Consider the following 115,343-nt stretch of genomic DNA (forward strand, 5'->3'; position numbering starts at 1 on the left):
CGAGGTCGCCGGGGGCCAGGCTGGCGAGTTTTTCGCACAGCTGGATGGCGACGTTGTTCGACATGTCGGAAAACGGATTCGAATAGGCCAGCTGGCGCACCTGGTCGGCGATGGCCTCGGCCATTTCCTCGCGGCCCAGGCCGATGTTGGTGCACCACATGCCGCCCACCGCATCGAGAAAGCGGTTGCCCTGGGTGTCGTAGATGTAGGCGCCATCGCCGGCAACGATGTTCAACGAGCCTTGTTCGGCGTGTTCGTCGAACATGTGGTAGCCGTGCATGTGATGGGCCTTGTCGGCCTTGACCAGCCGGGACTCGTCCGCTGGGGAGAAAACGCTGCGTGTTGGCGTCGCCATAAATGAACCTCTAACCGAAATGACTAACGATCGAACAAATCAGATGCCGCTTTTCACGGTGCTCCAGACCCGGGTAATCGCCCGCATGTCCTTGGCGTCCTGGGTCTTCTGCGGGAACAGGCGCTTGCGGGTCTGTGCATCGGGGTAGATCGCCGGGTTGTCGCGCACTGCGGCGTTCAACAGGGGCGTGGCCGCCGCGTTACTGTTGGCGTAATTGATGTAGTCACTCACATCCGCCATCACCTGCGGCTGCATCAGGTATTCCAGGAATTTGTGCGCATTGGCGACGTGCGTCGCATCGGCCGGGATGTACAGGTTGTCGAACCAGATCAGCGAGCCTTCCTTGGGAATGAAGTACGCCAGGTTGATCTGCTTCTTGGCCTCTGCGGCGCGGGCCATGGCCGTGGCGTAGTCGCCGGACCAGGTCATGGCCATGCACACATCGCCGTTGGGCAGGCTGGTCAGGTAATTGACCGAGTCGAATTTGCGCACGTAAGGCCGCACGGACAGCAGCAGGTCCTGGGCGGCTTTCAGGTCCTCCGGGGCCGCGCTTGTGGGGTCGCGTCCCAGGTACGTCAAGGCCATGGGGATGACTTCGGTCGGCGCATCGAGCAGGGTCACGCCACAGTCGGCGAAGCGCGAGACGATCTTCGGATCGAAGATCATCGCCAGCGAACCGATCGGCGCGTCCGGCATGCGCTCCTTGATCTTGTCGACGTTGTAGGTCACACCGTTGCTGCCCCAGGTGTAGGGCGCCGAGTACTGGGTGCCGGGGTCATAGCCTTGCAGATCCTCGAGAATTTGCGGGTCGAGGTTGGTCCAGCCCGGCAGCTGTTTTTTGTCCAGCGGCTGGAACACCTTGGCCTTGATCAGGGGTGGCGCGAGCGAGGCGTTCAACACGATCAGGTCATAACCGGAATGGCCGGTGAGCAACTTGGCCTGCACCGTTTCATAGGAGTCGAAGGTGTCGTAGACCACCTTGATACCGGTGGCCTTTTCGAAATCGGCGATGGTTTTTTCACCGATGTAATCCGCCCAGTTGTACAGCCGCAGCGTATTGCTCTCGTCCCCTTGTGCGGCGTAGGCATGAAAGGTCAGCGGTACAACAAACAGACTGGAAATCACCTTAAGCAGTGTCTTGCCCATAGCAAATGCACCTTATAGCGAGTTCGGCTCTGGATGAGCGGATGCCTCCACTATTGGTCGATTGGCCGGACGGAACCATACCCCGAATGGGTGTGTGTCGTTTTTGGCACACCGGCATGGCAAAAAGCGGCAGCGCAGTTGACCCGTTTTGCCATAGATCGGGATTTGTCCGGCGCTTAAAGTGGCAGCCTGAACCGACCCTGCGGAGCCTGCGATGACAGATTTGATCAAACACGAGCAACGCGACGGCGTGTTGACGCTGACCATCGACCGCCCGGACAAGCTCAACGCGCTGAACAACGCCATGTACACGCAACTGGCCGAGCTGTTGCTGGCCGCCGACGAAGACCCGCAGACCGGCGTGATCATCCTCACCGGCGGCCCGGCCTGCTTCACCAGTGGCAATGACCTGGTGGATTTCCTCCAGCATCCGCCCACTCATCTGGACGCCCCGGCGTTTCGCCTGATGAAAGTCGTCACGCACCTGCAAAAGCCGCTGATCGCGGCAGTCTGCGGGGCGGCCATCGGCATTGGTACTACGTTGCTGCTGCATTGCGATCAGGTGCTGGTCACCCGCAACGCCAAGCTGCGCATGCCGTTCGTCAACATCGGCCTGTGCCCGGAATTCGGTGCCAGCCTGTTGCTCCCACGCCTACTCGGTCACGCCCGCGCCGCCAGCCTGCTCCTGCTGGGCAACGGTCTGGACGGCAACGACGCGGTGAACTGGGGCATTGCCAACGAAGCCTTCGATGACGGCGAGCAATGCCTGGTTGCGGCCAGAAAAATCGCCCAGCGCTTTTTGGCCCTGCCCCAGGAGGCCTTGCGCCAGTCCCGGCAGTTGATGAAGCAGGCGACGTTGCCGGAACTGGAAGCCACCCTGCGCGAAGAAAACACGCTGTTCATCCAGCGCCTGAATACCGACGAGGCGAAAAACGCCTTGAACGCCCTGCTCAATCGCAGTACAGACAAGAATCCACCGAAAGGAAACCAGCCATGAACACTCCGGAAATCTACGTCGTCAGCGCCGCCCGTACCGCCATCGGTACGTTCGGCGGTTCGCTCAAGGACGTGCCCCTGGCCGACCTCGCGACCACGGCCGTGAAAGCCGCCCTGGAACGAGCCGCCGTGGACCCGGCGCTCGTTGGCCATCTGGTGATGGGCAACGTGATCCCGACCGATACCCGCGACGCCTACATCTCCCGCGTCGCGGCGATCAACGCCGGCATCCCGAAGGAAACCCCGGCCTACAACGTCAACCGCCTGTGCGGTTCGGGCCTGCAAGCGATCATCAACGCTGCCCAGACCCTGATGCTCGGCGATGCCGACATCGTCGTCGGCGCCGGTGCCGAATCCATGAGCCGTGGCCCGTACCTGATGCCAGCCGCCCGTTGGGGTTCGCGCATGGGCAACGCCCAGGTCATCGACTACATGCTCGGCATCCTGCATGACCCCTTCCATGGCATCCACATGGGCATCACCGCCGAAAACGTCGCCGCGCGCAACGGCATCACCCGCGAAATGCAGGACGCCCTGGCCCTGGAAGACCAGAATCGCGCGGCCCACGCGATTGCCAACGGCTACTTCAGCGAGCAGATCGCGACCGTGGAAATCCAGGATCGCAAAGGCGTCAAACTGTTCAACGTCGACGAACACCCGCGCGCCACGTCCCTGGAACAACTGGCAGCCATGAAGCCGGCGTTCAAGAAGGACGGTTCGGTCACCGCCGGCAACGCCTCGGGCCTCAACGACGGTGCCGCCGCGCTGGTCATGGCCAGCGGCAACGCGGTCCAGGCCAACAACCTGAAGCCACTGGCCCGCCTGGTCAGCTACGCCCACGCCGGCGTCGAACCGGAATTCATGGGCCTGGGCCCGATCCCGGCCACCCGCCTGGCGCTCAAGCGCGCCGGCCTGACCGTCGCCGACCTGGACGTGATCGAAGCCAACATCGCCTTCGCCGCCCAGGCCTGCGCCGTCAGCCAGGAACTGGACCTCGACCCGGCCAAGGTCAACCCGAACGGTTCGGGCATCGCCCTGGGCCACCCGGTGGGCGCGACCGGCGCGATCATCGCCACCAAGGCCATCCACGAACTGCACCGCACCGGCGGCCGTTACGCGCTGGTGACCATGTGCATCGGCGGCGGCCAGGGGATTGCGGCGATTTTTGAACGCGTCTAAGCAATAGCCGCAAAAAAGGCCGGTGATCGCGCAGATCACCGGCCTTTTTCATTCCGGTAAACCAGTAGCGCTCCCACAGTGGTTCTCTAGCGCACACAGAATCTCATTCTCTCGGAACAACCCACCTGACGACCGGCAGCAAAAACCATTTGCCACAAAATATTACATACGTCATATTACAGGCATCATAATTAAACACCGCCTGACAGGTATCCCTCCATGACCAGCATGTCCACCGTTGAACCCGACCTGGACGCCCCGGTGCAACCGGTAAAACGTCCCCTGCTCAAGCGTCTGCTTCTGCCAACAATGGGCATCGCAGCGTTGGTGTTGGCCGGGGTGTATGGCACGCATTGGTGGACGGCCGGGCGTTTCATCGAAGAAACCGACGATGCCTACATCGGCGGTGATGTCACGGTGATCGGGCCAAAGGTGGCGGGTTATATCGACGAAGTGCTGGTGACCGACAACCAGAAGGTCAAGGCCGGCGATGTGCTGATCCGTCTCGATTCGCGCGACTACCGCGCCAACCTGGCCAAGGCCGAAGGCGCAGTGGCCGCCCAGGAAGCCTTGCTGGCCAACCTCGACGCCACCGAACAACTGCAACAGGCCGTCATCGGCCAGGCCCGCGCCGGCATCGACGCCGCCGGTGCCGAAGCCACCCGTTCGCGGGATGACGATGCCCGCTACAAAAAACTGGTGTCCACCAACGCCGTCTCGGTGGAAAGCGCCCAGCGGGCCAATGCCACGTTCAAGACGGCCCAGGCGCAAAGCAACCGCGCCCAGGCGGAACTGCTGGCCGCTCAGCGCCAGTTGAATGTCATCGACACCCAGAAACAACAGGCCCGGGCCGCCTTGATCCAGGCCAGGGCCGAGCGCGATCTGGCGCAATTGAATGTCGGCTACACCGAACTGAAGGCACCGGTCGACGGCGTGATCGGCAACCGTCGGGCACGGGTCGGCGCTTATGCCCAGGCCGGCTCGCAATTGCTCTCGGTGGTACCGGCCAGCGGCCTGTGGGTCGACGCCAACTTCAAGGAAGACCAACTGGCGCACATGGTGCCGGGGCAACGGGTGGTGATCCGTGCCGACGTGCTGTCGGGGCAGGAATTCCACGGTCACCTGGACAGCCTCGCCCCCGCCAGCGGTTCGCAATTCAGCGTATTGCCACCGGAAAACGCCACCGGCAATTTCACCAAGATCGTGCAGCGGGTACCGGTGCGGATTCACCTCGACCCGGCCGACAGTGTGCTCGGCCACCTGCGCCCGGGGTTGTCGGTCACCGCTGAAGTGGATACGCGCAAGGCGCCTGAAGCGCCAGCTGTGGCCAGCGCGCCATGAGCCGCGCCCTCGCCGCCCCGGCACAACCGTTCAATGCCGCGGACATGGCGACGGCCACCAAGGTCTTCGCCTTTGCCAGCATGTGCATCGGCATGTTCATTGCGCTGCTGGATATCCAGATTGTCTCGGCCTCGTTGCGTGACATCGGCGGCGGACTCTCCGCCGGCACCGACGAAACCGCGTGGGTGCAAACCAGTTACCTGATCGCCGAAATCATCGTGATTCCGCTGTCGGGCTGGTTGTCCCGGGTGTTTTCCACGCGCTGGCTGTTCTGCGCATCGGCAGTGGGCTTTACCCTGACCAGCCTGCTGTGCGGCGTGGCCTGGAACATCCAGAGCATGATCGCCTTCCGCGCCCTGCAAGGCTTTCTCGGCGGTTCGATGATCCCGATGGTGTTCACCACGGCCTTCGTGTTCTTCACCGGCAAGCAACGGGTGATCGCCGCCGCGACCATAGGCGCAGTGGCGTCACTGGCGCCGACACTGGGGCCGGTGATCGGTGGCTGGATCACCGACATCTCGTCCTGGCACTGGCTGTTCTACATCAACCTGGTCCCCGGCATCTTTGTCGCCGTGGCCGTGCCGATGCTGGTGAAAATCGACCAGCCTGAACTGTCGCTGCTCAAAGGCGCGGATTACTTGAGCATGGTGTTTCTGGCGCTGTTCCTCGGCTGCCTGGAATACACCCTCGAAGAAGGCCCGCGCTGGAACTGGTTCAGCGATCGTACGATCCTGACCACCGCGTGGATCAGCGGCCTGGCCGGGCTGGCGTTCATCGGCCGGACCCTGCACGTGGCCAATCCGATTGTCGATCTGCGCGCCCTGAAGGATCGCAATTTTGCCCTTGGCTGCTTCTTCTCGTTCGTCACCGGCATCGGCCTGTTCGCCACCATTTACCTGACGCCGCTGTTCCTCGGCCGAGTGCGTGGCTACGGTGCGCTGGACATTGGTCTCGCGGTTTTCTCCACCGGGGTGTTCCAGATCATGGCGATTCCGCTATACGCCTTTCTGGCCAACCGCGTCGACCTGCGCTGGATCATGATGACCGGCCTCGGGCTGTTCGCGTTATCGATGTGGGATTTCAGCCCGATCACCCATGACTGGGGAGCCAGGGAATTGATGTTGCCGCAAGCCTTGCGCGGGATTGCCCAGCAACTGGCGGTGCCGCCCGCGGTAACGCTGACCCTCGGCGGCCTGGCACCGGCACGGCTCAAACATGCCTCGGGGCTGTTCAACCTGATGCGTAACCTGGGCGGGGCCATCGGCATCGCGGCGTGTGCGACCATTCTCAACGACCGCACCAACCTGCATTTCACCCGGCTGGCGGAGAACCTCAACAGCACCAACGAGGCCCTCAACCAATGGCTGTCCCAGGTCGGCAACAACTTCGCCGCCCTGGGCCAGAGCGGTGACGCCGGGGTCACCGCCAGCCTGCATCAACTCTGGTTGTTGACCTACCGCGAAGCCCAGACACAAACCTATGGCGACGCGTTTCTGATGATCGGGGTGTGCTTCGTCATCGCCACGGCGATGGTGCCCTTGATGCGCAAGGTGCAACCACCGGCCGCGCCGTCAGCAGACGCTCATTGAGGGAGCCGGCCTAACTGCTCAACATCAACTTCAGATAAGCCAGATGTTTAACATGTTGCACCCGCTCAACCGAAGTACGTTCGGGAAGAGAGTCCTTAACAATCCAGCATCGTGTAGGCTCTCGATGCATAACGCTTACCGTACTGCCAGGCGCAAACGGAAGGGTCACAGTGCTTGCTTCTTCGGATTCATCTCCACGCAGCTCTCGAAAATAGACAATTTCGCCAGAAGCAGACTTCACTACGACAGACATGTACACCGAGGAGAAATATTCATGAGCTGCGCCACCCGAAAGGACGATATCGAGTCTTTGCAGGGCAAGCTTCATCTTTAAATACCCAATATCTCTGCCACCATTGCCTTGAAGCCCCCATGTCATGACACTACCAAACAATGAACGATTAAACGCAGGCGGAAAAAATTCGACAGCACGATAACGCTCAAATAATTCACTTCGAATGGGTTCTGCAAAAGAATTAATCGCCTGTCTCAGATCATTTTTCACTGGATAATCCGCATGAAGAACAAGATGTGGGGACTGTTCAAAAACCCCGACACACTTTTCGATTGCAGACTTCAAGTTTGCCCCTGAATCAGTTCCGAGTTCCACATTGACAAGCCCCTGCACTGTAACCTTCAACCTATTAGTCTGTGAAACCTCATCAATCAACTGAGATGCAGCACTATTGGAGGCAGTTAATCTTGATGGCTCCTTATGGAAGATCGCTACAGTAAAATCTTTTTCGATAGCGAGCTCCTGGTGAAAGAGAGTTGTCTTATCACCCATCATCATTCTTGAAAAAACAACTCTACCCCGATCATCTCTCAGCGTTACGGCTGCATACACCTCACCGACAAAATAGCTATGTGGGCTTTCGCTGACAACGTCAACTACCACGGTGCCCCTCGACACATCCACGGCAACAGTACAAAAAACGCCAACCAGCCCGTTTAAATATACGACTTGATTCGCCAGAGTACTTGCATACTTCCTCACGTAAATACAGTCAACATCGGACCTTCCACTCTTAACCACTGCATAATGAGTCACAGACTGATAATCACCACCTGCCATATCAGGCAAGTGCAACACATAAAGCCCCACCGGCAAGCCACTCACCACCACCCGTGGGCTCGTGATTTTTAAGATTCTGGCCGGTCCTTTCCCATCCCTTAATAAAAAAACCATCCCGACTATTTCGTGATAAACAGGCTCCTCAAAATTAAACGATACGTCCCCCGTTAAACCAGTAACGGCTAACTCGGCACAACTGACCAAACTCAAAGGGCTTCTCAACCCCAACAGATCCTGGACCTGCCTTAGTTCATCTTGTGAAACCAGTAAGTACAAAGGGAAAACCGGAGCGGCATTACTGTAGGCATTCTCAACTTCCTGTCGCGAGGCCAGCGGCGCCTCGGCATATGCCATATAAGTTGAAACATCAATATTTGCGACATCAACAGCTACACTGCTTAGCAACTCCATTGCCGGATGATCTTCAACTTTAAAACCTTGCCCGTTGCTGAGTCGGCGATAGCGTTGAAAAAACTCAACGATACCCCTCTCACCCATACGCTGAAACATCAGCATATAAAAGAAAAGCCTCAAACTATCGGCTTCGATAGCGTTTTCACTATCTAATGCTGCCATAGCATCTTTATAAAGCTTTTCCTCCCCACGACCGTATAACCATCCCTTCTCGTAGACCGCCTCCCCAAGCATTTTGTTCTGATAGCTGGCAGCCAGTACGTTATTCCAAACCTCTGCCATGTTAATACTGCTGTTGGCCATAAACTTGCCTTGATAGCCATGACCTATTTCATGAAGGCTACCCCAGTTGGTCGCTTTAATGTCCAACCAGAATGCCGCAACCGAGTCCGAAGTTTCTGCTGTCCAGCCGCCGCTATAGTAGCCAGCACCGGCGCCAGATTTATCAGCCTTCATAAAGTAACGATTCGGTATGTTTTTATCTGTCGGCGCCAAAGGCTCAAATGAAAGTCCCGCCAGGTAATTGAAGTACTCAAAAACACCATTATAGTAAGCGGTCAGGGCCTGCAAACCGGATGTTTGATGCAACGCTCTCAATACCTCCTTATCTTTAGCCGGTATCAGAATTTGCGCATAATCAGAAACAAACAATGCATACTCAGCGCTCTGCAAATCCCACAACTGGAAAAACAACCCCGCATTCCCTCCAGCCTGATAAACTGGCAGGATTTTCTGAGAACCTGATACCTCCACGTCAATAGCAATCAACTGACCAGCGACATCTGTATAAGGAGTAGATAAAAAAGGCACTGACGCATGTTTACAACAGAACTCGCGCCACTCAACTGTGACTTCGAGGTGTTCCTCTGTTTTTTGGTCGTCATTTAACAAACCAAGAATAACGCCCATATTGGACATTGGACTAGTCTGTCTAAATCGTATTGTACTGCCCACCGACAAAACCGTTCCCTTGAGGCCTCCCGTCTCCGTTCGATCGTGACGCAAACCTTTATCCAAGCCTGCTGCAATCAACCAGTCAGGTCGCTCAAGACTGCTAACTACATAGGTGATTGAATCAATCCCTTCGTCGGCCATTACAACTTCCCCTGCGGAAAAGTGTGGATGAATGAAGAGATATTAAGGTGAGAAACTCAACTTTCGAAACTGTCAAAAATGACAGCGGATTAGCACATATACGCATAAGCCATCCAAAAGCAGTTCAATCGGAAGATAAGGAGGCTCGGTCAGGGGAGATTCGACCCTGTACTCGCCACGGCGATGGTGCCCTTGATGCGCAAGGTGCAAACACCGGCCGCGCCGAGTGCCGATGCCCATTGAGGCATCGGCGGTTTGTTGAACATCAGGCCTGAGGCGTTTTACGGAAGCCGACTGCCAGGCGGTTCCAGCTGTTGATGGTGCTGATGGCGACGGTCAGGTCGACCATTTCCTTGGGCGTGAACTGTGCGCTGACCACTTCGTAGTCTTCGTCCGGGGCGTGGGTCAAGCTGAGCTGGGTCAGGGATTCGGTCCACAGCAGCGCAGCGCGTTCACGCTCGGTGAAAAACGGCGCCTCGCGCCAGGCCGTCACGGCGAACAGACGACGCGGGGTTTCGCCACCCTTGATCGCATCGGCGGTGTGCATGTCGATGCAGAAGGCACAGCCGTTGATCTGCGAAGCGCGCAGCTTGACCAGTTCAATCAGGTTTTTTTCCAGCGGCAGCTTCGACACTGCGGTTTCCAGGGCGATCATCGCCTTGAGGGCGTCGGGGCTGGCAGTGTAGAAATCGATACGGGGTTGCATGACGTGCTCCAGGGCAAGTAGGTGTGTCGCTACGTTAGTCCCTCGGCTGGTCTGCACAAATAGCCAATATTCCAGAAGTCGAGGAGGCCATTGGCGCGGGTGTGATGGGTTTCACTCTTCACTTTTGGTGAATTCACTGCCGTCATCGCGAGCAAGCTCGCTCCCACAGGGAAATGCACTCAAATGTGGGAGCGAGCTTGCTCGCGATCCGCGCAGCGGCCATTCACCACCGAGCTCAAACCCGATTGCGCAACCACCGCAAAAAGCCCTTTTTCTCCACCGCCACCGGCAGCTCCTGAGTCAGGATCTTCGCTTTTTGCAGCCGGTAATCGAGCAGGGCTTTCATTGCATCGTTGATGTCGTGACGGGCATCCAGACACGGCTTGAGGTAGGACTTTTCGATGCGGTACAGGCCACAGAATGTCTTGGCGGTAAACTGCGCAGGCAACGCGCTGTCGGTGAGAATACCCGCCTCGCCGATCACCTCCCCCGGCCCCATGCGTCCGGATTCGTAGGGCGCTCCGTGGCGCATCACGGTCACCGAGATCACGCCGGACTCGATAATGAACAAGTGATCGCTGACCTCCTCCGCTTCCAGGATCACCTCCCCGGCGCGAAAGGTTTGCAGGGTCATGTTCTGGCTGAACGTGTCTTTCTCTTCCTGACGCAGGGTGGAGAAAATCGGCGAGCTGTCCAGCAACGCCCGTTTGCGTGTCGAGTTGATCGGTGGGCTGGGCTCCACGCTCGACAACAAATTGACCCCGGACGCCTGCAAGTGCCGGTAGGCCAGGTCGTACAGCTGATTGCGCACCGAGCGTTTCTCGTCCATCGACGCGACAAACCCGCTGATTTCGTAGACCGCGCCGGTGTTGCTGGACGTTTTCAGGCCCACACTGGGTGACGGTTTATCCAGCAGCGCACGGCAACCTTGCATGGCCCGCTCCAACGCGTCGATCACCGTGTTCGGCCTCGCATGGGGGCTCACTTCCAGGGAAACGGAGATACCGAACATGTCGTTCGGCCTGCTGAAATTGATGATCTTGGCCTTGGCCGCCAGGGAATTGGGAATCACCGCCATGCAGCCCTGGGAGGTCTGCAGGCGCGTGGCACGCCAGTCGATGTCGGTCACCTTGCCCTCCATGCCGTCGATGGAGATGTAGTCATCCAGTTGATAGGGCTTGGTGGTGTTGAGGACGATGCCGGAGAACACGTCGCTGAGGGTACTTTGCAACGCCAGGCCGACGATGATCGCCAACGCGCCGGAGGTGGCCAGCACGCCCTTGACCGGTAAATCGAGTACATAGGCCAGGGCCGCAATCACCGCGATCAGGAAAATCACCGCGCCGAGCAAATCCTGGAGCAAGCGCCCGGTATGTCCCACCCGTTGCATCATCACCGCGCCGATCAGCACGGTCAGGGTCCGCGCGCCAAACAACCACCAGCCGATCTGCAAGCCGGTGGCGGCCAGGTGCAGTGGCACGTTATCGGCCCAGGGCGGCGGCTCCATCGGGTTCAGGCCTTCGTTGAACAACAGGAGGCTGAACAACGAGAAAATCACCACCCGCACCAGCAGCCGCCAGGCACTGCCCGCGGCGCTGAGCAAATACCACAACCCGAGATCGACCAGGATCAGCGCCATGGCGCAGATCAATGGGTGTTCAGTGAGCAATGACAGCATCAAGCAACTCCATCCAGGGCCAATGACGCGAAGATAGCGTGGATTGGCACTAGTGTAGGAGCAATTGATTTGGCGGGATGAACACGTCTGGCTGGACACCAAATAAACCTGTGGGAGCGGGCTTGCCCGCTCCCACAGGGATCGTCGTAGCTGGACTATTTGCTGTAGCCGGTCATCAGGTTGCGGTAGTCCGCAAGCCAGTTAACGCTGGGAATCCAGCGCCTCGTGTTCGTTCGCCACTTGCTGGGCCTTGAGGTAGCTCTCGATCAGCAATTGATAATGCGGCATGGCCTGGGCGTAGACAGCGGCCCACTGCTCGGCATCGGGACGGTTCCACGAGCCTTGCAGTTCGGAGAGCGTCGCCATGATGTCGATCGGCACCACCCCGGCCTGGGCCAGGCGGGCAACGGTCAGGTCGGTGGCCAGTTTCGAGTGGTTGCCGGAGGCGTCGACCACCGCAAACACCTTGTAGCCTTCATGCACGGCGGCGATGGACGGGAATGCCAGGCACACACTGGTCAAGGTGCCGGCGATCACCAGGGTTTTCTTGCCGGTGGCTTTGACCGCCGCATGAAACTCCGGGTTGTCCCAGGCATTGATTTCGCCTTTGCGCGCCACGTACTGCGCATGGGGTGCGGCCTCGTGGATTTCCGGAATCAACGGTCCGTTCGGCCCCTGGGGAACGGAAGCCGTGGTAATCACCGGCATCTTCAGCAGGGTCGCGGCCTTGGCCAGGGCAATGGCGTTGGCGCGCAGTTGGGGCACGTCCATGTCCTTGACGATCTGGAACAGTCCGCTCTGGTGATCGATCAACAGCATCGCGCTGTCATTGGGATCGATGGTCGGTTTCTGGCCGTTGAAGTTGGCCGCGTAGACAGTACTCATGTGCGTTTCCTCTTTCTTTTGGGCAACAGCCATCCCTGGCCTGAAAACCGGCCTACTCATCCTGTGTAGCGTCGGGTGTTTAAGCGCTGCGAATTAAGCGTGCATCCGACCGAAGCGGCCGGACTGGAAGTCGGCGAAGGCCTGGTGGATTTCTTGCTCGGTGTTCATCACGAACGGCCCGTGACCGACGATCGGCTCGTCGATCGGCTCGCCGCTGAGCAACAACACCACCGCGCCTTCGCTGGCTTCGAGGGTCAACTGATCGCCCTTGCGATCGAACAGGGCCAGTTGCCCCTGGCGCACCGGTTCCAGGCCATTGACCTGGACCGTGCCACGCAAGACCACCAGTGCGGTGTTGCGCCCTTCATGCAGGTCCAGGGTCAGCGACTTGCCGGCATTCAAACGAATGTCCCACAGGTCGACCGGGGTAAAGGTGCGTGCCGCGCCCTTGTGGCCGTCGAACTCACCGGCGATCAGGCGCAGGCTGCCGGCGTTGTTTTTCAAGGCGATGCTCGGGATGTCAGCATCGAGAATCGTCTGGTAGCCGGGGTCGGCCATTTTGTCCCTGGCCGGCAGGTTGACCCACAGTTGCACCATCTCCAGAGTGCCGCCGCTTTTGGCGAAACCGTCGGAGTGAAACTCTTCATGCAGGATCCCCGAGGCCGCGGTCATCCATTGCACATCGCCGGGGCCGATCTTGCCGCCGCTGCCGGTGGAATCCCGGTGCTCCAGTTCGCCCTTGTAAACGATAGTCACGGTTTCGAAGCCACGATGAGGATGCTGACCGACGCCACGTCGTTCGGTGGTCGGGGTGAATTCAGCGGGGCCGGCGTGATCGAGCAACAGGAACGGGCTGATGTGTTTGCCCAGGTTGTCGTAGGAAAACAGCGTGCGAACCGGAAAACCGTCGCCAACCCAATGGGTCCGTGGACTGGTGTAGATACCGATGATGTTTTTCATGGTGTCTCCTGGTGAGAGGGGGTGAAGCCATGGACAAAGCTTAAAACCGTGACCTTTGCTGCGCTAGACTGCAAAAATCAGCTTTAGCGTTCTATTTGGAGAACGATGGTGGAAGACCTCAACACTCTCTACTACTTCACCCAGGTGGTGGAGCATCACGGTTTCGCCGCGGCCGGCCGAGCACTGGACATGCCCAAGTCGAAGCTCAGCCGACGCATTGCCGAGCTTGAAGAACGCCTCGGCGTGCGCCTGCTGCACCGCACCAGCCGGCATTGCTCATTGACGGAAATCGGCCAGGCCTATTACCAACGCTGCCTGGCCATGCGGGTGGAGGCGGAAAGCGCCGCCGAACTGATCGAGCGCAACCGCTCCGAGCCTCAGGGCATGGTGCGTATCAGTTGCCCGACGGCGCTGCTCAACTCCTGGGTCGGGCCGATGCTGACCCGTTACATGCTCAAGTACCCGTTGGTGGAAGTGTTCATCGAGAGCACCAACCGCCGGGTCGACCTGATTCACGAAGGCTTCGACATTGCCCTGCGGGTACGCTTTCCACCCCTGGAAAACACCGACATGGTGATGAAGGTGCTGGGCAACAGCACCCAGAGCGTGGTCGGCAGCCCGGCCTTTCTATCGCGCCTGTCGACACCGGCCTCCCCGGCCGACCTCAGCGGCCTGCCGAGCCTGCACTGGGGCGCGGCGCAGCGCGAATATCAGTGGGAACTGTTCGGCGCCGATGGCAGCACGGCGATGATCCGGCATGCCCCGCGCATGGTCACCGATGACCTGTTGGCCTTGCGCCATGCGGCGGTCGCCGGGATCGGCATCGTGCACCTGCCCAGCGTGGTGGTGCGCGATGAAATCGCTGCCGGGCAACTGGTGGAACTGGTGCCCGGCTGGGCACCGAAGAGCGGTGTGATCCATGCGATCTTCCCCTCGCGTCGGGGGTTGCTGCCGTCGGTGCGCACGTTGATCGATTTTCTCGGGGAGGAATTCAGCCGCAGTGATATTGCGTAGGGGCAGCGGCAAGCTTTGGGCGGCAAGCGGTCAGCTGATTGGGGTAGCGGAGATTTTATTTCGGGCATAATATCGAATTTGATTACACCCATAATATTGAGCCCACCGAGGACTCCGTCATGCAAAGCCCCAACCGCGACGCCACCCTCGCCCAATGGATCGCCCAGGAACAGGCCATGCGCGCCCGCCTTGCCGGGCCCGGCAGTCTGTCCATGGCCGAGGTCAGCGCGTTGTCCCCCGCCGAGTTTTTCGAAGGCATCGGCAACGGCGAATTGCCCTCCCCGCCGATTGGCACGCTGATGGATTTCATCCCCATCGAATGGTCGGCCGGGCTGTTCATCTTCCAGGGCACGCCGGATGCCCGGCACTACAACCCGCTGGGCACGGTCCACGGCGGTTATGCCGCGACCTTGCTGGATTCATGCATGGGTTGCGCAGTCCATACGCAACTGAAAAAAGGCCAGGGTTACACCACGCTGGATCTGCGCATCAGCTACGTCCGCGCGCTGAACAACGCCAGTGGACCGGTGCGTGCCGAGGGCAAGATTGTGCACTTGGGGCGCTCGACGGCGCTGGCCGAGGGGCGGATTTATGATGTGGATGGGCGGTTGTATGCGACGGGGACCACCACTTGCATGATTCTTGAGCCTCGGGGGTAAGGCTTCAGACCGAGTCGCCACCTTCGCGAGCAAGCCCGCTCCCACATTTGGAATGCATTCCCCTGTGGGAGCTGGCTTGCCAGCGAAGGGGGCGGATCAGACACCATCCCCCCACCAGACTGCCGGAGATTCTTGATTTACGGTAAACATTGCTTTGCCCATTCAGCGGTTTTTCTCACGGATGCGGGCGCGGATACTGCCGCCCATTCCCACTGCAACCTCTGGAGTCATCAATGTCCATTCCCGCCTTCGGCCTGGGTACGTTTCGCTTGCAAGGCCAGGTGGTCATCGATTCGGTGAGCACCGCCCTGGCGCTCGGTTACCGGGTGATCGATACCGCACAAATCTACGAGAACGAAGCCGAGGTCGGCGAGGCTATCGCCGCCAGCGGCATCGCCCGGGAAGACCTGTTCATCACCAGCAAGATCTGGGTCGCCAACCTGGCCGGTGATCGACTGATCGACAGCCTGAAGGAAAGCCTGGACAAACTGCAGACCGATTACCTGGACCTGACCCTGATCCACTGGCCTTCGCCGGACGATCAAGTGCCTGTCGCAGCGTTCATGGGCGCCCTGCTCGAAGCCAAACGCATGGGCCTGACCCGGCAGATCGGCGTGTCCAACTTCACCCTCGACCTGATGAAACAGGCGATTGCAGCCATCGGCGCCGAGCACATCGCCACGAACCAGATCGAACTGCACCCCTACCTGCAAAACCGCAAGGTCGTCGCGTTCGCGCAGAGCCAGGGCATCGGCATCACGTCCTACATGACCCTGGCGTACGGTGAAGTCCTCAAGGACCCGCTCATCCAGCAGATCGCCGAACGCCTGCAAGCGACACCGGCTCAGGTCACCCTGGCGTGGGCCATGCAATCAGGTTACTCGGTGATTCCGTCGTCCACTCGCCGGGCCAACCTCGAAAGCAACCTGAAGGCTCGCGAACTGACCTTGAGCGAGGCCGACATGGCCTTGATCGCAACACTGGATCGCGGCCACCGTTTGACCAGCCCCAAAGGCATCGCACCGAACTGGGATTGAGCCTCAGTCCTGCTCGAGACGCTGGTCCAGGCGGGCCATGGCTTGCTGCAACTGGTCGACGGCGTCGTCGATCAGTGCCGCGCTGCCGTCATTGCAGGCCTGCTCCAGTCGTTCGCAACACTCGACCAGGACAAGCGCTCGCACCATCAGCGCCCCGCCCTTGATCCGGTGTGCCAGCGTCTGCAAACCAGGGCGATTGCCGCTGGTGTGCAAGGCCAGCAAATGCACACGGTCCTCGCGGTTGGTCAGCGCCAGATCGTGCAGCAATTGATCGATCAGCTCACGATCCGAATCCGCATAGCGCTCCAGCCCGCTCAAGTCGAACCCGGCCAAACCTGGATCGTCATTTGCCGCCGGGGGAGCGCTGGAAAACCGCTGGGCCAGCCACGCCTGCAAATCCACCAGGCGAATGGGTTTGAACAGGCAATCGTCCATGCCCGCCGCCTGACACCGGGCTTTCTCCTCGGCCTGCGCATTGGCGGTAAAGCCCAGGATCAGCGTCGGCGACAGCCCCTGCAGCCGCTCTTGCTCACGTATCGCGCCGGCCAATTCGTAACCGCTGAGCACCGGCATGTTGCAGTCGGTAATGACCAGTTCGAAACTCTGTTCGAAACTCTGTCCGCGCCACTGTTCAAGCCCCTGCGCCCCGTCCTCCGCCAGCACCACACGGTGGCCCAGATAACTCAGCTGCCGCGAGAGCAGCAGGCGATTGGCCGGGTAATCGTCAACCACCAGGATCGACAACGCCCGGGTCGTGAGCTGCGCCGAGTCCTGGGGCAGCCCCTCCGCGGGCAACGCTTGCAGGGCGGGCAGCACCAGGCTGATGTCCACCCGCGTGCCGCGCCCAGGCTCACTGTCGAGACGCAACTGCCCGCCCATCATTTCGCACAGGGTACGACTGATCACCAGGCCCAGGCCGGACCCTTGCCGGGCAGTCTGCTGATTGTTATCGGCCTGCACGAAGGGGCTGAACAGGCGTTGCTGGTCGATAGCGCTGATGCCGATACCGCTGTCCTCGATCCGTACGCTGACGGCGAGATGCGCCGGAGCTTGCGGCCGCGCTCGCAGTGTCAGGCTCACCTGGCCTTCACGGGTGAACTTGATGGCGTTGCTCAGCAGATTGGACAGCACTTGTTTGAAGCGCACGGGATCAAGCATCACATCGCAGTCACTGTGTTCGGCGAGCTCGACCCGCCATTGCAGATTCTTCTGAATCGCCAGCCCTTCGAAAACCCGGCAGACCGACGTCACCAGCGCATGCAGGTTGACCCGCTCCGGCGTCAACGACAGATGCCCCGATTCGATCCGGGCGACGTCCAGAATGTCGCCGATCAAATCCAGCAATTGCTGCCCGGCGTTGGACGCCACCTCGATGGCGGCGCGGTCGGTCACCCCTTCATCGGCCCGCTTCAGCGCCAGTTCGAGCATGCCGATCAAGGCGTTCATCGGCGTGCGGATCTCATGGCTCATGGTGGCCAGGAACGTGGTCTTGGCCCGGTTGGCGTCGTCCGCCGCGTCCTTGGCTTCCTGCAATTGCCCGAGCAATTGCTGACGCTGGCGAATCTGCCGGCGCTGCCAGACGATTCCAACCAACGCGAGCAACAGCAAGACACCCGCCAGCGCAAAGGCCTGCACGATCGCCTGTCGGTGTCGCAACCAGTAACTCTGCTCGACCATCGAGTCATAGCGCCAGGGCTGGGTCAGTTCGTCTATTTCTTCGGGAGGAATGCTTAACAGCGCCTTATCCAGGATCGAATGCAGTTCGGTAGCCTCGCGACTGGTCGCCAGGGTGCTTCGGACAGGGTTGGCGCCCACGGTGCTGGTTACTTGCAGGCGATCGCGATACTGCCGGGAAATCAGGTAACGGGCGCTGATCAAGGAGTTGATGCCGCCGTGGACCTTGCCCTGGGCGACCATTTTCATGGCGTCCGTCGACAGTGGCGCATCCACCAGCTGGATTTGCGGGTAGTGCTGGCGAAGGTACTCGCCGGCAATATTGCCCTGGGTCAGTGCCAGGGCTTTTCCCGCCATGTCTTCCAGCGTCCTGGGGCTGTCCTCGGCCGCTCGGGTCACCAGCACCGAAGGGCTGCTCAGAAACGCCCGGGTGAACAGCAGTTCATCCTCACGCTGGGAACTGAGGCCGATACCGGCCAGCACATCGATCTGCCCGCTGGTGATGCCCGACACCATATCAGTCACTGATTTCATGCTCTGGATGTCAAATTGCAGCCCGGTGCGCGAAGTGATTTTCGCCAGCACATCGACGCTGATACCGCGAAACTTGCCTTCGCTGTCGATAAATGAAATCGGCGGGATATTGTCGTTGATCGCCACCTTCACCCGCGGGTGGCGTTCGAGCCAGTGCTGTTCCGCCACACTCAATTGCAATGACTGGGTGCCGTGGATAGATACGCCATTGGCTCCCCAGCGACGCAGAATGTTCATCTGTTCATTGGTGGTGATGGCCGCCAACGCCTTGTTGACGATGTGCAGCAGCGAAACGTTGTCGCGGGTCATCGCGAAGGCAAAGCGCCCGGACTCCATGGGCGAGAAGTCGGTCAGTTGCACGTTGTTCAGGTTGTTCCTGCTGATCAAGTAGTGGGCATTGATCGCATCGCCCAGATAGACATCGGCCTGGCCGAAAGCCACGGCACCCATCGCCGCCAGTGTCGAGGGAAACAGCTCGACCTTCGCCTTGGAATAGAACTGTTGCACGCTGTATTCGGGCAGGTAGTGATACAGCATCACCAACCGCTGGCCGGCCAGTGTCGGGTCAAGCACCGGAGGGGAATCGGTGCGGGTGACCAGCACCGGTTGATCGACCGCGTAGGCGCTGGACATCTGTAGCTGTGGGTCCTCGGCTTCAAATCGATTGGCCGTTCCCAGCAGGTCTGCCCGCCCGTCCTTGATGGCCTGCACCGCGTCGGCTCGCGACGGATAACAGTGCACCTCTATGTCGATGTTCAACAATTGTTCGAGCAACCCGGCGTAATCGGCTGTCACGCCTTCGAACACCTTGCCCGCCGCATTGAACTCGAAGGGGGGATAGTCTGGCCCCGAGACAGCCAGCACCAATCGGCCCTTTTGCTGCAGCCAGCGTAACTCGGTGTCCGACAACCCGGCGCTCAGGCCTTCGGCACTCGAGCGTCCCAACAAGGTCAACGGCTGTTGCGCACCGACAGTCGATGTCCAAAGAAGAAGGCCCGTCAGCACCCAACCGGCCAGCCGTCGGAGAACGTTCATTCAGATCAGATGATTGCGCAGGGCGAAATCCCTCAAGTGCACCGACGAGCTCATGTTGAGCTTGAGGGTGAGCCGGGTCTTGTAGGTACTGACGGTCTTGTAGCTCAGGTGCATGATCTCGGCGATTTCCAGGTTTTTCGAACCCCGGGCCAGGTACTGCAGAATGGTCAGTTCACGATTGGAGAGTTTGTCGATCAACTGCTTTTCACTGCGTTGCAACTGCCCCATCGCCACGGAGCTCGAGGGGATCTGGGCGAAATAGGTGTAGCCGGCCATCACCGAATTCACCGCCGCCTTCAAATCATCCAGGTCCTTGCTCTTGGAAACATAGGCCACAGCCCCGGCACGCATGCAGCGGTCCTGATAAAACTGCGCCTCCAGCGAGGTGAACACCACCACGCGACATCGGGTGTTTTCGACTTTGATACGATCCATCACCTCAAGCCCCGCCACACCGGGAAGGCCCAGATCAAGCAACACGACATCCGGTTGATGCCCCCGGATCAACGACAGGACCTCGTCGCCACGAGAGGCCTCGTAAATCTGCTTGAATCCTTCGCCCTTGAGTACGAGTTTGATCATGGAGCGAACCACCGGATGATCTTCCACAATCAGTGCTGACTTCATGAGAACTCCCGTGCAAAACAACACGATCGGGCAAAAAAATGCCCTCCAGGCACCGCAGCGGTTGGGCACAACGCTGCGCATAGACTCTTGCATGGAAGGTTTGAAAGAACTACCTGACAGAAATGACAGTTCCGACGAACGGCAGACGACGATCGACGACGCTCATCAACTGCGTGATTGACGCAAGGTCAGGCAGAGCAGCCTGGCTGACCTGGACCTTGCCCGCGACGGGCGACACCGGCGCCTGCTGCTCATTGAAGATAAACCCGTGATGAACCTGCGGGTTGTCGGCCAGGAAACTGAACAGGTCCAGCCCTTCGCTGGCCATCGCCCCATTGACGAGCACCAAGTCCAGCGGCTCGCCAGCGTACTCCACCAGTGGAAGGAGCTCGTCGAGGCTGTGCACCGGCGCCACCCGAAAGTAGCCGAGCTGGTTGAACAGCCGCTCGATCCGCAGGCAGTTGAAGTGCTGCGCATCGGCGATCAGGATGCGCAAGGATTTATCCGGCAAGATGACCTCCAAAAGGATGTCGGTTTCAAGAGGTCGCAAAGCCTACGGAAGACCTCCCTGGGTTTATGTAGGAATATTCCTAAAAATCTGCAGGTTAGTCTGACGCTTGCTAGGGAAACCTTGGCCTTCACTCCGTGGTACTCGGACTCCAGAACGCCTGCACCACCAGGGTCGAGGTCGAGATCCGTGCCACCAGCGCATCCAATTCATCACCGTCGACCGAGGTGGTCGCCAGGGTGGCTTCGATTTCAATTTCATCCGTGCCGAAAGCATGCACATCGACATCGCTGGCCGGGTAGTTGCTGCGTTCCAGCTCGGCTTCGAGCAAGGCCAGCACGGTTTTTTGCTGCGTACGCCGGGCGATGACATAGACGATGTTGGTGACTTCCGCCGAAATCACATCCAGCGGCTGACGGTTGATGTTGTTGACGATCGGCCGCAGCAAGGTGTTGGCCGCGAGCACGAACAGCGTGCCGAGCAAGGCCTCGGCCAGCAGGTCGGCACCGGCGCAGGCACCGACCGCCGCCGAGGTCCAGAGGGTGGCGGCCGTATTGAGACCGCGCACATTGCCCTCTTCACGCATGATCACCCCGGCACCGAGAAAGCCGATGCCGGAAACCACGTAGGCCACGACCCGCACGGCGCCCTCGGCACCGGCGAGCCGGTTGGCCATGTCGACGAAAATCGCCGCGCCCACCGCCACCAGCACGTTGGTACGCAGGCCGGCGGTGCGCTGCCGATACTGGCGCTCGAAACCGATCAGGCCTCCGAGGATGAAGGCCGCGCTGAGGCTGACCAGGGTGTCGAGCAGGGAGGTCAGGTTGAGGTTGTTGATGGCTTGCATGATGAAATCCTTGAAAAATACACGATCCCCTGTGGGAGCGAGCTTGCTCGCGAAAGCGGTGGATCAGTCGATGATGATGGTGACTGATACATCGCATTCGCGAGCAAGCCCGCTCCCACAGGTTTTGCGGCCTTATTGCCAGCCAAACCGCCGGATGTAGAACCCCTTCACCGCCTGGGTCAGCGCCATGTACGCCAGCAGGATCACCGGCAGGAACACGAAGTACAGCGATGGCAATGCCTGCAACTTGAAGTAATGCGCCAGCGGGCCCATCGGCAGGAAAATCCCCACGGCCATGATCAACCCGGTCATCACCAGCAACGGCATGGCCGCGCGGCTTTGCAGGAACGGGATCTTCGGCGTGCGGATCATGTGCACGATCAGTGTCTGGGTCAGCAGCCCGACCACGAACCAGCCGGACTGGAACAGGGTCTGGTGATCCGGGGTGTTGGCATCGAACACGTACCACATCAAGGCGAACGTGGTGATGTCGAAGATCGAACTGATCGGCCCGAAAAACAGCATGAAGCGCCCTACATCCGCCGGCTGCCAGCGCTGCGGTTGCTTGAGCATTTCGTCATCGACGTTATCGAATGGAATGGCGATCTGCGAAATGTCATAGAGCAGGTTCTGCACCAGCAGGTGCATCGGCAGCATCGGCAGGAAGGGGATGAACGCACTGGCCGCCAGCACCGAGAACACGTTGCCGAAGTTCGAACTGGCGGTCATCTTGATGTACTTGAGCATGTTGGCGAAGGTCCGGCGCCCTTCCAGCACACCCTCCTCCAGCACCATCAGGCTCTTTTCCAGCAGGATGATGTCGGCCGCCTCCTTGGCGATGTCCACGGCGCTGTCCACGGAAATGCCGATGTCGGCGGTGCGCAGGGCCGGGGCATCGTTAATGCCATCGCCCATGAAACCGACCACATGGCCGTTACCCTTGAGCAGACGGACGATGCGTTCCTTGTGCGACGGCGTCAGTTTGGCGAAGACGTTGGTGGTCTCCACGGCTTTCGCCAGTTCGGCATCCGACATGCGCTCGATGTCGTTGCCCATCAGCAGGCCCTGCTGCTCCAGGCCGACTTCGCGGCAGATCTTCGCCGTCACCAGTTCGTTGTCGCCGGTCAGCACTTTCACCGCCACGCCATGGGCCGCCAGCGCCTTGAGGGCCGGCGCGGTGCTTTCTTTCGGCGGATCGAGAAAGGCCACATAACCGATCAGCGTCAGGGCCTGTTCATCGGCCAAGCTGTAGGTGTCGCGACCTTCGATCATCGGCCGCGCTGCAACTGCCACCACCCGCAGGCCCTCGGCGTTGAACGTGGCCGTGACCTGACGGATGCGCGCCAGCAGTTCTTCGCTCAAGGCTTCATCGACTTCGCCGTGACGCACCCGCGAGCACACCGCCAGCACCTCTTCCACCGCCCCCTTGCAGATCAGCAGGTGCGGTTGATCGCGCTCGGCGACCACCACCGACATGCGCCGACGGGTGAAGTCGAACGGAATCTCGTCGACCTTGCGAAACGCCGTGCCGACTTTCAGTTCGCGATGGATTTCGACGTGTTCGAGCACCGCCACATCCAGCAGGTTTTTCAGGCCGGTCTGGTAGTAGCTGTTGAGGTAGGCCATTTCCAGCACGTCATCCGAGTCGTTGCCCCAGACGTCGACGTTGCGCGCCAGGAAGATCTTGTCCTGGGTCAGGGTGCCGGTCTTGTCGGTGCACAGCACGTCCATGGCGCCAAAGTTCTGGATCGCGTCGAGGCGTTTGACGATGACTTTCTTGCGCGACAGGAACACCGCGCCCTTGGCCAGGGTCGAGGTGACGATCATCGGCAGCATTTCCGGGGTCAGGCCCACGGCAATCGACAGCGCGAACAGCAGCGCTTCGGTCCAGTCGCCCTTGGTGAAACCGTTGATGAACAACACCAGCGGCGCCATCACGAACATGAAGCGGATCAACAGCCAGCTGACTTTGTTGACACCGGTCTGGAACGAAGTCGGCGCGCGATCCGTCGCACCGACTCGCTGGGCCAGCGCACCGAAATAGGTGCTGTTGCCGGTGGTGAGGATCACCGCCATGGCCGTGCCGGACACCACGTTGGTGCCCATGAACAGGATGTTGTCCAGGTCCAGTGGATTGAGCGTGTCGCGGTCCTGCTGGCGGGGGAATTTTTCCACCGGCATCGATTCACCGGTCATGGCCGCCTGACTGACGAACAGGTCCTTGGCGCTGAGCACCCGGCAATCGGCGGGAATCATGTCCCCGGCGGACAGCACGATCAGGTCGCCCGGCACCAGTTGTTTGATCGGCAATTCGATGCGCTGCGCGTGGTGTTCCTCAAGGTCCCGGCGCATCACCGTGGCCGTGTTGCTGACCATGGCCTTGAGCGCATCGGCGGCCTGGTTGGATTTGGTTTCCTGCCAGAAGCGCAGCAAGGTCGAGAGCACCACCATGGAGAAAATCACGATGGCGGCTTTCATGTCTTCGGTCAGCCAGGAGATGACTGCCAGCAAGGTCAGCAGCAGGTTGAACGGATTCTTGTAGCAGTGCCACAGGTGCGTCCACCAGGGCAGCGGCTGTTCGTGCTCGACTTCGTTGAGGCCGAATTGCTCGCGCAGGGTATCGGCTTCGAACTCGCTCAAGCCGTCGGTGTGACTGCCCAGTGTGTTGAGCAATTGGCCGGTGTCGCTGCCGGCAGCGCTCACCAGGGTTTGCGCCAGGGTGGGTGGGACTTCACGGCTGACCGTGGTGTCGGTGAAGGTTTCCAGCAACGCCAGGCGACGGAAGTGCCGGGCGATGTGGCGGTTACGCAGGAAGCCTGCGAAGAATTCCTTGAGGGTAAGTTTCATGGCTGGTGCCCCTTTGGTCAGCCGGGAAACCGTCGAGCAGGCAGGTCCACGCCTTTGCCGCCGGAACAACCGGCAAGGCAAGGCCTGGCGCGCCGGTCACGAATGACAGGCGTGTCGATAGAGCGGCGGCCACGACAAGAAGTCGAAACCACGCACTGTTCAGTGTCGATGAGAGGGACGTCGGGACACGGCCGGGACTGGCCATGATCAGGATGCCGCTGCTCGCTTGTCGGCGAGACAACGGCACAGGAGACTGCGCGTTATCTTGCCGAGAAAATGCCGGTTACCGAGACCGGCCGACAACTGTCACTCGAACAAGTACCCACTGTGGGTCTCCGTAATGGATGAAAACGCGCGAAGCTTACGCCCCGATGTTTGGAGAGTAAACCCGTTACAAAGTCTTGCCGGGGGAAACGCGGGGTTCTTCAGGAAGGGTTCAGGATTGAGGGTTTTGGGTGATTTCAATGGCCCCTTCGCGAGCAGGCTCGCTCCCACAGTAGTCCTGTGAACACAGGTCCATTGTGGGAGCGAGCCTGCTCGCGAAGGCGGCCTGTCAGGCGCCGAAAAACTTAGCTCGCGGTCGCCAACAACAGATCCACCACCGACCGCCCATGCCCGCGATGCTTGCCATGCTCATACAGCGACCCGGCAATCTCATCGGCACGGATCGGCAGGATCGACAGCAGGGTGTCGCTCAGCCCGTGGCTGGCCTGGCAGAAGCCCTGCATGTAGAGGCCGGCCTTGCAGCGCTCGTCGGTGATCAGTTTGTAATTGCGATCGACTTCGAAGTCACCCAGATACTCTTCCAGCGGTGCCAGCAGCTTGCGATGCATCTGCCGTTCGTAACCGGTGGCCAGGACCACGGCATCGTAGTGACGCACCGAGACTTCACCGGTGGCGTTATTGCGCAGCACCAGTTCGACGCCGCGTTCGTTGGCGGTGGCCTTTTCGATCGTCGTCAGGGTATGGAACGCATGACGGGCGATGCCCGAGACCTTCTGCCGGTAGAAGATGCCGTAGATGCGCTCGATCAGATCGATGTCCACCACCGAATAGTTGGTGTTGTGGTACTCGTTGACCAGGCGCTCGCGCTCGCTGTCGGGCTGCTGGAACACCAGGTCGGTGAACTCCGGCGAGAACACTTCGTTGACGAAGGGGCTGTCGTCGGCCGGCTTGAGTGCCGAGCCGCGCAGGATCATGTCCACCTGCACCGATGGGAAGCTGTCGTTCAAATCGATGAAGGCCTCGGCGGCGCTCTGCCCGCCACCGATGATCGCAATGTTCATCGGCTGGTTGTTCACGCATGGCTGCTTGGCCATCTGCGCCAGGTACTGGGAATGATGGAACACCCGGCCGTCATCCTTGAGCGCCTTGAACACCTCGGGAATACGCGGCGTGCCACCGGCGCTGACCACCACCGAACGAGTGGTGCGTACCTGTTGGTGCCCGCTCGCATCGCGGGAAATCACTCGCAATGCCTCGACCTGATGGTTGTGCAGCACCGGCTCGATGGTCAGCACTTCTTCGCCGTAACGGCTTTGCGCCGTGAACTGCCCGGCAACCCAGCGAAGGTAGTCGTTGTACTCCATGCGGCACGGATAGAAGGTGCCCAGGTTGATGAAGTCCACCAGTCGCCCGTGGGCCTTGAGGTAATTGACGAACGAGTAAGGGCTGGTCGGGTTGCGCAGGGTCACCAGGTCCTTGAGGAAGGAAATCTGCAACTCGCTCTGGGTCACCAGGGTGTTGCCGTGCCAGCGGTAGTCGGCCTGCTTGTCGAGAAACAGCACATCCAGGTTGCCCTGGCTCGCCCCGCGCTCTTGCAGCGCGATGGCCAGTGCCAGGTTCGACGGGCCGAAACCGACTCCGATCAGGTCGTGAACGAGGGGCGATGCAATTGCCTGTGTCATTTCCAGTGTCCTCTGGATGTTCCCCGCAACAGCGGGACATTGAACCTAAGTGACCTGACAGGCCTTGGGCCGCACAACAGGTCGTCTGTTGACTAGGAACGAGGACAATGGAACAAAATTTAACGGGGCTTGATGAATCCCTGGGGATCAGTGGCCTTCCCACTGACGCATCCGCGCACGGCAATGCTTCATGGCGTTGACGATGTGTTTTTCCACCAGCGCACGGGAAATGCCCAGTTGCCCGGCGATTTCCAGATGGGACAGGCCATCGATCTTGCGCAGCAGAAAACTCTCGCGGCACAGCCGTGGCAGTTCCGCCAGGGCACGCTGGAGCATGTCCAGACGCTCGCCGTGATCGAGGACCTTGTGCGGTGAAGGTATGAAGCAGCTTTCTTCGCTGTCGAGTACGTCCAGCGGCTCGGTGCGACGCAAGGCGTTGCGCCGATGGTCATCGACGACCAGGTTGAGGGCGGTGCGATAAAGGAATGCCCGGGGCTGCTCGATCGGTGTATCGCTGGAACGCTCCAGGACCCGCAGGTAAGCGTCATGCACCACATCTTCGGCCACCTGACGGTTGCCCAGCCTGGCGTTCAGGAAACACACCAGCTCGCGATAGTAGTTTTCCAACATGACTCCCGTCCGCACGGGGGTGCGGTTGCTGTCCTTGAGCCGTTTCGGCGACCGCTGGATCAAGCAGTGGCACGATAGTGGCAGTTGAGGAGTGTAATTTATAGTAATTCTCATATAGATTTAAAGTACTGCTTCACCTTTCCCGGCATTTAGTCACGAACCCTGTAGGAGCGAGCTTGCTCGCGATGGCATCAAGGACAACGCGTTGATCCAGACAGCACGCGTTATCGTTGACGTCCATCGCGAGCAAGCTCGCTCCTACAAGGGGTTGTGTCACCACCTAAATTCCCCGGCGCTTTCTACGTTTACAGGACAGCTCCCCGTCTCTGCCCGGACGGGCCGATTTCCCAAGGCCGGAACCCTGCATGAAACGCCCCCGACAGACCCGACGCGCCCTGCTTGCAGCACTTTGCCTGATCCCCGTGATGGCCGTCGCCGCCTGGCAGTTCATCCCGCCGGGCCGCGACCAGTTCACCACCGTCCAGGTCAGCCGCGCCGACATCGAAAGCAGCGTCACCGCCCTGGGCACCCTGCAACCGCGGCGCTATGTCGACGTCGGCGCCCAGGCCTCCGGGCAAATCCACAAGATCCACGTGGAAGTCGGCGACCGGGTCAAGGAAGGCCAGTTGCTGGTGGAAATCGACCCGTCCACGCAGCAGGCCAAACTCGATGCCGGGCGCTTCTCCATCGAAAACCTCAAGGCGCAGCTGCAGGAACAGCGGGCGCAACACGAACTGGCCCGGCAGAAATACCAGCGCCAGCAGAACCTCGCCGCCGGCGGCGCCACCCGTGAAGAAGACGTGCAAACCGCCCAGGCCGAACTGCGCGTGACCCAGGCGCGCATCGACATGTTCCAGGCGCAGATCCGCCAGGCCGAAGCCAGCCTGCGCAGCGATCAGGCGGAGCTCGGCTACACGCGGATTTATGCGCCGATGGCCGGCACAGTGGTGGCGCTGGATGCCCGCGAGGGCCAGACCCTCAACGCCCAACAGCAGACACCGCTGATCCTGCGCATCGCCAAGCTGTCGCCGATGACCGTGTGGGCCGAAGTCTCGGAGGCCGACATCGGCCACGTCAAACCCGGCATGCACGCCTGGTTCACCACCCTGAGCGGTGGCACCCGGCGCTGGACCAGCACCGTGCGGCAAATCCTCCCCGTGCCGCCCAAGCCGCTGGACCAGACCAGCCAGGGCGGCGGCAGCCCTGCCAGCACCAGCAAAAGCGGGAGTGCCCGCGTGGTGCTGTACACCGTGTTGCTGGATGTCGACAACGCCGACAACGCGCTGATGGCGGAAATGACCACCCAGGTGTTCTTCGTCGCCAACCAGGCGCAGAACGTCCTCACCGCGCCCATCGCCGCCTTGCAAACCGGCGCGCAGCCAGACCTGCAGACCGCGCAAGTGGTCGCCAAAAACGGCAGCATCGAACAGCGCAACGTGCGCACCGGCATCAGTGACCGCCTGCGGGTGCAGATCCTCGACGGCCTGCAAGAAGGCGATCACCTGTTGATCGGCCCGGTCGACGGGAGTGGCGGCTGAATGCAGACGCCCCTGATCGACCTTTCGGACATCCGCAAAGCCTACGGCGGTGGCGACGCGCCTGAAGTTCACGTATTGCGCGGCATCGACCTGTCGATCCATGCCGGGGAGTTCGTGGCGATTGTCGGCGCTTCCGGTTCCGGCAAGTCGACGCTGATGAACATCCTCGGCTGCCTCGATCGTCCGACCTCGGGCGAATACCGCTTCGCCGGGGAAAACGTCGCCGCCCTCGACAGCGACGAACTGGCCTGGTTGCGGCGTGAAGCCTTCGGTTTCGTGTTCCAGGGCTATCACCTGATTCCCTCCGGTTCGGCCCAGGAAAACGTCGAGATGCCGGCGATCTATGCCGGCACTCCGGCCGCCGAACGCCACGCCCGCGCCGCCGCCCTGCTCGAGCGCCTCGGCCTGGCTTCGCGCACCGGCAACCGCCCCCACCAGCTTTCCGGCGGCCAGCAGCAACGGGTGTCGATTGCCCGTGCGCTGATGAACGGCGGCCACATCATTCTCGCCGATGAACCCACCGGCGCCCTCGACAGCCACAGCGGCGCCGAGGTCATGACCCTGCTCGACGAGCTGGCGAGCCAGGGCCACGTGGTAATCCTCATCACCCACGACCGCGAAGTGGCGGCCCGGGCCAAACGCATCATCGAGATCCGCGACGGCCTGATCATCAGTGACAGCGCCAGCGAAAACCCTACCGCGCAAAACTCGGCCAACCCCGGCGCGCTACAAGCCGTCGACCTGCGCAAGCGCTTGAGTGAAGGCGCCGAAGCCACCGGCGCCTGGAAGGGCGAATTGGTCGATGCCGTGCACGCGGCGTGGCGGGTGATGTGGATCAACAAGTTCCGCACCGCGCTGACCTTGCTCGGGATCATCATCGGCGTCGCCTCGGTGGTGGTCATGCTGGCCGTGGGTGAAGGCAGCAAGCGCCAGGTGATGGCGCAGATGGGCGCGTTCGGTTCCAACATCATTTACCTCAGCGGCTCGGCGCCCAATCCGCGCACGCCGATGGGCATCATCACCCTCGACGAGGTCGCGGCAATTGCCAGCTTGCCCCAGGTCATGCGGATCATGCCGGTCAACGGCCAGGAGGCCGGGGTGCGCTTCGGCAACCTGGATCACATGAGCTATGTCGGTGGCAACGACACCAACTTCCCGGCGATCTTCAACTGGCCGGTGGTCGAAGGCAGCTACTTCACCCACGCCGATGAACAGAACGCCGCGGCGGTCGCGGTGATCGGGCACAAGGTGCGGACCAAGTTGCTCAAGGACGTGGCCAACCCGATCGGCCAGTACATCCTGATCGAAAACGTACCCTTCCAGGTGGTCGGCGTGCTCGCCGAAAAAGGCGCCAGCTCCGGCGACTCCGACAGCGACGACCGCATTGCCATCCCCTACTCCGCCGCCAGTGTGCGCCTGTTCGGCACGCACAATCCCGAGTACATCGCCATCGCCGCCGCCGACGCGCGCAAGGTCAAGGAAACCGAAAAAGCCATCGAGCAATTGATGCTGCGCCTGCACGACGGCAAGCACGATTTCGAACTGACCAACAACGCCGCGATGATCCAGGCCGAGGCACGCACGCAAAACACCCTGTCGCTGATGCTCGGTTCGATCGCCGCCATTTCGCTGCTGGTGGGCGGGATCGGCGTGATGAACATCATGCTCATGACCGTGCGCGAGCGGACTCGTGAGATCGGTATCCGCATGGCCACCGGCGCGCGCCAGCGCGACATCCTGCGCCAGTTCCTCACCGAGGCGGTGATGCTCTCGGTGGTGGGCGGCCTCGCCGGGATCGCCCTGGCGCTGATCGTCGGTGGCGTGCTGATTTTCAGCGAAGTCGCTGTCGCGTTCTCCCTGATAGCGGTGCTGGGCGCCTTCGGCTGCGCCCTGGTCACCGGTGTTGTTTTCGGCTTTATGCCGGCCCGCAAAGCTGCCCGACTCGACCCGGTCACGGCCCTTACCAGTGAATGATCGATTGATGAAGCCGCCACTCAGTGTGTTAACCCTGTGCCTGTTGCTCAGTGCCTGCGGCACCCCGGCCCAGCGCCCCGACAGCGGCATCCAGCCGCCGGCCGCCTGGCAATCGCCGCACACCGCAGGCGCTGTCCATGACAACCAGCAATGGTGGAACCGCTTCGGCAGCCCGCAACTGGGTCGCCTGATCGAACAGGCGCGGCTCGGCAGTTACGATTTGGCCGCCGCCATCGCCAGAGTGCGCCAGGCCCAGGCCGACACGGTCATCGCCGGCGGCTCGCAACTGCCGGAGGTCAAGGCCGCGGCCAATGCTAATCGCCAGAAGCTGATACGGGGCAACGGCTACAGTCAGCTCGATGCCGACAGCGATAACAACGCCGTCGACTACTTCAATGCGAACCTGGTGGCCAGCTACGAAATCGATTTCTGGGGCGGCCAGCGGGCCAGCCGCGACAGTGCGCAATTCAGTCTGGACGCCAGCGAATTCGATCAGGCCACCGTGGAATTGACCTTGCTCAGCGGGGTGGCCAACAGTTACGCGCAAGCCTTGTCGTTGCAGGAACAAAGCCGCATCGCCGAGTTGAACCTGGCCAATGCGCAAAGCGTGCTGAAACTGGTGCAGACCCGCTTCGATTCGGGCTCGGCCACGGCCCTGGAACTGGCGCAGCAAAAAAGCCTGGTGGCGGCGCAGCAACGCCAGCTGCCGCTGGTGCGGCAACAGGCCGAGGAGGCGAAAATCAGCCTCGCCGCCCTGCTCGGCCGTCCGGTGCAGGCGCTGTCGCTGGGTCAGGAACGCTTCGATCAACTGACCTGGCCGGCCATCGACGCCGGGGTGCCCAGCCAATTGCTCAGCCGCCGTCCGGACATTGCCCGGGCCGAGGCGCAACTGGCCGCCGCCCAGGCCGACGTCACCGTCGCCCGGGCCGCGATGCTGCCCACCGTGACCCTCACCGCCGAAATCGGCTCCGGGGCCGACCGGGCCGACGATATTCTGCGCAGCCCCTTCTACAACCTCAGCGCCGGGCTGCTTGCGCCGGTGTTCAACAACGGCCGCCTCGGCGCCCAGCGCGACAAGGCCACGGCGCGCCAGCAAGAACTGCTGGAAACCTATCGCGGCGCGATCATCAATGGCTTCGCCGACGTCGAAAAAGCCCTCAACAGCATTCGCGGGCTGGACGAACAGCGCGGGTGGCAGAGTGAAGAACTGAGCCAGGCACAGACCGCGTTCAACATCGCGCAAAGCCGTTACCAGGCCGGGGCCGAGGATTTGCTGACGGTCCTGGAGACCCAACGCACGCTGTATGCGGCGCAGGATTTGAATGTGCAACTGCGCTTGTCGCGGATGCAGGCGAGCATTGCGTTGTACAAGGCGCTGGGTGGGGGGTGGCAGGTTCTTTAATCGTGGTGTCTGTCAGGACGCCTTCGCGAGCAAGCCCGCTCCCACAGTGGATCTTCAGTGAACACAAAACCTGTGTACGACCAAGATCAAATGTGGGAGCGGGCTTGCTCGCGAAGGGGCGGGAACATTCAACATCAATCCCCCTTCTTTCTCGATTTGACGGTCACGCCGTTATCAAGCCTGGTTCTGCTTAGCCTTCAGATTGCGCGCATACCACGGCCGCTGCGGCACTTTGCGGAACAAATCCTTCAGCTTCTTTTCATCCTCGCCAAAAGTAATGCGCAGCGCCAGCTTCATGGTTTCCGGGTCCATTTCCACTGACTTGCCTGCCTGCAACCCCGGCGTGGTGCTGCAGCCATGGGTGACCGGGCCGAGCCATGGGTCATCGATCTCGACCCAGCGCCCCGGCGCAAACCAGGGCACGCCATTGACCTGCAGCCGACTGACCTGCCCCGGGTGGAAGCGCTCGTGGGCGCGGAACCAGTCCTCCAGACGATCGTCGATCCAGCCGTGGAAATGCCAGAACACCGGGTTCACATGGGAGGAAAACGGGTCGCCGAGGAAATCGTTTTCCGCGGCGAACCAGCGCGCGGAAAAGTCTGCCGGATCACGGGCAAAGGGCACCGGCTGACCGTTGGACGGATCACGCGGCACCGAAGCCCAGCGCATGTGCAGCCAGTCGTGCAGGCCCAGTTCAACCTCCGAGCCGAACTGGCCGAGGGTCAGCGTCGACAGGTAACGCGGATCACGGTAGCGCGATTCCCAGACCTGGAAATTGCTGTGGTACGTCTCGCCGGTCTTGATGTCACTGACCCATTGCGTGTACTCGTCATCGTCCTCGGCCAGCCAGGTTGGCGGCAGCGCGGTGCCGTCGTGGTTGTCGAAGTACCGGGCGAAGCCGGGCCGGTCCCGCGCCAGTTCCGGTTGCGGCAACGGGAAGTGCGTCCAGGAGGGTAAGTCCTGCATCGAACGCGCCGTGCCAAGCATGTGCCGGTGCATGAAGAAAAAGTCCACACCCGAACCGTTGCGATCCTTGCGCACACCTCGGCCATCGCGCTCCCTGTCTCGCGGACCGGGTTGCCAGCCGAGCCCGCGCAAGGCGCCGCGCTGGTCTTCGGACAGCTTGTGCCACTTGTCCCGGGAGGCATGCCAGAGCTGGTGGAACAAACGGTGCTCCGGCGATACCAGCCAGGCCAGCAGGGCCGGATTGAGGCCGGTGCGTTCGCGCGCTTCAGGGAATACCCGTTTGACGGCAATGAAGCGATTGTCCTGGGCCGTCAGCATCAGCGGACGCTTGAGGTCCAGCACGCGCCCGCTGAGACTGCCGCTGCCGGCGTTAGCGAAACCGGCCCAGACCTCATCCAGGGTCATGTCGAATTCGTACTCGCAACAGCCGCTGGCGCCCAGCAGTCGCCAACCGAGCTGCTTCGGGTTGGCCCCGGACAGATCGCCGAGCACCCGGTAACGGGGCTCCTCGGCAGAGCGCAAACGCTCGGCGGTGTCGAGGAAACCGATCACGCCACGACCTTTGTGACCGATGTCGAGAAAGACCTCCAGCCCCTCCAGCGGCAAGCCTTCGATGCCGGCGTCACGGCCTTCGAACCGAATCTTCCAGACCCCGCGCAAGGCGTCCGCCAACCGCTGGCCGGCCACGTCCGCCACGTCGAACGAGGCTTCGTCCGGGGTGATCGTCGGGTCCGGCTTGGTCAGTTCGCGATGCCCGTAGTAGACCGCAGGCACGGCGGCACCGGTCAGCGCCAGACCCGCGAGGAACCATCGTCGAGAAATCGTCATTGCCCTACCTGTGTCAGCCATGGAGCAGGCTTTATCCAAGCTAGAACGATTGTTGCCCTGACAAATTTAAAAGCTTCGCGAGCAGGCTCGCTCCCACAGGTAACCGCATTCCAAATGTGGGAGCGAGCCTGCTCGCGAAGAGGCCGGCACAAACAACTAAATTCTCAGCCCAGCCACTCGTTCCCCCCAGATAGCAAAGGCCCCCGCGCCTGATCCCCGACGGCGAACCTGACTGAGACGGCAATGACAAAACCACGTTCGAAAAAGGCTATTTTCATCGGCTTGCCGCTGGCCCTGGCGATCAGCGCGGGGGCAGGCTTCGCGGCTTGGGACTACTGGTTCAGGGACAATCCCGGCTACCCGGTGAAGGTGATGAAACAGGCCGATCAGCTGCAGGAGCGTATCCTCTCGTTCGACAGCCACATCACCGTACCCATGGATTTCGGCACCGCCGGCAACGAAGTCGACAAGGACGGCGAAGGCCAGTTCGACCTGGTCAAGACCGGACGCGGGCGCCTGTCCGGGGCGGCGCTGACGATTTTCGGCTGGCCGGAAATCTGGAACGGCCCCAATGCGCCCCATCGCCCGACCGCCGGATTCATCGACGAGGCCCGACACGAGCAGGAAACCCGCTACAAGATCATCAGCGCGATGGTGCGTGACTTCCCCCATCAAGTCGCCATCGCCTACACCCCCGACGACTTCCGTCGCCTGCACGGCGAAGGCAAGTTCGCGATTTTCATCAGCATGCTCAACGCCTACCCGCTGGGCAACGACCTCAACGCCCTGGACAAGTGGGCGGCGCGCGGCATGCGCATGTTCGGCTTCAGCTACGTGGGCAACAACGCCTGGGCCGACTCGTCGCGGCCCCTGCCGTTCTTCAATGATTCGCGGGACGCCCTCGGCGGGCTGTCGGACATCGGCAAGCAAGCGGTGCAGCGTCTCAACGACCTGGGCGTGATCATCGATGTGTCGCAGATGTCGACCAAGGCCCTGGAGCAGGTCGCGCACCTGAGCCGCACGCCGATGGTCGCCTCGCACTCGGCGCCGCGCGCCCTGGTGGACATCCCGCGCAACCTCAGCGATGCGGAAATGCAGTTGATCAAGAACAGCGGCGGCGTGGTGCAGATTGTCGGTTTCCCGACCTACATCCGCCCGCTGAGCCAGGCCACCCAGGACAAACTCAACGCCCTGCGCGCGCGCTTCGACCTGCAACCGCTGCAAGGCCTGGAGATGGCGCTGATGCCGGGTGACCCGGTGATCACCGTCTGGCCCGAACAGCGTTTCGGCGAATACGCCAGCCAGCTCTATTCGATCCTCGACGAAGAACCCAAGGCCAGCCTCAAGGATTACGGCGATGCGATCGATTACGCCGTGAAAAAAATCGGCATCGACCACGTCGGCATCAGTTCCGACTTCAATGATGGCGGCGGCCTCGACGGCTGGAAAGACGTCAGTGAAGCCCGCAACGTGACCGCCGAACTGATCAGCCGCGGCTACAGCGAGGCCGACATCGCCAAGCTCTGGGGCGGCAATTTCCTGCGGGTCTGGGACCAGGTGCAAAAGTCCTCCCGGCCCGTGGTCCAGAACTGATTATTTCCTTTTGCCAAAGCGAACCGAATCCATGACCAACCGTCGTTCATTCCTCAAGCAGGCCGGTATTCTGGCGGCCGGCATTCCCCTAGCCTCGGCCGTGAACCTGCCGGCACTGGCCGCGGCCCCGGCACCCTTGCCCAAGGACAAATGGGAGCAGTTGCGCCAATTGTTCACGCAGGACCCGAACTACCTGCACTTCGCCAACTTCCTGGTGACCTCGCACCCGCGTCCGGTGCGTGAAGCCATCGAGATGCACCGCGCCAACCTCGATCGCAACCCCGGCCTGGCCATGGACTGGCATCGCGGCGAAACCGAACGCCGCGAAGAAGAGGTGCGCGTCTGGGCCGGGCGCTATTTGAAAGCCAAACCGTCGCAGATCGCCCTGACCGGCAGCACCACCGAAGGCCTGGCGATGATCTACGCCGGCATCCACGTGCGCCCGGACCAGGAAATCCTCACCAGCGAACACGAGCACTACGCCGCCAACAGCGTGTTCGAATACCGCACCCAGAAAGACGGCACCCAGGTTCGCAAGATCAAATTGTTCGAAGACCCGTACAAGGTCTCGACCGCCGAAGTGCTGGCCGCGATTGAGCGCAACATTCGCCCCGAGACCCGCGTACTGGGCATGACCTGGGTGCACTCCGGCAGCGGCGTGAAGCTGCCCATCGGCGAGATCGGCAAACTGGTGGAAGAGAAAAACCGTGGTCGCGAGGACAAGGACCGCATCCTCTACGTGATCGATGGCGTCCACGGCTTCGGCGTGGAGAATGTCGACTTCCCGGACATGCACTGCGATTTCTTCATCGCCGGCACCCACAAATGGATGTTCGGCCCACGGGGCACCGGGATCATCTGCGCCCGTTCCGACGAGCTCAAGGACGTGACCCCGACCATCCCGACCTTCTCCGAAGCCACGCAGTTTTCCACGGTGATGACCTACGGCGGCTATCACTCGTTCGAACACCGCTGGGCATTGACCGAAGCCTTCAAGTTGCACCTGGACCTGGGCAAGGCCGAGGTCGCGGCACGCATCCATGACATCAACAGCTACCTGAAAAAACGCTTGCAGCAGCACCCGTCGGTGGAACTGGTCACACCCCTGTCACCGGAGTATTCCGCCGGTTTCACCTTCTTCCGCATCAAGAACCGCGACTGCGAAGAAGTCGCCAATTACCTGATGGATCAGCGCGTGGTGTGCGATGCCGTGGACCGTGATGTCGGGCCGATCATTCGAGTGTCGCCGGGGTTGCTCAATACCCAGGCGCACATCGACAGGTTGATGGAACTGCTGGCCAGCCGGCTCTGACCCACCGATTTCAAGAAGCGAGAACCTCTATGAAAAGCCCCCTCAAAAACCTGGGCGCCCTGATGCTACTGGGATTGCTCGGCAGTACCGTGCCAGGCTTGGCCCAGGCCTATACGGCGCCATTACCGGGCAAAGTGTTCAAGGATTGTCGTGACTGCCCGGAAATGGTCGTGCTGCCCGCCGGCACCTTCACCATGGGCACCCCGGACGACGAAGTCGGCCGCGAGCCTGATGAAGGCCCGATGCATGAGGTGACGTTCGACAAACCCTTCGCCATGAGCCGTTACCAGATCACCGCCGGCGAATGGAACCAGTACATGAAGGAAACCGGCATCACCCTGCCCGATGGCGACACCCGCCCCGGCCGCGCGTGCACCAATGGCAAGCCGAGCTACCCCCAGGGCCCGCGCCAGCCGGCGGTGTGCATGAACTTCGCCGAGGTCAGCGCCTACGTCGCCTGGCTGTCGATGAAAACCGGCCAGCACTACCACATCGTCAGCGAAGCCCAGCGCGAGTACGCGGCCCGTGGCGGATCGACGGGCGCGTTCCCCTTCCCGTTCGACCCCGGCACCGAATACAGCATCGCCACCCACGCCAACACCTACGGCCCGACCGACGGCTACAGCTACAGCTCGCCGGTCGGCAGCTACCCAGCGAATGCCTTTGGCCTGTACGACATGCACGGCAACGTCTACGAGTGGATCGCCGACTGCTATCACCCGGACTACGTCGGCGCACCCACCGACGGCAGCGCCTGGACCGAGCCCGACTGCGACACCCTGCGCATCCGTGGCAACGACTGGGGCGAAGCACCGGTGTTTTCCCGTTCGGGCAACCGCAACGACATCGACCCGCAGACCCGTGGCGACTGGATCGGATTCCGTGTAGTACGCAGTCTCTAACCTCCCCCTACCCCTTGTGGGAGCGGGCTTGCTCGCGAAGGCGTCGTGTCAGCCAACATCAACTTTTCTGACCCACCGCCTTCGCGAGCAAGCCCGCTCCCACAGGTTTTGTGTAACTCCCCCGCCACCCGTCCCCCACCCTTTAAATTAAGCCCTCCATCAGACGTTCTACTGGGTATCTGCCTCAAGACCCAAGGAACCCTCTGCTCATGACCCAGCCAACGCGCGGTGCAATTCATGAATTGTTCAGCCTCCTGAAACCGTTCCGGCTCGTCGTCAGTTTGTCGATCCTCCTGGGCATGGTCGGCGGCCTGAGTGTCACGGTGCTGCTGGCCACCATCAACAACGCACTGCATTCGCCGGACGGCCTGACCCAGGGCGTGGTCGCGCTGTTCGGTGGCCTGTGCCTGCTGGCCCTGGGCAGCTCGATCTGCTCGGACATCGGCACCAACTACGTCGGCCAGCACATCATTGCCAAACTGCGCAAAGAGCTGGGGGAGAAAGTGCTCTCGGCGCCCATCGAGCAGATCGAGCGCTACCGCAGCCACCGACTGATCCCGGTGCTGACCCACGACGTCGACACCATCAGCGACTTCGCCTTCGCCTTCGCGCCGCTCGCCATTTCCCTGACCGTGACCCTCGGCTGCATGGGTTACCTGGCGATGTTGTCGTGGCCGATGTTCCTGATGATGGTGCTGGCGATTGCCATCGGCACCGGCATCCAGTTCTACGCGCAGGGCAAGGGTATCCAGGGCTTCATGGCCGCCCGCGACGCCGAAGACGAATTGCAGAAGCACTACAACGCCATTGCCGGCGGCGCCAAGGAATTGCGCATCCACCGTCCGCGCCGCCAGCGCATGTTCGTCAAGGGCATCCAGGGCACCGCCGATTTCATCTGCGACACCCAGGTGCGCTCGATCAATACCTTCGTGATCGCCAAGACCCTCGGCTCGATGCTGTTCTTCGTGGTCATCGGCCTGGCGCTGGCCCTGCAATCCTTCTGGCCCAGCGCCGACCAAGCGGTGATGAGCGGATTCGTGCTGGTGCTGCTGTACATGAAAGGCCCGATCGAGCACCTGGTCAGCACCTTGCCGATCGTGAGCCGGGCGCGTATCGCCTTCCGCCGCATCGCCGAACTGTCGAGCCGGTTTTCCTCGCCGGAACCGCACCTGCTGCTCAACGACCAGGGCACCCCGCCGGTTGTGGTCAACAGCCTGCAACTGAACAACGTCAGCTACGCCTTCCCCGCCGCACCGGGCAGCGACGCGTTTCGCCTGGGCCCGGTGAACCTGAGCATCGCGCAAGGCGACATCATTTTCATCGTCGGCGAAAACGGCTGCGGCAAGACCACGCTGATCAAGTTGCTGCTGGGCCTCTACGCCCCGCAACACGGCGAAATCCTGCTCAACGGCCAGGGCATCGATGCGCACAATCGAGACGACTACCGCCAGTTGTTCACCACGATCTTTGCCGACTACTACCTGTTCGATGACGTGGTGCAGGGTGACCAGCACATCCCCGAAGATGCCAATGCCTACCTGCAACGCCTGGAAATTGCGCACAAGGTCAGCGTCAGGGACGGCAGTTTCACCACCACCGACCTGTCCACCGGCCAGCGCAAGCGCCTGGCGCTGGTCAATGCCTGGCTGGAAGAACGCCCGGTGCTGGTGTTCGACGAATGGGCCGCCGACCAGGACCCGACCTTCCGCCGCATCTTCTACACCGAACTGCTGCCGGACCTCAAACGCCTGGGCAAGACCATCATCGTCATCTCCCACGACGACCGCTATTTCGACATGGCCGATCAACTGGTGCGCATGGAGTCGGGCCGGGTCATCACCGAGCGCGCGAGCGCCTGACAGCGCTGGTTGCACGCAGGTTGTTGTTTTTTTGAAGTTTGTTTTCCGGTTTAGGCAAAGTGGTCCGTCTAATAATAATTATCATTAACTAAAAAACTGCACACACCCTTCTGGAGCGATTCGAGCAATGCAAAGCCTTACTCTGTCCCGCGCCCCCTTGGCATTAGCCATCGATCGGCAAAAGAAATTCCGAACGGTCGTGCCGGGCGCGCTGTTGACCCTGTTGCTGCTGGGCACTTCCCAGGTCGAGGCAGCCCCGGTGAACGTCAACGTGCCGGCCCAGTCGCTGGCCAGTGCATTGCGCGAACTGGGCCAGCAGACCAACCTGCAGATTCTCTACAGCCAGGACATGGTCAACGGCATCAAGTCCACGGCGGTGTCCGGCAACATGGAACCGGAACAGGCACTGAAAACCTTGCTGCTGGGGAGCGGCATCAATTTTCAGTTGAATGGCAACACTGTGTCGCTGGTGCCAGCGGTCGGTGACTCCAGTGCATTGCAGCTGGGTGCGACCTCCATCACTGGCGTGGCGTTGGGGCCGACCACCGAAGGCACGCACTCCTACACCAGCGATGAAGTGACCATCGGCAAAGGCAACATCAAGGTCAAGGACATCCCGCAGTCGGTGTCCGTCGTCACGCGCCAGCGCATGGACGACCAGAACATGAACAGCCTGCAGGACGCCATGCGCCAGGTCACCGGCACGACCATCAAGACCTACAACTCCGGCTCCAGCCTCAACGACGTCTACATGCGCGGCTTCCTCGTCGACCAGGTGCAGGTCGACGGCGTCTCGCAACCCACCGGCCAGGGCGACATGGCCACCAGTTTCGACCTGGCGATGTACGACCGCATCGAAGTGCTGCGCGGTCCATCGGGCCTGTACCAGGGCGCAGGTGAACCCGGCGGTACGATCAACGTGGTGCGCAAGCGCGCCCTGGGCAAATTCGCCCTCGGTGGCGAACTGGCCGCCGGCTCCTACGATCACTACCGTTCCATGGTTGACGTCACCGGCCCGCTGAACGACCAGGGCACCGTGCGCGGCCGCTTCATCACCGCCTACGAGAACAACCAGTCCTACGTCGACTACGCGCAGAACGAACGCCCGATGGTCTACGGTCGCCTGGAGTTCGACCTCGACCCGGCCACCACCCTGTCGGTCGGCGGCGCTTACCAGAAGAACAACTCCACCCCGGCCTTCGGCTTGCCGGCCTATGCCGACGGCACCTTGCTGGACGTTCCGCGCTCGACCTTCGTCGACGCCAAGTGGAACACCCTGAACGAGAAGGTCTGGGAATCCTTTGCCGAAGTTGATCACGAACTGGACAACGGCGGTCAGTTCAAGACCACCCTGACCTACCGCGATGCCGAAACCCCGGAGCGTAACTTCACCTGGGCCGACGGCGCGGTCGATCCGGCCACCGGTGACAGCTGGGCCGTGGCCTACGACTACTACACCCACATCAAGACCATCGGCGTCGACAGCTTCGTCACCACGCCGTTCGAGTTCGCCGATCGCCGCCACGAGTTCACCCTGGGCGCCGAGTACCAGCACCTGGACAAGGACTTCACCTACGGCGGCGGCGAGTACTTCCCGATCAACGTGTGGGATCCGGGCAGCATCGACATTCCCCGCAACGACTATGCGCACGTCAACGGCAACTGGTCCAAGTCCGACCAGTACGGGGTCTATACCCGTGCCAAGTTCAACGTCACCGACTGGCTCGACGTCATCGGCGGCAGCCGTGTGACCTGGTACGAAGCCGACGCGAAGAACGCCAACGCCTTCTTCAACAACTTCGGCGAAGCCCACACCAGCATCAACCGCAAGGTCGTGCCGTACGGCGCCCTCATCGGCAAGATCACCCCGGAACTGTCGACCTACTTCAGCTACACCGGCGTGTTCAAACCGCAGAGCGAAATCGGTGCGGACGGCGAGCCGGTCGGCCCGCGCGAAGGCAAGCAATACGAGATCGGCCTCAAGCGCGAGTTCTACGACGGTCGCCTGAACGCCAGCATCGCGGCCTTTCGCATCTACGATGAAAACCGTGCCGAATACGACAACAACTCCGGTGCCTACATGACCGAAGGCAAGGCACGCAGCGAAGGCTGGGAAACCGAGCTGAGCGGCAACCTGACCGAAAACTGGAGCATCGTCACCGGTTACGCCTACACCTCCACCAAGTTCCTGGACGGCGACGCGGCCAACAAAGGCAATACTTTCAGCACCATCACGCCCAAGCACAACTTCAACCTGTGGACCAAGTACGAGTTCACCGACGGTCCGCTCAAGGACTTCAGCGTCGGCGGTGGCGTGCGGGCGGTCAGCGACACCTACTACCAGCGTGACGTGAAGTTCCAGCAAGGCGGCTATGCCATCACCACAGCGCAGGTCGGCTACAAGTTCAACGAAAACCTGTCGTCGACACTGACCGCCAACAACCTGTTCGACCGCAAGTACTACGATCGCGTCGATGCGTCCTGGGGCACCAACTTCTACGGCGACCCGCGCACCGTGACCCTGAGCCTGCGCGCACAGTACTGATTGCCGGCGAACCTGTGGGAGCGAGCTTGCTCGCGATGACGATTGCACAGTCAACATCATCGTTGACTGACATTGCGCTATCGCGAGCAAGCTCGCTCCCACAGAAGTTGCAGCGGCCAAAGCCTTGCCCGATTCTGTTTTCTGTGGCGTGCATGTGACAACTCGGCGCTCTCTGCCTATCCTGCAAGGCAGTCTTTGCCCCCCCTCACAACACACCCTTCATGGATCGAAAATGGCGACGCCAGCGGATGACCCCAACAGTGCCATCAACGCGCAAGGTAGCCGCGCGAAGCTGTCCAGGCCCCTGCCCATCGACCTGCGCGGACTGATTCTTTTCTTCGTCCTGCTGTCGGTCCTCGCGACGTTGTGCAACAGCCTCTACGTCGCTTACCGGGTGCAGCGTCAGTCCCTGATCCATACCACGCTTGAGGCCAACGCAGCCTACGCCGCAAAAGTCGCTTCCAGCATCGGTGAGTTCCTCAATTCGGCGCACAGTCGCTTGAACTACAGCGCCAACACACTTGGCCGGCACTGGAACGACCCCGAAGTGCTGCGCAAAGAAGCCATCCGCCTGCAAGCCCAGGATGCCGACTTCAACTCCATTGCCGTTGTGGATGCGGCAGGCAAAGTCCTGCAGGCCTATCCGGATACCTCGCAGATAGTCGGCGCCACATTGACGTCGGAGGGCATCCAGCAGGCGCTCAAGGAACGTCGTCCAGCGGTCAGCGCCGCTTACGTTTCCGCAGCGGGCAACCTGGTGGTGTTCATTTCACAACCGGTTTTCAACCCGTCAGGAGCGCTCCTCGGCGTCGTCGGCGGCTCGGTCTACCTGCTCAAGCAAAGCACCTTTCATACGATCATCAGCCGTCACTTCCATCACGAAGGGACCTTTGCGTTCATCGCTGACGGTAATCGGCGGCTGCTGTATCACCCGGACCAGAAGCGCATCGGTGAGGTCCTGGGCTGGAGCCTGACGGTCGATGCGGCCTTGCGCGGCGAACGTGGCTCCCTGGAAGGCCCGAACTACAAGGGTGTGCCCATGCTCGCCGGTTTTGCCCAGGTGCCGGAGGCCAACTGGGCGGTTGTCGCACAACAACCCCGGGACCTCAGCCTGGCGCCGCTGGGACAACTCATGCGCGACATGGTCCTGGGCATGATCCCGGCCGGGCTGTTGGGCCTGGGGCTGATTTTGCTCGGGACCACACTGATCGCCCGCCCGTTGCGCCAGCTATCGGCCGCCGCCGACCAGTTGGCCGCCCCGCAAACGACCGAGCAACTGCGGCAAGTCCATGCCTGGTACCGCGACGCATCGGCCATTCGCCAGGCCATGCTGACCGGTGTGCAGCTGCTCCAGCAAAAGCTTGGCCAACTCAGCCACGAAGCGCAAAGCGATCCCCTGACCGGCCTGGCCAATCGAAGGGCCATGGGCGGCGTACTGGATCTGCTGGCAAAAACCGGGCAAGCCTATTCGGTGCTGGCGCTGGATATCGATCACTTCAAAAAGGTCAACGACACCTTCGGGCATGACGCCGGCGACGTGGCCCTGAAAGAGGTCGCCGGCATCCTCAAGCAGAACTCCCGGACCGGCGACCTCGCCTGCCGCGCCGGAGGTGAAGAGTTCGCGCTGATCCTTCCGGATACGCCGCTGGATACCGCCAGGGGCATTGCCGAACGGATACGCGAGCACATCGCGCAGACCGAGGTGCCGCAGGTTGGAAAGCTGACGATGTCCATTGGCGTGGCTTGCCGGAGTGCGGACACCCCGATGCCCGAAAGCGTACTGAAACTGGCCGATGAACGTCTCTATCTGGCCAAGCAGAGCGGGCGCAACCGGGTGATGGCGTAGACGTCGCTTAATGGCCGGGAAAACCCGGTCGATTCAGGCCGTCACTGCGTGGGCTCCTTGACTTCGTCCTTCGAACCACTTGAGGTCGCGGCATCCTTTTGCGCCGCTTGCGAATCGGCGCCGGAGTTTGAGCCCGCGGCCTCCTCGCCTTTCTTGTCAGCCTTCTCGTCTTTGGCTTCAGCAGCCTGCGGCTGGTTGATGCCAGGCACGGCAGCAGGCGGGACAGCGGAACCCGCCGTCGCGTTCTCGGCGACCAGCGCAAAAAACGAGCCCGTCGACAGCAGACCCGCAGCCATGAGGGCGAGCATTTTCCTGTTCATTATCTGGGTCTCCCCGGTGAGGTATAAAACCTTGGAAGACCCGGCATCGGGAAAGGTGCGGGCTCGCTGACGAACGGCGAGGCGCCGGGGTCAGGAACCGACTTTATTGTCGTGCGCGGCGGTCCGGAGTTGCTCGGTATCGACGCGGACAAACGTGGAGTCCCCGACAGCGGTCAGCACATCCCCGGCGAAAACCTCACAGATAACGCGACTTTTGCGCCCGACATCACCCTCGACTTTTGCCCGCAAGGTCAGACGTACGCCCATCGGGGTAGGCTTGATGTACTTGATGCCCAGGTTACCGGTGACGCAGGTGACGTGGGGCAAACTGCCCACTTCGCGCTGTTCGGCGCGGTAGTGATAAGCCATCGCAGCCCAGTTGGAGTGGCAATCGACCAGCATCGCGATCAAACCGCCGTAAACCAGACCCGGCCAGCCGCAATACTTGTCATCGGGCATATGCTCGGCCATGACATGCACCCCGTCTTCATGCCAGAAGCTCTTGATATGCAGCCCGTGCGGGTTCTGGCTGCCGCAGCCATAACAAACGCCTTCAGGCGCGGCGATGTCTTGAAGCGAAATGTCCTGCGTGGTCATGGCGTATTCATCCTTAGTGGCAGGTGGTTCAACGCGGACCGGGTCGCCCCGCCCCGCACCGCCTGATCAATATTGGCAGAAGCGAATCCGATTGCCGAACGGGTCGTAGACCTGCAACTCCTTGCCCCAGCCCTGCTGAACAATGTCCGGGCGTCCGTAGCCGTAGCGCTTGCCCAGCAGTTCATCCCTGAGCAGTTCGATGTTTTGCATCGGCACGAACACCGTCGAGCCCGGGCTGGCATCGCCGTGATGTTCGGAAAGGTGCAGGTGCAATCCGTCGCGGCTGATGCCCAGGTACAGCGGCAGATCAGCCTCGAAGCGATGTTCGAACTCGACGCTGAAACCCAGGAAATCCAGATAGAACTCCCGGGCCTTGGCTTCGTCGAAACTGCGCAAAATGGGGACGGGTTTATCGAAGGTAATGCCCGGCGCTGGCGGGGTATTGGCCTGGGCCAGCAGCGCCGACGCGGTGTTCCAGTCCTTGTAGCCCAGTTGCTGCGCGACCAGTTCCAGCGCGGTGGAATGGGTCACCGCCTGATTGCGCTCCTCCAGCGAGGCGCGCAACTGCTTGGCCATCTGCTTGGCTTGCTCGATTGAAAACATGTCTGCTCCTGTAGCCGAGATGCTTTGGTGCTCGCATTGCCAAACCTCGACCGTCAAGAGAGGCGACAGGGTTTGCATGAGGCGCAGATGCTTTCACCTTTCCCAGCGGGAGCGAGCGGCGGGCAGCATCGGGCCGATGTCGATAATACATAGCCGCCGGGGTCTGCGAAAGGTGTGCCCCGCTGCTGCCCACACCCCGAGGCCTGCGGTCTATTCCTGTAGGAGCCAGCTTGCTGGCGATGTTCTCAAGTGCGCCGCGTTTATCCAGTTCTCACGCGTCATCGTCAACGACCATCGCTGCGATGCGGCGACCCGACAAGCCAGCTCCTGCAGGTATTGCGTTATCCGTGTTTCCCGGGATTACGTGATGACCTTGTTTTTGGGGGGGCAACGACTCCGAAGATTTCAACGCTCTTTGACAAGGCATACCAGCAGGTCAAGAACCACTCGACAGCGCCTGTTTAAGCGGCCTACAGGTTACTTCATGAAAGCCACAACGCCTTGCGTCGTTGCCTACAGGTACGCCAGAATCCGCCGGCTTGTGCGCCTTGGGGGTGGTCGGTAACTTGGTTCGGGTCACTGATTGTCAGTGATCGGGTTTAGTAGCCCGTCTTACCATCCAAAATCGGTTGCATAAGCGTCCTTCAATCAGGTGTCCGCCTGCATTTGATGGTGGCTGTGTGCATGGCGCCTTCGGGTGCGCCGGATTTGGGTGGTAATCCGGTCTACTAACTTGCGCACAGCCGCCACCCTTCCGTTTAGTAGCGAGACAGGTTGCGGCTCAACTGAGAGGTTTACCATCCATGTTCAAGCCCACACCCAATCCGCCCGATTCCGACCCGGCCTCCCCACACGAAAGTCCCGAATCAAGACAAATCCACGAAACCGCCGAGCGCGCCTTCGATCCAGGCCCCAACATCATGGCCACCCCGCGCACACCCAGCACGATGTTCATCGTCAACCCCGAACTCAGTACCGAAACCCTGCTGGTGCACGCCTGTGAGTCGCTGGCGTCGGCCAATGTCATGGCCAACGATCTGGTGGATCATTTGCAGGGGACGAGCCGCCATGCGCTGTTGGGGATTGCGCAGGTGATCATGCTGGGGGAACTGGCGGTGAATCGGGCGCTGGATCGGCTTGATCCGCCCTGACCACAATCTCCGGATCACCGATAGACCTGTGGGAGCGAGCTTGCTCGCGATGGCGTTGGGTCAGACACATAGATGTTGAATGTACGACCGCTATCGCGAGCAAGCTCGCTCCCACAGGGGTTGTGCTTGACTGATCGATCTCAGGGCAATTCCCACAAATCAGACCAGATTTTCGCCAATCTGCGCCGCCAGTTGCACCAGCATCCCCGGCACTTCCTGGACCATCTCGCCCATGTGCATGAGTCGCTGGCGTCAGCCAATGTCATGGCCAACGATCTGGTGGATCATTTGCAGGGGACAAGTCGCCATGCGCTGTTGGGGATTGCGCAGGTGATCATGTTGGGGGAACTGGCGGCGAATCGGGCGCTGGATCGGCTTGATCCGCCCTGACCACAATATCCAGATCACCGATAGACCTGTGGGAGCGAGCTTGCTCGCGATGGCGTTGGGTCAGACACATAGAGGTTGAATGTTCGACCGCTATCGCGAGCAAGCTCGCTCCCACAGGGGTTGTGCTTGACTGATCGATCTCAGGGCAATTCCCACAAATCAGACCAGACTTTCGCCAATCTGCGCCGCCAGTTGCACCAGCATCCCCGGCACTTCCTGGACCATCTCGCTCATGCGCGTGAGTCGCTGGCGTCGGCCAATGTCATGGCCAACGATCTGGTGGATCATTTGCAGGGGACGAGCCGCCATGCGCTGTTGGGGATTGCACAGGTGATCATGCTGGGGGAACTGGCGGTGAATCGGGCGCTGGATCGGCTTGATCCGCCCTGACCACAATCTCCGGATCACCGATAGACCTGTGGGAGCGAGCTTGCTCGCGATGGCGTTGGGTCAGACACATAGAGGTTGAATGTACGACCGCTATCGCGAGCAAGCTCGCTCCCACAGGGGTTGTGCTTAACTGATCGACCTCAGGGCAATTCCCACAAATCAGGCCAGGCTTTCGCTGATCTGCGCCGCCAGTTGCACCAGCATCCCCGGCACTTCCTGGACCATCTCGCCCATGCGCGTGAGTCGCTGGCGTCGGCCAATGTCATGGCCAACGATCTGGTGGATCATTTGCAGGGGACGAGCCGCCATGCGCTGTTGGGGATTGCGCAGGTGATCATGCTGGGGGAACTGGCGGTGAATCGGGCGCTGGATCGGCTTGATCCGCCCTGACCACAATCTCCGAATCACCGATAGACCTGTGGGAGCGAGCTTGCTCGCGATGGCGTTGGGTCAGACACATAGATGTTGAATGTACGACCGCTATCGCGAGCAAGCTCGCTCCCACAGGGGTTGTGCTTGACTGATCGACCTCAGGGCAATTCCCACAAATCAGACCAGGCTTTCGCTGATCTGCGCCGCCAGTTGCACCAGCATCCCCGGCACTTCCTGGACCATTTCGCCCATGCGCGCAAAGTCGTGGGTCATGCCGGCCTTTACGTCCAGCGCCAAGGGTTGCCCCGCGGTCCGCAGTTTCTCAGCCCAGGCCAGGCCTTCATCGAGCAATGGATCGTACTCGGCCAGCCACAACACCGTCGGCGTCAGGCTTTCCACGCGCTCCGCATACAGCGGTGAAAAACGCCAGTCGGCGCGATCCGCTTCGCTGCGTTGGTATTGCTGGTAGAACCATTCCAGCGTGGTGGCTTCGAGCAGATAGCCTTCGGCGAATCGCGCCAGGGACGGGCGTTTTTTAACCGCATCGATCACCGGGTAGAGCAACACTTGCAGGCGCGGCACCAGCGGCCATCCCAGCGGGTCCTGGGCAATGGCGATGCACAGCGACGCCACCAGGCTGCCGCCGACGCTGTCCCCTGCCAGCGCTATGCGCCTCGCGTCCAGCCCCAAGGCTTGAGCACCGGTAATAGCCAGCCAGCGCGTCACGTCTTCGGCATCGTTGTAAGCAGTCGGAAAGCGATGTTCCGGCGCCAGCCGATAATCCGCCGACAACACGGCAAACTCCCCTGCCAGCGCCAGACGCCGGCACAGGGTGTCGTGGGAATCGAGGCTGCCCACCACGTAGCCGCCGCCATGGAAGTACAACAACACCGGGCGTGGTTCGTTGTCCGGTTGCGGTTTGGCGTACAGCCGCGCGTTGAGCACATGCCCGTCCCGCGCAGGCAGGCTGATCGCCGTCACCGTCAACGCGCCCGTCGGGGTGGCATCGAGCAACTGCGAGGTCTGTTCGAATTGCTGCCGGGCCTCGTCAGGCGTCAGCTCATGCATGGGTTGGCTTTTGCCGCTGAGGCGGCCGAACTCGGCCAGCTCCAGAAAACCTTCGATGTCCGGGTGCAATGCCATGGGCGGTAATCTCCAAAAATAAACAGGCTCGCCCAATAAACGAACCGTGAGGACCGTTCATTAGGGCGAGCCTGTTTTTGTCGCGTGCACGCCCTAGAACTGCGGCACCACCTCCCGGCCAAGCAGCGCCACCACGGCATCCAGGCACTCATCCTGCTGCAGGATATCGAAGTGCCCGGCCGTCACCGTTTGCACCTGGCGCAACCGCGGTTGCTGGCGTTCGAGCGTGGCGCGTTCGGCCGTCGGGTTGCCATCGGCCCACCAGCAATGCAGCCCGGCTTGCGGAATCGGCAGGGTGTCAACCTGCCGCGACAGGGCCTTCAAGCGTGTGCTGACCATGAACGTCTGGGCCAGCTCATCGGCACCGAGCAGCGCATACCCGCTGGTCTGATCGCTTTGGCTGTCGATCACCGCGCGAATGATCCGCGCCACGGCATCGTGGTCCCCCGCCGACTCGGTACTCAACGCCCGGGCGATCACCTCGCCATCCATGCCCAAGGCTGCACCGAGGAACTCGGCCAGATCCACACGCCACTCATCCGCACTGGCAACGGCATTGGCCTGGGTCGGTACAAAGCTGTCCACCAGACCGACGAACGCCACACGCTGGCCCTGCTGTTCGAACAGCTCACTCACCAGCAACGCCAAGGCCCCGCCCAGTGACCAGCCCAGCACGTGGTACGGCCCCTGGGGTTGTCGGGCGCGGATCGCCTCGACGTAGTCGGCGGCCATCTGTGAAAGCGAAATGTCCTGCCACTGTCGGTCGAGCAGCATCCGGCATTGCACGCCGTACACCGTGCGCTCACCGTCCAGGCGCCGGGCCAACGGCTCGTAATCGAACACCGTGCCGAAACCGGCGTGCAGGCAGAACAATGCCGGCTGATCCGCCACCAGCTGATTGAGCAGCAACAGCGGTTGCGGGCTCTGGCGCGCGGGCTGCTCGTCGACACCGGACAACCCGGCAATCGTCGGCTTGGCCATCATGTCGCGCAGCTTGATCTGGAAATCCGGCTCGTTCAGCGCACGCACTTTCGAGATCACCTTGAGGGTGCGCAACGAATCACCGCCCAATTCGAAGAAGTTGTCGGTGATGCCGACCTTCTCGATGCCCAGCACCTGTTGCCAGATGTCCGCCAGCGCCCATTCCAGCGGCGTGCGCGGGGCCACGTAGTCGCGGCCGGTGAAGGCCGGATCCGGCAGGGCCTTGCGGTCGAGCTTGCCGTTGGGCGTCAGCGGGAAGCGCGGCAGCACCACGACCTGCGTCGGCACCATGTAGTCGGGCAGGCTTTCGCGCAATGCCGCCTGGCAACGCGGGCCGAGGCCATCGTCTGCCGCCGCCACCACATAGCCCACCAATTGCGGCCCCTGGCCGTTGTCCCGCACGACCACCAGCGCATCGTTGACCCCGGCCTGCTCGCGCAAGCGGGCTTCGATTTCGCCCAGTTCGATGCGGAAGCCGCGCACCTTGACCTGATGGTCGATGCGCCCGACGTAGTCGAACACGCCATCTTCGCGGCGGCGCACCAGGTCACCGGTGCGGTACAGGCGCCCGCCTTCAGGGCTGAACGGATCGGCGACGAAGCGCTCGGCGCTCTGCCACGGATGACGATGGTAACCGCGCGCGACACCCCGTCCGCCGATGTACAGCTCGCCGACCATGCCCACCGGCAGCGGGTTGAGGTCCATGTCCAGCACGTGCAGGCTGCGGCTGCCGACGCGTTGGCCAATCGGCGCGTACATCGCCTGGCAATGGCCGTCGGCGGCGATCTTCCACAGCAGCGGCGTGACCACGGTTTCCGTCGGGCCGTAGCCGTTGACCAGGTATTGCGGCTTGAGTGTGTGCTTGACCCGCTCGAACGTGGCGTCCGGCACTGCATCGCCACCGAAGCAGTAGATGCGCACCGGCGGCGGATCACCGCCCTGCAGTTCGGCGTGCTCGGCCAGTTGCAGCAGGTACGCCGGGGGGAAGCAGGCGACGCTGATGCGCTGGCGGTGCAGCACGGCCAGGGTCTGCTCGGCGGTCCACAACGTATTGTCGCGAATGACCAGGGTCGAGCCGCTGATCAGCGCGGTGATCCAGCGTTCATGGGCGCCATCGAAGGCGAACGACATGAAGTGCAGTTCGCGATTGCCCGGGTCCATTTCGTACAGCTCGGCGATGGCCTGTACGTGCATGCTCAGGGGTCCGTGGGCGACGGCGACGCTCTTCGGTTTGCCGGTCGAACCGGAGGTGTAGATCAGGTAGGCCAGTTGCTCGGCGTGTACGGCGCACGATGGCGCCGCCACCTCGATGTCGAGGTTCAATCGGTCCACCGCGACCATCGCCGTGCCCGGATTCAACTGCGCTGTGTCGCGCAGCCGTTCCTGGGTCAGCAGCAGGCGCATGTCGCTGTCGGCCATCATGTAGCGCAGGCGTTCCTGGGGGTATTGCGGGTCCAGCGGCACGTAGGCGGCGCCGCATTTCATCACTGCCAGCAACGACACCACCAGCTCCAGCGAACGCTCCATGAACACGCCGATCACGTCTTCGGCCTGCACGCCTTGTTCCAGCAGATGCACCGCCAACGCATCGGAGCGCCGGTCCAGCTCGGCGTAGCTCAGGTGCTCGGCGTCGCGCTCGGCATAACTGAGCACCAACGCCGTGTGATCCGGTTGCAGTCGCGCACGCTGACGGATCAGCTCGTGCACCGGTGTCTCGTCACCGTCCGCCACCACTTGCAGTTCGCCGTCCAGCGCCCGGCCTTCGTCCAGGGTCAGCAGGCCCAGCTCGCCGACGGCACGCCCGGCGTCGTCGCACAGGCGCTGCATCAGGCTTTCCATGTGGCCGCGCAGGGTTTCGACGGTCGCCAGATCGAACTGGTCGCGCTGGTGCATGTACTCGATGCGCAGCCCCTCGTCGAGGCTGACCATCAGGTCCATGGCGAAGCTGGTCAGGCCGAAGTCGGACACGTCTTCAAAGCGCAGCGAGTCGCCGTTCCATTCGCGCAGGGTGCGGTCCACCGGCTGGTTTTCGAAGACGATGATGCTGTCGAACAACGACTGCCCACCCTGCCCGGCCCAGCGCTGGATATCGCTCAGCGGGGTTTGCTGGAAGTCGCGGATGTCGAGGTTGCAGGCCTGGATCTCGCGCAGCCAGTCACCGACGCGGGCCTCGGTCGGCACGCTGTTGACCACCGGCAAGGTGTTGATGAACAGCCCGAGCATGTTCTCGGAGCCGTTGAGGGTTTCCGGACGCCCGGACACGGTGGCGCCGAACGTCACCGTGCGCTGGCCGGTGTAGCGCTGCAACAGCAGCAACCACGCGGCTTGCACCAGGGTGTTGAGCGTCACCTGCTGTTGCTGGGCAAAGGCCTGCAAACGCGCGGTCTGCCCGGCACTGAGGTGCGTGTAGATCGCGTGGTAACCCGCTTGCGGCGCCTTGACCGGCAAGGCACGGGCCAGGTGCGTGGCGCCTTCGAGGTTGGCGAGTTTGCCTTTCCAGAACGCCTCGCTGGCCTCGGCGACTTGCTGGCCGAGCCAGTCGATGTAGTCGCGGTAGGCGGCCACCGGCTCGTGCTCATCGCCGCTGTAATGGCGCAGCACTTCACCGATCAGGCGCGACACGCTCCAGCCGTCCATGAGGATGTGGTGGTACGTCCAGATCAGGCGATAGCGGTCGTCTTCCAGACGCACCAGCAACAGGCGCAACAAGGGCGCGCGATTGAGCGAGAATCCGCGTTCGCGCTCCTCCAGGGCCAGTTGGCGGACGCGTTCAGGCTGATCATCCAGCCCGCGCCAGTCCAGCTCGGTCAGCAGCGCAGGCGCATCGCGCCGCACCACTTGCAGCGGTTCTTTATCGCCTTCCCAGAGGAATGCGGTGCGCAGAATCCCGTGACGTTGGGCGGCATCGGCCCAGGCTTCACGGAAACGCGCGCCATCCACGCCGCGCACGCCCACTTCGATCTGGTTGACGTACAGCCCCGAGTCGCCGTCCTGCACCGAGTGGAACAGCATGCCATGCTGCATCGGCGACAGCGGATAAACGTCCTCGACTTCGTCCGCTGTCAGTTCCAGCGCCTGATATTGCGCTTCACTCAGTTCGATTCTTGCTGCCGGTGCAACCACCGTCGGCACGGCTTGATCCGCCGCGACCGGTTGGGCGACCGTCGCCAGTTCGGCGAGGGTCGGATGGCTGAACACATGCTTGGGCGAAATGTTCAAGCCGGCCTTGCGTGCGCGGCTGACGGCCTGGATCGAGACGATGGAATCGCCGCCCAGTTCGAAGAAGTTGTCGTGCATGCCCACTTGCGGCACTTCGAACAACGCCTGCCACACGGCTTGCAGCGTCGCTTCCACGGCAGTGCGCGGCGCAACGTATTCGCGCACTTGCTGGTCCGGTTGCGGCAATGCGCGGCGGTCGAGCTTACCGTTGGGTGTCACCGGCAACTGATCGAGCAACAACACGTGGCTCGGCTGCATGTGCTCTGGCAGCGCGTTGCGCAGGTGTTGCTTGAGACGATCAACAGCGGCATCACCTACGACGTAAGCCACCAATTGCTTGGACTTGCCAACGTCCAGGGCGATCACCACGGCTTCGCGCACCTGTGGATGCTCCAGCAGGCAGGCTTCGATTTCCCCCAGTTCGATGCGCAAGCCGCGGATCTTCACTTGATGGTCGATGCGGCCGACGTATTCGATCACGCCGTCCTCGCGGTAGCGCGCCAGATCGCCGGTGCGGTAAAGGCGCTCGCCCTGCTCACCGAACGGGCTGGCGACGAAGCGCTCGGCGGTCAGGTCCGCACGGTTGTGGTAACCACGGGCCAGGCCGATGCCGCCCAGGTACAGCTCGCCCACACACCCCTGCACCTGCGGTTGCAGGCTGTCGTCGAGGATGTAGGTCACCAGGTTGGCAATCGGATAACCGATCGGCACGCTGAACCCGCCGTCATCGACACAGGTCCAGTGGGTCACGTCGATCGCCGCTTCGGTCGGGCCGTACAGGTTGTACAGGGCGACGTCCGGCAGGACACGGAACAGGCTGTGCTGCAAGTCTGCCGACAAGGCTTCGCCGCTGCACATGATCTGCCGCAGGCTGGCGCAACGCTCGAAGCCTTCGCCCTGGACAAACGCCTGCAACATCGACGGCACGAAATGCAGGGTGCTGACCCGGTACTGCTCGATCAGGCTGACCAGTTGCGCCGGATCGCGATGGGCACCCGGCTCGGCCACGGCCAGCCGTGCGCCGGTCATCAGCGGCCAGAAGAACTCCCAGACCGACACGTCGAAACTGAACGGGGTTTTCTGCAAGACGGTGTCGCGCCCGTCCAGCGGATAGGCGCCCTGCATCCACGCCAGGCGGTTGTACAAGGCATCGTGACGGTTGGCCGCGCCCTTGGGTTTGCCGGTGGAACCGGAGGTGTAGATCATGTAGGCCAGCGATTGCAGCTCGACCACGCAGGGCAGGTTTTCCTCGCTCAGCCCTTCGAGCAACGGCGCCATGTCGTCCAGGCAGATCGCCGTGGTGGCGGCCGGAATCGGCAACTGCTCAAGCAGATGACGCTGGGTCAGCAGCAAGTGCACGCCACTGTCGTCGAACATGTGTTCCAGGCGTTCGCGCGGGTAGTCCGGGTCCAGCGGCACGTAGGCACCACCGGCCTTCATGATCGCCAGCAAACCGATCACCAGTTCCAGTGAACGCTCGGCAGCGATGCCCACCAACACTTCGGCGCCCACACCCTGGCGGCGCAACAGGTGCGCCAGTCGGTTGGCCTGTTGATTGAGCTCGCGATAACTCAGGGTCCGGCCGGCAAACACCAGGGCCGGGGCCTCCGGGGTTTGCAGCACCTGGGCTTCGAAGCACTGGTAGACCGGGCGCACATCCGTCCAGTCCTGCACCGTGCGGTTGAAGCCTTCGACCAGCTGCGCCGTTTGCACGGCATCGAGCAGGCTCAAGCGCCCCAATGGCTGCTGCGGCGCGCAGACCATGGCATCGAGCAGCGCCACCAGCCGAGTGCTCAAACCCTCGATGGCTTCGGCACTGAACAGGGCCGTGTCGTAGTTGAAACGCAGGTCCAGGCATTCGCCCAGCTCGGCGGCAATGGCCAGCGGGAAACTGGTCTGGTCGTGGTTGCTGATGCCGGAGAATTTCAGCGCGCTGCTGCTGCCCTCCTCCAACGCTTGCGCCACCGGGTAGTTTTCGAACACCAGCAGGGTGTCGAACAGCGCCTCGCCGGAATGACCGGCCCAGCGCTGCACGTCCGCCAGCGGCGTGTACTCGACTTCGCGCAACCTGAGGTTGAGTGCCTGGACTTCATCGATCCATTGGCTGACCGTGCGCTCGGGGTGCGGCGTGGCGATCACCGGCAAGGTGTTGATGAACAACCCGATCTGCTGCTCGATGCCTTGCAGTTCACTCGGACGCCCCGACACCGTGGCGCCGAACGCGACCGTCGATTGGCCGGTGTAGCGCTGCAATATCAACAGCCATGCGGCTTGCAGCAGGGTGTTGGGCGTGACGCGGGCCTGGCGGGCGAAGCCGCTCAGGCGCTCGGTGGCCGCGCGGTCCAGGCTCAGGTGCAGGGTGCGATGACCGTTGCCCTGCCCTGCGACCGGCCCCGGCAAGGCGCCGGCCAGACGGGTCGGCTCGGTGAACGCCTGCAATTGCTCCAGCCAGAACGCTTCGCACGCAGCGCGGTCACGGGTGCCCAACCAGCCCATGTAATCGCGATAACGACCGACGCTCGGCGCGGGCATGATTCCGCAATACCGCTGCAGCACTTCGCCGAACAACTGCGAAGTGCTCCAGCCGTCCAGCAGGATGTGGTGGTTGGTGAAGATCAGGTGATGGCTGTCATCGGCGGTCTGCACCAGGGTCAGGCGCAGCAGTGGCGCCGCCGTCAGGTCGAAACCGCGCAGACGATCGTCCTCGGCCAGTCGCTCCAGCGCGTGCGGCAGATCAGGCCGGTCGCGCCAGTCGAGCAGGCTCATTGGCAACGTGGCGTCGGCCAGGATCACTTGCAGCGGCCGCGAGCCATTGCTTTCGCTGAAGAACGCCGCGCGCAGCACTTCATGGCGCGCCAGCGTCTGCTGCCAGGCGTTGCGGAATGCCTCGACGTCGAGCCCCTGTACATCCACGCGCATCTGCGGCACGTAGGCACCGGCATCCGGGGCGAACAGGCTGTGGAACAGCATGCCTTGCTGCATCGGCGACAGCGGCAGGATGTCTTCGATGCGGCTGGCCGCCAGCGGCAAGGCATCGAGCTGCGCCTGATCGACGCGCACCAGCGGTACGTCGCTCGGGGTCAAGCCACCGGCACCGCTCAGGCAATGTTCGATCAGCCGTTGCAACTCCATGGCATAGGCGTCGGCCAGGTGCTGCACGGTTTGCGCTTTGAACAGGTCGCTACTGAAGGTCCAGCTCAAGCGCAGTTGGCCAGCGTAGACCTGGCCGTTGATGCTCAGGCCCCGGTCCAGCTCGGCCGAGGCGCCCTGCTCGGCGCCGCCGCTTTCCTTCGCCGGACGCCACGGCGCCTGCTCGTCGAAGCTGGCATCGAACTGGCCCATGTAGTTGAAGGTGACCTGGGGTGACGGCAGCGCCTCAAGGCCAACGTCGGCCAGATAGCGCAGGATGCCGAAGCCGATGCCTTTGTCGGGCACGGCGCGCAGCTGTTCCTTGACCGCCTTGATGCTCGCGGCCAGGTCGTCGGCCGGGGTGAGCTTGACCGGGAAAATCGAGGTGAACCAGCCGATGGTGCGGGTCAGGTCGATGTCGTCGAACAGGTCTTCACGGCCGTGGCCTTCCAGTTTGACCAGGGTCGAGGATTGACCGGTCCATTGGCCCAGTACCCGCGCCAGTGCCGTCAGCAACAGGTCGTTGACCTGGGTGCGGTAGGCCGCCGGGGCGTCTTGCAGCAATTGGCGGGTCAAGGTGCTGTCGAGCACGGTTTCCACGCTGAACGCGTGCTGGCTGGCCAGGCTGCCTTGCGGGTTGTCCGCCGGCAGTTGCACCGCGACGTCCTGGTATTGGGCTTGCCAGTAAGCGGCTTGTTGCGCCAGCTCCGGGCTTTGCGCATGACGTTGCAAGCGTGTGGCCCAGGCTTGATAGGCGCTGGTCTTGGCTGGCAGGCGCAGCGGCTCGGCCCGACGTGCCTGAGCGTAAGCGGCTTGCAGGTCTTCGAGCAGCAGGCGCCAGGAAACGCCGTCCACCGCCAGGTGATGCACCACCAGCAACAGGCGCTGGCCTGCCGTGCCCATGTCCACCAGCAAGGCACGCAGCAGCGGGCCGTCCTGCAGGTTCAGGCTCGCCTGTGCGGCGTTGCACAAGTCGAGCAACTCATCGGCGTTCGCCGCCTCGCGCTGCCACAGCACATCAGCGCTGCTCCACTGCTCGGCTTGTGCCTGTTGCCAGACACCATCGACCGGATGCAAACGCAGGCGCAATGCGTCGTGATGCTCCAGCAATGCCGCCAGCGCCTGTTGCAGGCAGCCGCTGTCCAGCGGCTCGCGCAGTTCCAGCAATACCGACTGGTTCCAGTGATGACGGGCCTCGATGCGTTGTTCGAAGAACCAGTGCTGGACCGGCGTCAGCAACACGTCACCGCGCACCGGCCCCTGGTCGATGACCAGCCCGGCGCTGCGCACAGCGACTTTCGCCAGGCTTTGCACGGTCTGGTGCTGGAACAGGTCGCGCGGGGTGATGCGAATCCCGGCCTGACGCGCACGACTGACCACCTGGATCGAGATGATCGAGTCGCCCCCCAGCTCGAAAAAGTTGTCATCGATGCCTACGCGCTCGAGCTTGAGCACGTCTTGCCAGATCGCCGCCAACTCGGTTTGCAGCTCATCCATCGGCGCCGTGTAAGCCTGCTGCGCCAGCGCCGCATCAGGCTTGGGCAATGCGTTGCGATCCAGCTTGCCGTTGCCGGTCAGCGGCCAGTGCTCGAGTCTGATCAGGTGCGCCGGCACCATGTAGTCCGGCAGACCGCCCTGCAAATGTTCGCGCAGGGACTGGCGCAAATCCTTGTCGTCGTGGGTCGCGGTGAACCACGCCACCAGTTGCTGGCTGCCGTTGACCTGCGGTGCCAGGACCAGCGCTTGCTCGATGGCCGGATGGCTTTGCAGGCGGTCCTGGATTTCCCCCAGTTCGATGCGAAAGCCACGGATCTTCACTTGATGGTCGATACGCCCGGCGTACTCGATGCTGCCATCGGCGCAATATCGCGCCAGGTCGCCGGTGCGATACAGGCGTGCGCCCGGCTCAGCGGCGAACAGGTCCGGCACAAAGCGCGTGGCAGTCAGGTCGGCACGCTGGTGATAACCCCGGGCCAGACCGGCACCGCCGACGTACAGCTCACCGACGCAGCCCTTGGCCACCGGGTTCAGGCGCGGGTCGAGCACGTACCAGCGCAGGTCGGCAATCGGCTCGCCCAGCGGCGAGCTGTTGGCGCCATCGAGGTCGGCGCGGGACAGCGGGCGGTAGGTCACGTGCACCGTGGTTTCGGTGATGCCGTACATGTTGATCAGCAATGGCTGCCGGTCGTCGAAAGCGTCGTACCACGGCCGCAGGCTGGCCACGTCCAGCGCCTCGCCACCGAACACCACATAACGCAGGGCCATGCCTGACGCGTTGGCGCAGGCGAACGGCATCAACTGGCGGAAGGCCGAGGGGGTCTGGTTGAGTACCGTGACACCTTCATCACTGAGCAAGCGGGCGAAGTCTTCCGGGGAGCGGCTGACCGCGTGCGGCACGACCACCAGCTTGCCGCCGTAGAACAGCGCGCCAAAGATTTCCCATACGGAAAAGTCGAAGGCGTAGGAATGGAACAGGCTCCAGACGTCGTCCGCATTGAAACCGAACCAGTGCCCGGTGGCGCTGAACAGGCGGGTCAGGTTGCTGTGGGGCAGCAGCGTGCCCTTGGGTTTGCCGGTGGAACCGGAGGTGTAGATGACGTAGGCCAGGTTCGCGGCAGCGGTCAGGTTCGGCAGGTTGTCGGCGCTGGCCTCCTCGAGCCAGTCGCTGGCGTGATCGAGGCAGATCACTTCAATGCCTTCGTTCAACGGCAGGCGCGGCATCAGCGCCGAATCGGTCAGCAACAGGCGCGTACCGCTGTCGGCGAGCATGTAGGCCAGGCGATCCTGCGGGTAATCCGGGTCCAGCGGCACATAGGCGCCCCCGGCCTTGAGGATCGCCAGCAGGCTGACGATCATCTCCAGCGAGCGCTCCAGGGCGATGCCCACCAACACGTCCGGGCCGACCCCGCGTTCGCGCAGACGATGGGCGATGCGGTTGGCGCGGCTGTTCAGTTCGGCGTAAGTGAGGGTGATGCCTTCACAGGTCACGGCAATGTTGTGCGGATGCGCGGCGGCCTGGGCTTCGATCAGTTGATGGGCACACAGGGCATTCGCGGCTTCTGGCGCGTTGATTTCGGCGCTGCGATTCCAATCCAGCAAGGTGGCTTGCTGCTCGGAGGCGTCGAGCATGCCCAGGTCGGCCAAGGCCACACCGGCGTCGGTGCAGATGGCCTGCAACAGGTTTAGCCAGTGCCGGCCGAGACGCTCGATGGTCGCGGCGTCGAACAGTTCGGTGGCATAGACGAACGACGTGTGGATGCCCTCGTCGCTTTCGACGGTGTCGAGCATCAGGTCGAACTTGGTGGTCTTTTCGTCCCAGATCAGCGGTTCGACGCTCAGGCCCGGCAAGTCCCAGCGTTGCGGGTCGCCACTGTGGCGCTGGTGGTTGAACATCACCTGGAATAGCGGCGTGTGGCTCAGGCTGCGCTCCACGCCCAGGCCATCGACCAGTTGCTCGAACGGCAGGTCCTGATGAGCCTGCGCGCCGAGCGCTGCGGCCTTGACCTCGGCCAGCAATTGCACAAACGGCTGGTCGGCCCGGGGCTGGCTGCGCAGCACCTGGGTGTTGACGAAAAAGCCCAGCAGGTTTTCCACGTCCTGGCGGGTACGGTTGGCAATCGGCACGCCGACGCGAATGTCCTGTTCGCCACTGTAGCGATGCAAGAGAGTCTGCAACGCTGCCATCAGCAGCATGAACAGGGTGCAGCCTTCGCGGCGGGCCAGCTCGCGCAGTTGCGCCGTCAACGCAGCGGGGATTTTCAGCTCGACGCTGGCGCCCTGCTGGCTCGGGATCGCCGGGCGACGGCGGTCGGTCGGCAGGTTCAGCGGTGGATGCTCGCTGCCCAACTGCCCGCGCCAGTAATCGAGCTGACGCTCGGCTTCACCGGCCTCCAGCCACAGGCGCTGCCAGCGGGCGAAGTCGGCGTATTGAATGCCCGGCTCCGCTAGCTGCGCAGCCTGCCCTGCACTGAGTTGTCCATAGAGTTGGGTGAACTCCTGCAACAGGATCGGCAGCGAGCCGCCATCGGTGACGATGTGATGGAAGGTCAGCACCAGCACATGTTGCCGGGCATCGAGGCGGATCAAGCGGCAGCGCATCAACGGGCCGTGCTGCAGGTCGAATGGCTGCTCGGCGTTGAGGGCGATCTGGCGTTGCAGTTCGATGTCGTCGGCGGCACTGACCTCGACCAGCGGGGTGTCCATCTGCGGGTGGATGTGCTGCAGCACTTGCTGTTCGTCGAAGACGAACGTGGTGCGCAACACCTCATGACGTTGCACCAGTGTCGCCAGGGTCTGCGCCAATGCATCGCGGTTCAGCTCGCCATTGAGGCGGAAGGCACCGGTCAGGTTGTAGGCCGTGGCCTGGGGCTGCATCTGCCAGAGGAACCACAAGCGCTGCTGCGCGTAGGACGCCGGCAGCGTGTCGACGGCGCGGTCCCGTGGCGGGATCGGCAGCAATTCCAGGGTCAGCCCCTGAGCGTGCATCTTTTCTTGCAACGCACGCCGGGCGTCCGCGCTCAAGCCGCAGAAACGCTGGGCCAGGGTCATCATTCTGTCCGGTGCAGCACTCATCGCGCGTGTTCCTCATCCACTTCGTCGAACAACGCTTCGAGGGCGTCTACATCGTTTTCCTGGTGTTCACTTTGCTGGCGGAACTGCTCGATCTGTGCCGCCAGGCGTTCCAGGGTGTCGCCGTCGAAAAACAGCTTGAGCGGGATCGCCAGGTTCAGTTCGTCCTGAATCCGCGCGCGAATGCGCGTGGCCAGCAGCGAGTGCCCGCCCAGTTCGAAGAAGCTGTCGTGCACGCCGACGCGCTCGACATGCAGCGCTTCGGCCCAGATCGCCGCCAGGGCTTTTTCCAGGTCGTTGCGCGGCGCGACGAAGGCGCTGCGACGCACATCGAGATCGAGCAAGGCCTGGCGATTGAGCTTGCCATTGGGCATCAGCGGGAAACCTTCCAGCACCTGCAAGCGCGCCGGCTGCATGTGCTCGGGCAGCGCCTCGGCCAGATGGCTGCGCAATTCGTTGAGGCGGATGTCGGCGGTGTCGGCCGGGGACACCACGAAGCCCAGCAGTTGCGGGCCGGTCGGGGTTTCCCGGGCGATGACGGCGGCGTCCTCGATGCCCGGCGCGCTGCGCATGGCTGCTTCGATTTCGCCCAACTCGATGCGGAAGCCGCGGATTTTCACCTGGTGATCGACACGGCCCAGATACTCCAGCACGCCATCGGCGCGATAGCGCGCCAGGTCACCGGTGCGGTACAGGCGTTGGCCCGCCGCGTTCGCGAACAGGTCGGGGACAAAACGTTCAGCCGTCAGCGTGGCACGCTGCAAGTAACCCCGGGCAATACCGGCACCGCCGACGTAGAGTTCACCCTCGGCGCCCACGGCCACCGGTTGCAGGTCCGGGCCGAGCACGTGAATGCGCATGCCGGCAATCGGCTGGCCGATCGGGATGCTGTCGGCGTCCTGGCCGAGCGGCAATTCCCAGGCCGAGCACCACACGGTGCCTTCGGTCGGGCCGTATTCGTTGACCAGTGCCACCCCCGGCAATGCCTCGCGATGTCGCTGCACCAGGGCGTTGCTGCAGGCTTCACCGGCAACGATGACGCAGGCCAGGGTCTGCTGATCGAGGTGTTCGAGAATCTGTGCGTGATACGACGGCAAGGTCAGGTAGTGGGAAACCTCTTCCTGGCGGATCAGCGCCGCCAGCCTGGCCGGATCCTTGTAGCTGTCCTCGTCCGGCAGGCACAGCATCGCGCCCTGCCCCAGCGCCCAGAACACACCGGCCACCGAGCTGTCGAAGGAGAACGATGAGAGCATCAGGAACGCGCGCAGCGGCTGGCGATAAAACCCAGTGCGCGCCAGGGTCGAGGCCACGGCGTTGGCATGGCTGATCATCACGCCCTTGGGTTTGCCGGTGGAGCCGGAGGTGTAGATGACGTAGGCCAGGTTGGCGCTATCGCCCTGAGGCGCAGGTTCGGTTTGCTCGGCGGCCCAGACGTCGGCCTCCGGCATCAGGGAAATTATCCGCTCATGACTCAATGCGTCGGGCAGCGGCTGGCAGGCCAGCAGCTGGCGCGCGCCGGTATCGGCGAGCATGAACGCCAGGCGCTCGATCGGGTAGTTCGGGTCCAGCGGCAAGTACGCAGCGCCGGCCTTGAGCGTACCCAACAAGGCAATGACGATTTCCAGCGAGCGCTGGCCGTAGACCGCGACAATTTCATCCGCCGCCACACCTTGGGCGCGCAAGGTATTGGCCACCTGGTTGGCGCGCGCATCCAGCTCGGCATAGGTCAGGCGCTGACCGTTGATGCTCAGGGCGATGCGTTGCGGATGCAGGCGCGCCTGCTCGCTGAACAATTCCTGCAGGAAACGGCATGGCAAGGCCTGCCCGGTGGCGTTCGGGTTGAAGCCCTCGATCAGGCGGGTCAGCTGTGCCGCATTGAGCAGATTTTCCTGAGCCAGGGTCAGCTCGGGCGATGCCAACAATTGACGGCTGAACTCGACAAACTGCTCCAGCCATTCGGTCAGCATCGATTCCGGCAGCGCACCGTCGAGACACGACAGCTGCAACTGTTCGCCCTGAACACGCAGGCGCAGGACTTCGGGGTTGGCGTCGTCCACCTCGATACCGGCGTCAGGGGCGGCTTGATAGACGAAGCCGTAACGCAGCGGCGCGCTGCCTTCGGCGCTCAGTTCGAATTCGTTGAGGCAGTCGAGCCAGGAAAGCGACTGCTCAACGCTGGCCGCAAAGGTGGCCAAGGCTTGCGTCAGTGTCTGCTGGCTACGGTGCTCGAAGGCCACCGGCAGACGCCGGGCGAAACGGCCGAGGGTGGCGGCGGTCTGCTCGTTACGACCGTCCACCTGCCAGCCCATCAGCAGCTTTTCCTGCTGGCCGATGCGTGCAACGAACGCGGTCCACAGCAACAGCGCCAATTGCTCCGACTCAACGCCCGCGTCAACAGCGGCCCGTTGCACGCCAGCCAACCATGGGCCGTCAATCAAGGTGGCCTGACGACGAACCAAGGTGACATCGAGCGCTTTTTCGAAGGGCAAGCGGTGGGTCACGGCGAACTGCTGTTGCAGGTTGCGCCAGAACGCGGCGCCCTGGTGGCCGATGTCTTCTTCGCGCAGCTCTTCCTGCCAGGCGCTGTAATCCAGGTATTGCAGCGCGTCCTCGTCTTCGACCAGGGTTTCGCCGCGCAACAGACTGGCGAGTTCAGCCGACAGCACCCGCAGCGAGGCCTCGTCGAAGCTGCACGCCGGGGTCAGCAGAGTGACGATGGATTGCCCTGCTTCGCCCTCGACCTGTGCCACCACCAGCACTTGATTCGAATCTTCAACCAAGACTTCACGGCTGCGGCTCAAGGCCTCGGCCACCGAAGGCTGGTCGCCCAGCACTGTCAGTGGCAGCGCTTCGCACAGGCTCTGCACCGGCCACTTCATGCCCGGCAAGCGGCGGTACACTGTGCGCAGGGTTTCGTGACGCTGGCCCAGTGTCTCCAGCGCCGCCCGTAGCGCCCGGGCATCCACTGGCCTGGCGACCGGCAATGTCAGGGCGGCGAACAGCGGCTGGGCGCCCAGTTCCTGGACGCGCAAATAAAAGGCCTGCTGGGCCGAAGTCTGGAAGACGTCTACCGAAGGTTCGAGGGCGGTGGTGTTCATGTCGGGGGTCCTTATTCCTGATCCAGGTCGGCGCTTTTCTGCGCGATGGCCATGGCCGTGAGGATTTTTCTGTAGCCGGTGAATTCGTTGCGCGCATGCACGCTGAGGATGTTGTCGAGCAGGACCACGTCGCCCTTCTCCCAGGCGAACTCGACCATCACCTCGCGGTAGATGCCTTGCAGGTGACGGATCACGTCGTCGGGAATCGGCGAGCCGTCGCCGAAGAAGGTGTTCTGCGGCAGGTCTTGCGGGCCGAATTCACGCAGCAGGTTGTCGCGGATGCTGTCCGGCAGGGTCAGCGCGTTGAAGAAGGTGCCGTGGTTGAACCAGATGCGCTCGCCGGTCAGCGGGTGACGCACGATGGCCGGGCCGTTCTGCCGCGTGCGCAGGCGGTTGCCGGACTTCCACTCGGCCTGGATACCGATCTTGGCGCAGTAGGCTTCGACCTCTGCGCGGTCCTCGCTCTGGAACACGGTCTGCCACGGCAGGCCCATGCCGTCGCCGTAGTTGCGCACGTACATGATGCGTTTACGGGCAAATTCTTCGCGCACCGCCGGGTCGATCCGCGCGAGGATCCGGCGGGTATCGCCGAAGGGTGTTTCGCCGCCGGTGGCCGACGGGGTGTCGCAGTAGAAATACAGGTGACGCGGGAACACCGGCGAATACGAGTGTTCGTTGTGCGGGAAGATTTTCTCCGGCGCCGGGTAATCGGTGGAGCTGTAGATCTTGAACTGACCGGTGATCTGGGTGCGTGGCGAGGCGCGGAACAGGTACTCCAGCGCACCGCCGGATATCGCATCGACGCAGCGGTTGAACTCGCCGATATCGGCCACCTGGAAGCCACGGAACAGGATCACCGCGTGCTCCAGCAGCTTGCTTTCGATCAGCGCGCGATTCTGGCTCGCCCATTCCACCAGGTTCACGCCAGACACGGCCGGGCGGCACACCAGCGGCATGCTGTGGCCTTCGAACATCGGCGCAAAACTCACCAGCCGCGTCGGATCGGTGGACAGGCTTTTGCGGGCACCACGACCCATCTTGGGAATGGACTTGGTCGTTGAAACGGTCATAAACCCCTCCAGAAAATGTTGACGGCGGCGCTAAAGGACGCCGTCGCCTGTATCAGTCCGCTGCGGTTTGCGCGGTCGACGCGCCCCGGTTCGCCGAGCGGCGCTTGATCGCCATGGCACCACCAAGCAGGGCCTTGCGTTGCTCGTTCAAGCGCGCATCGGCACGGCGCTGGACATCGCTGGCCAGGTTCAGCAACTCACCGACCTGCAATGGCTCAGCGCCTACCAACGCCTCGAGCACCGCCCGGATCTGTTCGAACAGACATTCCAGCGTGCTCGGCAGGTACTGGCCGGCCGGTGTCTCGAAGCTCAGGTGGATGTGCTGCACGTCGTTGTAGAACGCAGCGACCATGCCGATCTCGGCGGCCTGACGCCCTGACGGGAAATCCTCCACGTGCAACCCATCCATCGAGGGCAATCGACCGACGCCTTCCTGGTAAATCAGCTTGATGTCGAACAGCGGCGAACGTCCGGCCCGGCGCGGCAAGCGCAAGGCTTCCACCAGGCGCTCGAACGGCAGGTCCTGATGGTCCGAAGCCTCCAGCACCGCCCGGCGACAGGCCTCCAGCAATTGCGCTGCCGGCTGCCCGGCATCGACTTCCACTTGCAGTACTAGTTGGTTAACGAAGAAGCCGACCATTTCTTCAAGCTCGGCTTGATTTCGGTTGGCGATATCGGTGCCGATGCGCACCCGACTGACCTCGGTACGCTGGCGCAACACCAGGGTGAAACCGGCCAGCAGCAGCATGAACAGCGACAGGTCGCGCTGTTGGGCAAAGTCGCGCAACTGCTGGCTGAGTTCGGCACTGAAGGTGAAATGCGCGCTGGCTCCTTCTTGCGCCGTGCGTCGGTCGCCATCGGCGGGCAGCTCCAGCACGGCTTGCGGCTCGGCAAGGCGCTGCTGCCAGTAGTCGAGCTGGCGTTGCAACTCGCCGCCCTGCTCCAGCCACTGGCGCTGCCATTTGGCGAAGTCGGCGTACTGCACGCTGTGCGCCGGCAGTTGCGGGGTCTGGCCACGGTTGAAGGTTGGATAGAGCGTGACGAATTCATTGATCAGCACGCGGAACGACCAGTCATCGGCGACGATGTGATGCACCGTCAGCAACAGCACATGTTGGTCAACTGCGACCCGCAGCACCCGCACCCGCAGCAACGGACCGTGGCGCAGGTCGAATGGCCGCGCGACCTCCTCGCGGGCCAGGTGCTGCGCCTCGACGTCCGGCGCCGGCAGATGCCGCAGGTCGCCGGCCTCGAAGCTCAACGGCAATTGCCGGTGTACCCGCTGCCAGGTCTGGCCGTCTTCCTCGTAGAAGGTGGTGCGCAACACCGCGTGGCGCTGCACCAGGGTTTCAAAGGTCTGGCGCAGGGCGTCGAGGTTCAGCTCGCCGCGCAGGCGCAAGGCACCCGGCATGTTGTACATCGAGCTGTCCGGCTCCAGGTTCCACAGGAACCACAGGCGCTGCTGGGCAAAGGACAGCGGCTGGCGTTCGCCAGAGGTATCCGCCACCAGCGCCGGGCGTTCACAGCGGTGTTGCAGTGTCTGTACCTGTGCGGCGAAATCCTCAAGGCGCGGGTGTTCGAACAGGCTGCGCAGGCTTACCGACAGCCCCATGCGCTGGCGGATCTGCGAGACGATTTGCGTCGCCAGCAAGGAGTGCCCGCCCAATTCGAAGAAGCTGTTTTCGCGGTCGACGCGATTGACCTGCAGCACCTGCTGCCAGATCTGCGCCAACTGGATTTCCACTGCCCCCTGCGGTGCGCTACCGGTTGCGGCCTCCCAGACTGGCGGGGCCGGCAATGCGGCGCGGTCGAGTTTGCCGTTGCGGTTGAGGGGCAACGCGGCCAGCACCACCAGTTGCGTCGGCAGCATGTAGTCCGGCAGGCGCTCGCCCAAGGCGCGGCGCACAGTGTCGGTGAGTTGCCGCGCATCGGCGTCCAGCTGTTCATCCGAGGCCGGCACCACGTAGCCGATCAACTGCTTGCCGCCGACGCCTTCGTGCACCAGCACTGCGGCTTCGCTGATCATCGGCAGGCCTTGCAGGTGCGCCTCCAGCTCACCCAGTTCGACGCGGAATCCGCGAATCTTCACCTGGTGATCGATACGCCCCAGGTATTCCAGTGCGCCGTCCTCGCGATAGCGCGCCAGGTCGCCGCTGCGGTACAGCCGTGCCCCCGGTGTGGCGGAGAACGGATCGGCAATGAAACGCTCGGCGCTCAACCCCGGACGCTGGTGATAGCGCTGGGCAAGCCCGGCGTCACCGCCGATGCACAACTCGCCGACGCAACCGGTCGGCAGCAGGTGGCCTTCGCTGTCCAGCACATACAACGCACGCCCCGGCAGCGCGCGGCCAATCGGCACGCCAAGGGGGTTGCGGGTATCGGCCAGGGTGCATTCGTGGGTACTGGAAACGACCGTGGCTTCGGTCGGCCCATAGGTATTGAGCAGGCGCACATCGCCCAGACCGGCGGCATGCCACAACTTCAGGCCTTCCAGCGACATGGCCTCGCCACCGACGTGGACCTGACGCAAGCGCCCTTTCTCACGCTGCGGTTGCGCAGCCCACTCTTGGGCCAGCAAGAACCAGTAGGCGGCCGGCAGGTCGGCCAGGGTCACGCCGTGCGCGATGATCTGCCGATAAAGGGTGTCGGTGTCCCACAAGTCATCGCCGCGCATCACCAGCGCCGCGCCCACGCACAGCGGCGGGTAGCACTGCTCGACAAAGCCGTCGAAGCTGAAGGTGGCGAATTGCAGCACACGGTCTTGCGCTGTGAGTTGTGAATAGTCCGCAGCGATCACGCAAAACTCGCGCAGCGCGGCGTGGGCCAGGCACACGCCTTTCGGGCGTCCGGTGGAACCGGAGGTATAGATCAGGTAGGCGAGGTCTTCCGCGCTGGCGAGGTTTTCCGGGTTTTCGGTGGAGTAACCGTCAACGCTCGCCTCCAGCGCCAGGCGCGGCAAACCTTGCGGCAGCGCTACATCGGTGAGCAAGCCCGGTTGCGCCAACAGCAGGTCCATGCCGCTGTCTTCGATCATGTAGGCCAGACGCTCGGCCGGGTAATCCGGATCGAGCGGCACATAACCGGCACCGGACTTGAGGATGGCCATCAGGCTGACGATCAACTGCGCATTGCGCCGCACCGACAGGCCGACCCGTTGCCCCGGCGCCACACCCAGGGCGCGCAGACGATGGGCGAGTTGGTTGGCTTGCGCATTGAGCTGGGCGTAGGTCAGGCACTCGTCGCCGACCATCACCGCCAGTGCATCGGGCGTGCGTGCCGCCTGTTGCTCGAAACGCTGATGGGCCAGCAACGGGCTGTCGAGTGGCGGCGCAGGTGGACGCGAACCGGCCAACACCTTTGCTTGAGCCTGTGCATCGAGCAAGCTGATCGCGCCCAATGCCTGCTGTGGCTGTGCGACGAACTGCTCCAGCACCTGCAACAGGCTGGCGCCCAACTGGCTGATCTGCGCCGCGCTGAACCGGCTGCGGTCGAAGCTGAAATCCACACGCAGGGTGGCGCCGACTTCGATACCGAGGGTCAGCGGGTAGCTGGTGATTTCGTGATTGCGCAGCGCGCCGAAGGTCAGGCCCGCCGGCGCACCTTGCTTGAGGGCTTCGGCCACCGGGAAGTTCTCGAACACCAGCAGGCTGTCGAACAGCGCCCCCTGTTGCCCGGCCCAGCCCTGGATGTCGTACAGCGGCACGTGTTCGAACTCGCGCAGGCTCAGGTTCAGTGCTTGCAGGTGGTTGAGCCATTGGGCCACCGACTGCCCTGCCGGCGGCGCGGCAATGATCGGCAAGGTGTTGATGAACAGCCCCAATTGCTGCTCGATGCCCGGCAGCGGTGCGGAGCGTCCGGCCATGGTGGCGCCGAACGCCACGCAGGATTGGCCGGTGTAGCGCTGCAACAGCAGACCCCAGGCGCCTTGCAGCAAGGTATTGAGGGTGATTTTCTGCTGGCGGGCGAAATCGCCCAGGCGCTGTAGCGCGGCGCCCTCAAGGGTCAATTGATGCTCGCCCATGCCGCGCCCTTCGACCGGTGTCGGCAAGGCTTGCGCCAGCAGCGTCGGCGTTTCCAGTGGCGCCAGCGCTTGCTTCCAGAACTGCTCGGCGGCCAGCAGCGGCTGCTGTTGAATCCAGCCCAGATAATCGCGGTATTGCCCCAACGGCCTGGCCAGCGTCTGCCCGGCATACTGCTGGATCACTTCGCCGAGCAACTGCGCGTTGCTCCAGCCGTCCATGAGGATGTGATGGCTGGTGTAGATCAGGTGCCAGTCTTCAGTGCCTCGGCGCACCAGCACCAGGCGGAACAACGGCGCGGCGCTGAGTTCGAAGCCGCGACTGCGCTCCTCGGCGGCCAGTGCATCGAGGTCGAGGTCGGCGGCTTCGATGACTTGCAGTTGCAGTTCGATCTGGCGATGAATCACCTGGTGCGCAGATTCCAGTCCTAACCAGTGGAAGCTGCTGCGCAGGATGTCGTGTCGGTTGATCGCCGCCTGCCAGGCCCGGCCGAATGCCGCCAGTTCCAGTCCCTGGATGTCCAGGCGCAATTGATTGATGTAAGCCTCGGCCTGGGGTTCGTAAAGGGTGTGGAACAGCATGCCCTGTTGCATCGGCGTCAGCGGGTAAACGTCCTCGATGCTCGGCGCCGGGACAGGCAAGGCATCGAGTTGCGCCCGGGTGATGCGCGCCAGCGGGAAGTCCGACGGCGTGACCTGGCCTGGCGTTGTCGCGCAGCAATGTTCGATCAGTGCCTTGAGCTCTTCGGTGTAGGCATCGGCCAGTCGCTGCACCGTGGACTCGGCGAACATGTCGCGACTGAAACCCCATTGCAGCGAGAGCTGCCCGCCATACACCTGACCTTCCACGGTCAGCCAGTTGGCCAGCGGCGCATCATCGCCCTGGGCCTGGCCAGCACTTTCCACGGCCGGGACGAACAGCGCAGCCTCATCGAACTGACGGTCGAACTGCCCCAGGTAATTGAAGGTGATGCGAGGCGCCGGCAGGTCTTGCAGAAGCTTGCGCTGCGCCGGTTCGCCGAGATAGCGCAGCAGCCCATAACCCAGGCCTTTGCCGGGAATGGCGCGCAGTTGCTCCTTGATCGACTTGATCGAATGCGCCGCCCCGGCCTCGGGTTGCAGGCGCACGGGAAACAGGCTGGTGAACCAGCCGACGGTGCGGCTCAGGTCGAGGTCGTCGTCCAGGTCTTCGCGGCCGTGGCCTTCGAGCTGGATCAGCGTCGAGCCCTGCCCGCTCCAGCGGCAGATGACCCGCGCCAACGCCGTGAGCAACAGGTCATTGACCTGGGTGCGATAGGCCGCCGGTGCCTGTTGCAGCAATTGACGGGTCAGTTCGGCGTCCAGTGTCGATTCGATCTTGTGCCCGTGGCGCTGCTGCAAGCTGCCCTGCGGATACTCACACGGCAGGTCCCGGGCATCCGCCAGCTGCGCCTGCCAGTACGGCATTTGCCCAGACAAGCTGCCGGCATGCTGTTGCAGGTGCGCGGCCCAGGCTTGATAGGCGCTGGTTTTCTCGGGCAGCGCCACTTGCCGGTAAGCCTGTTGCAAGTCTTCGAGCAGCACCCGCCACGACACGCCATCCACCGCCAGGTGATGGACCACCAGCAGCAGGCGCTGGCTGCCATCGTCGAGGTTGACCAGCAAGGCGCGCAGCAGCGGCCCGTTGGCCAGATCGAGGCTGCGTTGCGCTTCATCGCACAGCGCAGTCAGGGCTTCGGCGGAAGACGCCCGACGCAGCCACAACCCAACGGATTCGACCTGCGGCCCATGGTGTTGCTGCCAGCCTTGGGCACCGTCGATGAAGCGCAGGCGCAAGGCGTCGTGGTGGTTGATCACGGCGACCAACGCCCTTTCCAACGCTTGCGGATCCAGCGCTTCCCGGGGCGTCAGCAGCAGCGACTGGTTCCAGTGCTGACGCTGGGCAATGGCCTGTTCGAAGAAGTAATGCTGCGCTGGGGTCAGGATCACCTCGCCGCTGACCGGGCCTTGATCGATGTTGCTGCGGCTATCGAACGTCGCGACCAATGCCAGGCTGCGCACAGTCTGGTACTGGAACAGATCCCGCGGACTGAGACGAATGCCGGCCTGGCGGGCGCGGCTGACCACCTGGATGGAAATGATCGAGTCGCCGCCGAGTTCGAAGAAGTTGTCTTCAAGGCCCACCGGTTGCGTGCCCAATACGTCCTGCCAGATCTGCGCCAGCGTGGTCTGCATGGCATCCTGCGGTGCGACGAACGCCTGTTGCGGCGCGGCGTCCGGTGGCGGCAAGGCCTTGCGGTCGAGCTTGCCGTTGGCGGTCACCGGCAAGGCATCCAGCGGCATCAGGTACGTGGGCACCATGTATTCCGGCAGGCTGCCGAGCAGCCAGGCCCTGAGGGTTTGCGGCCACTGCGCATCGGCGTCGGCGTTTTCCAGCACCAGGTATGCCACCAGATGCTTGCCGCCCTGCACCAGCACCACGGCCTCGCGCACCAGCTCATGCTGCATCAGGCGGGTTTCGATCTCCCCCAGTTCGATGCGCAGGCCGCGCAATTTGACTTGATGGTCGAGACGACCGAGGTACTCAATCACGCCATCGGCGCGTTGCCGGACGCGGTCACCGGTGCGGTACAAGCGCGCGCCGTCGTGGAACGGACACGGCACGAAGCGCTCGGCGGTGAGCGCCGGACGCCGGTGATAACTGCGCGCCAGCCCGGCGCCGCCGAGGTAAAGTTCCCCCGCCACGCCGGCCGGAACCGGGAGCAATTGCGCATCCAGCACATGGGTGCGCAGGTTGGCGATGGGCCGGCCGATGGGCACGCTGTCGGCGCCTTCATCGACGCAGGTCCAATGGGTCACGTCGATGGCCGCCTCGGTCGGGCCGTACAGGTTGTACAACCCGGCGCCCGGCAGTTTTTTGAACACCTGCAATTGCGCATCCAGCGGCAAGGCTTCGCCACTGCAAGCAATGCGTTTGAGGCCGGTGCACGCCTCGACACCCGGCTCATGGATAAACGCCTGGAGCATCGACGGCACAAAGTGCAGCGTGCTGATGCCGTGGTCAGCGATGAGGCGGATCAACTGCGCCGGTTCCCGATGTGCGCCCGGTGGCGCCACCACCAGACGCGCGCCGGTCATCAGCGGCCAGAAGAACTCCCAGACCGACACGTCGAAACTGAACGGGGTTTTCTGCAATACCGAATCGCAGCCATCGAGCCCGTAGGCCTGCTGCATCCAGCACAAGCGGTTGACCAGCGCCGCGTGACTGTTGCCGGCGCCTTTGGGCTTACCGGTGGAACCGGAGGTGTAGATCACATAGGCCAGGTTCAACGGATGCACCTCGACCTGCGGGCAGGCGTCGCTGTAGCCGTCGAGCCAGTTGTGCTGCCGGTCCAGGGCGATGACCTTGACGCCGTCGGTGGGCAGCGCGCCGAGCAGATTGCTTTGCGTGAGCAGCACGCCAATCGCGCTGTCGTCGATCATGTAGGCCAGACGTTCGGCCGGGTACTCCGGGTCCAGCGGTACGTAGGCACCCCCGGCCTTGTGAATGGCCAACAGGCCTATGACCATGTCCAGCGAACGCTCGACGCAGATCCCCACCAGTACATCCGGGCCAACACCCTGCTCGCGCAGGTAATTGGCCAGTCGATTGGTGCGGGCATCGAGTTGCGCGTAGCTCAACTGGCGCTCGCCAAACACCAGCGCCGGCGCCTCGGGCGTGCGTCGGGCCTGGGCCTGGATCAGCTGATGCATGCACTGTTCGACGGGATAGACCTCGGCGGTGCGGTTCCAGTCCTGTACCAGCACCTGTTGCTCATCGGCGCTGAGCATCGGCAACTCACCGATTTTTTGCGTCGAGTCGTCGACTAACGCCTGCAGCAGGCGCGTCCAGTGCCGGGCCATGCGCGCGATGGTGTCGGCTTCGAACAGATCGTTAGCGTAGGTCAGCGCGGCGTGCAGCTTGCCACCCTTCTCCCAGGTGTCGAGGGTGAGGTCGAACTGGGTGGTGCGGCTTTGCCAGTCGATGCTGCCCAGCACCAGGCCGGAGGCGGTGCTGACCGAGGCCATGTCGGCCACGTGCGGCTGGTGGTTGTACATCACCTGGAACAACGGCGTGTGACTGAGGCTGCGCTCCAGTTTCAACGCTTCGACCAGGCGCTCGAACGGCAGGTCCTGATGGGCCTGGGCGCCGAGGGCGGTTTCCTTGACGGCGCGCAGCAGGTCATCGACCCGGGTCTGGCCGTCCAGCTGGGTACGCAGCACCTGGGTGTTGACGAAGAAGCCGATCAGGCCTTCGATTTCCGCGCGGTTGCGATTGGCGATGGGCACGCCGACGCGGATGTCGGTTTGCCCGGTGTAGCGATGCAACAACGCGTTGAAGGCGCCGAGCAACAGCATGAACAGGGTGATGTTGTGCTTCTGCGCGGTGCTGCGCAGTTGTTCGGCCAGTTGCGCTTCGACCGCGAATTCATAACGGGTGCCGCGATAGCTCGGCATGGCCGGGCGCGAATGGTCCAGGGGCAATTCCAGCACCGGATGTTCATCGCCCAGTTGCGTCTGCCAGTACGCCAGTTGCCGCGCCTGCTCGCCCGCCTCCAGCCAGCGGCGCTGCCACAGGGCATAGTCGCTGTACTGGATCGGCAACGCTGCCAGCTGCGGCTGCGTGCTCGCATCGAAGGCGTCGTAGCAGCGGATGAATTCGTCGATCAGCACGTTCATCGACCAGCCGTCGGAGACGATGTGGTGCAGGGTCAGCAACAGCACGTGCTCAAGTTCTGCGAGCTTGAGCAAGGTGACCCGCAGCAACGGGCCGGTCGCCAGATCGAACGGCAGCATCGATTGCTGCTCGGCGGTGTGCGCCACGGCCCGTTCGCGCTCCTCGGCGGGCAGTGCGCTGAAATCCAGCTGTTCGATCAGCAGCGGCGCCGTGGCCGGCACTTGCTGCAAGCTGTCGTCGACCTGACGCTGGAACAGCGTGCGCAGGGTTTCATGCCGCGCCACGAGGCTGGCGAACGCCTGCTCCAGCGCCGACAGGTTCAAGTGCCCGGTCAACCGCACCGCGCCCGGCAGGTTGTAGGCGCCGCTGTGCGGGTCCAGTTGCCAGAGGAACCACATGCGTTGCTGGGCGTACGACAACGCCTGGCGATCCTCGGCCTCGATGCCGGCCGGGATTGGGAAACGGGCGAAATCCACGCCCTCCTTGTGCAAGGCCGCGAGGAACATCTGGCGCTTTTCCAGGGGCAACCCGATAAACCGGCGAGCAAGTTTCAAGGAGTCTTCAGCATTCATCTATCGGCATCCGCATCAGTAGGCAGCAGGCGCAAGGGCGCGTCGTCCCTATAAAACGAATGCAGGCGGGAAAAATTAGCGGATCAGGCGAAAGGTGAAGCGCGGAAAACAGCGCAATGAAAACCACTGTGGGAGCGAGCCTGCTCGCGAAGACGGCGTGTCAGTCGACATCAATGGTGTCTGACACATCGCTTTCGCGAGCAAGCCCGCTCCCACAGGTTTTGTGGTGAATTCAGAATAGAGTCAGCTCACAGCCATCAACCCATGCCGCCGATAATGCCCCTCAAGCTGGTCCTTGATCACCCGCAGCACCTTGGCCTCCTGCTCATGGATGAAGAAGTGCCCGCCGGCCAGCATGTCCACCGAGAAACTGCCGAGGGTTTCCTGGCTCCAGCCGATCAATTGCTCGGCGGTGGCGCGGTCGGCCTTGCCGCCGAGCACGTGCACCGGGCACTTGAGCAACGGGCGCTGGATCGGTGCGAAACGCCCGCACAACAGGAAGTCCGCGCGCAGCACCGGCAGGGTCAGGCTCATCAACTCTTCATTGGCCAGGATCTCTTCGCTGGTGCCGTTGAGGGTGCGCAATTGCTCGATCAGTTCGGCATCGGTTTTCGGCTGGGCAAAGCCGCGGTCGTAGTCGGCGCGCAGGGTCGGCGCGGCAGTGCCCGAGGCGAACAGCGCGACCGGTTCAGGGCAACCCAGCGAGCGGAACGCGTGAGCCATCTCGCAGGCCAGCAACGCCCCCATGCTATGGCCGAACAACGCATACGGCGCCTTGAGCGTGGCCTTCTGTTCGTGGGCCAGTTGCAGCGCCAGGCGGCGCATGTCGGTGTGCAGGGGCTCGCCATAGCGCGCGCCCCGCCCCGGCAATTCCACCGGTTGCAGTTTGAGCCATTCCGGCAGCTTGCGCCGCCAGCGGCTATAGACCATGGCACTCGCGCCCGAATAGGGCAGGCACAGCAATGTCAGCGGGGTCACCGGGCTTTCCTCGAGAGTTGTCTGCTTGGAGAACGGATGAGGTGCCCAAAGAATTAGCCATATGAATAACCCTGTGGGAGCGAGCTTGCTCGCGATGGGGGCGTGTCAGACACCAATGATGCCGACTGATACTGCGCCATCGCGAGCAAGCTCGCTCCCACAAGGAAATGCCCCGCAGTCAGATCTTCATTTCAAATGGTGATAGCTCGGGATCGCCGAGCCGAGCACCACCGCCCCCGCCGCAATCGCCAGCCAGAACCCGCTGCGCGCGCCGAAGGCGTCCACCAGCCAGCCGGAGCCGGCGGCGCCGATCGCGACGCCGATGCTCAGCCCGGTGACCAGCCAGGTCAGGCCTTCGGTGAGTTTGGCCGGCGGCACGATCTGCTCAACCAGGGCCATGGCGACGATCAGCGTCGGGGCAAAAAACAGCCCCGCGACAAACACCGCCAGCGACAAGCCGAGAATGTTCGCCGCCAGCAACAACGGCAAGGTGGTCACCGCCGTTGCCACGCCGCCGTACAGGAACAGGCGCGCCAGCGGTACTTTCGAACGCAGTGCACCGAAGGCCAGCCCGGCCAGGCACGAGCCGATGGCGTAGACCGACAGCACGATGCTCGCCGCCGCCGGTTGACCCTGCTGCTGGGCGAAGGCGACGCTGACCACGTCCACCACGCCGACGATGGTGCCCATGGCGACCATCAACAGCATCAGCAATTGAATGTCGCGCGAGCGAATGATCGAGCCTTGATGGTGATCTTCGTGGGGATGTACCGGCGGCTCCGTGCTGCGCTGCAACACGAACGCAGTGACGCCGACGGCCAGCGCCAGCAAGGCCGCCAATGGCCCGGCCTCGGGAAACGCCGCCACACACAGGCCAACGGAAAGCGGCGGTCCGACGATGAAGCAGACTTCATCCAGTACCGATTCCAGGGCGTAGGCAGTCTGCAGCTCGGGGCAGCCTCGGTACACCTCGGTCCAACGCGCCCGCACCATCGCCGACATGCTCGGCATGCAACCGGCCAGCGCAGCGAAGACAAACAGCGTCCAGTGCGGCGCCTGCAACCGCGTGCACAGCAACAACAGCAACAGCGCCCCACCGCCCAGCAATGCAGCCACCGGCAGAATCCGCCCCTGGCCATACCGATCCACCAGCCGCGAGACCTGCGGCGCACAAAAGGCCGTGGCCAGGGCGAACGTCGCCGCCACCGCGCCGGCCATTCCGTAGCCCCCCTGCAATTGCGAGAGCATGGTGATCAGGCCGATGCCGGTCATGGAAATCGGCATGCGCGCGAGCATGCCGGCCAGTACGAATGCGCCGCTGCCAGGGGCTTTGAACAACTCGCGATAGGGGTTTGCCATGGGTCAGGTCTCATCAGGGGACTGCACGTTGCCATAACGGCTGATTGCGGGGGAAGCGTGGAATTGTTGGTTGAATGTGAAGACCCCTTCGTCGGAACGCCGCCCGGGGCAAGCCCGCTCCCACAGTTGATTTGTGTACGCCGTCCAATGTGGGAGCGGGCTTGCTCGCGAAGGGGCCAGTACAGACAACCCACACCCCCGCCAAATGAACTCTCGACCACCCAGACCAGTCAGCTAAATAGGCCCCAGATTCCCGGAGTTGCGCGACTATGGCTGATCACCCCGAACGCCAAAGCCCCATCGACGCCCACGGCATCATCGGCGACATGCGCAGTGCGGCGCTGGTCAACGACAAGGGCAGCGTGGATTTTTTCTGCTGGCCGGAATTCGACAGTCCGACAATCTTCTGCTCGCTGCTGGACACCCCCGAGGCGGGGATTTTCCAGTTGTCGCCGGACTTGCCCGACGCCCGCCGCGAACAGATTTACCTGCCCGACACCAACGTGCTGCAAACCCGCTGGCTCAGTGACCGGGCGGTGGTCGAGGTCACCGACCTGCTGCCCGTCGGCGACACCGAGGACGACCTGCCACTGCTGATGCGGCGGATCCGCGTGGTCAGCGGCCGCGCCACCTTCCACATGCGTTGCGCGGTGCGCCATGACTATGCCCGCGCCAGCACCCGCGCGAGTATGGATAAGGATGACGTGATCTTCGAGGCTGCCGACCAGCCGTCCCTGCGACTGTGCGCCGATCAAGCCATGCACATTGATGCCAATGGGGCGGTCGCGCAGTTCACCCTTGAGCAAGACCAGACAGGCGAATTCCTGCTCGGCGCCCTCGACGATCCGCGCTTCAAGGAAGGTGCCGCCGATCTGTGCCTGACACGCACCCTGAAGTTCTGGCGCGACTGGATCGGCCAGTCCAACTACCGCGGGCGCTGGCGCGAAATGGTCAACCGCTCGGCCCTGGCCATGAAGCTGCTGACCTCGCGCAAGCACGGCGCCATTCTCGCCGCGGCTACTTTCGGCCTCCCGGAAAGCCCTGGTGGCGAGCGCAACTGGGACTATCGCTTCACCTGGATCCGCGACGCTTCGTTCACCGTCTATGCGTTCATGCGCCTGGGCTTCGTCGAAGAAGCCAACGCCTACATGCGTTGGTTGCGCGGGCGGGTCAGCGACTGCCGGGGCAAGCCGATGAAACTCAACATCCTGTATGCCATCGACGGTCGCCAGGAGTTGCCGGAGATCGAGCTGACGCACCTGTCCGGTCATGGTGGCGCACAACCGGTGCGCATCGGCAACCAGGCGTACGAGCAGGTCCAGCTCGACATCTTTGGCGAGCTGATGGACGCGATTTACCTGGTCAACAAGTACGGCGAAGCCATCTCCCATGAAGGCTGGAAACACACGGTGGAAGTCATCGACCAAGTCTGCGAAACCTGGGAGCAAAAGGACGTCGGTATCTGGGAAATGCGCGGTGAGCAGTACCACTTCCTGCATTCACGGCTGATGTGCTGGGTCGCCCTGGACCGCGCCATCCGCCTCGCGTCAAAACGCTCACTGCCCGCCCCGTTCGCCCGCTGGGACCAGACCCGCCAGGCGATCCATGCCGACATCTGGGAGAACTTCTGGAATGAGGAGCACGGGCATTTCGTCCAGCACATCGGCGGCACCGGCCTGGACGGTTCGATGCTGCTGATGCCGCTGGTGCGCTTCGTCAGCGCCCGCGACCCGCGCTGGCTGGCAACCCTGCAAGCCATCGAAAAGAGCCTGGTGCGCGACGGCATGATCTACCGCTACCGCAACGACGACAGCCGGATCGACGGCCTGCCCGGCAGCGAAGGCGCCTTCGCCGCCTGCTCGTTCTGGTACGTCGAATGCCTGGCCCGCGCCGGCCAGCTCGACAAGGCCCACCTGGAGTTCGAACAGCTGCTCAGGTACGCCAACCCGCTGGGGTTGTATGCCGAAGAGTTCGACAGCCATGGGCGGCACATGGGCAACACGCCGCAGGCGCTGACGCACTTGGCGTTGATCAGTGCGGCGTGTTTTCTGGATAGGAGGTTGAGTGGGGAGAAGGTTGTTTGGCAGCCTTGAGTACGGGTCAAACAATGCTCGAATGCAGGCAGAAGGTGACTCAAGGCACTACTGGATCTCCTCCGGCACTGACCGAAAACCGCTCCCGATAAGCCTGCGGCGTCACCCCCATGGCCCGCAGGAAGCTGCGGCGCAGGGTTTCTTCGCTGCCGAAGCCGCATTGCACCGCCACCCGTTTGATCGGCACTCCGGTATCGCTGAGCAGACGCCGTGCGGTTTCGACGCGGATCAGTTCGATGGCTCGGGCCGGGGTCTGGCCGGTGTCGGCGCGGTAGTGGCGCACGAAGCTGCGTTCGCTCATGCCGGCCTGCAAGGCCAGGGTCGGGATGCCGAGGTCCTTGGTCAGGTTTTCGCTGATCCAGGCGTGAAGTTCGTCGAATCGCTGGCCTTCCTGTTGCAGGGACAGGGTCACGCTGAATTGCGACTGGCCACCCGGACGCTTGAGAAACACCACCAGTTGCCGGGCGACGTCCAGGGCCATGTTGCGCCCCAGGTCTTGTTCGACCATGGCCAGCGCCAGATCGATGCCGGCCGTCACGCCGGCCGAGGTCCAGACCGGGCCGTCGTTGATGAAGATCGGGTTGGGTTCGACCTGCAAGCGCGGGTGCTGCTGCGCCAGTTGCTCGCAGCGGGTCCAGTGGGTGACCACGCGCCGGCCATCGAGCCAGCCGCTGGCCGCCAGCAGAAACGCACCGGTACACACCGAGGAAACCCGTCGGCAGCCACTGGCATGCTCGCGCACCCAGGCGACCAACGACGCATCTTGCGCCGCCGCGTAGACACCCCAGCCACCGGCGATGATCAGGGTGTCAGTGCCGTCATCCGGTAAGGGTTCGGCCAACAGCGCCAGGCCCGCCGACGACATCACCGCCCCGCCGCCGCTGGCAATCACCGTCGGCGCGTAGGGTGGCGGCAGGCCTTGCTGGCGGGCAATGTCGTTGGCCGAGGCGAATACCTGCAACGGCCCGGTGACGTCGAGCAATTGCACGTTGGCGAACGCGAGTACATGGATGGTTTTCGACATTTGGCGTAATTCGTGGGGATATTGGCGTATACGCCAAATCCTACGAGCCTACAGTTGAACCGTCCACCCACTTCACGAGAAAAACACCATGACGTTGCAGATCGGCTTTCTGTTGTTTCCACAGGTTCAGCAACTCGACCTGACCGGCCCTTATGACGTACTGGCCTCGCTGCCGGATGTGAAGGTGCATCTGATCTGGAAGGACCTGATGCCGGTCACCGCCAGCACCGGCCTGCTGTTGAAACCAACGACCACCTTCGAGGATTGTCCGGCACTGGACGTGATCTGCGTACCCGGTGGCAGTGGCGTCGGGCCCTTGATGGAAGATGACCAGACCCTGGACTTCCTCAGGGCCCAGGCCGCCAACGCCGGGTACATCACGTCGGTGTGCACCGGCGCACTGGTGCTGGGCGCGGCGGGATTGCTCAAGGGCAAACGCGCCACCACCCACTGGGCCTATCACGAGTTGCTCAAGCCGCTGGGCGCAATCCCGGTGAAGGATCGGGTGGTTCGCGACGGCAATCTGTTGACCGGTGGCGGGATCACCGCCGGTATCGACTTCGCCCTGACCCTGGCCGCCGAGCTGTTCGACCCGGCCACCGCCGAGCTGGTGCAGTTGCAACTGGAATATGCTCCGGCCCCGCCGTTTACGGCGGGCAGCCCCGAGACGGCGCCGGCCAGGGTGCTGGAAGAGGCTCGCCAGCGGGCTGCGGGGTCATTGAAGCTGCGGGCGGAAATCACCGAGCGCGCGGCAGCGAAACTCGATCGTCAGTAAAAAAGTGGCGGCAGGAACACGCCTGCTGCCGCTCCGACTTTTCCTGCGGCCACAAAAAAACCCGCCGAAGCGGGTTTTTCCAAGACCATGACGACTCCTTGTCGCAGCGTTCCTTGCATATGGTCGATCATCCGTGATCCTGAGCACATCCTGTGCTTCAGTGGGTGAGGCTAGAATACGCATCGGATCCAAATTGTAACAGGCGATATCGCTACCATCGCGTGTAAGACATTCGCTATAAGCCACCTTCCGAAAACCCTTAGATGCCTCAGTCGTCGAGCCTGGAGGCCACGAGTTTCGCGACTTCCAGCTGACTTCCGACTGCCAGGCCCTGGTCAGTCACCCTGAAGCTCGTGGGCCTTGGCCTTTTCCACAAGAAACTGTTCGATGTTGCTCATCTGCTCATCCCAACCACGGCTGTCCATCCGGAACGCCTTGAGGCGACGATGCTGGGGAATGTGGTCGAAACCCGACTCGGACACCTTGAGAAGCGTGCCGTCATCCATGTCTTCGAGCTCGAATTTCACCAGGGTGGTGGGTTCCTGGGAGTAATCGAACTCCGGCTCGACCGCATAAGGGTGCCAGCGAAACGAAAACAGCCGCTCCGGCTCGACCCGCTCCACCAGGACATTCCAGCGCAAATGCTCATAACCAGGGTAGGTAATCTGCCCCTGGGTCCACTCGCCTGCCACGAAACGCTTGCCTTTCAGCGCCACGCCAAACCACTGTCCGAACTCTTCGGCATGGGCTATCACTCGCCAGACCTGCGAACGTTTGGCCTTGAGCAGGATTTTCCTTTCGATGCGATCAGATGCTGGGTTCATAAGTCACCTCCTGTACTTGAACAGTAGGTCAGTAAGACCACAAGACCAACCCTAAAGTTGTACCAATCGGGATGCGCAATCAACCATGCCTGAGATATTCGGTTGCATTTGCGCGGATAAGTTCTGGGGCAATCACAAAGTCAGAGGCTCGAAACTGCTTATGCTCTCCTGCGAAACAGCATCGAATGGCAATCGCTGGTGAAACATTCGCAGTGGCAAGCGTAGCGGGCTGAATCCGTCACAGCGCTACACTGCACCTCAACATTCGGTCACAGCGAGTAATCCGGCATGAACCCACGCTTACTATTGGCATTGACGCCCCTGCTGTTCACCTCCATGGCTGTCGCCGTGGACTGCGAAAACGCCAGCGACCAGGCGACGATGAACCAGTGCGCGGCGCAGCAGAATGCGGCCGCCGACAAGGAATTGAATGCGCTGTACCAGCAGATCACTTCGCGATTCAAAGGCAACCCGGACAACAAGAAACTGCTGGTGGGTGCGCAGCGGGCGTGGGTTGCGTTCCGCGATGCCGAGTGCAAGTTCTCGGCGTCCGGCGTGGAAGGCGGGAGTGTGTATCCGCTGATCTACAGCAATTGCGTGACGCAATTGACCAAGGCGCGGGTGCAGACGTTCAAGAACTACCTGAAGTGCCAGGAAGGGGATATGAGTTGCCCGGTGCCGGAGGTTTAAGATTTTTAGTGTTTTTGAGGGCCTCTTCGCGGGCAAGCCCGCTCCCACAGGGTTCAGCGGTGTTCACACAATAGTGACCACACCACAAACCCACTGTGGGAGCGGGCTAGCCCGCGAAGGCGTCAGTTCAGTCGCCACAATTTACCGGACAAATATCTGCGCCGTGGTAATCGCCATGTCCCCGCCCGGCAATTTGATGCTGCCCGTCTGTTTCAGGCTGTCGGCATCGAAGATCGCCACGTCGTTGAACGTCCCGGCCAGGTAGATCTTGCTGCCGTCCTTGTTGAAGGAAATGCAGTAGTAGGAGTGATCAAGCGTCGCCGCCTGGAGCATTTTCTTCTCCTTGATGTCGTACTTGGCCAGGCGGTTGAGCACACCGAACATCAGGTTCGGGTCCTTTGGCGAGCGCATGCCGCTGAAATAGATTTCCGTCAGTGGCCCGAAGTCGGTGGTTTCGGTCTTGCCGGTTTTCAGGTCGACGCTGAACAGGCCGTACAGGTATTCGGCGGTGGCCGGGTCCTGCTTCTTGTCCTTGAATTTCGCGGCGGTATAGAGCAGCGAGAAGTCATGCCGCCAGGTCTGCTGGTTCCACACGTAGAGCACGTCCGGCGCGCTGTAGTTCGGGCGTTTCCAGTGACGGCTGGGGATCAGCACGTCGAACTTGCCGGTCTGCACATTGACCTTGTAGACGTCCGCCCCCGCCACATACAGGGTACCGTCGTCGCCACTCTGCATGATGGTCAACTGCCTTGGCGCCGGGAAGCTGCGCACCGGTTTGGCATCCATCCCGGCGTCGGTCGAATACACATCGAGCCGAGGCTGCTGCACTTCGTAGCGGTCGTTCATCATCAGCGTCGGGTTGGCGACGGTGTACAGTTCCTTGCCGTCGTGGCTGACCGTGAAGGCGAACATGGACTTGGCCTTCTCACCCGGCTTCTGGGTGATGCTGGCGTGGAACACCTGTTTGCAGTTGTCCAGTTCGACGCCGTAGACGTCCGCATAGTGATTGTTCAGCACGTACACGGTCTTGCGATCCGGCGACAATTGCACGGTGCCGGGGCCGAAGGCGTCGGGCATCTTGCAGGTCTTGAACAGGGTGTCGGTGGCCAGGTCAATCACGTGCAGGTTGTTCGGGTAGTTGGTGGTCACCATGTATTCGTGACCGACTTGCAGCGCGGTGTTTTCATCGGCCAGAACACTGACAGAACAGCTGCTCAGGACGGCGAACGCGGCCAGGCCGCAGGCTTTGATGTTACGCATGCTGGAATCCTTCTTCTGTGATCACTTGTCTTTGGGGAAGACAGTGCCGAGGTTGCGCCAGTTGTCGTTGGACGCCTGGGCATCCTTGTTCCAGTCCGGGTAGGTGCTCATCATGTCGGGCACCTGGGCCGGCCACCAGCACGGGTCGGAGCACCCATAGAGGTCGGCCTCCATCGGCTGGCACAGTGACGACACACCGCCAAATGCATCGATTTCCCAACCCGGGTCGGTGGTCGAGGCACAGCCCGCCACGGAGCTCATGGCCACCACTTCTTCAATGCGGTTCTCGTCCGCAGCCTGATCCAGCTTCAACGCTTTGTTATTGATTGCCTTGAGATGTTTCATATCAGTGAGCCTTGCGCGGAGTGATGTAACTGCTGATGAACGCAGGGTTATGGGCCATGATCCGGGTGTAGACCTCGATGCCGAAGTCGACCCAGTCACGCATCAGTTCGCAGTAGTGATAGGTCGGGTGCGTCGGGTCGCCGTAGCGGGCGTAGCTCTCGTGGTAGCAACCGCCGGAGCACAGGTTGCGGATCTGACAGTCTTCGCAACCGGTGTTGGTGCGGTCCAGGCGCTGGGACAGGAAGTCGTTCAACTCCACCTGCTTGACGCCGCTGTGGACGTTGCCGAAGGTCGGCAGGCTCGAACCGGTAAAGCGGTGGCACAGGTTCAGCTCGCCCTTGTGATCGACCGCCAGCATCTTCAGGCCCGCACCGCACGGCAGGGCCTTTTTGTGGCCTTCGTGGATGTCGGTGATCAACTGGTGCAGGTTGGAGAAGCCGATGTTGCGGTGCTCCAGCGCCGCTTCCAGATAGCGCCGACCGAGTTTTTTCATATTGGCGAAGACTTCGATCAACTCGTCGCTGGTCAGGTTGAAGGTGCTGATGTCGCCGGACGTCACCGGGGCAAAGCCGACTTCGGCGAAACCCAGCTCGTTGAACAGGTGATCCCAGATGGTTTCGACGTCGGTCACGCCGGTGGTCAGGGTCACCCGCGCGCCCACCGGACGGCTGTTGTAGCGCGACAGCAGCATCTCGGCCTTGCGCCGTACCACGTCATAGGTGCCCTGCCCGCCCACGGTGATGCGGTTGCGGTCGTGCACGGTTTTCGGCCCGTCGATGCTCACCGACAGCCCGAAACGGTGGGCGTTGAGGTAGTCCACGGTTTCTTCGGTGAGCAGCGTGGCGTTGGTGGTCATGACGAATTCGACGAACTTGCCGGCCTCGCGAAAACGCTTCTCACAGTAATCGACCATGTACTCGATCAGCTTGCGGTTGCTCAGCGGTTCGCCGCCGAAGAACACCACGGTGAAGCGCTCTTCGTCCGGGGATTCGCGCAGCAGCATTTCCACCGAGGCGATGGCCGTTTCCACGTCCATTTTCTTGCCGGCCGAGGGCTTGTCGAGGTCTTCCTTGTAGCAGTAGGTGCAGCTCAGGTTGCAGCCGGTGTTGACGTTCAAAACCACGGTGTTGATCGCCGTGCGCTCGACGCGCTTGGTGGCGATGTCCGGGGTCAGCGGCGAACCGTCGCTGACCAGTTCCAGGGCCATCAGCTCGCGCAGGGTCTCGGTGATTTCCTCGCCGTTGAAACGCGCGGCCAGGCGCTGGATCAGGTCGTCCGAGGAGCAGCCGGGACCGCGCAGGGTATCGATGATGGTGCCCGTCAGTTCATCGCTGGCGAACAGCGAACTGCTGGGGATGTGAAACAGCATGCGGTCGGCATCGACCTGCACTTCGTGCAGGTTGCGTTCGACCAGATTCAAGATAGCGCCCATTGCAAACCTCCTGTGCAGGCCCCGCTTGGCGGGGCCTGCGGTCATTCCAAAAAGATGTCTGAAACCGTGAGAGATCAGTCAACTCATGGAATGGGTGGATTGTTCCAGCGTTGCACGGTCACGATCATGTGGCCTTCGCCGGTCAGGGATTTCCCTGCGTCGTCGACGGCGGCGATCACCTTGAGGTTGCCGGCGTTGTTGGTGGACATCTTGCGTGCCGGGTTCGGCCCGGCATCGCCCGGTGTGAACACCCCGGTGTCAGCCTGCATGGTGCCGGCGAACTTGACGTCTTCGTCCTCCTTGGCGCGGTCGTCGAAGGCTTCGACCTTCCATTGCGCCGGGAACACGCCGATGCGGTAGGGCTTGCCATCGGCGCCCTTGCCCCAGGCTTCCGCGTCGAATCGGCCCTGGACTTTCGGCGTCGAACCACCGCCATCGCCGATCCGTGCCACCGAGAACTCAGGCACGACCTTGACTGCATCGATCTTGCTGTACACCGACAGGCTCGGGCCTTTCAGCGTGCCGACGGTAACTGCACGCGCGCCCGGCTGGGCATTGGCGGCGGCCTTGAGCTTGACCTTGATCTGCTCCGGGCTCTGCGAGACGACTTCGACCACTTCCACGCCTTTGCCGAAATTCGGCTTGCCGGAAAGACCGCTGCCGATCAGGGTCACTTCGGTTTCGCTGCCGGCCTTCACGTAGCCCGGTTGCACCGCCAGCAAACGCTGGGAACCCTGTTTGGCGGCGACGAAGTCCAGCCCGCGTTCGTCGTGCTCGGCCTCGAACATCCGGCCCTGCATGGCATTGCCTTGCGCGGCGAACACCTGGCGCATGGTCACGCCATCGATGGTCACGTTGCCGCGCCATTCATAGCCGGTGTAGAGAATCGCGCTGCCGTCGCCGTTGAATGGCGTGCCGTCGGCATACTGGCCTTTGACGTTGACCTTGAAGGTGTCGCTGCCGTCGGCGGTTACGCTCATGACACCGGCCAGCTCGCCTTTGCCCGGCAAGTGGCCGCTGAAGCTCCAGTCCCCCGCCAGCGCCTCGCTTTTCGGTGCGGCGCTCTGCCATTTTTTCCAGGCCGGGTTGTCCAGCGGATAACGCTTGGCCAGCAGCGGCACCATCTCTTTGCGGGCCAGATCGAACCAGTCGCGGTCGCGGGACAGGGCCTGGTATTCCAGTGACGGCCATTGGCCGAGGTGGAAGTTCACCAGGCGTTCCCATTCCTGGGCCGGACGCCGTTGCAGGGCCACCCGCGCACCGGAATGGCAGCGGCCGCACATCTGGCTGGTCTGGTCATCGAATTGCTCGACGGTATTGAGCCGCCGCTCCAGCGCATAACGCACGCCGTCGGTTTCGCTCGGCGCCAGGCCCTGGGTGTCGGCCAGGTATTTGACCAGCGTGCGACGGTCGTCGTCGCTGATCTGCAAACCGTGCATGGTCTGCATCCGCGCAATGCTCATCAGCCAGCCTTCCGGCGTCTTGCGCTGGTGGCTGATGCGGCTCAGGGCGTTATCGGCTTCGGGGGTATGACAGCCCTGACAGGTTTCCTTGAGGATGGTCTGGGCGTCGCGGGCTGCCAGGCTATGAGGCGAATGCAGCGCTACGCAAGCGGCTACGGCCAGCAGGCTGGCGCTCATGCCTGATCGGAGTTTTCTCTTCATCAACGTCGAACCTCGCACGGTGCGTTCTTATTGTTGTGGCTTATCGTTTTTATGGTTTCTGCCGTCGGCGGTGAACCGCTGACGGAGGCAAGAGAAACGTCTGCGATGAGCAATACACGGAGCGTGCCAGCTTATGAATAGTGTTTTTTATCAATCATTTAGTGGAAATAGTGGGTGATTGGCGACTGCCAAACCCGGCGGCGTGCGTCTAATATCGCGACATCTGTTGCACTCTGAGACAAGCATAGGATCAAGATCAGAAGATCGCAGCCTTCGGCAGCTCCTACAGGTAAACGCAGACTCCTGTGTAGGAGCTGCCGAAGGCTGCGATCTTTTGATCCTCGCTGTCGCAATTTGCGACGCTCAGTTGTTCCCCTGTCATAGGCAAATAACCCAAGAGCCCCATCCGATCAGGGTTCCAATCAAACGAGCACAACTGGCACAGCCATTGCGAAAGACCTCGCCACACGAACAAGACGAGGTTTCATCATGTCGCTCCCACACCTGCTTCCCGCCACTTCGGCATTCATCCAGCGCGCCCCGCGCATGCTCATCGGCGGCGACTGGGTCGAGGCCGCCGACGGCCAGACCATGCCCCTGCACAATCCGGCCACCGGTGAGGTGCTGTGCGTAGTGCCGCGGGCAACGCCGGAGGATGTCGATCGTGCGGTACTCGCCGCCCGCCAGGCGTTCGACGATTCGTCCTGGACCCGCACCCGCCCCCGGGAGCGGCAGAACCTGTTGTGGAAACTCGCCGACCTGATGCAGCGCGACGCCGAGCTGCTGGCACAACTGGAATGCCTGAACAATGGCAAGAGTGCCGCCGTGGCCCAGGTGATGGACGTGCAACTGGCCATCGACTTCCTGCGCTACATGGCCGGCTGGGCGACCAAGATCGAAGGCTCGACGGTTGACGTGTCGGCACCGCTGATGCCCGACGATCAGTTCCACAGCTTCATCCGTCGTGAAGCGGTGGGCGTGGTCGGTGCGATCGTTGCCTGGAACTTCCCGCTGCTGCTGGCCTGCTGGAAACTCGGCCCGGCCCTGGCCACCGGTTGTACCGTGGTGCTCAAACCGGCCGATGAAACCCCGCTGACCGCACTGAAACTCGCCGAGCTGGTGCTGGAGGCCGGTTATCCCGCAGGCGTGTTCAACGTGGTCACCGGCACCGGCATCACCGCAGGCTCCGCCCTGACCCACAACCCGCTGGTGGACAAATTGACCTTCACCGGCTCCACCGCGGTGGGCAAGCAGATCGGCAAGATCGCCATGGACTCCATGACTCGGGTCACCCTGGAACTGGGCGGCAAATCACCCACCATCGTCATGGCCGACGCCGACCTGAAAACCGCCGCGGCCGGGGCCGCCAGCGCGATTTTCTTCAATCAGGGCCAGGTCTGCTGCGCAGGTTCGCGGCTGTATGTGCAGCGCAAGCATTTCGACAATGTGGTGGCGGACATCAGCGACATCGCCAACGCCATGAAACTCGGTAACGGCCTGGACCCGAGCGTCGACATGGGGCCGTTGATCTCGGCGCGCCAGCAGGAGCGCGTCTATGGGTACATCGAAAAGGGCCGGGAAAGCGGCGCGACCATCGCCTGCGGCGGCGAGCAATTCGGCCCGGGGTTCTTCGTCAAGCCGACGGTGATTGTCGATGTCGATCAGAAGCACTCACTGGTGCAGGAAGAAATCTTCGGCCCGGTGCTGGTGGCGATTCCGTTCGATGACGAGGCCGATGCCCTGCGCATGGCCAATGACAGCCCCTACGGCCTGGGGGCGAGCATCTGGTCCAATGACCTGGCAGCGGTGCACCGGATGATTCCGCGCATCAAGTCGGGGTCGGTGTGGGTCAACTGCCACAGCGCGCTGGACCCGGCGTTGCCGTTCGGCGGCTACAAGATGTCCGGGGTCGGGCGTGAGATGGGGTATGCGGCGATCGAGCATTACACCGAGTTGAAGTCGGTGTTGATCAAATTGTGATTTGTAGCGTCCATTAGGCCGCCTTCGCGGGCAAGCCCGCTCCCACAGTGTTTTGCGTCGTACACAAATCCACTGTGGGAGCGGGCTTGCTCGCGAAGAGGCCAGTCCAGACAGCCCAAATATCAGGGTTTGTATCCCTGAGCCAACAACCAGCCCCGAACCATCCTCCCCTGTTCGACGGTCAACCCGGCCAATACCTGCTCAGCCGGCTCCGCGCGCAATCGCCGCACCAGCGGGGCCACCTCCACCCCCTGCACATGCCAGATCCCCAGCGGCTGATCCGCCGTGATCACCACCTCGGCCTCGTCGACAAAACCATCGCGCAGCACCGGTGCGCGTTCGATTCTCAGCGCATTGAAATCGGCCTCGGCATGGGCGATTTCAGCATCCGGCCATTGCCGTCGTGCCTGCCAGAAGGGCTGATCCAGCCAACGCTGCTCATCGGCATAAAAATCCCGGCCGATCCGCGCGAACCGCAGGAACAGCTGTTCCACCCGCTGCTGGTGGAAACGCCGGGCCAGAGCCGCTCGCTCAGGTTTGCACAACAGCGTGTTGATCACCGTCGGCGCCTGCAACGCCGAGGAGAGGGATTGAAAGACGCCATTGCCCGACAACGGGTCCACCGCCATCGCCGCATCACCGACCCGAATCCAGTTATCGCCGCACACCTGCGGGTTGAGAATCGCCGTGCTGCTGCGGGCATGCAGCTGCACATCCAGCTCCGGTTCGCCGCCGAAAAAACCACGGGCCACTGCCGACTCCCCACGTCTTTGCCGGCAGTAATCGAGCAACATGGCCTTGCCCGGCAACCCGGCACTGGCCACGTCCACCGTCCATTGCCAGTAACACTGGCCGTCCGCGCGGCGCGCCATCCATGCCCAGCCGTCCGCAAGGCTTTCCACGGCGCTGGCGGTGCTGCCCGGCCTACCTTGCCAGCGATTGAGCAAACTGACGGTCTCGGGGCCACGCAAGCCCTTGCCGATAGCGGGAGCCTGGCGTCCTCGGGCCTCCACGAGAAACGGCGCGAGCAGCGCTTCGTGTCCGTCGATTTCGATTCGGTGGCCATTGGCCGATGACTGAACCCTGAGCACCCGGCCTTCGATCAGCTCGACCCCCGCCTGGCGCAAATCTTCACGCAGGCCTCGGTCAAACACCGGACGGTCGAGCAAGTACTCGATGTTCTGCGCATGGTGCTGGCCGTTCCAGCTCACCTGGCGCTGAGAAGGCAGCGCCGCCTCCGTCAACGCCTGATGCAGGCCCGCGCTGCGCAAGGCATCCAGTACCCGCACGGACACGCCTTCAAGCGCCGCAAACCGGCGCCATTCGCTGATCAGCGTGACGCCATGGCCAAGCCGCCGTAGCCCCAGTGCGACAGCGGCTCCAGCCGGTCCGGCGCCAAGAATGACGATGTCCGTCATGGCCCGAAGCGCCGTTCAGGGCCACGGTAACGGGCATTGTCGCGCAACCACTCGATGATCTGCTCATTGCTGGCATCAGGCTGATCGACGAGGAACCCGGCGATGTGCCCGCTCAACGCGGCGCAACCGAGGCTCGCCCCGGATTGCCCCGGGTACGTGCCATGCACACAGGCGGCGAAATCCGCCTGGGCGCTGTTGAGCCACGACCATTCCTGTTCGGCGCAGCGCGCATCGCCGGTGACCCGCAACACCTGCGGATAGTTGGCCGGAAACACCCCTTCGCCCTGGGCCGGACTCGACGCACACAACAGCACGCCCCGGGCCACCGCCGCCGCGCAGGCCGCGCGCAACAGGCTGCGATCCTGGCGCAGGCCGAGGCTCAGATTGATCAGCCGCACGTTCTGCGCCACCAGCCAGTCAATCGCCGTGGCGATCTGCAAGGCACTGGTGACACCGCGCTGGTCGAACACCTGGGCCACGCAAAACAGGGCCGAGGGTGCACGCCGGCCAATCGCCTCGATCACCGCGCTGCCATGCCCGAGTGGATCGTCGCGCAAGTCGCCCTCGGCCAGGCCGTCTTCAAGCAATGAAAAGCGCCGACCGGCGATCACTTGCACCCGTTGCGCCGCCGAATGGCCGCTGTCCACCACACCCACGCGCAACTCAGGTTTCATGCAGCACCGTTTTCGAGGTCAGCACGCCGTCGAGCAATTCGAAACGCAGATCGGCATCGGCCAGGGTTGAAGGGCGATGGCTGATCAGGATGCGCGTGCGTGCGGCAAACAAGCGGTCGATGGCGTCGATGACTTCGCGCTCGGTGGCTTCGTCCACCGCTGAGGTCGCTTCATCGAGCACCAGAATCAAAGGGTCCTGCAACAGCGCCCGGGCAATCGCGATGCGCTGCTTCTGCCCACCAGACAATTGCTGGCCGCGCTCGCCCAGCGGACTGTCGAGGCCTTCGGGCAAGGACTCGATCAGGCTGTCGAGTTGCGCCAGGCGCGCCACTTCGGCAATCGCTTCGCGACTGGCGTCCGGTACCGCGTAAGCCAGGTTGTCGGCGAGGCTGCCGCGAAACAGCACGATGTCCTGACTGACGATGGCAATGCGTCGACGCAACTGGAACAGGTCCAGCTCGCGCACATCGACGTCGCCCAGCAGGACCCGTCCCGATTGTGGATCGTGATGCCGTTGCAGCAGGTCGATCAGGGTGGATTTGCCGACGCCCGAACCGCCGCTGAGGGCCACTTTCAAACCGTAGGGAATCCGCGCTTCGATACCGCGCAGGGTCGATTGGCGACCGGGATGGGCGAAGTGCACGTTGTCGAACCAGAGATCGCCGCCATCAGGCATCGGCCGTGGCCTGGCAGGCGTCGACACGGTCGGCTGTTCGCCGCGCAACTCCATGACCCGGCCGAGGCTGACGGTCATCCGCTGAATCGCCACGTAGAGCCCGAGCAGGCTCTGTACCGGCCCCACGGCCATCCCCAGGTAGGTGGAAAACGCAATCAGCGCACCGAGTTGCCAGGTGCCCTGCACCACCCAGTATCCGCCGATCAGGAAAGCGCAGGCCCGGGACAGCGAGGTCAGTGTGCCCGGCACGGCCTGGGTGAAAAACTCGGTGACTTGCAGGCGCAGCAACTGGCTCATGTAGCCCTGCCCCAGCGTTTCCAGGCGCCGCGCTTCGCGCTGTTGCTGGCCGGCGGACTGGATGAATTTCATCACCGGCAAGGTCTCGACCATGAACGACGACATGTCCGCCGAACGCTCGCGCAACTGCCGCACATCGCGCTCGACCTTGCGCCGCATCCAGCGCAGCCAGAGGACATCGAGGGGGATCAGTACCAGGGCCAGCAGCGACAGTTTCCACGACAGCGTCACCAGCATCGCGATGGCAACCACCAGGCCAATCACGCTCGACACCGCCGAGAACAGCGAGTCCACGGCGAACCGCTGGATCTCCGCGACGTCGCCATCGAGGCGCGACATCAGGTCACCGATGCGCCGCTGACCGTAAAAGCTCGGCGACAGGGATTGCAGATGCCGGTACAGGTCATCGCGCAAGGCAAACAGCATGCGCCCGGACAGGCGCGTGTGCAGGTAGCGGTTGATGCCCGAAAGCGCCGTGCCCAACAGCCCGGCAACGATCATCAGCCCGGCGATCAGCACCAGCATCGGGAAGTTTCGCGCCAGCAGGCCGTCGTCGATCAACAGCTTGGTCAGCCACGGCTGCACCAGCACCAACGCCGAAGCGCAGACCGACAAGCCCAGCAGCCCGGCAATCGCCAGGCGATGGGGGCGCACGAAGCTGTACAGCCAGCGCAGCGACGCCTGCAAGGCCTCGGGGTTCTGGCTGTCGATCAGCCGGACGATCAGGCGTTGCATCACGAACGCAACTGTTTGAGCTTGCGATACAGGGTCGCGCGGCTGATGCCCAGGGCGTCGGCGGCGGCCGAGACGTTGCCCTGATGCGTGTCCAGGGACTGACGGATCAGCTCCAGTTCGTTTTCCCGGATGCTGCCGGCCTGGGGCCGTTCGCTGGCGGTCAATTCGTCGAGCATGCTGTCGGGCAGGTGGTCGAGGGTCAGCACGGTTTCACCCGGTTCGCGCATGGCCAGCGCGGTGCGCAGGACCATCTCCAGCTGGCGGATGTTACCCGGCCAGTGATAGCCGCTGAGCAAGCGATCGAGATCATCGTGCAGGACCACGGCGGGTGCGCCCAGTGTCGCCAGCAGGCGGCTGACCAGCGCGGCGAAATCCTCGCGTTCACGCAGGGCCGGGAGCATCACGCTGATGCCGTTGACCCGGTAGAACAGGTCCTCGCGAAAATGTTTATCTTCCACCAGACGCTTGAGGTCACGGTGGGTGGCGCAGATCAGCGCGACGTCGATGTCCTGCTCTTCGCCAGCGCCCAGTGGCGCGACCTTGCGATCCTGCAACACCCGCAACAGTCGGGCCTGCAAGGCCAGGGGCATGTCGCCGATTTCATCGAGGAACAGGGTGCCGCCATGGGCCTGTTGCAGGCGGCCGACCATACCGCCCCGGCGTGAACCGGTGAACGCGCCTTCGCGGTAGCCGAACAGTTCGGACTCGATCAGGCCCTCGGGAATGGCCGCGCAGTTCACCGCCACGAAGGGTTTGTCGCAGCGCGCGCCGGCCATGTGCAGGGCGCGGGCGATCACCTCTTTACCGGTGCCGGTTTCGCCCAATAACAGGACTGGCAGTTCGTTGGCCAACCCTTGACGGGCCATGCGCAAGGCTCGGGCGTAACGGCTGTTGCTGCCGGCGAGCGCTTCCAGATCCGGTTGCGCCTTGGCCGGTTTCGCGACCGTGCGCGGCGGGCTGCCGACGTTGATCGAGCGTTGTGGCGCGCGCAGGGTTTTGTAGAAGAATTCGCCCTTGGCGGTCTGCAGGCTGCCGGTGCCGCCCTGATGCAGGCGTGCCAACAATTGCAGACCGTCGACACCGAGAAACTCTTCGCAGCGCCGACCGACCAGGGCCGAGCGCTCGGCGTGGAGCAACTGACAAGCCTGGGCGCTGACCGCGAGGATCTGCCCGCCAAGGCTCACCGCCAGCAGGCCTTGCCACGGGGATTCGAGGTATTGGCGACGGCTGTGGAAGGCGAGGACGATCTCGTCCGGGTAACTGGCGTTGAACACCCGGCTTTCGATCTGGCTGACGGCCATGGCCAGCAGCGCGGTGCTGTCGTGGGCGCGGCCGAGCGGGCCTTCGCGGGTCAGGTCGAGGACGCCGAGGATGTCGCCCTGAGGGCAATGGATCGGCACCGAGGTGCAGGAAAAATCACTGAGGCGATCCAGATAATGCTCGCCGCAATCGATCAGGGTCGGCCGCGCTTCCACCAGTGCCGTACCGAGAGCGTTGGTGCCGCGGACCGCTTCGCTCCAGCAGGCGCCGAGGGTGATGTCCTGCAGGCCGCTGCCCTTGAGACGGTCGGCGCGGCCTTCGACGGCGAGGATGGTGGCGTCGGAGTTGGCGAGGATGATCAGCCCTTCCTTGCCCTGACGCTCGGCCAGGTAATCGATGGCCGGCAACGCGGCGTCGATCAGCAGGCGATTGCTGGCCAGCAACAGGTCCAGGCTGGCGCTCGATTCCAGCGCCAGCTCGTGCTTGGCATTGAAATGCACGCCATGGCTCAGGCTGCGTCGCCACGAGGCATCGATTTCCGCACGCAGGACGCCATCCGGCACTTCGCCTTCCAGGTGCAGCTTTTCCCGGGCCAGCCGGGCTTCGCGATGCTGTTTGGGGGAGTTTGTTTTTATTAGCGTCATCAAGCGCTCCGGGTCGTCCGCCCTTGCGCCTTCATACGTCGGCGCCCTGCCGCAATCTTTACGTTAACGTAAGGGCTATGGCAAGTGCCGTAGGGCGTTTGCCTTTCAGGCAAAAAAGATCGCAGCCTCCGGCAGCTCCTACAGGGGTATCGAATTCCAAGTGTAGGAGCTGCCGCAGGCTGCGATCTTTTCGCGACACACTGACTTATCGATGCGTCCAAACCTCTGACCCAACAAAAAACGCCCGCGCATTATCCTCCAGACTCTCCAGGTGATACCCACCCTCCTGCACGATCAGGCACGGCAATCCGAGGCTGCGAATGCGCTCGCCGAGCACGGCAAACCCTTCGCGGGTCACTGCCACCTTGCTTTGCGGGTCCAGTTCGAAAATATCGAAGCCCAGGGACAGCACCAGCACCTCGGCACCGAAGTCCGTCACCGCCTTCAGCGCTATATCCAGTTGCTCGAGGAAGTCGGCCTCGCTGGCGCCATGGGCCATCGGCAGGTTGAGGTTGAATCCCTCGCCCGCCCCGGCACCGCGTTCTTCGGCAAAGCCTGCGACACCCGGATAGAAGTTGGTCGGATCGCCGTGCACCGAAACGTAGAGCACGTCGTCACGGTCGTAGAAAATCTCCTGAATGCCCTGGCCATGGTGCATGTCGGTGTCGAGCACCGCCACCCGTGCGAACCCTTCGCGCAATACCTGGGCCGCCACGGCCGCGTTGTTCACATAGCAGAAACCACCCGCCGCTTCGGCCCGGGCGTGGTGGCCCGGTGGACGGCACAAGGCATAGGCTGCCGGCTCGCCATCGAGCAACGCCCGGGCGCCGGCGATGGCGCTTTGCGCCGACCAGTAGGCCGAACGCCAGGTCTGTTCGCCCACCGGGCAACTGCCATCGGCCAGATAACGTGCAGCCTGGGCGAGTATCCCGCGCAGGGCATTCGGTTCGCGGACGAAGATGTTCGACATCACCTCATCGCCCCAATCCTCGGGAATCTCTTTCCAGCGCTGATGGGCTTCCTGCAAAAACCTCAGGTACGGTGCGCCGTGCACCGCCAGGAGCGGAGCGAGCCCGGCGTCGGCCGGCTGCTCGACCTTGAAACCCAGGGCATGAGACGCCTGCACCAGGCGCTGCGCACGCTCCGGCACTTCCTGCGGTGTGCGCATCTGGCCACGGGAGTAGTAGCTGCGTGGATGGTGGAGCAATTGTTCGGGGTGGAAAAAACTGCGCATGGAGAGAATACCTGTCAGTTAAGAGATAGGTGCAGCCAACACAATCCTGTGGCGAGGGGGCTTGCCCCCGTTGGGTCGCGAAGCGGCCCCAAAACCAGTCGCCGCAGTGAGCCAGGTACACCGCATGCGATGGTTCTGCGACTGCTTCGCAGCCGAACGGGGGCAAGCCCCCTCGCCACAGGGTATTCACCAGACTGAAGATTCAATTCGAGTGACTGGGCGCCCTTTAGTCAATAGTCCCGGCGCGCGACAGAACCGCGTTGAGCAACACATCCGTGCCCTGCCGCACATCTTCAGGCAACACATCTTCCGCTTCGTTGTGGCTCAAGCCGCCCACGCACGGGATGAACACCATCGCCGTCGGGCAGAACCGCGCCAGGTGGATCGCGTCATGCCCGGCGCCGCTGACGATCGATTGCTGAGCGTAGCCCAGCCCATCCACGGCCTGCTGCACCGCCGCCACGCAGTCCGCGTCGAACGGCGTGGCCGGGCTGATCCAGTGTGGGGTTATAGCCAGTTTCAAGCCGCGACTGTCGGCTATCGCCTGAAACCGCGCACGGACCTGTTGCTCCATCGCCTCGATGGTTTCGTCACGGTGATGACGCAGATCGACGGTGCAGTTCACCAGCCCCGGAATGGTATTGCGTGATGACTTGTTGATGCTCAATTCGCCAACGGTGGTCAGGCCTTCGGGGGCGAAGTCCGTCGCCAGGGCTTCGATGGCCTGGATCATCTGCGCCACGCCGTACAAGGCGTCCTTGCGCAGCGGCATAGGCGTGGTACCGGCGTGGGCCGCCATGCCTTCGACCCGCACGTCGAGCCAGCGAATCGCCTGGCCGCCGCTGACGACGCCGATGCTCTTGGCGTTGTCTTCGAGGATCGGCCCTTGTTCGATGTGCGCTTCAAAGTAGGCATCCACCGCGCCACCCAACGGGCGCTCGCCGGCATAACCGGTACGCTGCAGTGCCTCGGCGACGCTGATGCCATCGATGTCGCGCACCGCCAGCGCGGCGTCCAGCGTCATGATGCCGGTGAACACCGCCGAACCGAACATCGCCGGGGTGAAGCGTGCACCTTCTTCGTTGGTCCACACCGCCACTTCCAGCGGCTTGCGGGTCTGGATCCCCAGATCGTTCAGGCAGCGCACCACTTCCAGGCCGGCGAGCACGCCGTACACGCCATCGAACCGCCCGCCTTCGGGCTGGGTGTCGAGGTGGCTGCCCATCATCACCGGTGCCGCGTCAGGGTCAGTGCCGGCGCGACGGGCGAACAGGTTGCCGATGGCATCCACGCTCAGGGTCATGCCGGCTTCGCGGCACCAGTGAGCAAACAGTTCGCGACCGGCCTTGTCCTCGTCGCTCAGGGCCAGGCGGCAGCTGCCGCCACGGGCGGTGGCGCCGATTTCGGCCATTGCCATCAGACTCGCCCAGAGGCGTTCGCCATTAATCTTCAACATGAGTTTCTCCAGGAAAATTCGGTTCAGGCCTTGGCCAGTTCCAGGCGTTCAGCGCTGGCATGGCGACGGGCGAGGGACAGGACACACAGCAGCGAAGTCGCGGCGATCAGGCTGTAGAACACCGCCATCGGCCACCACTGGCCGGCGAACCGGTGGGCCAGCATCGTGCCGATCAGCGGCGTCAGGCCACCGGCCACCGCGCCGCAAATCTGGTACGCCAGGGAAATCGCGGTGTAGCGCACGCGGGTCTCGAACATGCCACTGACGTAGCCGGCGATCACCGCGTAGAACGACGCCATGCACACCACCGCCAGGGCAATGCCGAGGATGATCAACGGCGCCTGGGCCGAACTGACCAGCACAAACATCGGGTATGGCGAGGCCATGGCCAGCAGCGACACCAGGCACAGGAAGCGGGTCGCGCCGATCTTCTCGGCGACCCAGGCCGCCAGCGGCTGAATGCAGAACTGGATGATCGCGACGAAGAACAGGCACTCCAGAATCAGCGAGCGCGGCAATGAGAGTTGCTGGGTGGTGTAGGCGATCATGAAGGTGTTGGTGAAATACACCCCGGCGATCCCCAGGGTGTTGGCGCCGATGCACAGCAACAGCGGACGCCACGCGGTACGCAGGACTTCCATGACCGGCGCCTGTTCCTTGCGCTGGTTTTTACTGGCTTGCTCGCGGCTGGCGAGAAATTCCGGCGACTCATTCACCCCCAGGCGAATCGCCAGGCCCACCAGCAGCAACAGCGAACTGGCGAGGAACGGCAAGCGCCAGCCCCAGCTCATCAGGTCTTCTTCCGGCAGACGGGTGACGGCGCTGAAGGCCAGCAGCGAGAGGATCAATCCCGCCGGGCTGCCCAGTTGCGCAAACGAGGCGAAGAAATTGCGCCGGCCTTTCGGCGCATGCTCGCCGGCCATCAACACCGCCCCGCCCCACTCGCCACCCACGGCGATGCCCTGGACGATGCGCAGCAAAATAAGGAGTACCGGCGCCGCCGCGCCGATTTGCGCGTAGGTCGGCAGCAAGCCGATGCACACCGTGACCACGCCCATCATCAACAGGGTGATGATCAGCGACTTCTTGCGGCCGATGCGGTCACCGATATGGCCGAAGACGATCCCGCCCAACGGCCGCGCGAAGAAGCCCACGGCAAAGGTGCCAAAAGCGGCCATGGTGCTGAACAGTTTGTCGTCGGAGGGGAAGAACAGCGCGCCGAACACCAGCGCGGCGGCGGTGGCGTAGATGTAAAAGTCGTACCACTCGATCATGGTGCCAATAAAGGCAGCGGCTGCCGCACGGCGCGGCTGGGACGAAGCTTGAGGCTTCATGGGTCGGGCTCCTTTGGTTATTTTTCTGGCAGGAGGGAAACGGCAAATCCGCAGCGCTCTGGCGACGCCGGTCTGGGGATGATTTTTCGTTCCGGGACCATGATTAGTCAATTTTCTATTTATTATTCGAAGTATTACACCAACTTATAATTGAACGAAATGAGAAAGAGAGGGCATCCAGTGCCCTCCCTTTCTCATTCCCTGCAACAGGACTTGTCAGGATCTCAAGAGGCCAGGATGAAGTCCGAGGCCGTAACGGTTGTTGCGTCGGCCACACCTACCAGGGTGATGGAGTCAGCACCGAAGTTGACCAACGTATCCGCACCGAGATCGACGACGTTGACGCTGCTGCCAAAGGTCGCAGCCGTGATGTTCAACGAGGCAATATTGAGCAGATCCTGGCCTCCCGCCGCGTCGGTATCGAAGCCGATGATCCGGTCGTTGCCGAAGGCCGCTGCGAACACGAAGATATCGTTGCCAGTGCTGGCAAACATCGTGTCGTTGCCGGCACCACCCACAATACTGTCATTGCCGGCACCGCCATCGATGACGTCGTTGCCGGCGCCACCGAGCAATGTGTCGTTGCCGTCGGCGCCGTTGAAAATGTCATTACCCGCCCCACCGGTGATGACGTTGTTCGACGCGTTGCCGGTGCCGACGAAGTTGCCGATTCCGGTGTAGAGCAGGTGCTCGGTATTGGCGCCCAGTGTGTAGCTCGACAACGAGGTCTGTATGGAGTCCTCACCGCTACCCGCCAACTCGATCACCCCGTCCGCGGCAGAATCGACGCGGTAGGTGTCATTGCCGACGCCGCCTTCCAACCGGTCGGCGCCTGCATCGCCATTGAGGACGTCGTTGCCGAGGCCGCCCAGCAATGTGTCGTTGCCGTCTCCGCCGTTGAGCGTGTCATTACCGGTCCCGGCGGTGATGATGTTGTTCAACGCGTTGCCGGTGCCGACGAAGTTGCCGGCTCCGAGGTAGAGCATGTGCTCGACATTGGCGCCCAGCGTGTAGCTGGTCAGCGTCGTCTGCACGGAATCCGCCCCCTCGCCCGTCACCTCGACCACCAGGTCCCCGGCTGAATCGACGCGGAAGGTATCGTTGCCGGCTGCGCCGACCATCGCGTCATTACCCGCACCGCCTGTGAGAACGTCGTTGCCGGCGCCACCCATCAATGTGTCGTTGCCGTCACCGCCGCTGAGGCTGTCATTACCCACCCCACCGGTCATGACGTTGTTCAGCGCGTTGCCGTTGCCGGTGAAGTTGCCGGCGCCGAGGTAGAGCAGGTGCTCGACATTGGCGCCCAGCGTGTAACTGGTCAGGGTCGTCTGTACGGAGTCCGCCCCCCCACCCGCCGCCTCGGTCACCAGGTCCCCGGCCGAGTCGACGCGGAAAGTATCATTGCCGGCCCCGCCGACCATTGCGTCATTACCCGCACCGCCAGTGAGGACGTCGTTACCGACACCACCGATCAACGTGTCGTTGCCGTCACCGCCGTTGAGGATGTCATTACCCACCCCACCGGTGATGACGTTGTTCAACGCGTTGCCGTTGCCGGTGAAGTTGGCGGCTCCGAGGTAGATCAGATGCTCGACATTGGTGCCCAGAGTGTAACTGCCCAGCGTGGTCTGTACCGAATCCTGACCCTCGCCCGTCAACTCGGTCACTACGTCCCCGACTGAATCGACGCGGTAGGTATCGTTGCCGGTTCCACCCGCCATCTGGTCATTGCCCGTACCGCCATTGAGGAAGTCGTTGCCCGCGTCGCCATTGAGGATGTCGTTGCCGCCCAAGGCGCTCAGGATGTCGTTGCCAGCACCTCCGCTGGCCACGTCGTCGCCTGCCGTGCCGGTCCATAGGTCGACACCGGCGGTACCGACAAACACGTCACTGACCACTGTCGTTGCGCCAGAGATGACTCGCTCAAGTGTGCCGAGGTCATCGGTGTAACTGGCGACGACGCGCAGTTGCTGACCGACCTGTGCCTGGTCGGGCGTAAAGGTCGTGCCCGTCGCGCCGGCGATGTCGGTGAAGATCGCGCCGCTCCCCACCTGCCACTGATGGGCAATCACCGAGGTCGTGGTCCCGTTGGCGTCGGTGAACGCATCCGTGGCGGTGAGTACCGAGCCTTTCGCCGGGGTCGTATCGCTGATCAGCACCGTGCCAACCGGCAGGACATTGACGGTGCCGGTACCGGCCGCCGAGATCGGGGCGGTCGGCGCCGAGAACACCTCCTCCAGCACGCCATTGGCGTCCTTGTAGACCGCCCTGACGCGCAGAGCCAGCCCGGCTGCCACGACGAGTTCCGGGATAGCCGGTACGGCGCCAATGAGGGTCGCCGGTGGTGGGACCCTGAGTTCCGAGCCCACCGTGACGGTCGTGCCCTCCGCGCGCGCGACCTCGCCGGCGGCAAAGAAGGTGATGTCTTCGAAGACACCCGAGCCCGGACGCGCTTCAAACTGCCAGAAGAAACTGATGGGCCCGGTGATCGCGCCGCCGGTCGCGGTGTTGTTGGCATCGGTGATGTCTGCCGCCGATACCGTCAGCCGCTGGCCGACGGCGGGCGTAGGATCGTCGATCCTCAGCGATCCGACTGGCGCCGCGTTCAAACCGCCGAGCACGAGCGCCTGATCGGAGAACTGCAACCGCTCGATATGGCTGAGGGTGTCGGTCCCGTCCCTGCCAGCGACACTGTCGGTGACCGTAAAGGTGCCGTTGACGTTTTCCACCACGGTGTAATCCGCCAGATTGCCGGAGAACAGCGCCGTGTCGAAGTCGGGACCGGTCGCGGTCAGGATTTCGCGCACGATCTGGAGCTGGCCGGGGTTATAGGTGCCGTTCACCATGAGCGGAACCAGAGGCGTCAGGCTGTCGAAGGTAGCGATTTGCGGCCCGGTGCCATCGATGTTCTGCCGCACGCTGATGCGCACGTTGAGCCACTTGTCGCCGTCAATCAGGTCGTCGCCGCCGCGGCCCTGGATGATGTCGCTGCCGGCGCCACCCAGGACGATGTTGCCCCCGTCGAACTTGTCGTCGGCCGTGCCGGCGATGCCATCCGCGCCGTTGCCGGCGCTACCGACCAGGTCCCGCAGACCGCTGATGAGGTCGAAGTTGGTGAGCACGCTGCCCTTGGCGCCAGCGACGGCGAGCAAGTCGGCAGTGGAGTCATCGCCGCTGAGGAAGTCGGCATGGGCCGATCCCGACAGCCCTTCCACCAGGTCCAGCCGGGCAAGGATCGACGCGTTGGAACCAGGCACCGCCGGTTGATCGAAGAAGCGCAGCCTGGTGTTGAGGTCCATGGTCACGCCGCTCGGATCATCCTTGTAGGTCGCCCAGTCATACCCGGAGAACCCGATGAAACGGTCCGCCTCGCTGGGACTCCCGACCATGATGTCATCACCGCCCTCCCCGTCGAAGTTGTCCGGTCCGCCATCGCCCAGGAAGACGTCGTTGCCATTGATCGGATCGTTGCCGAAGGGGTCGAAGTTGTCACCGGCAACGCCATCGGCGGATCCGCCCTGGATCCAGTCATCGCCTTCGCCGCCGCGCGCGAACTCGTTCGCCTTGCTGCCGAGGATGAAGTCGTTGCCCAGGCCACCGCTGGAGTCGGCTGCGTCTTCGCCGGTGATGATGAAGTCCTGGCCGGCCTGGCCGAGGATCAGGTTGAGGCCGTTGCCGCCCTGGATGACGTCGTTGCCGTCCTCGCCGTGGATGACGTCGTCGCCCCCCATGTCGGTGATGATGTCGTCACCGGTACCGCCAAAGAGTTGGTCGTTGCCGTAGCCGCCATCGATCCGGTCGTTACCGGCATCGCCGTAGACCGTGTCGTCGTCCGAGTCACCGGCAATGAGGATGTCGTTGCCGGCCGTACCGCCCAGCACCACCGTATCGGCGCCGGTGTAGTGCAGGTAGTTGGTGTCCGGACCCGTCGTGGCGGGATTGTCGCGGATCACCAGCGGCGTGAGGAAGTCAGTGCGCGGTGAGCCGATCGGGTGGTCCGACGGACCAAATGGATCGGCATTGGCCGGCAGATCGTCGGCGGTGCCGACAATGCCGTCGGGTCCGGCAATCACACTGGGGTTGTACTGGTTTGCCTGGTTGACCTCCAGAATGTAGGCCGGCGTCAGGAAGACCCTGGCCGAAAGGTGTGTGGCATCGGTATTGGCCATCACCAGCGAGGCGAACGTGTTGTTCTCAAGCTCGGCGCCAAAGTCCATCGAGGCGGTGCGCTCCAGATAGTAGAAGCGGTCACCGTCCTGGAGTTTCTCCATCTGGTTCTCGAAGACGAAGTTGAAGGTCGAGCCGAGCATGCCGCCAAAGGGCATCTTCTCCTCGGCCAGCCCGCCAACCCAGAAGTCGACCGCATCCAGGCCGGTGATGGTCACATCGTCTGCCGTGTGCAAAACGCCGTCGGTACCCGCGGTGCTGGTCCAGGCGCCGGTGCTGTTGAGGAAGTCCAGACGATCGGCCGGCGCACCCGCACCGCCGAGCACCAGCAGCGAGGCCGCCGCGCGCTTGTCCGCCAGCGTGAGGGCATCGGTGATGCTCGAATGCGTGCCGTAGGCAGCGATGAAGTTGATCAGCGATTCCGGGTGCTTTATGTGCTGCACGAAATCAGCCCAGCTCGTGTAGGGCTTGAGCTCAGCGTCGCCGGTGGGCCCATAGAACTCCCGCCGCGCCGCGTTGAGGGACGGAACGCCGGTATCGCGGCCACGCGCCAGGTTGATGGCGGGCAAATCGAGCGGCAGGCCCAGCAGGTTGTTGCGCAGGGCTTCGGTGACGAACTCATCGATCTCGTTGCCCACCTGGCGGGTCACACCGCGCACGATGGCACCGGCCGCCTCTTCCGGAGTCGGGCCGCTGCCCGCGAACTCGAGCGGGTTGAGGAAGGCCTGGATCAGCCCGATATCGCTCGAGGCAAAGTTCGGATCGAGCCGGTCGACCTGCTCCAGCAGCATCGAGTGCCCGAAGCGATAGACGGTGTGTGCGAACTCGGCAACGATGCTCGGATCGATCGCGGTGTCGTACACCTGGCCCGGGGCGAAGAAGGGATCGACCATCGGCTGGATGGTCCGCGCGAACTCCTCGAACACCAGGTGCTGGTACTGCATCTCGGTACCGAACTTCGCCGTCTGGAACAGGCGCTCGCCGTTCCAGTCCAGGGTCGAGGTGTCGGCGGGAACGGCAGTGACAGGCGTCAGCAGCCACTCGTTGAGGAACGACACATCGCCGCTTGCCGCTGTTGCCAGGACCACCTCCTTGGTGTGATCGACCAGGCGGTTGTGCTCATGGTGGAAGATGGAGTGGACGGTGGTCAGGCCGATGTTCTCGTTCACCCGGCCGTCGCCGGCGATGTAGTGCGCGTCCAGCAGTTCGTTGTCGTAGAAGCCCGGCGCAGGCGTACCGCCAATGACATTGTCGGCATCGGGCAGGAGTGCCGCGCCGGTCTGGTCGTCCACCGGAACGGCGGTGTGCGCTATGTCGTTGAGGAAGGCATGGCCAGTGCGCGCGGCGTTGGCCAGGCTGATGGGCGCCGCCGGATTGCCTTCAACGAGCACATCGTCGGCCGTGCCGGCAATGCCGTCCACGCCCTTCATCACCACCTGCGGAAAACCGTTCGGCCCCTTGATGAAATTGCCGTAGGCGTCGGTCGCCAGCAGCGGCACGTTGTCGAAATCGGCATCGGTGAGATTTATCCCGAGCAGATCATGGGCTTGCGCCTTGACCACCTTCCAGGTGGCCATGCCGCCGATCTCGACGTCATCAGCGGTGCCGAACTGCCCATCGGCGCCCAGATCACGATTTTCGATCAACTTGCCGGTGGCCACCGGATCGCCCGCGGCGTTGAGCTCATAGGCACGCAGGAACACCTGGTGCGACGGATGCGAGCTGTAGGTCTGGTTCTGGTCGACAAACGGCGAGGTGGTGTTGGTGTTCTCGTGGATGTCGTCGGCCGTGCCCAGGAGGCCATCGGGGCCGGGCTGATTGGTGGCGCGCGTCAGCACCATGAAGTTGGTCGGGCTACCGGGCACGAACAGTGGGTCATCCGGCTGCAGCGGGATGAACACGGTGCCCGAACCGCCCTTGGTGACGAGGTCCAGGCCATGGTCGAAGAACTGGCCGAAGAAGGTCATCCATTGGTTGAAGGGCGCGGTCAGGCCCGCGTCGGGGCTCACGTTCGGGTCGAGGAAGGTCTGGAACGTGCTGCCGTCGGTGCGGGTTCCGGTCACCACCTGCGCGCCGGCCTTGAGGACATCGTCAGCCGTGCCGAGGATGCCATCCAGGCCGGGATCGAAGGTGGCCGCGACCGCCGCCGGGTTGTTGGCGGTCTGGTCGACGATCAGGTTGCTGATGGTGCGCGGTTGCGAGTCGATCACCAGGCCGCTGGTCTGGGTATAACTCGTGCCGGCGTCGGCCGGGCGGAAGTCCGGCGTGGTCAAGCGCGGGAATACGTTATCGGCGGCACCGTACTCGGGATGGAGCAGGTTGTTTTCCGTCCCTTCGACCGTGCGCAAACCGTAGGGCACGCGTATGTTCGGCAGCAGAGAAACCAGGTTCTCACCGGCCGCGTGGTGTTCGGCTATCTTGATCTGGTCAAGGATGAACGACAGGTCCGATTGCGTGTAACGCACACCGTTGCTGGGGGCAGAGGTTTGCGGATCGATCAGCGAAGGCGCCGGTGCGGGGGTTGGCGCCGCGGCCACTACTGCCGTAGTCGGTGCCGAGAATACCTGCTCGGTCACGCCATGATCGTCCGCATAAATGCCTTTGACGCGCACTGCCAGACCGGCAAGATCCGACGTCACCGTGAGCGTGGGCGCGTCCGCTCGGGTAAATCCGATACCGATGCGGCCTGGCCCGAGGATGATGTCTTCGAACACGCCCGAACCCGGTGTCGCTTCAAACTGCCATATGTAACTGATGGAGTTGTGGATCGCTCCGCCCGCGTTGTCGGCATCGCTGAGGCCTGCCGCCGACACGGTCAGCGTCTGGCCAACGGTCGGCGCGGTGTTGTCCACCGTCAGCGCGCCCACCGGCTCAGCGTTGAGCCCGGGCACGAGGACCATGGACTGATCGGAGAACTGCAGCCGTTCGATGTGGGTGAGACGGTCGGTTTCTTCCTTGCCGACATTGTCGGTCACGCTGACGATGTCGTCGCTGAAATCGAGCGCAGTGCCGTTATCGTTGACGGAGACGGTGTAGTTCGCCAGCGGGCCCATGAAGTTGACGGTGTCGAAGCCACCCACGCCCGGCAGGATCTCCCGCACGGCGACGAGCTGCCCCGGATTGTAGGTACCGTTCAACATCAGCGGGATCATCGGCGTCATGCTGTCGAAGCTGGCGATCTCCGGCCCCGTGCCATCCAGATTCTGATGCACGCTGATGCGCACGTTGAGCCACTTGTCGCCGTCGATGAGGTCACTGCCACCACGGCCTTCGATGATGTCGCTGCCATCGCCGCCGAGGATGATGTTGCCCGCGCCGAACTGATCGTCGGCCGTGCCCCCGATACCGTCGGCTCCGAAACCGGCGCTGCCGACAAAGTCCCGCAGGCCGCTGACAAGGTCGAAGTTGGTGAGGATGCTGCCCCTGGCCGTGATGTTGGCGATGATGGCCGCGTTTTGTTCATCGCCGCGCAGGAAGTCGGAGAAGGCCGAGCCCGACAGGCCCTCCACTTCCGCGAACCGGTCATAGACCGCATCGGGCGATTGCCCCACTGCACCCACGATATCGCCCGCCGCGTTGGGCACCGCGTGATAGGGGCTGAAGAAGGGAACGACCATGTCGACGGTCACGCCGTACTTGTCATTCTTGTAGGTGGTCCAGTCGAACCCGGACATGCCGTCCATCTTGTCCTGGGCATCGCTGGCGACGAAGGTGTCGTCGCCACCTTCACCGATCATTTCATCGAATCCGCCGGTGCCGATGAAGATGTCGTTGCCGGGCACATCGTCGGTCAGAGTCGGGCTCATGTTATCGCCCGGTGCACCGTCCTGGGTGCCGCCCTCGATCCAGTCGTCGCCTTCGTTGCCGGTCGGCGCGAGGTTGACCTTGGCGCCGAGGATGAAATCGTCGCCCGCGCCGGCGAAGGTCATCGTGATGTCTTCGGTGGTGATGATGAAGTCTTTGCCAGCGCCGCCGAAGACCAGGTTGTTGAGGCCGAGGGTCGAGTTGCCGGCCTGGATGACGTCGTTGCCGTCCTCGCCGCGCAGGGTGTCGCTGCCGCCGATGTCGGTGATGATGTCGTCGCCGGCACCGCCAAAGACGTTGTCGTTGCCGTAGCCACCGTCGAGCCGATCGTTGCCGGCGTCGCCATAGACAGTGTCGTCGTCCGAGTCACCGGCAATGAGGATATCGTTGCCGGCCGTGCCGCCCAGCACGACCGTGTCGCCGCCGGTGTAGTGCAGGTAGTTGGTATCCGGGCCCACTGTGTCGGGGTTGTCGCGGATCACCAGCGGTGTGAAATGGTCGATCCGTGGTGAACCGATCGGGTGGTCCGACGGGCCAAAGGGGTCGGCGTTGGCGGGCAGATCGTCGGCCGTACCGACGATGCCGTCCGGACCGGCCACCACACTCGGGTTGAATTGCTGCGTCTGGTCGACCTCCAGGGTGAAGGCCGGTGTCTGGAATATATTGGCCGCCAGGTGTGTGGCGTTGCTGTTGAGCATCACCAGATTGGAGAACGAATTGTTCTCCAGTTCAGTGCCGAAGTTGAGTCCTGCGGTGCGGGCCAGATAGTACAGGCGGTCGCCGTTCTGCAGGTTTTCCAACTGGGTTTCGAAAACGAAGTTGAAGCTCGAACCCAGCAGGCCGCCAAAGGGCATTTTCTCTTCGGCCAGGCCACCGATCCAGAAGTCGATGGAGTCCAGGCCGGTGGTGGTCACGTCGTCTGCGGTGTGCAGAATGCCGTCCGCACCGGCGTTGCTGGCCCAGACACCGGTACTGTTCAGGAAGTCCAGGCGATCGGCCGGGGCCGTGGCGCTGCCGAGCACCAGGTCCGCCGCCGCGGCGCGCTTGTCCGCCAGCGTCGTGGCGCCAGTGATGGTTGAATGCGTACCGTAGGCGGCGATGAAGTTGATCAGCGATTCCGGGTGTTTCATGTGCTGCACGAAATCGGCCCAGCTCGTGTAGGGGGTCAACTGGCTGTCGCCGGTCATGTGGTAGAACTCGCGCCGCGCCGCGTTCAGCGACGGGATGCCGGTTTCGCGGCCGCGCGCCAGGTTGAGGGCGGCAAGGTCGAGCGGCAGGCCGACCAGGTTGTTGCGCAGAGCGTCAGTGACAAACTCGTCGATCTCGTTGCCGACCTGCCGTGTGACACCGCGCACGATGGCGCCAGCCGCCTCCTCCGGCGTGGGGCCGCTTGCAGCAAACGCAAGAGGGTTGAGGAAGGCCGCGATCAGGCCGGTCTGTTGATTGCCCGGGTCAACCGGATTGCCGTCACCGACGACATTGAAGTTGGGGTCGAAACGATCGACCGTCTCCAGCAGCATCGAATGGCCGAAGCGAAAGACCGTGTGCGCGAACTCGGCGACGATCGCCGGATTGACCGTGGTGTCGTTGCCCATGGGCGCCAGGAACACGTCCACTTGTGGCTGGATGGTGCGCGCGAACTCCTCGAACACCAGGTGCTGGTACTGCATCTCGGTGCCGAACTTGGCGGCCTGGAACAACCGCTCGCCGTTCCAGTGCAGGCCCGCGATGTCGGCCGGCGTCACGGGCAGCGCTGTCAGTTGGGCGTCAGGCAGCAGCCACTTGTTCAGGAAGTCGAGGTCGGCGGAAGCCAGCACCGTCTCCTTGGTTTGCTCAACCAGCCGATTGTGCTCGCTGTGGAAGATGGAGTGCACCGTGGTCAGGCCGATGTTCTCGTTAACGCGGCCATCACCGGCGATGTAGTGCTTGTCGAGCAGCTCGTTGTCGTAGGTGCCGGGTGCTTGCGCACCGCCAATGACGGTGTCCGCGTCAGGCGTCAGGCCGCCGGTAGGGTCGGCGCTGTGGGCGATGTCGATGAGGAACTGGTGGCCGGTGCGAACAGCGTTCGTCAGGCTGATCGGCGCGGCCCGGTTCCCCTCGACCAGCACGTCATCGGCGGTGCCGGCGATGCCGTCCAAGCCCTTCATCACGACCTGGGGGAGACCGTTGGGCCCCTTGATGAAGTTGCCGTAGGCATCGGTCGCCAGCAGCGGTACGTCGAACACGTCGGCATCGGTCAAGTTGATGCCGAGCAAATCACGGGCCTGGGCCTTGACGACTGCCCAGGTGGCCATGCCGCCGATTTCGACGTCATCCGCAGTGCCGAAATGCCCATCGACGCCCAGGTCACGATTGGTGATCAGCTTGCCGGTGGCCACCGGATCGCCGGCGGCGTTGAGTTCATAGGCGCGCAGGAACACCTGGTGCGAAGGATGCGAGCTGTAGGTCTGGTTCTGGTCGACAAATGGCGAGGTGGTGTTGCTCTGCTCGTGGATGTCATCGGCGGTGCCCAGGATGCCATCGGGACCGGGCAGATTGGTGGCGCGCGTCAGCACCATGAAGTTGGTCGGGCTGCCCGGCACGAAAAGCGGGTCATCCGGCTGCAACGGAATGAAGACGGTGCCGCTGCCACCCTTGGTCACGAGGTCAAGGCCATGGTCGAAGAACTGGCCAAAGAACGTCATCCACTGGTTGAACGGCGCGGTCAGGCCCGCGTCCGGCGTAATGTTGGGGATCTGAAAGACGGAAACGTCGTCGGCGGTGCCGAACAGGCCATCCAGACCGGGACTGGTGACGACCTGTGAATCCGGATTGGCCGCGGCGGCCGCGACCGCCGCCGGATTGTTGGCGGTCTGGTCCACAATCAGGTTGCTGATGGTGCGCGGCTGCGAGTCGAAGACGGAACCGCTGGTCTGCAGGTAGGAGGTCGGCGTGGTTCCGCCAGGGTCGGCGGGCCCGAAGAAGCCGACCGGCTGGACCTGCGCGGTATTGAACACCGGCGTCGTCATACGCGGGAAGAAGTTGTCGGCGGCACCGAACTGGATATCGGCCAGGTTGTTGTAGATGCCGGAGACGGTGCGCAGGCCGAAGGGGACTTCTACGTTTGGCAGCATATCAATCAGGCTCTCGCCTGCCGCATGCCGTTCGGAGATGAAGATTTGTTCGAGAATGAACTCGAGATCGGACTTGATGAAACTGGCCATGGCTGTTTCCTCGATGCTTGGCAATCAGGAAACCACACGCATAAAACACCGCTGTAAACGCGTGGTTTAGTGCTGAACCCCATAAACAGAAAATCGAAAATTGCACGACGGGACCTGGTACCACGGCCGCACCGAACCCTTGCCCGATTGCGTGCAATCAGCAGTGCTCGATTGAGGATTGATTCCCCGTGACAACCGTATCTACAGGCGGGTATTGCGCCTCAAGGAGGCGACGGCCCATGAACGCAGGTTGAATAGAAGGTGTAACTTGCGAATGGCCCCGTCACGTATCGGGGCTCTGCAGCTTCCTCAACAAGCCTTTTATCCATGAGAAAACTGGCATCGACTACGAATTGACTAGTATGTATTGGAGAGTGGTTGCACACGCTTGATGGAGGCGTCAGGACGTCATTAAAACCATAGGTTTGGTTCTGATTGAGTGGAGCACTATGGGTAATACCCCCCGGCTGTTGTTGCCGGAAGTAGCGATTACCCAGTCTGTTTGAGAATCTTTTTAAAACACTCATCGCGCCTCCCGCCCTCAACCTCAAACACCAGTTTTGCACTCCCTTGAAAATGAGTATTGAGGGGCTACCCGGATGTGTACAGAGACGAAGGCCCAGCCAAATTCCGAGACCTTGGTCAACGAATCCGATCAGACCTTGGTCGAATCGGACACTGGCCAAAAGTCCCATGGCACAGGGCCCGGGAGACCGGGCACCGGTGCGAAATTGCGCCATTTAAGCCGCTCAACCCAGTTCGTAATCTGCGCCACAATCATTCTGGGTTTGACCATGACGTTCGTTGGCAACCTCGTCAGCCAGAGCATCGAAGATGCAACGGTTCAAACGGCGGCCGAGACGGGCGCGCGTTATATGCAGAACTTTCTCGAACCTTTCGTCCAGGGATTAACCACGGCAAAGGAACTCCCCGATGAAACCATTCAGACCATTGATCACCTGCTGTCCAGCACCTCGCTCAGTACACATGTTGTCTCAGTGAAGATCTGGTTGCCAGACGGCACGATTGTCTACAGCACCGACAAATCCACGGTGAAAAAAACCTTTCCGACAGAGGAGATCTCACAGGCGCTGACCGGCAAGATCCATACAGAGTTCGACAATGATGTTGAAGGTTATACGGTGGATGATATTGAGGATGCCTTTGAGCGAAGTCTGAATATTCCGTTCTATGAAATATTTGCTCCACTGCGTGAAGCGGGTACTGGAAAGATTATTGCGGTGGGTGAGTTCTACGAAACTGCGGAGGCGTTACAGCGCGAAATCAATAACGTTCGCAAGAAAGTCTGGGCGATTGTTGGAACAGCAACGACCGCCATGATTTTACTGTTGTTTTTTATCGTTCGGCGTGGCGACAAGATAATAAAGCAGCATGAAACAGCACTTAAATGGCGAATGGATGAGCAAACCAGGTTGCACTCAAATAATGCCGCCCTTCAGCGCAAAGTCACTACAGCCAACCGCGAATTCTCCAGAATCAACGAGCTCACTCTGCGGCGGATCGGGGCAGATCTGCATGATGGTCCTGCCCAGTTGTTGGCACTTATTCTCCTTCGCCTTGAAGAGCTCGAAGATTCGGAAGGCGTCTCGGATGTAGAAGCCCTGGAAATGATCAGGCGTGCCGGCAAGGATGCTTTAAACGAAGTGCGGGAAATATCACTCGGTCTGGCACTTCCGGAAGTCAATGACCTGACCCTCCACGATGCGCTGGTATTGCTGGCCGAGCGGCACGAAGAGCGAACCGAGACGCGAGTCGATCTGCAGCTTGATACGCTTGCGGACGATGTACCGATAGCGCTTAAAATTGGTATTTACCGCTTCGCCCAGGAAGCGTTGAACAATGCCTATGTTCACGCCGGGGGAAAAGGCCAAAAACTCAGCGCCTGGCACTCTGAAGGGCTGCTGGAAGTGCAAGTCGAGGATGCGGGAGTGGGTATTTCAACCGAGAAACCGAGTGTATCAGGTCGAGGTAGAACGCATCTGGGCCTTGTCGGCATGCGCTATCGCGTCGAATCCCTCGGCGGCGTATTCACCATTGAATCGGCTCCTCATGCCGGAACCAAAGCCAGGGCGCAGTTCAAAATCTGATCCCCTCAGGCCAGAATGATCGTTGCGCCCAAGTCACCCCAAGCGCTCATGGCTCGTTATTCGGTTTCCCGTTGTCATTCCAGTCGCGGCGTTGAAGAGCACCACACAGGCTGGATATATGGTCACTCTCCCAATGCCGTATCACGGCAGCCACCGCCTGCGTCCGGTTACGAACCCGCAGCTTGTACATGACATTCGTCATGTAGTGCTTGATGGTCTTCTCGCAGAGTTCAAGTTTGATAGCCACCTCGCGGTTGGTCAGGCCCTTCGATACCTCCCGGATAACCTGTTCTTCGCGATGGGTCAGCTCGACCTTTTGCTTGTCACCCGCGTGCTTTCTGATATTGCTTAACAGCCTGCTGGCAAGTTTAGGGGTAATGAAGGTTTCCCCCCCGGCAACATTTCTGATGGCCTGCACAAGCTCAAGACCGCTGATGCCTTTCAACGCATAGCCCTGCGCGCCCGCTTCGAGGGCGCAATAGGCGTCCTCGATGGACTCGGATACCGTCAGCATCAATATTTTAACGGCCGGCGAAGACGCCGAGATCGCTCGCACGGCAGCAAAGCTGTCGCCCGGCATATTGACATCCATCAGCAAAACATCCGGAGCAAAACGCGCGGCAATTTCCATGGCATCATCGGCAGACCCGCCCTGCTCGACCACCTGAAAGTCAGCTATTTTCTTCAGCGCCATAGTGACCCCATCCCTTAACAGCGGGTGATCGTCAACAATGCCAATCTTGATCATGGGACTCATAAGTAGCGCCTCATGAGAGGCGATGGAGTTGAATGGTGGTGTCGCACGTTTCATTTTTCACCCCTCGCGTCCGGCCGAACCCGGCAAGCCCTGCCGTCTCCCTGATGTCCGGGACGACAGTTGTTGCGGGTGCCTGAGGGTGGTGCAACAAATGAGCCATTGCCGTGGGGTGAAGAAAAAGCTCAGATTAATGAACGGGATGTTTCTGAATGTTTCAGGCGAGAGAGGGCGTGAGGGGGGAATATTCCTCAAGTTCGGTGGTGACCGCCCGGTTGGGTGGGTGTAATGCCCCATTTATGGAGAGAGTAGCGGCCCTGTTGCACCGGCCGCTTTTGCCAGGGTCTGCTTGCCCTCGCAGCCTGGCGGACGTTGCTGATCCGGCTGGATGCAATGCTGCGGGACGGCACCCATGTTGGTGCCGAACGGCCTGTTGCAGACCGTCACTTCCACCGTTGGTCAATCAGGGTTTACGCGCAATGATTACCTGGCTCTTGGCTACCACGGCATCCAGCGCCTGCTTGATCTGTGTACCCCGTGGCGAGGCCAGGATCGCCTGCCAGGTGTCCGCCCAGTGGTTGAGCAACGGATGGTCCGGGTTGCTGAAGTCGACCTTGGCTTCCCAGAACAGCAGCATCCACATTGACCAGTAGAATCCATACTGGCTGTGGCTGATCACTTCCAGGCCGGCATCGCTGACCATGGCCTTGAACTGCTCTTCGCTGATGATGCGAATGTGGTTGGGCTTCTGGAAATACTCGGCCGCCGCAATGTCTTTCTGCAGGTCTTCGGAGCTGGGGTGCGGGACGCTCAGCAGGTACAGCGCGCCCGGTTTACCGACGCGCACCAGTTCCGCGAGGAACTGGGCCGGATCGTCCACGTGCTCGATGACCTCGGTCGACACCACCCGCGTGGCGGTCGCATCGGCAATCGGCAGCGGGTTGCAGTCGGTGACGTGGCATTCGACGTCACGGGCCGGTGTATCGCTCAAGCGCTGGCGGGTCGCTTCGACCTTGGCCGCGTCGATATCGGCGATGATGATCTTCGCCCCGCGCATCCCGCAGAAATGTACGTTGCCGCCGTCGCCACAACCCACATCCAGCAGTGTGTCCTCGGGGGTCACCGGGAAACCGCTGAACAGTTCGCCGGTCTGCTGATTGAACCACCCGCTGAGCATCGCATCGTGCAGGCCGAGCATGTAGGGGTCGACCTTCTCCGCCACGGGGGGCGCAGGCGCAATCTCTGGCTGCACAGGCGCGGGCGTGCCCGCCGTGAGTTTCTTCAAAAGGCTCAGCATGAGGTGGCTCCAGAGGATGAGACGGCTGTTCGGGAGGTGCCCAGGCGTTTGACCAGCGAGGCGCCGCGGTTGCGCATGGGCATTTCAATGAAGCGATAGTTGAGTTCGCTCAGCAGCACGATCAGGCCGCCAGCCATCAGCAACATCAGGATCGGATGGCCAGCCGGACTGGGCAGCCCGGCAGCCTGTAAACGGAAAATGAATTCACGCACCAGCAAGTAGGCCGGGATATGGATCAAATAAATCCCGTAGGAACGGCTGCCGATCCACGTCATCAGGTGCTTGAACACGCCGCGCGGCAACAGGTAATCGCGGTTGTAGGAAGCGATCCAGACCAGCACTGCGCACAGCACCGCGATCACACCGATCCGGTAATGGGTGAAGGTAAAGCGATCCGTGGCCATGAAGCCGAGCAGCAGCGACACCGCGATCAGTGCGGCGACACCCGCCCATGGACGACGCAGGAATGTGGGCTCCCAGCGCAGGTACGACGGTTGCGTACTCCACATCGCCAACAGCACGCCAAGGGCCAGCGCATCGGTGCGCACCACCATCAGGATCGGCGTGCGCAAGGTGAACAACTGCACCGCAACCAGCGCCAGCAAAAGCCACGCAAGGTGTTTGCGTAACAACACGATCATCAGCGGGAACAGCAGGTAGAACTGCTCTTCCAGCGACAGGCTCCAGTACACGAAACTGGTGCCGTACTCGTAGCGATAGAAACTGTCGGCAAAGCGGAAATTGGCGTACTGCGCGACGCCGGCCAGGGTCGCCTGAATGTTCGCGTGCAGGGTGCCGAAGGCGCCGGAGCGGTTGAGAAAAAGACACGCCAGCAACATCAGCGCCAGCCACAACCAGGCCGACGGCAGCAATCGAAAGGCCCGGCGCAACCAGAAATTGCGCGTCTGTTGCCAATACTCCTGGCGCGTTGTGCAGCGGCGCATGGCCGGGATCAGGCTGCGGGCAATCACGAAGCCCGAGATCGCGAAAAACAGGTCCACGCCCCACCACGGCTGGCTGTACAGCGTGATGGCCTGCAGCAAGGGCACAGCCGCCGCGAACAGGCTGTCCTGCAGGTGGTGAAACAGTACGCCAAGCACCGCAATGCCACGCAACAACTCGATGTCCATGATCCGTTTTTCGTTGCTCATGCGCCCTCCTGGACATGAGGTTTTCGAGCAATGATCACCTGGCTCTTGGGCATGAACCGGTCCAGCATCTGCTTGATCGCCAACCCGTCGGGCTGGGCCAGCAAGTCCTGCCAGGTTTTCGCCCAGCTCTCCATCAGCGGCGGGTACGGCGCCTGGATCCGGTCGCGAACCGCCCCCCCCAGGTCGCGTCCGGCGGCCCGTTCACTGGCCCAGAAAAAAATCATGCCCATGACCCAGAAAAAACCGGTGGCCTGGCGATGTTCGATGACCAGGCCCGCGTCCTCCACCAGCGCGGCGAACCTCTCGGGGGTGAAAATCTGTACATGATTGGGCGATTGAAAGTAGCTGGCCGGGGCGATGCCTTTCTGCAAATGCTCGCCCACCGGCGACGGTACGCTCAGCAGGTACTGCGCGCCGGGGCGGCCCATGCGCACCAGTTCGGCCATGAAGGGTTCCGGCTGGTCGATATGCTCGAGCACTTCCATGCACACGACTTTGCTCGCGCAACCATCGGCCAGCGGCAGCGGCAGGCTGTTGCTGACCAGCCCGAGATTCGCCTTATCCGACTGCGCTTGCACTTGCCGCGCCAGGTCGCGGACCTTGTCGTGTTCACTGTCGGTGAAGATCACCGAAGCGCCCTGGCGGATCGCAAACAAGGTCGCCACGCCTTCGCCGCAACCGACATCCAGCAAGGTGTCGTCGGCGGTGATGGCAAACCCTTTGAGCAGTTCGCCGCTGTCGCCCAGAAACCAGCCGTCGAGCAGGGCATCGTACAAGCCGATGTCCCTGGGCGAGACTCGCGTTTCTGGTGGGGCGACCGCTACCGGTGCGGGCCGCAATTTCGCAAGCAGGCGCCGGATCATGTGCCCGACGCTTGTGCGCAGTT

General features: G+C 62.5%; 67 protein-coding genes and 3 pseudogenes (2 of these 70 cut by a window edge). 25 read left to right on the top strand and 45 right to left on the bottom strand.

The window, feature by feature from the left end; translation table 11 throughout:
• Both KW838_RS25475 and KW838_RS25480 read right to left on the bottom strand, forming a co-directional pair.
• Positions 1–355, bottom strand: the beginning of a protein-coding gene (locus tag KW838_RS25475; protein WP_218503903.1) for an aminotransferase. It extends 1,064 nt beyond the left edge of the window; only the first 355 of its 1,419 coding nucleotides appear in the window; the start codon lies at positions 353–355; its stop codon lies beyond the left edge, outside the window.
• Positions 356–394: 39 nt separating this feature from the next.
• Positions 395–1,501: a polyamine ABC transporter substrate-binding protein gene (locus tag KW838_RS25480; protein WP_218503904.1), complete on the bottom strand. Its 1,107-nt coding sequence runs from the start codon at positions 1,499–1,501 to the stop codon at positions 395–397.
• A 214-nt stretch (positions 1,502–1,715) separates the two neighbouring features.
• On the opposite strand from KW838_RS25480, the gene KW838_RS25485 reads away from it, so the two are divergent.
• From KW838_RS25485 to KW838_RS25500, 4 genes are all read left to right on the top strand, one after another.
• Positions 1,716–2,498, top strand: coding sequence for an enoyl-CoA hydratase-related protein (locus KW838_RS25485; protein ID WP_218503905.1), 783 nt, complete (start codon positions 1,716–1,718; stop codon positions 2,496–2,498).
• Positions 2,495–3,676 carry an acetyl-CoA C-acyltransferase family protein gene (locus KW838_RS25490; RefSeq protein WP_218503906.1) on the top strand — a complete coding sequence of 394 codons (1,182 nt, stop codon included), beginning with the start codon at positions 2,495–2,497 and terminating at the stop codon, positions 3,674–3,676. The genes KW838_RS25485 and KW838_RS25490 overlap by 4 nt, the downstream gene beginning before the upstream one ends.
• 219 nt (positions 3,677–3,895) lie before the next feature.
• A complete protein-coding gene (locus tag KW838_RS25495; RefSeq protein ID WP_218503907.1) occupies positions 3,896–5,017 on the top strand; it encodes an HlyD family secretion protein in 1,122 nt (373 codons plus the stop codon).
• Positions 5,014–6,606, top strand: coding sequence for a DHA2 family efflux MFS transporter permease subunit (locus KW838_RS25500; RefSeq protein ID WP_007977989.1), 1,593 nt, complete (start codon positions 5,014–5,016; stop codon positions 6,604–6,606). Before KW838_RS25495 ends, KW838_RS25500 begins: the two co-directional genes overlap by 4 nt.
• 10 nt (positions 6,607–6,616) lie before the next feature.
• Here KW838_RS25500 and KW838_RS25505 read toward each other — a convergent pair whose 3' ends face one another.
• From KW838_RS25505 to KW838_RS25525, 5 genes are all read right to left on the bottom strand, one after another.
• Positions 6,617–9,190 carry a putative mucin/carbohydrate-binding domain-containing protein gene (locus KW838_RS25505; RefSeq protein WP_218503908.1) on the bottom strand — a complete coding sequence of 858 codons (2,574 nt, stop codon included), beginning with the start codon at positions 9,188–9,190 and terminating at the stop codon, positions 6,617–6,619.
• 265 nt (positions 9,191–9,455) lie between these two features.
• Positions 9,456–9,896: a carboxymuconolactone decarboxylase family protein gene (locus KW838_RS25510; protein WP_095968033.1), complete on the bottom strand. Its 441-nt coding sequence runs from the start codon at positions 9,894–9,896 to the stop codon at positions 9,456–9,458.
• A gap of 235 nt (positions 9,897–10,131) precedes the next feature.
• Positions 10,132–11,574: a mechanosensitive ion channel domain-containing protein gene (locus tag KW838_RS25515; protein WP_218503909.1), complete on the bottom strand. Its 1,443-nt coding sequence runs from the start codon at positions 11,572–11,574 to the stop codon at positions 10,132–10,134.
• Between the two features lie 201 nt (positions 11,575–11,775).
• Positions 11,776–12,459 carry an isochorismatase family protein gene (locus KW838_RS25520; protein WP_007977982.1) on the bottom strand — a complete coding sequence of 228 codons (684 nt, stop codon included), beginning with the start codon at positions 12,457–12,459 and terminating at the stop codon, positions 11,776–11,778.
• Positions 12,460–12,552: 93 nt separating this feature from the next.
• A complete protein-coding gene (locus KW838_RS25525) occupies positions 12,553–13,419 on the bottom strand; it encodes a pirin family protein (protein ID WP_218503910.1) in 867 nt (288 codons plus the stop codon).
• A 105-nt stretch (positions 13,420–13,524) separates the two neighbouring features.
• Here KW838_RS25525 and KW838_RS25530 point away from each other — a divergent pair, with 105 nt between their 5' ends.
• The 3 genes from KW838_RS25530 (at position 13,525) to dkgB (ending at position 16,129) form a co-directional block, all read left to right on the top strand.
• Positions 13,525–14,433 (top strand): LysR family transcriptional regulator, encoded by a 909-nt coding sequence (locus tag KW838_RS25530; protein ID WP_218503911.1) that lies wholly within the window; start codon positions 13,525–13,527, stop codon positions 14,431–14,433.
• Between the two features lie 119 nt (positions 14,434–14,552).
• Positions 14,553–15,092, top strand: coding sequence for a PaaI family thioesterase (locus KW838_RS25535; RefSeq protein WP_102699257.1), 540 nt, complete (start codon positions 14,553–14,555; stop codon positions 15,090–15,092).
• A 233-nt stretch (positions 15,093–15,325) separates the two neighbouring features.
• Entirely contained in the window at positions 15,326–16,129 is an 804-nt protein-coding gene (dkgB, locus tag KW838_RS25540; protein WP_218503912.1) for a 2,5-didehydrogluconate reductase DkgB, read from the top strand.
• 3 nt (positions 16,130–16,132) lie between these two features.
• On the opposite strand, the gene KW838_RS25545 is transcribed toward dkgB, so the two are convergent.
• The 7 genes from KW838_RS25545 to KW838_RS25575 all read right to left on the bottom strand — a co-directional run bounded on the left by KW838_RS25545 (position 16,133) and on the right by KW838_RS25575 (position 26,738).
• On the bottom strand, positions 16,133–19,372 hold the full coding sequence (locus KW838_RS25545; protein WP_218503913.1) for a transporter substrate-binding domain-containing protein: 3,240 nt from the start codon (positions 19,370–19,372) through the stop codon (positions 16,133–16,135).
• On the bottom strand, positions 19,373–19,999 hold the full coding sequence (locus KW838_RS25550; protein ID WP_102699260.1) for a response regulator transcription factor: 627 nt from the start codon (positions 19,997–19,999) through the stop codon (positions 19,373–19,375).
• 109 nt (positions 20,000–20,108) lie between these two features.
• Entirely contained in the window at positions 20,109–20,510 is a 402-nt protein-coding gene (locus tag KW838_RS25555; protein ID WP_102699318.1) for a chemotaxis protein CheY, read from the bottom strand.
• Between the two features lie 127 nt (positions 20,511–20,637).
• Positions 20,638–21,354 (bottom strand): MgtC/SapB family protein, encoded by a 717-nt coding sequence (locus KW838_RS25560; protein ID WP_007999644.1) that lies wholly within the window; start codon positions 21,352–21,354, stop codon positions 20,638–20,640.
• Positions 21,355–21,486: 132 nt separating this feature from the next.
• Positions 21,487–24,201: a magnesium-translocating P-type ATPase gene (gene mgtA / locus KW838_RS25565; RefSeq protein ID WP_218503914.1), complete on the bottom strand. Its 2,715-nt coding sequence runs from the start codon at positions 24,199–24,201 to the stop codon at positions 21,487–21,489.
• A 569-nt stretch (positions 24,202–24,770) separates the two neighbouring features.
• Positions 24,771–26,108, bottom strand: coding sequence for a lysine N(6)-hydroxylase/L-ornithine N(5)-oxygenase family protein (locus KW838_RS25570; protein ID WP_218503915.1), 1,338 nt, complete (start codon positions 26,106–26,108; stop codon positions 24,771–24,773).
• Between the two features lie 147 nt (positions 26,109–26,255).
• Positions 26,256–26,738, bottom strand: a complete 483-nt coding sequence (locus tag KW838_RS25575) for a sigma-70 family RNA polymerase sigma factor (protein WP_218503916.1) — start codon at positions 26,736–26,738, stop codon at positions 26,256–26,258.
• A gap of 365 nt (positions 26,739–27,103) precedes the next feature.
• On the opposite strand from KW838_RS25575, the gene KW838_RS25580 reads away from it, so the two are divergent.
• From KW838_RS25580 to KW838_RS25590, 3 genes are read left to right on the top strand one after another with little or no spacing between them, the layout of a single operon-like run.
• Entirely contained in the window at positions 27,104–28,276 is a 1,173-nt protein-coding gene (locus KW838_RS25580; RefSeq protein ID WP_218503917.1) for an efflux RND transporter periplasmic adaptor subunit, read from the top strand.
• Positions 28,277–30,250, top strand: coding sequence for a MacB family efflux pump subunit (locus tag KW838_RS25585; RefSeq protein WP_218503918.1), 1,974 nt, complete (start codon positions 28,277–28,279; stop codon positions 30,248–30,250).
• Between the two features lie 7 nt (positions 30,251–30,257).
• On the top strand, positions 30,258–31,652 hold the full coding sequence (locus tag KW838_RS25590) for an efflux transporter outer membrane subunit (protein ID WP_218503919.1): 1,395 nt from the start codon (positions 30,258–30,260) through the stop codon (positions 31,650–31,652).
• 174 nt (positions 31,653–31,826) lie between these two features.
• Here the strand turns inward: KW838_RS25590 and KW838_RS25595 are convergent, their stop codons facing one another.
• On the bottom strand, positions 31,827–33,446 hold the full coding sequence (locus tag KW838_RS25595) for a PvdJ/PvdD/PvdP-like protein (protein WP_218503920.1): 1,620 nt from the start codon (positions 33,444–33,446) through the stop codon (positions 31,827–31,829).
• 243 nt (positions 33,447–33,689) lie between these two features.
• Here KW838_RS25595 and pvdM point away from each other — a divergent pair, with 243 nt between their 5' ends.
• From pvdM to KW838_RS25625, 6 genes are all read left to right on the top strand, one after another.
• Complete coding sequence (gene pvdM, locus KW838_RS25600) at positions 33,690–35,039, top strand: pyoverdine-tailoring dipeptidase-like protein PvdM (protein WP_218503921.1); 1,350 nt, start codon at positions 33,690–33,692, stop codon at positions 35,037–35,039.
• A gap of 31 nt (positions 35,040–35,070) precedes the next feature.
• A complete protein-coding gene (locus KW838_RS25605; RefSeq protein WP_218503922.1) occupies positions 35,071–36,351 on the top strand; it encodes an aminotransferase class V-fold PLP-dependent enzyme in 1,281 nt (426 codons plus the stop codon).
• A 29-nt stretch (positions 36,352–36,380) separates the two neighbouring features.
• Positions 36,381–37,253: a formylglycine-generating enzyme family protein gene (locus KW838_RS25610; protein WP_217835871.1), complete on the top strand. Its 873-nt coding sequence runs from the start codon at positions 36,381–36,383 to the stop codon at positions 37,251–37,253.
• Positions 37,254–37,462: 209 nt separating this feature from the next.
• Positions 37,463–39,112: a cyclic peptide export ABC transporter gene (locus KW838_RS25615; protein WP_218503923.1), complete on the top strand. Its 1,650-nt coding sequence runs from the start codon at positions 37,463–37,465 to the stop codon at positions 39,110–39,112.
• A gap of 127 nt (positions 39,113–39,239) precedes the next feature.
• The gene (locus KW838_RS25620; RefSeq protein ID WP_102701327.1) at positions 39,240–41,657 is read left to right on the top strand and encodes a TonB-dependent receptor; all 2,418 of its coding nucleotides are present in this window, start codon (positions 39,240–39,242) and stop codon (positions 41,655–41,657) included.
• A 232-nt stretch (positions 41,658–41,889) separates the two neighbouring features.
• Complete coding sequence (locus KW838_RS25625) at positions 41,890–43,503, top strand: diguanylate cyclase (protein WP_218503924.1); 1,614 nt, start codon at positions 41,890–41,892, stop codon at positions 43,501–43,503.
• A 41-nt stretch (positions 43,504–43,544) separates the two neighbouring features.
• On the opposite strand, the gene KW838_RS25630 is transcribed toward KW838_RS25625, so the two are convergent.
• From KW838_RS25630 to KW838_RS25640, 3 genes are all read right to left on the bottom strand, one after another.
• On the bottom strand, positions 43,545–43,823 hold the full coding sequence (locus KW838_RS25630) for a hypothetical protein (protein WP_218503925.1): 279 nt from the start codon (positions 43,821–43,823) through the stop codon (positions 43,545–43,547).
• Positions 43,824–43,913: 90 nt separating this feature from the next.
• Positions 43,914–44,420, bottom strand: coding sequence for a PaaI family thioesterase (locus KW838_RS25635; protein WP_116581484.1), 507 nt, complete (start codon positions 44,418–44,420; stop codon positions 43,914–43,916).
• Between the two features lie 66 nt (positions 44,421–44,486).
• On the bottom strand, positions 44,487–45,023 hold the full coding sequence (locus KW838_RS25640; protein ID WP_218503926.1) for a glyoxalase superfamily protein: 537 nt from the start codon (positions 45,021–45,023) through the stop codon (positions 44,487–44,489).
• A gap of 803 nt (positions 45,024–45,826) precedes the next feature.
• On the opposite strand from KW838_RS25640, the gene KW838_RS25645 reads away from it, so the two are divergent.
• The 4 genes and pseudogenes from KW838_RS25645 to KW838_RS30010 all read left to right on the top strand — a co-directional run.
• Positions 45,827–46,174, top strand: coding sequence for a DUF6124 family protein (locus KW838_RS25645; RefSeq protein ID WP_218503927.1), 348 nt, complete (start codon positions 45,827–45,829; stop codon positions 46,172–46,174).
• A gap of 225 nt (positions 46,175–46,399) precedes the next feature.
• Positions 46,400–46,564 (top strand): annotated as a pseudogene (locus tag KW838_RS30000) (DUF6124 family protein); the annotation flags it as partial.
• 225 nt (positions 46,565–46,789) lie between these two features.
• Positions 46,790–46,954, top strand: a pseudogene (locus KW838_RS30005) (DUF6124 family protein); the annotation flags it as partial.
• A gap of 225 nt (positions 46,955–47,179) precedes the next feature.
• Positions 47,180–47,344 (top strand): annotated as a pseudogene (locus tag KW838_RS30010) (DUF6124 family protein); the annotation flags it as partial.
• A 159-nt stretch (positions 47,345–47,503) separates the two neighbouring features.
• On the opposite strand, the gene KW838_RS25665 reads toward KW838_RS30010, so the two are convergent.
• The 7 genes from KW838_RS25665 to KW838_RS25695 form a co-directional block, all read right to left on the bottom strand.
• Positions 47,504–48,469, bottom strand: a complete 966-nt coding sequence (locus KW838_RS25665) for an alpha/beta hydrolase (RefSeq protein WP_218503930.1) — start codon at positions 48,467–48,469, stop codon at positions 47,504–47,506.
• 93 nt (positions 48,470–48,562) lie between these two features.
• Positions 48,563–60,370, bottom strand: coding sequence for a non-ribosomal peptide synthetase (locus KW838_RS25670; RefSeq protein WP_218503931.1), 11,808 nt, complete (start codon positions 60,368–60,370; stop codon positions 48,563–48,565).
• Positions 60,367–63,465, bottom strand: coding sequence for an amino acid adenylation domain-containing protein (locus tag KW838_RS25675; protein ID WP_218503932.1), 3,099 nt, complete (start codon positions 63,463–63,465; stop codon positions 60,367–60,369). The genes KW838_RS25670 and KW838_RS25675 overlap by 4 nt, the downstream gene beginning before the upstream one ends.
• Positions 63,466–63,476: 11 nt before the next feature.
• A complete protein-coding gene (locus tag KW838_RS25680; RefSeq protein ID WP_218503933.1) occupies positions 63,477–64,535 on the bottom strand; it encodes a TauD/TfdA family dioxygenase in 1,059 nt (352 codons plus the stop codon).
• 52 nt (positions 64,536–64,587) lie between these two features.
• Positions 64,588–73,821, bottom strand: a complete 9,234-nt coding sequence (locus KW838_RS25685) for a non-ribosomal peptide synthetase (protein ID WP_218503934.1) — start codon at positions 73,819–73,821, stop codon at positions 64,588–64,590.
• 243 nt (positions 73,822–74,064) lie between these two features.
• On the bottom strand, positions 74,065–74,799 hold the full coding sequence (locus tag KW838_RS25690; RefSeq protein ID WP_218503935.1) for an alpha/beta fold hydrolase: 735 nt from the start codon (positions 74,797–74,799) through the stop codon (positions 74,065–74,067).
• Positions 74,800–74,985: 186 nt separating this feature from the next.
• Positions 74,986–76,158, bottom strand: a complete 1,173-nt coding sequence (locus KW838_RS25695; RefSeq protein ID WP_218503936.1) for an MFS transporter — start codon at positions 76,156–76,158, stop codon at positions 74,986–74,988.
• A gap of 269 nt (positions 76,159–76,427) precedes the next feature.
• On the opposite strand from KW838_RS25695, the gene KW838_RS25700 reads away from it, so the two are divergent.
• Positions 76,428–78,251 carry a glycoside hydrolase family 15 protein gene (locus KW838_RS25700; RefSeq protein ID WP_218503937.1) on the top strand — a complete coding sequence of 608 codons (1,824 nt, stop codon included), beginning with the start codon at positions 76,428–76,430 and terminating at the stop codon, positions 78,249–78,251.
• 40 nt (positions 78,252–78,291) lie between these two features.
• Here the strand turns inward: KW838_RS25700 and KW838_RS25705 are convergent, their stop codons facing one another.
• Positions 78,292–79,275, bottom strand: a complete 984-nt coding sequence (locus tag KW838_RS25705; RefSeq protein WP_218503938.1) for a GlxA family transcriptional regulator — start codon at positions 79,273–79,275, stop codon at positions 78,292–78,294.
• An 88-nt stretch (positions 79,276–79,363) separates the two neighbouring features.
• Between KW838_RS25705 and inhA the strand changes: the two genes are divergently transcribed.
• Complete coding sequence (gene inhA / locus KW838_RS25710; RefSeq protein WP_102701346.1) at positions 79,364–80,050, top strand: isonitrile hydratase; 687 nt, start codon at positions 79,364–79,366, stop codon at positions 80,048–80,050.
• Here the strand turns inward: inhA and KW838_RS25715 are convergent.
• Positions 80,044–80,181 carry a hypothetical protein gene (locus tag KW838_RS25715; RefSeq protein ID WP_158248458.1) on the bottom strand — a complete coding sequence of 46 codons (138 nt, stop codon included), beginning with the start codon at positions 80,179–80,181 and terminating at the stop codon, positions 80,044–80,046. The genes inhA and KW838_RS25715 overlap by 7 nt on opposite strands.
• A gap of 204 nt (positions 80,182–80,385) precedes the next feature.
• Positions 80,386–80,874, bottom strand: a complete 489-nt coding sequence (locus KW838_RS25720; RefSeq protein WP_102701347.1) for an SRPBCC family protein — start codon at positions 80,872–80,874, stop codon at positions 80,386–80,388.
• Between the two features lie 288 nt (positions 80,875–81,162).
• On the opposite strand from KW838_RS25720, the gene KW838_RS25725 reads away from it, so the two are divergent.
• Positions 81,163–81,564 carry a lysozyme inhibitor LprI family protein gene (locus KW838_RS25725; RefSeq protein ID WP_218503939.1) on the top strand — a complete coding sequence of 134 codons (402 nt, stop codon included), beginning with the start codon at positions 81,163–81,165 and terminating at the stop codon, positions 81,562–81,564.
• A 141-nt stretch (positions 81,565–81,705) separates the two neighbouring features.
• Here the strand turns inward: KW838_RS25725 and peaD are convergent, their stop codons facing one another.
• From peaD to peaA, 4 genes are all read right to left on the bottom strand, one after another.
• Positions 81,706–82,824, bottom strand: coding sequence for a quinohemoprotein amine dehydrogenase subunit beta (gene peaD / locus KW838_RS25730; protein ID WP_218503940.1), 1,119 nt, complete (start codon positions 82,822–82,824; stop codon positions 81,706–81,708).
• A gap of 21 nt (positions 82,825–82,845) precedes the next feature.
• Positions 82,846–83,169, bottom strand: a complete 324-nt coding sequence (gene qhpC / locus KW838_RS25735; protein WP_008016081.1) for a quinohemoprotein amine dehydrogenase subunit gamma — start codon at positions 83,167–83,169, stop codon at positions 82,846–82,848.
• A gap of 1 nt (position 83,170) precedes the next feature.
• Entirely contained in the window at positions 83,171–84,601 is a 1,431-nt protein-coding gene (peaB, locus tag KW838_RS25740) for a quinohemoprotein amine dehydrogenase maturation protein (protein ID WP_102701350.1), read from the bottom strand.
• 83 nt (positions 84,602–84,684) lie between these two features.
• The gene (gene peaA, locus KW838_RS25745) at positions 84,685–86,265 is read right to left on the bottom strand and encodes a quinohemoprotein amine dehydrogenase subunit alpha (protein ID WP_102701351.1); all 1,581 of its coding nucleotides are present in this window, start codon (positions 86,263–86,265) and stop codon (positions 84,685–84,687) included.
• A 489-nt stretch (positions 86,266–86,754) separates the two neighbouring features.
• Between peaA and KW838_RS25750 the strand changes: the two genes are divergently transcribed.
• Entirely contained in the window at positions 86,755–88,245 is a 1,491-nt protein-coding gene (locus KW838_RS25750; protein ID WP_218503941.1) for an aldehyde dehydrogenase, read from the top strand.
• A 122-nt stretch (positions 88,246–88,367) separates the two neighbouring features.
• On the opposite strand, the gene KW838_RS25755 is transcribed toward KW838_RS25750, so the two are convergent.
• The 8 genes from KW838_RS25755 to KW838_RS25790 all read right to left on the bottom strand — a co-directional run bounded on the left by KW838_RS25755 (position 88,368) and on the right by KW838_RS25790 (position 109,147).
• Complete coding sequence (locus tag KW838_RS25755; RefSeq protein WP_218503942.1) at positions 88,368–89,663, bottom strand: NAD(P)/FAD-dependent oxidoreductase; 1,296 nt, start codon at positions 89,661–89,663, stop codon at positions 88,368–88,370.
• Positions 89,660–90,337 (bottom strand): S8 family serine peptidase, encoded by a 678-nt coding sequence (locus tag KW838_RS25760; protein WP_218503943.1) that lies wholly within the window; start codon positions 90,335–90,337, stop codon positions 89,660–89,662. Before KW838_RS25760 ends, KW838_RS25755 begins: the two co-directional genes overlap by 4 nt.
• Complete coding sequence (locus KW838_RS25765; protein WP_218503944.1) at positions 90,327–92,045, bottom strand: ABC transporter ATP-binding protein; 1,719 nt, start codon at positions 92,043–92,045, stop codon at positions 90,327–90,329. The genes KW838_RS25760 and KW838_RS25765 overlap by 11 nt, the downstream gene beginning before the upstream one ends.
• A complete protein-coding gene (locus tag KW838_RS25770) occupies positions 92,045–93,949 on the bottom strand; it encodes a sigma-54-dependent Fis family transcriptional regulator (protein ID WP_218503945.1) in 1,905 nt (634 codons plus the stop codon). The genes KW838_RS25765 and KW838_RS25770 overlap by 1 nt, the downstream gene beginning before the upstream one ends.
• A 205-nt stretch (positions 93,950–94,154) precedes the next feature.
• A complete protein-coding gene (locus tag KW838_RS25775; RefSeq protein ID WP_218503946.1) occupies positions 94,155–95,183 on the bottom strand; it encodes a histone deacetylase family protein in 1,029 nt (342 codons plus the stop codon).
• Positions 95,184–95,409: 226 nt separating this feature from the next.
• Positions 95,410–96,639 carry a Zn-dependent hydrolase gene (locus KW838_RS25780; protein WP_218503947.1) on the bottom strand — a complete coding sequence of 410 codons (1,230 nt, stop codon included), beginning with the start codon at positions 96,637–96,639 and terminating at the stop codon, positions 95,410–95,412.
• 23 nt (positions 96,640–96,662) lie between these two features.
• The gene (locus KW838_RS25785) at positions 96,663–97,973 is read right to left on the bottom strand and encodes an MFS transporter (RefSeq protein ID WP_102701359.1); all 1,311 of its coding nucleotides are present in this window, start codon (positions 97,971–97,973) and stop codon (positions 96,663–96,665) included.
• Between the two features lie 224 nt (positions 97,974–98,197).
• The gene (locus KW838_RS25790) at positions 98,198–109,147 is read right to left on the bottom strand and encodes a peroxidase family protein (protein ID WP_218503948.1); all 10,950 of its coding nucleotides are present in this window, start codon (positions 109,145–109,147) and stop codon (positions 98,198–98,200) included.
• Between the two features lie 599 nt (positions 109,148–109,746).
• Here KW838_RS25790 and KW838_RS25795 point away from each other — a divergent pair.
• Positions 109,747–111,255 (top strand): sensor histidine kinase, encoded by a 1,509-nt coding sequence (locus tag KW838_RS25795; RefSeq protein WP_218503949.1) that lies wholly within the window; start codon positions 109,747–109,749, stop codon positions 111,253–111,255.
• Positions 111,256–111,301: 46 nt separating this feature from the next.
• On the opposite strand, the gene KW838_RS25800 is transcribed toward KW838_RS25795, so the two are convergent.
• The 5 genes from KW838_RS25800 to KW838_RS25820 form a co-directional block, all read right to left on the bottom strand.
• Positions 111,302–112,012, bottom strand: a complete 711-nt coding sequence (locus KW838_RS25800; protein ID WP_102702013.1) for a response regulator transcription factor — start codon at positions 112,010–112,012, stop codon at positions 111,302–111,304.
• A 460-nt stretch (positions 112,013–112,472) separates the two neighbouring features.
• The gene (locus KW838_RS25805) at positions 112,473–113,306 is read right to left on the bottom strand and encodes a class I SAM-dependent methyltransferase (RefSeq protein WP_102702014.1); all 834 of its coding nucleotides are present in this window, start codon (positions 113,304–113,306) and stop codon (positions 112,473–112,475) included.
• Positions 113,300–114,457, bottom strand: a complete 1,158-nt coding sequence (locus KW838_RS25810; RefSeq protein WP_218503950.1) for an acyltransferase — start codon at positions 114,455–114,457, stop codon at positions 113,300–113,302. The genes KW838_RS25805 and KW838_RS25810 overlap by 7 nt, the downstream gene beginning before the upstream one ends.
• Positions 114,454–115,320 carry a class I SAM-dependent methyltransferase gene (locus KW838_RS25815; protein WP_218503951.1) on the bottom strand — a complete coding sequence of 289 codons (867 nt, stop codon included), beginning with the start codon at positions 115,318–115,320 and terminating at the stop codon, positions 114,454–114,456. Before KW838_RS25815 ends, KW838_RS25810 begins: the two co-directional genes overlap by 4 nt.
• A protein-coding gene (locus KW838_RS25820) for a glycosyltransferase (RefSeq protein ID WP_218503952.1) crosses the window boundary here: on the bottom strand, positions 115,317–115,343 show its end. Its footprint extends 1,278 nt past the window's final position; the window shows 27 of its 1,305 coding nt (coding positions 1,279–1,305); its start codon lies off the right edge, out of view; its stop codon occupies positions 115,317–115,319. Before KW838_RS25820 ends, KW838_RS25815 begins: the two co-directional genes overlap by 4 nt.

Origin of the sequence: Pseudomonas sp. PDM27 (assembly GCF_019219205.1) — a bacterium.
In the GTDB taxonomy this organism is placed as follows: Bacteria; Pseudomonadota; Gammaproteobacteria; order Pseudomonadales; family Pseudomonadaceae; genus Aquipseudomonas; species Aquipseudomonas laurylsulfatiphila.

Bases quoted from the DNA above. Each gene is read 5' to 3' on its own strand.
- KW838_RS25480 (WP_218503904.1), bottom strand. From the start codon at position 1,501: ATGGGCAAGACACTGCTTAAGGTGATTTCCAGTCTGTTTGTTGTACCG.
- KW838_RS25485 (WP_218503905.1), top strand. From the start codon at position 1,716: ATGACAGATTTGATCAAACACGAGCAACGCGACGGCGTGTTGACGCTG.
- KW838_RS25490 (WP_218503906.1), top strand. From the start codon at position 2,495: ATGAACACTCCGGAAATCTACGTCGTCAGCGCCGCCCGTACCGCCATC.
- KW838_RS25495 (WP_218503907.1), top strand. From the start codon at position 3,896: ATGACCAGCATGTCCACCGTTGAACCCGACCTGGACGCCCCGGTGCAA.
- KW838_RS25500 (WP_007977989.1), top strand. From the start codon at position 5,014: ATGAGCCGCGCCCTCGCCGCCCCGGCACAACCGTTCAATGCCGCGGAC.
- KW838_RS25505 (WP_218503908.1), bottom strand. From the start codon at position 9,190: ATGGCCGACGAAGGGATTGATTCAATCACCTATGTAGTTAGCAGTCTT.
- KW838_RS25510 (WP_095968033.1), bottom strand. From the start codon at position 9,896: ATGCAACCCCGTATCGATTTCTACACTGCCAGCCCCGACGCCCTCAAG.
- KW838_RS25515 (WP_218503909.1), bottom strand. From the start codon at position 11,574: ATGCTGTCATTGCTCACTGAACACCCATTGATCTGCGCCATGGCGCTG.
- KW838_RS25520 (WP_007977982.1), bottom strand. From the start codon at position 12,459: ATGAGTACTGTCTACGCGGCCAACTTCAACGGCCAGAAACCGACCATC.
- KW838_RS25525 (WP_218503910.1), bottom strand. From the start codon at position 13,419: ATGAAAAACATCATCGGTATCTACACCAGTCCACGGACCCATTGGGTT.
- KW838_RS25530 (WP_218503911.1), top strand. From the start codon at position 13,525: ATGGTGGAAGACCTCAACACTCTCTACTACTTCACCCAGGTGGTGGAG.
- KW838_RS25535 (WP_102699257.1), top strand. From the start codon at position 14,553: ATGCAAAGCCCCAACCGCGACGCCACCCTCGCCCAATGGATCGCCCAG.
- dkgB (WP_218503912.1), top strand. From the start codon at position 15,326: ATGTCCATTCCCGCCTTCGGCCTGGGTACGTTTCGCTTGCAAGGCCAG.
- KW838_RS25545 (WP_218503913.1), bottom strand. From the start codon at position 19,372: ATGAACGTTCTCCGACGGCTGGCCGGTTGGGTGCTGACGGGCCTTCTT.
- KW838_RS25550 (WP_102699260.1), bottom strand. From the start codon at position 19,999: ATGAAGTCAGCACTGATTGTGGAAGATCATCCGGTGGTTCGCTCCATG.
- KW838_RS25560 (WP_007999644.1), bottom strand. From the start codon at position 21,354: ATGCAAGCCATCAACAACCTCAACCTGACCTCCCTGCTCGACACCCTG.
- mgtA (WP_218503914.1), bottom strand. From the start codon at position 24,201: ATGAAACTTACCCTCAAGGAATTCTTCGCAGGCTTCCTGCGTAACCGC.
- KW838_RS25570 (WP_218503915.1), bottom strand. From the start codon at position 26,108: ATGACACAGGCAATTGCATCGCCCCTCGTTCACGACCTGATCGGAGTC.
- KW838_RS25575 (WP_218503916.1), bottom strand. From the start codon at position 26,738: ATGTTGGAAAACTACTATCGCGAGCTGGTGTGTTTCCTGAACGCCAGG.
- KW838_RS25580 (WP_218503917.1), top strand. From the start codon at position 27,104: ATGAAACGCCCCCGACAGACCCGACGCGCCCTGCTTGCAGCACTTTGC.
- KW838_RS25585 (WP_218503918.1), top strand. From the start codon at position 28,277: ATGCAGACGCCCCTGATCGACCTTTCGGACATCCGCAAAGCCTACGGC.
- KW838_RS25590 (WP_218503919.1), top strand. From the start codon at position 30,258: ATGAAGCCGCCACTCAGTGTGTTAACCCTGTGCCTGTTGCTCAGTGCC.
- KW838_RS25595 (WP_218503920.1), bottom strand. From the start codon at position 33,446: ATGACGATTTCTCGACGATGGTTCCTCGCGGGTCTGGCGCTGACCGGT.
- pvdM (WP_218503921.1), top strand. From the start codon at position 33,690: ATGACAAAACCACGTTCGAAAAAGGCTATTTTCATCGGCTTGCCGCTG.
- KW838_RS25605 (WP_218503922.1), top strand. From the start codon at position 35,071: ATGACCAACCGTCGTTCATTCCTCAAGCAGGCCGGTATTCTGGCGGCC.
- KW838_RS25610 (WP_217835871.1), top strand. From the start codon at position 36,381: ATGAAAAGCCCCCTCAAAAACCTGGGCGCCCTGATGCTACTGGGATTG.
- KW838_RS25615 (WP_218503923.1), top strand. From the start codon at position 37,463: ATGACCCAGCCAACGCGCGGTGCAATTCATGAATTGTTCAGCCTCCTG.
- KW838_RS25620 (WP_102701327.1), top strand. From the start codon at position 39,240: ATGCAAAGCCTTACTCTGTCCCGCGCCCCCTTGGCATTAGCCATCGAT.
- KW838_RS25625 (WP_218503924.1), top strand. From the start codon at position 41,890: ATGGCGACGCCAGCGGATGACCCCAACAGTGCCATCAACGCGCAAGGT.
- KW838_RS25630 (WP_218503925.1), bottom strand. From the start codon at position 43,823: ATGAACAGGAAAATGCTCGCCCTCATGGCTGCGGGTCTGCTGTCGACG.
- KW838_RS25635 (WP_116581484.1), bottom strand. From the start codon at position 44,420: ATGACCACGCAGGACATTTCGCTTCAAGACATCGCCGCGCCTGAAGGC.
- KW838_RS25640 (WP_218503926.1), bottom strand. From the start codon at position 45,023: ATGTTTTCAATCGAGCAAGCCAAGCAGATGGCCAAGCAGTTGCGCGCC.
- KW838_RS25645 (WP_218503927.1), top strand. From the start codon at position 45,827: ATGTTCAAGCCCACACCCAATCCGCCCGATTCCGACCCGGCCTCCCCA.
- KW838_RS25665 (WP_218503930.1), bottom strand. From the start codon at position 48,469: ATGGCATTGCACCCGGACATCGAAGGTTTTCTGGAGCTGGCCGAGTTC.
- KW838_RS25670 (WP_218503931.1), bottom strand. From the start codon at position 60,370: ATGAGTGCTGCACCGGACAGAATGATGACCCTGGCCCAGCGTTTCTGC.
- KW838_RS25675 (WP_218503932.1), bottom strand. From the start codon at position 63,465: ATGAACACCACCGCCCTCGAACCTTCGGTAGACGTCTTCCAGACTTCG.
- KW838_RS25680 (WP_218503933.1), bottom strand. From the start codon at position 64,535: ATGACCGTTTCAACGACCAAGTCCATTCCCAAGATGGGTCGTGGTGCC.
- KW838_RS25685 (WP_218503934.1), bottom strand. From the start codon at position 73,821: ATGAATGCTGAAGACTCCTTGAAACTTGCTCGCCGGTTTATCGGGTTG.
- KW838_RS25695 (WP_218503936.1), bottom strand. From the start codon at position 76,158: ATGGCAAACCCCTATCGCGAGTTGTTCAAAGCCCCTGGCAGCGGCGCA.
- KW838_RS25700 (WP_218503937.1), top strand. From the start codon at position 76,428: ATGGCTGATCACCCCGAACGCCAAAGCCCCATCGACGCCCACGGCATC.
- KW838_RS25705 (WP_218503938.1), bottom strand. From the start codon at position 79,275: ATGTCGAAAACCATCCATGTACTCGCGTTCGCCAACGTGCAATTGCTC.
- inhA (WP_102701346.1), top strand. From the start codon at position 79,364: ATGACGTTGCAGATCGGCTTTCTGTTGTTTCCACAGGTTCAGCAACTC.
- KW838_RS25715 (WP_158248458.1), bottom strand. From the start codon at position 80,181: ATGATCGACCATATGCAAGGAACGCTGCGACAAGGAGTCGTCATGGTC.
- KW838_RS25720 (WP_102701347.1), bottom strand. From the start codon at position 80,874: ATGAACCCAGCATCTGATCGCATCGAAAGGAAAATCCTGCTCAAGGCC.
- KW838_RS25725 (WP_218503939.1), top strand. From the start codon at position 81,163: ATGAACCCACGCTTACTATTGGCATTGACGCCCCTGCTGTTCACCTCC.
- peaD (WP_218503940.1), bottom strand. From the start codon at position 82,824: ATGCGTAACATCAAAGCCTGCGGCCTGGCCGCGTTCGCCGTCCTGAGC.
- qhpC (WP_008016081.1), bottom strand. From the start codon at position 83,169: ATGAAACATCTCAAGGCAATCAATAACAAAGCGTTGAAGCTGGATCAG.
- peaB (WP_102701350.1), bottom strand. From the start codon at position 84,601: ATGGGCGCTATCTTGAATCTGGTCGAACGCAACCTGCACGAAGTGCAG.
- peaA (WP_102701351.1), bottom strand. From the start codon at position 86,265: ATGAAGAGAAAACTCCGATCAGGCATGAGCGCCAGCCTGCTGGCCGTA.
- KW838_RS25750 (WP_218503941.1), top strand. From the start codon at position 86,755: ATGTCGCTCCCACACCTGCTTCCCGCCACTTCGGCATTCATCCAGCGC.
- KW838_RS25755 (WP_218503942.1), bottom strand. From the start codon at position 89,663: ATGACGGACATCGTCATTCTTGGCGCCGGACCGGCTGGAGCCGCTGTC.
- KW838_RS25760 (WP_218503943.1), bottom strand. From the start codon at position 90,337: ATGAAACCTGAGTTGCGCGTGGGTGTGGTGGACAGCGGCCATTCGGCG.
- KW838_RS25765 (WP_218503944.1), bottom strand. From the start codon at position 92,045: ATGCAACGCCTGATCGTCCGGCTGATCGACAGCCAGAACCCCGAGGCC.
- KW838_RS25770 (WP_218503945.1), bottom strand. From the start codon at position 93,949: ATGACGCTAATAAAAACAAACTCCCCCAAACAGCATCGCGAAGCCCGG.
- KW838_RS25775 (WP_218503946.1), bottom strand. From the start codon at position 95,183: ATGCGCAGTTTTTTCCACCCCGAACAATTGCTCCACCATCCACGCAGC.
- KW838_RS25780 (WP_218503947.1), bottom strand. From the start codon at position 96,639: ATGTTGAAGATTAATGGCGAACGCCTCTGGGCGAGTCTGATGGCAATG.
- KW838_RS25785 (WP_102701359.1), bottom strand. From the start codon at position 97,973: ATGAAGCCTCAAGCTTCGTCCCAGCCGCGCCGTGCGGCAGCCGCTGCC.
- KW838_RS25790 (WP_218503948.1), bottom strand. From the start codon at position 109,147: ATGGCCAGTTTCATCAAGTCCGATCTCGAGTTCATTCTCGAACAAATC.
- KW838_RS25795 (WP_218503949.1), top strand. From the start codon at position 109,747: ATGTGTACAGAGACGAAGGCCCAGCCAAATTCCGAGACCTTGGTCAAC.
- KW838_RS25800 (WP_102702013.1), bottom strand. From the start codon at position 112,012: ATGAGTCCCATGATCAAGATTGGCATTGTTGACGATCACCCGCTGTTA.
- KW838_RS25805 (WP_102702014.1), bottom strand. From the start codon at position 113,306: ATGCTGAGCCTTTTGAAGAAACTCACGGCGGGCACGCCCGCGCCTGTG.
- KW838_RS25810 (WP_218503950.1), bottom strand. From the start codon at position 114,457: ATGAGCAACGAAAAACGGATCATGGACATCGAGTTGTTGCGTGGCATT.
- KW838_RS25815 (WP_218503951.1), bottom strand. From the start codon at position 115,320: ATGATCCGGCGCCTGCTTGCGAAATTGCGGCCCGCACCGGTAGCGGTC.